The organism is Streptomyces sp. NPDC096132, from assembly GCF_044763345.1.
Lineage (GTDB): Bacteria > Actinomycetota > Actinomycetes > Streptomycetales > Streptomycetaceae > Streptomyces.
This window is the reverse complement of record NZ_JBIWGA010000012.1, coordinates 223,625-336,130: the sequence shown is the minus strand read 5'-3', so window position 1 is coordinate 336,130 and position 112,506 is coordinate 223,625. Positions and strand designations below refer to the sequence as shown.

Here is a 112,506-nt window from a genome sequence, read left to right as displayed (position 1 = left end):
CCGGCTTCTCCACGATCTGCAGGCCCAGGTTCTGCATCCGGACCACCGGCTTGTCCCCCAGGTAGATGAGGACGTCCGCGATCACCGTGGGCCGCGGCAGCAGCGTCAGCTCGGTGACCTCCACCTCGTAGCGGATCTCGGCGTCCTTCGGGGTGACCTGGCCGCGCACCTGGACGTCGATCCGCCGGTCGGTCACCGTCTGGAAGCGGGCGTCCGGCAGCGTCAGATGCATGCCCTGGTGCATCAGGTAGATCTGGAGCAGCTGGACGGCGCCCTCGGCGATCAGCGAGCCGGCGAGCACCGGGTCGTCCGGGAAGTGGCAGGTGAAGTACCAGCCGTCGGGCTGAAGGCGCTTGACCGCGCTGATCGAGCCCAGTTCGCACGGTCCGCCCTTGCGGTCGATCGTGACCTCGTCGACCATCCGCAGCCGCTCGTCCGGCAGCCGCAGCGCCGGGTTGATGCCGGGGTCCTGAGCGTGGTCAGGGCCGAAGACGTCACCGGGCTTGCCCTGCGCGAGCAACTCCAGGTCCGCAGCGTCGAGTTGATGCTTCCTGGCGTAGGCAAGGGGCTTGAAGGTGCCCCTGGGCAGCGCGGCGCGGCGGGCCCGCTCCTTGTCGGTGATGACTACGCCGAGCGGGGTGTCCAGCTCCGCCTTGCTGAAGAAGCCGGCGCAGGCGTCGCGGAGTTCGAGGATCAGCTCGCCGTCGGCGTAGCAGTCGTAGCTGAAGAAGAAGATCGTGGTGTCGCCCTGGTGGACGAACCGGTCGATGGAGATCTCGTAGCGGAGCGTCTGTCCGGTCCTGGGCAGTCCGCCGCGGAAGATCAGCGAGCTGTCGAGCAGCCGGTAGACCCGCTCGCCCTTGTTGCGGAAGTCGATGCCCAGATAGCTGACCAGCAGCAGGTCGCACTGCCCGGACTCCACCGTCACCGCCGGCGGCACCCCGCCGTCGACGGCGTACCAGGCGTCCTCGGGCACGTCGTACTCGGTGGTGATGCGGGAGGGCTCCAACACCCCGGGCCTCGCGTCCAGTTCGGTGACCCGGGTGACGAAGTGGTATGGCGGTGCGGGCAGCCGCACCCGGGCCCGGAAGGTGTCGATCTCGGCGAACTCGGGACCGAAGACCTTGGCCACGGAGCCGGTGGCGAACTCCAGCAGGTCGGCCTCGTCCCAGATGACGCCCTCGTGGACCTCGGCCTGGGGCGGTGCGGCGGGCGGGGGCGCGGGAAGCGCGGGGGGCGGGGTGGGGGCCGTAACGGCTGTGACCGGAGACCGACGCACCGGCCGGGCGCCGGACGTCGGAGTGTCGAGCAGGCTCTCCGCACGGTCCAGGGTCGCCGACTGGAGCACCCGGTGGGTCTCCATCACGACGCCGTGGGCGGCGAGCATCTCCTGGCGCAGCTCCCGCACGAGGTCGACGGCGGGGCTGCGGCCCGGCGTGGTCGCCGGTGGAGTCGTCGGCGGAGGGGTGGCCGGTGCTACGGGGGCGGGGGGCGGGGTGGCCGAGGCGGTGGCCTCCGGCGGCTGCGGGCCGCCCCAGGGAAGGACCGTGAGGGGATCCCCGTCGAAGGTGATCACCTCGGAGACCTCTAGCGTCGGGTCGGCGGGCATGGCGGGGGGCTCCTCCGGCGGGACGGACAGGACGGGGACGGATGCGGCCGGGTCGGCGGACCCGGCGGACGGCACCACCGATGTCGTACGGGTGCCTCGCTGCGGGGCGGCCGGGTCGTGGCGCCCGGGGATCCGGGCCGCCGACCCGCGGGCCGGATGGCCCGCGGCGGGCGGCTGGGGGTGCCGGGCGGTCCGGGCCGCGGCCGGCTCAGGGCCGGAGTGGTTCGCGGCGGCGGGTCGCGGGCGCCCGGCGGCCTGAGCCGCAGCCGTCACGGGGGACGGACGGCCGACGGCGGCCGGTTCGGCGTGCCCGGCGGCCAGGACCGCGACGGCCTCGCGGGCGATGCGGTCCGGGATGGGTTCGCCCCGGCCCACCCGGGTCAGGGGCAGGCGGCGGGCGGCCGGCGCGGTGGCGGGAGCTTCGGCCGGAGCCGGGCCCAGCAGCGCCGTCGGATCCACCGGCAGCCCGTGCCCGACCAGCCGGGCCACGAGCTGGGCGAGCGGGGTCGTCGCCGGGACGCCGCGGCGGTCCACGCAGGCCGCCACGTGCGGCGCGTCGCCGAGCGTCTCCCGGATCCACCGGGAGCAGGTGGCGCCGGGCCCCACCTCGATGAAGTAGCGGTAGCCGCGCTCGTACGCCGCGTTCACCAGACGCGGGAAGTCGATCGTCGAGCGCAGGGTGGTCGCGATGCGCCGCGGGGACTCGCCGAGCCGCTCGGCGGGCAGGGGCAGATAGTCGTAGGCGCTGAACAGCTCCAGGTCCCCGAAGGAACCGGTGGGGTAGTCGTTCAGCCGGGCCAGGCCGTCGAACTCGGCGTCCACGACCGGGCAGTGCATGACCACATTGACCGGGGAGCGGGCGGCGCGGCAGCCCAGTTCCTCGATCAGTGCCCGGCACTGATCGGGGTCGCCGGCGATCACGAGTTCCTGCGGCGTGTTCACATGGGTGAGATGGACGCGGTCGTAGCGGGCCAGCGCCGCACGCACCGGCTCGGCGGGGGAGAGCAGGACGTGGGAGGCCCACACCCGCTCGTCGGGTGTCTCCTCCGGCAGCCCCCACAGATCGCGCACGGTGCGCCGCGGGCCGCACAGCCGGTCCTGGAAGACCGGGCTGTGGCTGATCAGCGCGTCGCTGCGACCGGCCGGGTCCCAGCCCCCGGTCGCGAAGAGCATGCTGGACTCGCCCAGGCTGTAGCCGAAGCCGCCGTGCGCGGTGATGCCCAGCACCTCCCGCACCAGCGCGGTGTAGAGGATCGCGAAGCTGGTGCCGGTGGCGAGCATGAACGGGACGTCGTCGCCGAGGCGTTCCTCCAGCCGCATCAGATCGCGGCGGTCGAGGGCCTCGCGGGTCCGCGGATACAGGTGGGCGGCGCGCAGCATCCGGGCGGGCTCGGCGGCCTGCTCCTCGAAGCGGTCGAGCAGACCGGGGAAGGCCCGGAAGAGGTCCGCGCCGAGCCCCGGATAGCTGTTGAAGGCCCCCGGGAAGACCAGGGCGACCCGTCCTTCGGGCCCGAGGGGCCGGGGAGTGAAGAAGGAACCGGCCGGAGTGGCCCACTCCCTGTCCTCGGCGTGGGCCGCGGGCAGGTCCCGAGCCGCCAACTCCAGCTGCTTCAGGAGCTGTTCGCGGTCCTTGCCGACGAGGACGGCCCGCAGGCGCTTCTCGCCCGGCCCGTCGGCCGCCTGCCGCGCGAGCGCGCGCGGGTCGGCTCCGTCGTCGAACAGCGCGCGGTATCGCTCGGCCTCGGCGACCAGCCCGGCGGGCGTCTCGGCGCCCAGGACCAGCAGCACGGGACCGCCCGCGCGGTACCAGGCGGCCGTACGGCGGGGGCGTTCGGCGCCCGGGACGGAGGAGAGGACCACATGGGCATGCGAACCGCCCGCGCCCATCATGTTCACGGCGGCGTGGCGACGGCCGCCCGCCTCCTCACGCAGCCAGGGGCGGGAGGCGTCGGGCACGTAGAGGGCGGAGGCGGCGAAGGCGTCGGCGAGGTCGTCGGCGGGGCGCTTCCAGCCGGGCGTGCCGGGTACGTAGGCGTGCCGTACGCACAGCACGGCCCGGATCAGACCGGCCAGCCCGGCCGCGCAGCCGGCGTTGCCGATCTGGGCCTTGACGCTGCCCAGGGCAGTGCTGCCGGTGCCCGCGGGATAGACCTCGGCAAGGGCGGCGATCTCGGAACGGTCCGTGTCCTCGGTGCCCGCCGCGTGGGCCTCCAGACAGCCCACGTCGGCGGCCGTGATGCCCGCCTCGGCCAGGGCCGCCCGCGCGGCCTCGGCCAGCTGCTCGGCTGCCGCACCGGGCAGGGGGCCGGACGCCGGGGCATGCCGTACGGCGATCCCCTCGATGCGGGCGTGCACCCGGCCCCGGGCGGCGTCCGCACGGGTGACCACCAGGGCACCGGCGCCCTCGCCGACACGGCGGCCACGGGCCCCCTCGGCGAAGGACAGCCCCGCCGCGGCCGAGAGCCCCGGCCCCGCCAGCAGGTTCTCCGCCGAGCCGGCCAGATCGACGGCGCCGACCAGCACCGCCTCCAGGTCCGGGTCGAGCAGCAGCAGCCGCGCGACCTCCAGGGCCTCCGCCGTGCCCGCGCCGTCGGCGGACAGGGTGAACGACGGGCCGGTCAGGTTCCATCGGGAGGAGATCCGCCCGGCCATCACGTTGCCGATGTAGCTGAGGACCTCGTTGGCGCCGATCGGGTCCACGACGGCGTCCCGGGACACCTCGGCGAGCGCTGCCCGCTGCTCCTCGGTCAGCTGTACGCCCGCATTGTCGAACTCGCGGCGCAGAAACGCACCGAGTCCGTACCGGCTCAACCGGGCGTGCGTGTACGGCTCCAGCTCGGTCACCACCATCACGGCCACCCGGCGCGGCTCGGGGGTGTCGCGGGCGCCGGTGCCGAGCCGGTAGCCGGCGTCGCGCAGCGCCTCGTCGGCGACCTTGGTCATCAGCGCGTGCTGCGGGTTGTAGATGCGCAGGTCGGAGGGCGGGACGCGGAGCTGGACGGGGTCGACCTCGACGCCGTCGACGAACGCCCCGCGCGGCGCGCCGCCGGTGAGACCGGCCGCCTCCAGGGTGCCGCCGTCGGTACGGTCCAGGCCGCGCCACCGCCGCTCGGGCAGGGGCCGCAGATCGTGCTCGCCCCGATGGACGGCCCGCTCGAAGGCGTCCAGGCTCTCCAGCGACCCGAAGTGCGCGCCGAGTCCGACCACGTCCAGGGCGGGCGGGACGGCTCGCTCGGCGGGGGTGGGGTCGGGGGCGGGGGCGCTCCCGCCGGTCGTCGTGGGCGCGGAGGAGAGCACGACATGTGCGTTGGTCCCGCCGAAGCCGAACGCGGAGACCGCCGCCCGTCGGGGACCCGGCCCCTCGGGCCACGCCCGGGCCGAGCGCACCAGGGCCCGCTCGCCGACGCGGCCGTCCGCGGAGGTGATCGGCTGGTCCACGCCGACGGTCGGCGGGATCGTGCCGTCGGCCATGGCCAGCACGACCTTGAGCAGACTGCTCAGTCCGGCCACGGTCAGCAGATGCCCGATGTTGCCCTTGACCGAGCCGAGCAGCGGCACCTTGCCGTGCGCACCGAAGAACTCGGCGACGGACTCCGCCTCGGTCGTGTCGCCGATCGGCGTACCGGTGGCGTGGCACTCCAGGTAGTCGATGGCGGCCGGGTCCACCCCGGCGTCCGCGTAGGCGCGGGCGAGGGCGTCGAGCTGACCGCTCTTGCGGGGTACGAGCGGGTGGCGTCCGGCACCGTCGTTGGACAGCCCGATGCCGTCCACCACGGCGTGGATGCGGTCTCCGTCGCGCAGGGCGTCCGCCAGCCGCTTGACCGCGACCATGCCGGCGCCCTGGCCGGTGACGATCCCGCCGGAGCGGCTGTCGAAGGGCTGGCTGAAGCCGTCCTCGGGATAGGCGTGCAGATCGGAGAACGACAGATGGATCAGCGTCGGATCGGGGGCGCAGACCCCGCCCGCCAGCACCAGGTCCGCCTGGCCCGAGGCGAGGTGGCCGCACGCCAGGCTGAGCGCGTACAGGGCCGACGAGCAGGCCGCGTCCAGGCAGTAGCGGGGGCCACCGAGGCCGAGCGCGGCGGCGGTGACCGCGGCGGGCGATCCGCTCACCCGCAGGTTCTCCGGCACGACCGACCGACGGTCGATCAAAGAGCGTGCCGTGAGCTCGGGCAGGCCGGCCCGGCGCAGCCCCGCGAGCACGGCCTCCTGCGCCAGCGGAACGCTGACCTCGGCCGACGTCGGCGTGGGGAAGGAGTAGTTGCCCATCACCAGGCCGGTGCGGGCCAGCGTCTCGGGGCGGGCGGCCGGGCCGCAGTCCCGCAGCGCCTCCCGCGCGGCGTGGATCGCCCAGTGGAAGATCCGGTCCAGGCCCGCGAGGTACCCGGCGTCCAGCCGGTAGCCGGTGGGGTCGAACTCGAAGTCGGTGATGAACCCGCCCCGGCGGGAGGTGATGCGATGGCGGGGGTCCAGGTCACGCTCGTCGAGCGCCGCCCCGAAGACCTCCTCACCGCCGTCGCGGCGGCTGTCGATGCCGTGGTGCAGGTTGTGCCGGAACTGCTCGGGCGTCCGGGCGTCGGGGAACAGACAGGAGATCCCGACGATCGCGAACTTGCTCATGGAAGTAGGTCCCTCCAGGGTTCGGGGGCCCGGCGGGGGCGAAGGAGCCCGCCCGCCGGGCCCACCGGTCCGGACGTCGGCTCAGCGGCCGGCGAACTTGGCGGCCAGCTGAGGGGTGGACACGAGGGACAGTCCGGTGAACCGGAGCAGCACTCTGCCGTCGGGCGCGCACGCCGACACGTCGACCGTGGCGGACGTACCCGTCGCCGAGACCGGCTCCACCACCACGACGAACGGCTCACCGTCCGGCAGCGCCTCGTACAGGTCGGCCCGCGCCACCGACATCGGCAGGCTCGCCGTGTCCCGGTACCGGCGCATCCACACCAGCGCGGCCTGCAGCAGCAGGTCGGCGGTGCCGGGCGCGTACCGCCCGCCGCCGAACGCGCCGCCCGCGGGCCGGTGTTCGGGCAGCGCGCACTCGACGACCAGACGCTTCTCGCCGTCCTGGAGCACCCGGCGCAGGCCGCGCAGCGACTCTCCGTGGAAGAGGGTGCCGTCGGCGTAGAAGACCTGTGCGTCGCTGCCGCCGCCCAGCGCGGGCAGCCCGGTCACACGCCGTGGCTCCGGCTGTCCGGCGCCGCCGAGGAGCACCCGCGCCGCGTAGTGCGGGCGGACCGTCCCGGTGGCGTCGACCGAGCGGATCGCGACATCGGCCTCGGCACCGTCGGGCGTCGGGTCGACGGAGAGCTCGAACCGGCTGCCGTCGAGGCTCCCGTCGAAGATCACACCCTTGTGGACCGCGAAGTCCCGGATCTCCGCGACGGTGGTGCCGGTGAGCCGCTCGACGGCGCCCGTCGCCCAGCCGAGGGCCGCCGCCGCGGGCAGCACCGGCGCGTCCCCGATCACATGGTCGGCGACCAGCGGCTCGGTGACGAGCTGGGCCAGATCCCGCTCCATGACGACCGGCGCCGTGGGCACGGAGTCCTCCCGCTCGGACAGGGGCGTGGTCGGCCCGAGGACCGTGACCACGTCACCGGCCCGCTCGGGGGCGAACTGCTCGGTGAACATCCCGGTTCCGGTATCCACCGGGATCAGGGAGATGCCGCGCTCCTCGAAGACCGCCTTGATCTGCGGCGACACCATGCCGCTGGCCCAGGCACCCCAGTTGAGGGATGTCACATGGGCCTGCGGGTGGGTGCGCCTCCAGGCGGCCGCCCAGGAGTTGAGGACCTCGTTGGCCATGGCGTAGTCCGACTGGCCGCGGTTGCCGAAGAACCCGGCGACCGAGGAGAACAGCACCACGTGCCGCAGTCGTTCGGCCGGCAGGGCGGCGACGACCGAGCGCAGACCGCCCAGCTTGACGGAGAGGACGCGCTCGATCTCGGCCGCCTTCTTGGCGGAGATCAGCTGGTCCGCGAGGACGCCGGCACCGTGCACCAGGCCGGTGATCCGCTCCCGGTACGGCTCCAGGGCGGCGGCGGTCGCGGCGGCGTCGGTGATGTCCACCGCCAGGTACGCGACCTCGCTGCCCGCGGCCGCTGCCGCCGCGAGGGTCTCGCGCACCTCGCGCTCACCCACGACCGCCTGGTACAGCTGCTCCACGCGCTTGGGGGTCGGCTTCTCGCCGGTCCGCTTCAGCTGCTCGACGGCGGCGGCCTTCAGCGCGGCCCGGTCGGTCAGCCCGCGGGCCCACTCCGGCTCCTCGCCCAGCGCCGTACGGCCCAGGAGCAGCAGCCCCGGACGGTACGCGGCGGCGAGGGCCTCGGCGCAGCGGGCGGTGATGCCGCGTCCGCCACCGGTGACGACCAGCAGATCGTCGGAGGTGAGCGGTACGGCGTCCATGGCCGGGGCGGCCGACTCCTCGCCCAGGGTCAGCGCGACCCGGCGCACCCCGTCACGGCCCACCTGCACCGGTCCGGCCGCGGCGTCGCTCACCTCGCCCAGGACGAGGTCGGCGGCCTTCTCGGCACCGAGCGCGGGCGACAGGTCCAGGGCCCGGCAGAAGAGCTCGGGCGCCTCCACCGCCAGGGTCTTCACCAGACCGCCGACGCCACCGGCGGGCACCGCGTCCTCGGCCACCCCGCCGAGACCGAAGGCCCCGTCGAGCCGGGTGACCGTGACGAACGCGGCCCGCTGCCCCGACGCCGCGGCCGCCGTCAGCGCGCCCACCACCTGCTTGGCGATCAGCAGGGTGTGCGCCAGCCTGCGCACGCCCTCGGACCACGGGAGGCCGTCGGCGGCGGCGAAACCGAGCACGAGATGGAGCCGATCCGCGCCCAACTCATCGACCCGCGAGGCGAGTTCGGTGGCGCCCCAGCCCGTCAGCGCGCGGTCCGCACCGCCGCCGATCCGCTGCGGCACACCAGGCAGCCGCAGCACCCGCACCTGCCAGCCCGCGGCCACGAGCCGGCTCGCCGTGGCCTCGGCGACCGCACTGCCGTCGTCGACGACGAGCGCGGCCGCACCCTGCGGGTACGCCCCCACGAGCCGGTCCGGCACGGGCAGCTCCACCAGCGCGGCCTGCCCCCGGCCCAGCGCGGCGGGAGCCGGAGCCCCGCCGGAGGCCGGCGCCGACTCCTCCGCGGCCGCCTCCGGAGCACGCCGCTCCTCGGCCGCACCACCGGAGAGCCCCGTGACGAACCCGACGATGTCGCTCAACGTCCGGAGTTCCGCGAGTTGTTCGGGGCCGACGGGGGTGGGGCTGGGGAAGCGTTCCTGGAGGACGCCCATGATCTCGACGCGTTTGATGGAGTCGATGCCCAGGTCCGCCTCGACATCCATCGTCAGGTCGAGCATGTCGGCGGGGTAGCCGGTCTTGGTGGAGACGACGTCGAGGAGCGCGGCGCGTACGTCGTCGGTGGAGGCGGTGGAGGCGGTGGGCGCCTGGGCCGCCGGGGATGTCGAAGTGGTGCCCGGACCACGCAGTTCCAGGACGAAGCCCACGATCTCGTTGAGCGTGCGCAGTTCGGCGAGTTGTTCGGGGCCGACGGGGGTGGGGCTGGGGAAGCGCTCTTGGAGGACGCCCATGATCTCGACGCGTTTGATGGAGTCGATGCCCAGGTCCGCCTCGACATCCATCGTCAGGTCGAGCGTCTCGGCCGGGTAGCCGGTCTTCTCGGACACGATGCCGAGGAGCGCCGCGGCGACGTCGTCGGCGGCGATGACCGGAGCCGGGGCGGCCGGCGAGGCCGTCGCGGCGGCCGCGGGCCGTGGCCGGGCGCTCGCGCCGCCCAGGCTCAGGACGAAGCCGACGATCTCGCTCAGGGTGCGCAGTTCGGCGAGTTGTTCGGGGCCGACGGGGGTGGGGCTGGGGAAGCGTTCCTGGAGGACGCCCATGATCTCGACGCGCTTGATGGAGTCGATGCCCAAGTCCGCCTCCAGGTCCATGCCGAGCTCGAGCATTTCCGCCGGGTAGCCGGTCTTCTCCGAGACCACCGCGAGCAGTGCGGTCTCGACGTCGGTGGCCGAAGCCCCGGACGACGACCCGGACGACGGCGGCGGCTCGGGGGCCGCGACGGGGGCGGGGGACACGGCCGGCGCCGGGCCGGCGGGGAGCGTCGGGGCCGCGGTCGCCCGCGGACGGGCCGGAGCGGGCGGCTCGATGGCCGGGGCCGCCGTCGGCGCGGGCATGACGGCCGGCGCGATCGGCGCGGCCGACGTCACACCGGCGGCGGGAGTCGTCGGCGCGGTCGCGCCCAGTTCCATGGCGGCCAGGTCCCGCAGGATCTCGTTGGCCCGCAGATGCGTGCGCCCGATGGCCAGCCCGTGCTCCTTGACGGTGGCCACACCCGGGAACACCTCGTCGATACGGCCCTGTTCGTCGGCCCGCTCGAGGATGCCCATCAGACGCCGCGCGCTGGCCAGCTGGCCGTTGAGGTAGTCGTCGTGCAGGGCCAGGTGGTCGGCGACCAGCTCGGACAGCCTGTCGTCGCCGGGTGCGGATGTCTGGTGTTCTTCTTCCACGAGCTCGCTCTCCAGGACGTCTACGGGGACGGGCGGCGCCGCGTGCGTCGCCTCCGGCACGGCGGGACGTACGGCGACGGCGGTCGCGTCGGGCACCGGAACGGGGAGGGCCGCCACCTCGGCCGCCACCTCGGCCGCCACCTCGGCCGCCGCCTCGGCCGCCACCTCGGCTCCCGCCCGGGCCGTCGGCGCGCCCTCCGGCGCAGCGACGCGGTACCCGTTCTCCAGGGCCTCCCGGTACGCCGCCCTCCGTGCCGCCGGCACGTGGTTGATGCCGTTCAGCGGCACGGTCATGCCCTTGACCGGCTCGCTGACCGGCGCCTCGGCCACATAGGGATCGACGGTCGTCAACGGCAGCCCCAGTACGGCCAGTTGAGCCACCGCACGCTTCAGGGTGAGGTCGGCGTCGCCCTTGGCGCCGGGGTCGAGCTGTACGGCGAAGTGCTCGCGCTCGCCGAGGATGCGGCGGACCAGTTGGGTCAGCACGCCCTTCGGACCGAACTCGACGAACGTGCGGAAGCCCGCCGCGTACATCTCCTCGACCCGCTCGGCGAACCGCACCGGCTTCATCAGCTGGTCGACGAGGGTCCGCCGGTTCGCCTCGACGTCCGCACCGTACGCGGCGCCGGGCGAGTTGGCGTACACCGGCCGCCGGGGCTCGCGGATCTCGGCATCGGCGACGCGCCGCCCGAACGCCTCCACCGCGTGCGCGACGAACGGCGTGTGGAACGCGGCCGACACCGGCAGCCGTACCGCGCGCACCCCCGCCGCGCCCGCTGCGGCCACCAGCCGCTCTACGGCGTCGGTGGCCCCGCCGACCACCACCTGGTCGGGGGCGTTGAGGTTGCAGACGGCCAACTCGGGGTGCGCGGCCAGCAGTTGTGCCACCCGCTCCTCGGAGGCGGTGACCGCGGCCATCGCCCCCGCGTCGAAGTCCGGGTCGGCGGGCGGTGCCATCGCGGCACCACGGGCCCGGGCGAGCGCGAAGTACGTGTCGTCGTCGATCGCGCCGGCGGCCCACAGCGCGGCCAGTTCGCCGAAGCTGTGGCCGAGGAACCCGTCGGCGGCGAAGCCCAATTCGCTCAGGTACCGGTGGTGGCCGGCGGCGAGGGCGCCGATGGCGGGCTGGGCGTACTCGGTACGGCGCAGCTCGGTCTCGTGGGCCGTGCGAGTGCCGTCGTCGAAGGCGGGCGGCGGGAACGCGACGCGGGACAGCGGGAGTTCATGGTCCGCGAAGGCCGCGTTCGCGCGGTCGAAGGCCGCCCGCAGCGGGGGCAGCGCGAGCACCGCGGTCCGGCCGGGCTCGACGTACTGGCTGCCCTGGCCGGCGAAGAGCGCGCCGACCTTGCCGGTGGGGGCGGCGGTGCGGCGGAAGAACAGGCCCTTGGGGTGCGACCAGGACTCTGCGTCGGGCTCGGCCTTGAGCTCGGCCGCGGCGAGGGCCCGCAGTTCGGCGAGTTCGGCGTCGGTGCGGGCGACGAGGGCGAGCCGGGGGTGGCCGGCCGGAGCGGGCTCGGTGCGCGGTTCGGCGCCGCTGTCGAGGGCCCGCACCAGACCATTCATGTCAGGTTCATGCCATACATATACCCGGCTCACAGGGAACAGGACCTTCAGGTCGTCCCCGTCGCCGTGCTCCTGGAGCACCAGATGGAAGTTGGTGCCGCCGAAGCCGAACGACGAGACGGCCGCACGCCGCTGGGGTTTGTGCGGGTCACGGATCCACGGGCGGGCCTGTCCGCTGACGTAGAAGGGGCTCTCCGCCCAGTCGATCGCCGGGTTCGGCTTGTCCACGTTGATGGTGGGCGGCAGCACCTTGTGGTGCAGGGCGAGCGCCAGCTTGATCATGCCGGCCGCGCCCGCGGCCGCCTTGGTGTGCCCGATCTGCGACTTCACACTGCCGACCGCGGCGAACTGCCGCTCCTTCGTGTGCTCCGAGACCACCGCCGTGAGCGCGGACAGCTCGGTCGCCTCGCCGACCGCCGTGCCGGTGCCGTGCGCCTCGAACAGCTCGATCGAGCCGGGGGAGACGTCCGCGTCCTCGTACGCCCGGCGCAGCGCCGCCATCTGCCCCTCCTTGCGCGGGGCGTAGATGGACTTGAACCGGCCGTCGCTCGACGAGCCGATGCCGCGCAGCACGGCGTAGATCCGGTTGCCGTCCCGTTCGGCGTCCGCGAGCCGGCGCAGCGCCAGCATGCCGATGCCCTCACCGATGAGGGTGCCGTCGGCGCTCTCGTCGAACGGGCGGATGCGGCCGGCCTTGGAGAAGGCCGGAGTCTTGCTGAAGCACAGGTACATGAAGATGGTGTTCTCGGCGTCGCAGCCGCCCACCAGCATCGTGTCCGAGCGCCGTTCCAGCAGCTCGCTGACCGCGGCCTTCACCGCTCCCAGCGAGCTGGCGCAGGCCGCGTCGATGGTCATGTTGGTGCCGCCCAGGTCGAGGCGGTTGGCGATACGGCCGGCGACGACGTTGCCCAGCATGCCGGGGAAGGAGTTCTCCTCCCAGGGTGCGAAGGCCAGTTTGAACTTCTCCGCGATCTCCTCCGCGTCCCGCTGTGACAGACCGCACGAGCGCACGACCTCCTTGAGGACGGGGGTCTGGAGACGGGCGGTCAGCGGCTGGGTGAGCTGGTTGGCGCCGGTCACACCGAGCATCACGCCGGTGCGGGAGGCGTCGTACCAGTCCTGGTCGGCGCCCGCGTCCTTGAGCACGTCACGGGCCACGACGAGGCTCAACAGCTGGAGCACGTCGGTGACTTCGAGGGTGTTCGGCGGCAGGCCGAACTCGAGGGGGTCGAAGTCGACGGTGGGGATGAAGCCGCCGCGCCGGGAGTACGTCTTGTCGGGCGCGGTGGGGTCGGAGTCGTAGTGCTCCGACACGTCCCAGTGGGTGGCGGGGACGTCCTCGATGCAGTCGGCGGCGGACACCACGTTCGCCCAGAACTCGCGCAGATCGCGCGACTTGGGGTACAGGGCGGACAGGCCGACGATCGCGATGGGATCCCGGGCCAGTCGGCGGTCGAGGTCGGAAGGGGGGTGCGAAGCGTTCACGGCGAGGCTCTCTTGGTCGGACGGCGGGGCCGGTGGGGACGGCCCTGGTCGGTTCGGGGGCCCTGAAGGTGACGCGCGAGGGTGGGGGGAAAGGCTGAACGGTCAGATGGCGTACAGCAGTTGAGCGATCACGCCGAGGGCGTCGGGGCGGCTGAGCATCGTGTAGTGGTCGCCGGGGCACGGGTGCACGGTCAGTCCGTGCGGGGCGAGCGGCAGCCAGCCCAGCGTCTCGTCGCCCGGGATCAGGCTCCGCTCGGCCTTCACCAGCACCAGCGGGAGCGGCGCGGGGGCCGGTCGGTGCGGTGCGGTGAGGCGGTTGTTGCGGAGCAGTCCGTCCACGTACGTGTCGTAGAGCTTGCGCAGTCCCGGGAGTGGGGTGCCCGGGAGGAGGGCTCCGGCGGCGACGGCCGCGTCCAGGACGACGGGGAGTCCGTCGTCCACACCGCGCCCGTCGAGCGCTCCGGGCGCGAGCCGGACCGGGCGGTCCCGCTTGGCCCCGAGGTACATGGTGAACCAGTCCAGGAGCAGGGCGGGTTCGAGGGCTTCGTCGGGCTGCTGGTAGGCCTCGGTGGCCGCGATGCTGTCGAGCAGCACCAGACGCCCGGGGCGCCGCCGGCCGGCGGGCAGCGCGTGCGTCATCGCCAGCGCCAGCGTCCCGCCGAAGGACCAGCCCGCCAGCGTGTACGGGCCCTCGGGGACCGGACCCATGGCGGCCAGGAGCCGCTCCGCCAGGGCCTCCACGGTGGTGGGCGCCCGGCCGCCGGTCAGCGCCGCGTCCGCGTAGTCGGACACCGCGCCCAGATCCAGGACGGTCAGCCCGTCGCCCTCCGGCAACACCCCCGCCAGGCCCTCGTAGACCTGGGGCGCGAGCGCGCCGGGATGGACGACGTACACGGTGGGCCGGCCCGGTGCGGCGGCCCTCAGGGTGCGGGCGACCGGCGGTCGGGTGTCACGCGGCGGCCGCACGCTGAGCGCTCTCCTCGGCCAGATACACCGCCAGGTCCTTGACCGTCGGGTGGTACCAGAGCGTCGTGGTGCTCAGCTCGAAACCGAGCCAGTTCTCCAACTCGCCCGCGAGGATGAGGGCTTCTGTGGAGTCGAGGTCCAGTTCGTCGAAGTACACCTCGCGCGAGACCTCGGTGCCGGCGACGCCGAGGCGGTGGGCGATCTTCTCGATGAGCCAGTCCTCGGCTTCCTGAGCGGTGACTGCGGGCATGGTGAGACGTCCTTCCTCAGGGGGTGGGGGATGCGAAGGCGCACCCGGACGGCCCGGCGGACGACGGCGCGGCGCGCGGCGGAGGGCGCGCGCCGACGGCGCTCGTGGCGTGCGCGTCGGGGACCCACCGGATTTCTCGTCCGGTCGACGGGCATGGGCCGCGAAAGGGAGGCCGGAAGACCGGCCGGGCCGTAAAACGGGGGGATTGAGCTCTCTTCAACTTTCTGGTGATCGCCGTGAAACACGGCGACAAACCACACGTCGGTAAGTCGTCGGTCGTTCCGCTGGTGCTCACTGGTGCAGACCTGCGACTTCGCAGGTACGGGGGTGGCTTCGGAGTGGCCGCCCGAAGCACGCAAGCCACAGTCTTGCCAGTCTTCGGAATCTTGAACAACCGCTCTTCCGAAGAGTGGAAAGAAATTCGGGTTTACGGGCGTAGACCTGGTGGGTGTCCTGTGAAGGAAAGAGGTGACGAGCGGGTGAAGTATCGGACGTCGCGGCCGTTACTGCTTATTGCCCACCTTTGAGTCACGCCGGAACGCGCCGGGGGTCATATTCACCCGGCGTATGAAGAACTTGCCGAAGTTGGTCACTTCGGAGAATCCGAGCTGCCGGGCGATGGCTCTGATCGGCAGATCGGTGTGGACGAGGAGCCGACGCGCCTCCAGGGCCACGCGGGCGTCGATCAGGTCCTTGGTGGAGGTGCCCGCGACCTCGCGGCAGGCCCGGGCCAGGGCGCGCGTGCTGCAGTTGAGGGCGGCGGCGTAGTCCTCGACCAGCCGGGTGGAGCGGTAGGAGTGGTCGAGTTCGCGGCGGAAGCGCAGGAACAGGTCGCCGTTGTCGCCCGTGACGGGGGCGGTGTCCGCGTGGCGCCGGCGGCAGAGCTGGTCGATGTGGAGCAGGACGACGGCGAGCAAATGCTTCAGCAACTCCTCGCCCAGCCCCTGGTCGGGCCGTTCGAACTCCTCGTGCAGGAGGTCCAGGACCCGCTGGAACGCGGCGAGTTCGTCGTCGCGCAGCTGCCAGTGCGTGGGCCGCAGCACATCGTCGAGCATCCCCATGTGCGCTCCCATCTGCAACGGGAACGCCTCGGTGAACATGATGATCTCGGCGTCCAGGCCGGCCGACGGATAGAACTGGATCACCTGGTTCGGCCGGGTCCACACCAGTGTTCCCGGGCCGCAGTCGAAGCCGGTGGAGTCCGCCGAGTAGGTCCCCGTACCCTCTCTGACCAGCATGATCTGATGGAACGCGAGCCGGTGCGGAGCGGCCAGGAAACCCCGGGGGGCGTGGCAGAGAAGTTCCTTCAGGGTCACCATCGCGATACCGAGACCGGGTCGGCAGACGGGTCTGTAGGGCACCACGGGGATCGGTAACGATGCGAAATCGACCATGAGCGTTCCGGAATCGACCTTTCACTGGCCACTTGAGGGTTCAATGATAGGGGTGGTCGCCCGATGCCAGATCACTTCTGGTGCTCACGCGTGCACGTTCGCGTGCGCGCACGTGTCAACACGCACCATGACCTTGAAGGTGAAGGGACTCTGAACGGGATGACCACCCCCCACTCCGCAGCTCCGGAGCGCTCAGTCGTCGACCGGACGCTCAGCATCCTCGGCGCCTTCGACAGGGACAACCGGACCCTGACGCTCAGCGACATCAGCCGGCGGTCGGGCCTGCCCGTCGCGACCGTCCACCGCATCGTCAACAAGCTGCACGGCTGGGGCGCCCTGGAACGGTGTCCCGACGGCGGGTACAGCATCGGACTGCGCCTGTGGGAGACGGCCGTGCTGGCGCCGCGCTCCTCCGCCGTCGCCGAGGCCGCGCAGCCCCATCTCGTCGCCCTCCACGGACAGACCTCGGCCGCGGCGACGATCGCCATCCGCGACGGAATGGAGAGCGTCTGCCTGTCCTTCGTCTCCAACGAACCGGACGCCTGCGCCGTCTATGGCGACGCCGGCCGCCGGGTCCCGCTGCACGCCACCGCCGTGGGCCTGGTCCTGCTCGCCCATGCCGGCGGGGCCGTGCAGAACGAGGTGTGCGCGGGCCCGCTGCGCGCCTACACCCCCGCCACGATCACCGGCACCGCCCAGCTCCAGCAGTGCCTCGCCAAGGTCCGCAGGGAGGGCTACGCCGTCGTCCACGGCACCCTCGCCCCCGACCGGGGCGGCTTCGCGGTCCCCATCCGCGACAGCCGCGGCGTGGTCGTGGCCGCCGTCGGCGTCGTCGGGCCCGTCGACCTCATCCAGCCCAGACGCGTGTCCCCCCACGTCCGCGCCGCGGCCGCGATGATCCAGCGGCATGTGCGCAACGAGGGCCTGCGGTTAACCGAGGTCGGTGCCTGACCGACCACAGGGCCGGCCGGGTCCGCACGAGGAGCGGATCCCGGCCGCCCGTCCAGCGGACCGGGGTCACCGCCACCACCGTCGACGAAGTGCTCGGCCGAGGGGATTGATCCCGGCCCGATCGGGTACGCGAGGCCGGACCCCGCCCGGAGGGAAGCCTTCCGGAGCGGGCCGTACGACCGCCGCGACGAGGGGATCAGTCATGGAGACGCCCGCCCACGACCGCAACGCCAACCCCGCCCGGTGGGCGCTGGACGCGCTGGCCCGGGACACCGAGGACACGGCGGCACTGGACACGCTCGCCCACTGCGACGTTCTCGTGCCCGTGCCCGACGACGCCACCGACGAGGACGTGACCAACCCGGCCACGGTGGCCCTGCCGGTCATCGACAACCCCGGCGGCGCGCCCGTCGTCCCCGTGTTCACCTCCGAACCGGAGATGGCCGGACTGCTGCCGGGCATAGACCGCTACCGCGTGGTGCCTCTCGGGGCGCTCGCCGCGCAGTGGCCCGCCGAGGAGCTGTCGCTCTCGATCGACGCCGCCGGCGAGCATCCGCTGACGCTCACCTCCGAAGGGGTGCGCACCCTGCTCGCGAGGTGAGTCCTCGGAGGCTCCCGCCGGAATCTCAGAGGCTCTTGCCGGGATGGAGGATCCCGCGCGGATCGAAGGCCTCCTTCAGCCGCCGCTGGAGCGCGTGGGCCGCCGGCCCCAGCTCCTCGGCGACCCACTGCCGCTTCAGCACGCCCACCGCGTGCTCCCCGGTGAGCGGTGCCGCCGAGCCGCGGCGCCAGCGCGAAGATCTCCCCGGCCGCCTCCCCAGGCGGCCTCGGGAAGCCGGGCGAGCGACGGGGCGACGACCACGATCGGGTGCAGATCGCCGTCCGCGGCGTGCGCGATCGTGAACACGGGCACGTCGTGACGGGCGGAGACCGCCCGGATCCCGGCCGCCGCCTCCGCCAGCCGCGACCGTGGAACCGCGATGTCCTCGATCAGGGGCCGGCCCAGCCGCTCCAACGCGGGCAGCGCGAGCCGCCGCGCGCGGACCGCGAACCGCTGCGCGGACAGCGCAGGCCCACCCCGCGCGTCCCGCGAACCGCTACGCGGACAGTGCACCCCGCCCGGGCGGTGCCGAACTCCGCCCGGGCGACAGGCGAACTGCTGCGCGGACAGCGCAGCCCCACCCCCGCGCCGACCGCGAACCGCCACGCGGGCAGCGCGAGCCGCCGCGCGCGGACCGCGAACCGCTACGCGGACAGCGCAGCCCCACCCCCGCGCCGACCGCGAACCGCTACGCGGACAGCGCGAGCCGCCGCGCGCGGACCGCGAACCGCTACGCGGGCAGCGCGAGCCGCCGCGCGCGGACCGCGAACCGCGGCGCGGACAGTGCACCCCGCCCGCGCGGTGCCAACTCCGCCCCGGCGATACGCGAACCGTTGCGCGGACAGCGCACCCACGCCCCCGGCGGTGTGCGAAGTGCTGCGCGGGGAGAACAGTCCGGCCCGTGCGTGTGATCCAGAATGGCCCCATGATCTGGCTCTCCGGCGTGGCCGGCGGACTCGTGCTCGCGCTGGTGCTCGGCAGCATTCTGCGGACCCTCGTCGTACCGCGCGGCCTGTACTCGACGGTCGTGTACCGGCTGTGGTGGACCCTGCGCCGCCTGCTGCACCTGGCCGCCCTGCGGCGCGGCTACGAGGCCATCGACCACTGGCAGGCCTGGCTCGCCCCGCTGATGCTGGTCGGCATGCTGGGCATCTGGCTGATCGGCGCCCTGATCGGCTACGGCCTGCTGCTGTACGCCCTGTCCCCGCTCGACTGGACCACGTCCTTCCGGGAGGCCGGCTCCAGCCTCTTCACCCTCGGCTTCGCCAGCGGCGCCCGCCTCAGACTCACCGGCCTCGACTTCGCCGCGGCGATCACCGGCCCGGTCGTCATCGCCCTGCAGATCGCCTACCTCCCCACCCTCTACGCCGCCTACAACCGCCGCGAGTTGGAGGTCACCCTGCTGCAGTCCCGGGCGGGCGAGCCCGCCTGGGGCCCCGAGATCCTCGCCCGGCAGTGGCTCGTCGACACCGAGACCGCGCTGCCCGAGCTCTACCGCGCCTGGGAGCGGCTGGCCTCGGACATGGGGGAGAGTCACGCGACGTACCCCGTGCTGCTCGCGTTCCGCTCCCCGCGCCCGCACCGCAGCTGGCTGGTCGGGCTCATCGCGGTGATGGACGCGGCGGCCATGCAACTCGCGCTGTCCCCGCGCTCCGCCCCTCCGGAGGCCCGGCTCGTCCTGCGCGCCGGATTCACCGCCCTGCGGGACATCGCCCGCTCGATCCGCTTCTCCTTCGACGCCGACCCCTCACCGGACGCGCCCGTCCGCCTCACCTACGTCGAGTTCGACGCGGCGGTGTCGATGCTGGAGTCGACGGGCTTCCGGGCCGAACGCACCACCGAGGAGGCCTGGCCGCACTTCAAGGGCTGGCGGGTCAACTACGAGACGGTCGCCTACGAACTGTGCCGCCGCTGCGACGCGGTCCCCGCCCTTTGGACGGGCCCACGCGACTTCCGGTCGACACCGATCCCACCGCGCCGGCCGGCGGACCGCAGGCCCGGGGAGAAGCGGTCGTAGCGAGCCGATTCCCGTGGCGGGGCGAGGCGATCCGCGTTGCGGGCGCCGTGAGGGCATGCGTCACTAGCCGGTGGGACAACCGGAAAAATCCCTTCTGGGAGGAATTGTCATGGTTGACGCTCGTATTGTCCAGAATTCCACCGTCGCCGTCCGGTCGGAGTTCTGCGCCATCGCCCCCAGCCCGGAACTGCGCGAGAGAATGCGGCAGGAACTCGAGCGAGTCCGGGGCGAGTCCACGCTGGCGGGCCTGCTCCGCCTCGGTGGGCGTCCGCGCCCCTTCGGCCTGGGCGACGGGGTCATCAAGCCGGCGACCGAGTACCCTCCGAACACACCGCACGAGGTCATCCGCAGCGCGGCCGCCGCCCGTACCCCGCTGACCGGCGAGGTGCGTGTCGTCGTCGTCCTCGCGGACTTCCAGGACAAGCCGATGACCGCCGACAAGGAGCACTTCGAGAAGCTGTTCTTCTCGCTCGGTGAGCTCCCGAACGGCAGCGTCCGCGACTACTACCGGGAAGTGACCCACGGCCTGGTCGACATCGTCGGCGAGGTCATCGGTCCGGTCCGGATGCCGCAGAAGCTCTCCTGGTACGCCAACAACAACTTCGGCATCGGGGAGCCGTCCGGACAGGCACGTGCGCCGATCATGGCCCGGGACGCCGCGGTCTCCGCGGACCCGCTCGTCAACTACGCGCCGTACGACAACGACGGCAACGGTTTCGTCGACGCCTTCATGGTCGTGCACTCGGGCCAGGGCGGCGAAGCCACCGGTGACCCGGGGGACATCTGGTCCCACAAGTGGGTCCTGCCGAGCGCCTACAACGCCGACGGCGCACGGATCTTCGGCTACCTGACCATCCCCGAGGACGCCAAGATCGGCGTCTGCGCCCACGAGTTGGGGCACCTGCTGTTCGGGTTCCCCGACCTGTACGACATCGACGGCTCGTCGGAGGGCGTCGGCGACTGGTGTCTGATGGGCAGCGGTTCCTGGGGCGGCGGCGGGGACGTCCCGACCCATCCGTCGGCGTGGTGCAAGATCCAGCAGGGCTGGGCCAAGGCCGTCAACGTCACGAGCGACCGGACCCTGTCCATCCCCGACGTCAAGAACAGCTTCGAGGCGCACCGGCTGTGGACGGCCGGTCAGTCCGGGGACGAGTACTTCCTGGTCGAGAACCGCCAACGCACCGGGTACGACGCCTCGTTGCCCTCGTCCGGCCTGCTGATCTGGCACATCGACGACAGCCGCCCGGACAACACCAACGAGAGCCACTACATGGTGGGCCTGGTCCAGGCCGACAACGAGCGGGATCTGGAAGACGGGAGGAACCGCGGTGACGACGGCGACTCCTACCCCGGCAGCAGCGGCAACACGTCGTTCGACGGGTCGAGCATGCCCACCTCCCACTCGTACGCCGGGGCCCCCACCGGTGTCTCCGTCACGGACATCTCGGCGCCCGCGGCGACGATGACGGCCAAGGTGTCGGTGTCGGCCGCGGGCGTCGCGCGCCCGCCGCTGCGTGCCGCGGCCCTGCCCGAGGCGGAGCCCGTACCGTCGCTGGTGGAGTCCATCCACGAGATCCAGGAGCGGCTCGCCTCACTGGAGCAGGCGGTGGCGAACTACCCCTGGGCGGGCGCCGAGGCCTACCTCGAACAGAAACTGCGCTCCGAGGTCAGGGGTACGTCCGGTGGCCCGCAGCCGCTCGCCAAGGCGGGCAACGCCCACGGCAGGTACCGGCACGAGGGCCCGGCCTCCCGGTGACCCCGGCCATGGTGCAGGCGATCGAGAACCGCACCGACCTGACCGCACGGCTGCTCGGCACACGGCCGCACCCCCGGCTTCAGGCATGGGACCGGGCGGAGGTCGAGGTGCTCGACGCGGCACCGGTGGCCGGCTACGCCGACCTGCTGTCGAGGAACGTCGGGCGGCGTCTGCTGCTCGCCGTGCCCCGTGAGCTCCTGGCGGACGCGGTACCGGGATCCACCCTCCGGGTGAGGGCCCGGCTGTCCGCGGGCGAGGCGATGGCCGACAAGAGGCCGGCTCCGGGCACCTTCGCCGTCGAACCGCCGGTGTGAGTGCGCGTGCGCCCCGACGAGGGGACCGAACCCCGTTCGGTCCCCTCCGGCGCGTAGCCGCAGGTCGGGCCGGTCCGGCGCGTGTCCTGCCCGCGGGTCAGACCGGGGAGCCGCCGCCCAGCATCCTCTCCAGCACGTCCCGCTGCAGCGGCAGCACCTCGCCGTGCAGGTCGCGGCCCTTGCGGGTGAGGGTGACGTACACCCCGCGCCGGTCCTCCAGGCAGACGGCGCGCTCCACCAGACCGTCCTTCTCCAGCCGGCCGATGAGGCGGGAGAGGGCGCTCTGACTGAGGTGCACCCGTCCGACGAGGTCCTGCACCCGGCACTGGTCGCCCTCCGCGGGCACCTCGGCGGCGAGGATGTCGAGCACCTCGAAGTCGCTCGCACCGAGGCCGTGCGGGTGCAGCACTCGGTCGATCTCGCACATCGTGCGCGCGTGCACCGACAGGATGCCCCGCCACCGTTCCTCGAGGCCCGCCCCGGCCGTCTTCGCTGCCATACCCGCACGGTAACACCGTTTCGGCCATTCATTGACGGTGCAACTAGTGCGGGTGCAAGCAGTTGCCTACGAGGGGTCCTGGAGGATGCCCACCAGGTTTCCGTCCGGGTCCTTCACGGAGGCGATCAGCCGGCCGTTGCCGACGTCGTGCACGTCCTGGAGCACCTCGGCCCCCGCCTCCACCAGGGCCGCGAGGCGCGCCCGGATGTCGGAGACGTGCCAGTAGGGAACCGGCCCGGTCAGGCCCTGGGCGTGGCCGTTCGGGTTGAGGCCGACGTCCTGGCCGGCGGCCCTGAAGCCGACGTAGTAGGGCTCGTCGACGAACGGCTCGACCTCCAGCAGTGCGCTGAACAGGGCCTTCGCCCGGTCGGCGTCCTTGACGGGGTAGATGATCGTCTGCAGGCCGGTGGTGGTCATGAGGGTCACTCCTCGCTGGTGCGTGAGCCGACGGGATCGCGTCGGTGGTTTCACGCTAGGGCGGGGGAGGGGGAGACCGCTTCTCAGATCCTGACCGAAACGCCTCCCCGCACCCTCAGGTCGAATCCCTCTTCACCAGCTCCGTCGGAAGGATCACCGCCGCGGGGTCCTCGCCGCCTATCTGGGCGAGCAGCACACGCACCATCTCGGCGCTGATGCGGTCGTAGGGCTGGCGGATCGTCGTGAGCGCGGGGACGGCCTCCGTCGCCGCGACGGAGTCGTCGAAGCCGCCCACGGACACGTCCTCGGGAACCCGCCGGCCCGCCTCGCGCAGCGCCGTCAGCGCACCCTGCGCCATCAGGTCGGAGGCGACGAACACGGCATCCATGTCCGGGGCCTGCGCCAGCAGCCGTTCGGCACCCGCCTTGCCGCTGGCCCGGCTGTAGTCGCCGGAGACCACGAGCCGCTCGTCGATCTCGACGCCCGCCTCCGTGAGCACCTCCTTGTAGCCGGCGAGCCGGTCCACGCCGCCCGGAGTGTCCAGCGGACCGCTCACCATGCCGATCCGGCGCCGGCCCAGCGACAGCAGATGGCGCACCATGTCACGGGCGCCGTCCTGGTCGTCCGCCGCCACATAGCTCACCTTGGAGCGCACCCCCATCGGCTTGCCGCACTGCACGAGGGGCACCCCCGCCTCGCGCAGCTCCTCCGCGACCGGGTCGCCGGAGTGGCTGGAGACCAGCAGCACCCCGTCGACATGGCCCGCGGTGATGTACCGCGTGATGCGGCGCCGTTCGTCCTTGGTGCCGGCGAGCATCAGCAGCAGCGGGATGTCGTGCGCCGCCAGCGCCTGGGTGCAGCCGCTGAGCAGGACGTTGAAGTTGGGGTCCTCGAAGAACCGCTCCTGGGGCTCCGTCAGCAGGAAGCCCACCGAGTCCGAGCGGCCGGTGATCAGCGAGCGGGCGTGCCGGTTCACGACGTAACCCGTCTTGCGGATGGCGGCGTTGACCGCCTCCGCCGCCGCGGGGCTGACGTAGTGGCCGCCGTTGAGCACCCGGGAGACGGTGCCTCGGGAGACCCCTGCCTCCCGCGCCACGTCGTGGATCGTCGGCGGTCTGCGCCGGCCCCCCGCACCATTGCTCATGGTCATGACTTTACGGCCCCGGACAGCAGATCCAGACTCCAGAACCGCTGAATGACCAGGAACAGCGCCACCAGCGGGATCACGGCCAGGAACGCACCGGTGATCACCAGCGTGTACAGCGCGGGCTGGTTCGAGCCCTGCTCCAGGAGCGTGAACAGACCCAGCGTGATCGGGAACTTCTCGTCGTCGCTCAGCATGATGTACGGCAGCAGGAAGTTGTTCCACACCGCCACGAACTGGAACAGGAACACCGTCACCAGCCCGGGGATCATCATCGGCAGCGCGATCCGGGTGAAGATCCGCCACTCGCTCGCCCCGTCCATCCGGCCCGCCTCCACCACGTCGGACGGCACGGCCGCGGCCGCGTAGATCCGCGCGAGGTAGACGCCGTACGGGGAGAGGATCTGCGGCAGCAGCACGGACCAGTACGAGTCCGTGAGGTCCGCCTTGGCCAGCAGCAGGTACTGCGGGATGGCCAGGATGATCGGCGGCATCAGCACGCCCGCGAGCAGGATGTTGAACATCGACTCACGGCCGCGGAAGCGGTAGGTCGCCAGCGCGTACCCGCTGAACGCCGACACGCACGTCGACAGCAGCGCGCCGAGACCGGCGTACAGGGCGGAGTTGCCCATCCACTTCCAGTAGACGCCGTCGCGGTAGGCGTTGAGGTCCTTGATGTTGTCGGCGAAGCCCGAGCCCGGCAGGAAGGTGAACGTGGAGAACAGCTCACGGCCGGACTTGGTGGACGCGATCACCACCCATGCCACGGGGAGGAGGCAGTAGATCGCGCCCAGCAGCAGGGTGATCGTCGGCACGAGTGCGACACGGCTGCGCAGCGGCGGCCGGCTCCGTGCCGCGCCGGTCGCACCGGCCGCCGACGGCACCTTCTGTACGGCAAGAGAACTCATCGTGCTGCCTCCTGCTTGTTGCGGCGGTTCGCGGCCCTCAGGAAGCCGAAGCTCAGCACCAGCGTGGCGAGGGCGATGATCACGGCCTCGGCGGCCGCCTGGTAGATGTCACCGGTGCCGAAGGCGTCCCGGTACACCTTCATCAGCGGACTCCAGGTCGTGGACACGGAGTTGGTGAGCGGCTTCAGGGTGGTCGGCTCGTTGAACACCTGGAGCGTGGCGATGATCGAGAAGAAGAAGGTCAGCACCAGCGAGGGCGCCACCATCGGGATCTTGATCCGCAGGGCGATCTGCAGCGGGGTGGCGCCGTCCAGCTTCGCCGCCTCGTACACCTCGGCCGGGATGGCCTGCAGCGAGGTGTAGATGACGATCATGTTGAAGCCGGTGCCGCCCCAGATCGCGATGTTGGAGAGGGCGAGATACAGGGGACCGCCGTCCAGCAGGTCCGGCTGCGGCAGGCCCAGCTTCTCCAGCACGAAGTAGAAGGGGCTGACGTCCGGCAGGTACAGGAAGCCCCACAGCAGCGCCGCCACCACACCGGGGATGGCGTACGGCAGGAAGATCGCGAGCCGGGTGAACGGGGCGAGCCGCACCTTCTCGGAGTCCAGCATCAGCGCGAACAGCAGGGCCAGGCCCAGCATCACCGGGACGACGATGCAGCCGTACCCGAGGACGCGCAGCGCGCCGTCCAGCAGCTCGCTGTCGGTGAAGGCGTCCGTGTAGTTCTCGATGCCGGCCCAGACCTCGCTGCGGGCCCCCTTGCCGAGCCCGAGCCCGGAGACCTTCACCTTGTGGAAGCTGAGCCAGACCGCGTACCCGATGGGCAGCGCGAAGAACAGGGAGAACAGGACGGTCGCGGGGAGGAGGAAAAAGTAGGGGGCGCTTCGCGCTCGTTTGAGGGTGGTGGTGGGAGACGGGAGGGCGTACGGGGCCCCCTTGACCCCGTACGACTTCCGGCGTGCGGTGGTCACTCGGAGACCTCGAAGCCCTGCTTCTTGAGGTCGGCGACCGTGGCGTCCTGCATGGTGTCCAGGGCGGCGGAGAAGTCCGACTTGTTCTTGGCGGCGGCGCCGAACGCGTCCTTGAAGGTCTGGTAGGCGACGTTCACGTTGGGGCCCCAGGCCGAAGGCGCCGTGGTCTTCGCGATCTTGGCGGCCAGGGTGTAGAACTCCGGCTGCGTCGAGAAGTAGTCCGGCGGGGTGGCGAAGGCGCCGCTGGTCTGGGCGTTCGTGGCCGCCGGGTAGATGCCGCTCTCCTTGGCCAGGGCGGTCAGGGCCGCGTCGTCGGTGTTCAGCCAGGCGGCGAACTTCGCGGCGGCCTCCTTGTGCTTGGAGTCCGTCGTCACGGCCGTCGAGGAACCGCCCCAGCTGCCGGTGACGTCCTCGTTCGCCGACCACTGGGGGAGCGGGGCCATGGCCCACTTGCCCTTGGTGTCGGGCGCGGCGGTGGTCAGCGTGCCCGGCGCCCACACGGCCGACACCCAGGCGATCTGCTTGCCGGTGTTCAGCGCCTTGTTCCAGGACGGGGTGTACATCGGCTGGTTGTCGATGGCGCCCTCCTTGACGAGGCCGCCCCAGAAGTCGGCCACCTTCTTGGTGGCCGTGTCGTTGATGCCGACCTGCCACTTGTCGCCGGAGGTCGTCCACCACTTGGCGCCGGCCTGCTGGGCGAGGCCCGCGAAGAGACCGGAGTCGTTGGCGGAGAACGTCGTCAGGTCGAGGTCCGGCGCCTTCTTCTTCAGCGCGCGGGCGGTCTCGGCGAACTCGTCCCAGGTCGTCGGGACCGTCAGGCCGTACTTCTTGAAGAGGTCGGCGCGGTAGTAGAACATCATCGGGCCGATGTCCTGCGGCACCGCGTAGACCGCGTCCGTGCCCAGCGTGGTCTGCTGCCACACACCGTCGGCGAACTTGGCTCTGGCGTCGCCGACGTTCTTGGCTATGTCCGCCAGCGCGTCATTGCTGACCAGCGTCGGCAGCGCCTGGTACTCGGCCTGGACCAGGTCGGGCGCCTTGCCCGCCTTGTGAGCGGTGAGGATCTTGGTGACCAGCGTGTCGCCGGACGCCTGCTTCTTCACCGTGACGGTGATCTGGTCCTTCTTGCCCTGGCCCTTGTTCCAGAGGTCGACGACCTTGTCCATGCCGGGCGTCCAGGTCCAGTACGTCAGCGAGACCGGGCCGGACTCGGACTTGCTGTCGTCGTCGGACGAGCCGCAGGCGGCGAGGGCGGTGCTGCCGAGAGCGACGGCAACAGCAGTTGCCACGAGGCGACGGCGCTTCGTGTTGGGCATGGATCTCTCCCCTGACCTGGGTCCCCGCCGGATGCGGAAACCTGCCATGCGATGTGCACGACCCGGAACCTCACCCGTCGCGAGGCCCTGTCATGCTGTCTGTGAGCGTTCACAGTAGAGAAACATCCCGGACACTTGTCAATGGTTGTTGCTGTGCGGTTATGTTGGGCTCCGAACGCCGCCGCAGTGTGTGCACGTTCCCAAATGATCGAATAAACGGGAGACATCCATGCCGGAGACCACCCCCAGGGGCCTCACCAGGCTCGCCTTCGGTGGGGACTACAACCCCGAGCAGTGGCCGGAAAGCGTCTGGCAGGAGGACGTCCGGCTGATGCGGGAGGCCGGCGTCACGATGGTGAGCGTCGGGATCTTCTCCTGGGCCCTGCTCGAGCCCTCACCCGGGGTGTACGACTTCGGCTGGCTGGACCGGATCATCGACCTGCTGCACGAGAACGGCATCCGCGTCGACCTGGGCACCCCCACCGTGGTGCCGCCGGTCTGGTTCTACCGCGCCCACCCCGACGCGCTGCCCGTGACCCCCGAGGGCGTGCGCCTGGAGTTCGGCTCGCGCGGGGCCATCTGTCACAGCAACGCCGACTACCGCGCGGCCGCCGCGAACATCACCACCCGGCTCGCCGAGCGCTACGGCGACCACCCGGCGCTGGCGATGTGGCACGTGCACAACGAGTACGGCGTCCCCGTCTCCGCCTGCTACTGCGACTCCTGCGCCGCCCACTTCCGCCGCTGGCTGGAGACGACGTACGGCACCGTCGACGCGGTGAACGAGGCATGGGGCACCGCCTTCTGGGGCCAGCGCTACGCGAGCCTCGAGGACATCAACCCGCCGCGCGCCACCCCCACCGTCGGCAACCCGGGCCAGACCCTCGACTACAAGCGCTTCGCCGACGCCACCATGCGCGAGAACTTCTGTACGGAGCGGGACATCCTGCACCGTCTCTCGCCCGGCGTCCCGGTCACCACCAACTTCATGACGGCCCTCAGCCAGTGCGACTCCGTCGACTACTGGGCCTGGGGCCGCGAGGTCGACATCGTCACCAACGACCACTACCTCATCACCGACGGCCGCCGCACCCACGTCAACCTGGCGATGGCCGCCGACCTCACCCGGTCGGTCGCGGGCGGCGCCCCCTGGATCCTGCTGGAGCACTCCACCTCGGGCATCAACTGGCAGCCCCGCAACCCCGCCAAGGCGCCCGGCCAGATGGCCCGCAACTCCCTCGGCCATGTCGCCCGGGGCTCCGAGGGCGCGATGTTCTTCCAGTGGCGGCAGTCCCGGCGCGGCGCCGAGAAGTTCCACTCGGCGATGGTCCCGCACGGGGGCACCGACACACGCGTGTGGCGCGAGGTGGTCGAGCTCGGCGCGTCCCTCGACTCCCTGGCGACGATCCGGGGCACCCGCACCGAGGCCGATGTCGCCGTGCTGTGGGACTGGCACTCCTGGTGGGCGCAGAACCTCGCCTGGCGTCCCAGCGAGGACCACGACGCCCGCGAGCGCGCCGACGCCTTCTACGAGGCGCTCTACGACCGCCACCTCACCGTCGACTTCGCCCACCCCGAGTCGGACCTGTCGCAGTACCCGCTGGTCGTGGTGCCCGCCCTGTACCTGATGACGGAGGCGGCCGGGAACAACCTCAAGGAGTACGTCGAGAACGGCGGCACCCTCGTCGTGTCGTACTTCTCCGGCATCGTCGACGAGCACGACGCCGTCCACGAGGGCGCCTACCCGGGCGCGCTGCGCGACGTCCTGGGCCTGACGGTCGAGGAGTTCTCCCCGCTGCTCGCCGACCAGAGCGTGCGGCTGACCGGTCCCGACGGCTCCGAACTCGGCGGTGACGTCTGGACCGAGTTCGTCGTGCCCCGCGGCGCCGAGACCGTCTGGACGTACGCCGACGGCCTCACCGCGGGCCACCCGGCCGTCACCCGGCACCACCTCGGCGAGGGCACCGCCTGGTACGTCTCCACCCGGCTCGGCCACGAGGGCCTGGACGCCCTGCTCGGCTGGGCGACCGAGGACGCACGCCTCGCCCCGCGCGCCGACCTGCCCCGCGATGTCGAGGTCGTCCGCCGCTCCGGCGAGACGGGCAGCTACCTGTTCGCCGTCAACCACACCGCCACCGACGCCAAGGTGCCGCTGGAGACGTCCGGGACCGAGCTGCTGACGGGCGAACGTGCCGCCGGCCGCCTCGCGGTCCCGGCGGGAGCCGTACGGGTCGTCCGACTCGACGGCTGAGCCGACTCCCCCTCCGCCCGTGGAGCCGCGAGCCGCGGGCGGAGGGGGCCTTCCCTCACGCGGGGACCCGTCCCCGTACGAGGGAACCCCACCCCCATCCATGTCGAAGGGACGACGGACGACGATGTTCCATCCCAGACGCACCCTCAGAGCCCTGCTGCTCCCGCTCGTCGCGGGGCTCGCCCTCACCGCTCTGCCCGCGCAGACCGCGCAGGCCGCCTCCACGCTCACCAACGGCGGCTTCGAGTCCGACGGCACCGGCACCGCCACCCCCACGGGCTGGTCCACGTACTCGGCGGCCGGGCAGAACTCCGCCTCCTTCACCGAGTCCGGCGGCCACGGCGGCAGCTACCGCCTCACCCACTGGGCGTCCTCCGCCTACAAGGTGGAGACGTACCAGTACCTGTCCGGGCTGACCAACGGGAACTACACCCTCACCGCGTGGGTCCGCTCCGGCGGCGGCCAGAACTCCGCCTACCTGGCGCTGAAGAACTGCGGCAGTTCGGAACAGCGCACCGACCTGCCGGTGTCCAGCAGCAGTTGGGTCCGGATCGTCACGTCGATCAATGTGACGAACAACCAGTGCACGATCAGCATCAACAGTGACGCGAACGCGGGCAACTGGATCAATGTCGACGACCTGACGTTCACGTCCGGGTCGACCGGCCTGTCCATCAAGGGCTCCGACATCTCCTCCCTCGCCAAGAGCGAGGCCCTCGGCGGTGTCTACAAGACCAGCTCCGGCACCACCGGCGACGCGGTCACCATCCTGAAGAACGCCGGCATGAACTACGCGCGCCTGAAGGTCTGGGTGAACCCCGCCGACGGCTACAACAACAAGACGCGTGTGCTGGCCATGGCCAAGCGGATCAAGGCCGCCGGCATGAAGCTGCTGGTCGACTTCCACTACTCGGACACCTGGGCCGACCCGGGCAAGCAGACCAAGCCCGCAGCCTGGTCGAGCCACTCCTACAGCCAGTTGAAGACGGACGTCTACAACCACACCTACGACGTGCTCAACGCGCTGAAGGCGCAGGGCACCACGGCCGACATGGTCCAGGTCGGCAACGAGATCAACGGCGGCATGCTGTGGAGCGAGGGTTCCACGGACAACTGGTCCCAGCTCGCCGGCCTGCTCAACTCCGGCTACAGCGCGGTCAAGGCGGTCAACTCGGGCACCCAGGTCGCGCTGCACCTCGCCAACGCCGGTGACGACTCCACCGTCCGCTGGTGGTTCGACAACGCCAAGACGTACGGCATCAACTACGACCTGATCGGCCTGTCGTACTACGGCTACTGGCACGGCTCGCCGGCCGCCGCCCAGACCACCCTGGACGACGTGGCCTCGCGGTACGCCAAGCCCGTGTTCATCGCCGAGACGGCCTACCCCTTCCGCCTCGACAGCGACGACTCCCTCACCAACCAGATCGACACCACCGGTGAGCTGGTCTCCGGCTACCCGGCGTCCGCGGCGGGCCAGCTCGCCTGGATGAACGCCGTCGCGAACATCGTGGAGGCCGTGCCGAACGGCCGCGGTCTCGGAGTCTTCTACTGGGAGGCGACCTGGACCGCCGTCACAGGCAACGGCTGGGACCCGGCCGACGCCACCTCCGGCAACGGCTGGGAGAACCAGGCCCTGTTCGGCTACGACGACAAGGCCCTGTCCTCGATGGCGTGGTTCAGCCACCGCTGACCACGTGACCCGCTGACCCGGTGACCAGGGGGCCCGGCCGCATTCCCGCGGCCGGGCCCCCGTGCGTCGCGGCGACCGCGTCCCGAGACCCCCTCGCGCGCGAACGCCTTTGCATGGCAAGGGTGTTCGATCCCGGCCAAGGCTTGCGGAGTCCGGGACACGGCACCGCCGACTGCGGAAGAGTGGGGAGACGCGGCACGAGGAGGCCCGGACGGAGGGGGACGACGATGCTGAGGACTCCCGTTGGTGAGAGGCGACTGGACATCCTGGAGTGGCTGAAGGAGCCCGCCCGGCATTTCCCGCCCCAGCGGCACGGCGACCTCGTCGAGGACGGCGTCACCGCGGACGCCGTCGCGGCGAAACTCGGAGTCCGCCGCCAGGTGGCCGACACCCACCTCACCCTGCTCACCGACCTCGGCCTGCTGCGCGCCACGCGCATCCGGCGGCGCGTCTACTACCGGCGCGACGAGGTGCGCATCGCCGAGGTGGCGCGCATGTTCGAGAAGGGATGGTGAAAGGCGGCGGGAAGGGACACCTGAGCACCGCGCGCAGCGGGGTGGCGACCAGGAGAACCGTTTCCGGAAAACCCCGGCAAAAGACCACGGCCACGACACGCCGACGACATCCCTGCCTGCGAGGATGGCCGCCTCCTTCCAGGAAGGGCGGACCCCCATGGACCGTCGGACGGCCCTCGTCCCGATCAGGTACCTCACTCTCCCCGGACACGGCCCCGAAGACGTCGTAGCCGACCCCAGAGGACGTGTGCTGACCGGGGTGGCGGACGGACGGATCCTGCGGATCGACGGTCTGGACGACCCGTCCTCGGCCCGCGTCGAGCACATCGGGGAGATCGGTGGCCGCCCGCTCGGCCTCGAACTCCTCCCGGACGGCGACCTGTTGGTGTGCGACGCCGACGGGGCCCTGCTGCGCGTCGACCCCGAGGGCGGTCCCGGCAACGTCCGCGTCCTGACCGAGTCCGCGGCGGGGGAGCGGCTGCGCTTCTGCAGCAACGTCGTCGCCCTGCCCGACGGCACCGCGTACTTCACCGTCTCCAGCCGGGTCCACCCGCTACGGGACTGGATGGGGGACCTCGTCGAACACACCGGCACGGGACGGCTGCTGCGCCTCGCGCCGGGCGCCCGCGAGGCCGAAGTCGTCCTGGACGGGCTGCAGTTCGCCAACGGCGTGGCCCGCAGCGCCGACGACTCGTTCCTGGTCGTCGCCGAGACCGGCGCGCGCCGCCTCACCCGCTTCCACCTCACCGGCCCCCTGGCCGGACAGGCCGAACCCTTCGTCGAGAACCTGCCGGGCTTCCCCGACAACCTGTGGCGCGGCGCCCCCGACGGCCCGATCCGGGTCGCCCTGGCCGGCCCGAGCGTCCCCCCGCTCGACCTCCTCCACCGCGCAGGTCCCGCCGTACGGCGCCGCGCCGCCCGCGCGGCCCTCCGTGCGCCCTTCCGGCCCTCGGGCACGACCGGGGTCCTCGCGGTCGACGACGACGGCCGGATCGTCGAACACCTCACCCGCCGTCGTTCCGGTTTCCGCATGGTCACCAGCGTCTGCGAGACCGGCGGCCGCCTGATCCTCGGCAGCCTGTGGGAGCGCGGCATCGCGGTCTGCGAGGCGCCCGTGACCAAGTGAGACGGCGATACGCTGGTGCGACATGACAGCCTCCGAGGCCGAGAGCCTCCGCACCAGCGCACCACGGCGGACCACCGGGACGGGTCAGCTCCCCGTGGTCGCCGTGGTGGCCGTCGGTGGCGCCATCGGCGCCGCCGCCCGTTACGCGGCCGCACTCCGGTGGCCGACGCAGACCGGTGGCTTCCCCTGGACCACCTTCTGGGTCAACGTCGTCGGCTGCGCGGTGATCGGGGTGTTCCTCGTCCTGGTCACCGAGGTCATGACCGTCCATCGGCTGGTGCGCCCCTTCTTCGGCACGGGTGTCCTCGGCGGCTTCACGACCTTCTCGACGTACGCCGTCGACATCCAGCGGCTGGTCGACGCGCACCGCCCCGGCACCGCCCTGGCCTATCTCGCCGCGACCCTGTTCGCCGCGCTCGGCGCGGTGTGGCTCGCGGCCACCGCGACGCGCGGCCTGATCGCGAGGAGGCAGACATGACCAGGCTGACCGGCAACGCCCTGCGCCTGACCGTCCTCGTCGGCGAGAACGACACCTGGCACCGCAAACCCCTCTACACCGAGATCGTCCACCGCGCCCACGCGGCCGGCCTCGCCGGCGCCAGCGTCTTCCACGGCATCGAGGGCTTCGGCGCCTGCTCCCTGATCCACACCTCACGGCTGCTCTCGCTCAGCGAGGACCTGCCCGTCGCCGTCGTCATCGTCGACACGGAGGACCGGGTGCAGGCCTTCCTGCCGCAACTCGACGAGCTGGTCACGGACGGCCTGGTCGTCCTCGACGAGTGCCATGTCGTGAAGTACGCGGGCCACGCAGGGAAACCGGGGCGAACCGGACAGGAAGGGTAAGAACTCGTTGTGAACTGGCTGGTGGTCGTCGCGGGCGGCATGATCGGCGCCCCCCTGCGCTATCTCACCGACCGTGCGGTGCAGTCCCGGCACGACTCGGTCTTCCCCTGGGGCACCTTCGTCGTCAACATCACCGGATGTCTGATCCTCGGCACGCTCACCGGCGCCGCCGCCGTCGGCCCCGACCTGCGTCTGTTCCTGGGCACCGGCCTGTGCGGGGCGCTGACGACGTACTCGACGTTCTCGTACGAGACGCTGCGGCTGACCGAGACCGGCGCCGGCCTCTACGCCGCCGCCAACGCCGTCGGGAGTGTGCTGGCCGGACTCGGGGCCGCGTTCGCCGGGGTGGCGATAGGCCAGGCGGTGTGGCCGTAGCCGGTCCGCCGCGCCCGCGCCCGCCTGCACTCGCCTGGTAGGACTGTCCACCGCAGCTGTCGACCACCCAGAACTGGATTCCATGAGCGCCATCTCCGTCGGCCAAGCCGTCGTCCTCGGAGCCGTCGAGGGAGTGACCGAGTTCCTCCCCGTCTCCTCCACCGGCCATCTGAAGATCACCGAGGGCCTGATGAACATCCCCGTCGACGACGACTCCGTCGTCGGGTTCTCCGCCGTGATCCAGGTCGGGGCGATCGCCGCCGTGCTGGTGTACTTCCGCAAGGACATCGCGCGGATCGTGTCGGCCTGGTTCCGGGGCCTGCGCCACCGCGAGGAGCGCGTCCACCACGACTACAAGTTCGCCTGGTGGGTGATCTACGCGACGATCCCGATCGTCGTCGTCGGCCTCGCCGCCAAACCGCTCATCGAAGGCCCGCTGGCCTCCCTGTGGGTGGTCGCCGGCTCGCTGATCGCCGGCAGCGGTGTGATGTGGGCGGCCGACCAGATGGGCCGGCACAAGCGCGGCGAGGACGACACCTCGTTCAAGGACGCGATGCTCGTCGGCAGCTCCCAGATCCTCGCGCTGCTCTTCCCCGGCTTCTCCCGCTCCGGCGCCACCATGTCCACCGCGCTCATCCTCGACCTGGACCGCGTCGCGGCCACCCGCCTCTCCTTCTTCCTCGGCATCCCGGCCCTGACCGGCGCGGGCCTGTACGAGCTGAAGGACGCGCTCGGCACCGGCGCGGGCGCCGCCCCGCTGGCGGTCGGCACCGTCGTCTCCTTCGTGGTGGCGTACGCCTCCATCGCCTGGCTGCTGAAGTTCGTCGCCAAGCACTCCTTCAACGCGTTCGTGATCTACCGGATCGCCGTCGGCGTCCTGCTGTTCGGGCTGCTGGGCACCGGCGTGCTGAGCGGCTGAGCTCCTTCCGCTGGTCACTCCCCGGGCGGGAAGTCCGGTTTCAGGCTTCCCGCCCGCTGAATCTTTCCTTTCAGCGGCCTTGACATCACCCGTACACCACCCGGAACATCTCTCCCGTGAACCTGTCAGACAGCCAGACAGGTGGTGCGGTCCCGCGGCGCGTCAGCGCGATGGAAGCGGTTCTCGCCCACCTCCGTGGCGCCATCGAGCGCGGCGAATACGCCATCGGCGACAAGCTCCCCTCCGAGGCGGAGCTCTGCCGCACCCTCGAGGTGTCCCGGCCCGTGCTGCGGGAGGCCCTGCGCGCCCTGCAGACGATGGGCCTGACGGTCGCCAAGACCGGCAAGGGCACCTTCGTGATCGCGAACACCGTCGAGGACCCCACCTTCGGCGACTACGCGGCCAGCGACCTGCTGGAAGTGCGCCGCCACGTCGAGATCCCGGTCGCCGGGTACGCGGCACAGCGCCGCACCCCGGAGAACCTGGACCACCTGGCCCATCTGCTCGACCGCATGGAGCGGGAGACGGACACCACCGCGTGGGTCGCGATGGACACCCTCTTCCACCTGGCCGTCGCCGAGGCCGCCCAGAACCCGGTGTTCCGCCGGGTCATCGAGGAGATCCGGGACGCACTGGCGCGTCAGTCGGCCTTCCTCAACGAGCTGGGCGGCCGGCGCGAGCAGTCCAACCGCGAGCACCGGGCCATCGTCGAGGCGCTGATCGACGGTTCCGAACACGACGCGGTGGAGGCGATGAGCCACCACCTCGACCGCGTCGAGACCACCCTCACCGACATCGTGCGATCCCCTGGCACGAACACTCCCCTGGAAGGCGGACCCGAGGCGTGAGCGAACAGCACCTCAAAGACGAGACGCGCCCCTCGTCCCGTCACGTCGACGCCGGCGACCACGGCTACAGCAAGTCGCTGAAGCACCGGCACGTCAACATGATCGCCATCGGCGGCGCCATCGGCACCGGCCTCTTCCTCGGCGCCGGCGGCCGGCTCGCCGACGCCGGGCCCTCCCTCTTCGTCGCGTACGCCGTCTGCGGCGTCTTCGCGTTCCTGGTCGTGCGCGCCCTCGGCGAGCTCGTCCTGTACCGCCCGTCCTCCGGCGCCTTCGTGTCGTACGCCCGGGAGTTCCTCGGCGAGAAGGGCGCCTACACCGCGGGCTGGATGTACTTCCTGAACTGGGCCACCACCGGTATCGCCGACATCACCGCGGTGGCCACCTACACCCACTACTGGGGCATGTTCTCCGACATCCCCCAGTGGGTGATCGCGCTGATCGCCCTGGCCGTGGTCCTCTCGGTGAACCTGATCTCCGTGAAGATCTTCGGCGAACTGGAGTTCTGGTTCGCCATCGTCAAGGTCAGCGCGCTGGTGATCTTCATGTGCATCGGCATCTTCCTGCTGGTCACCCAGCACCCGGTGGACGGCAGCACCCCCGGCCCGTCCCTGATCACCGACCACGGCGGCGTCTTCCCCAACGGCCTGCTGCCCATGCTGCTGATCATCCAGGGCGTTGTCTTCGCCTACGCCTCCGTCGAGCTGGTCGGTGTCGCCGCCGGTGAGACCGAGAACCCCGAGAAGATCATGCCGAAGGCGATCAACTCGATCATGTGGCGCGTGGGTCTGTTCTACGTCGGCTCGGTGGTCCTGCTGTCGATGCTGCTCCCGTGGAACAAGTACACGTCCGGCGAGAGCCCGTTCGTGACGGTCCTCTCCAACATCGGCATCCCGGCGGCGGGCGGCGTGATGAACCTGGTCGTCCTGACCGCGGCCATGTCCTCCCTCAACTCCGGCCTGTACTCCACCGGCCGCATCCTGCGCTCCATGGCCGTCAACGGCTCCGCCCCGCAGTTCACCGCGAAGATGAGCCGCACCCAGGTGCCCTACGGCGGCATCCTGCTCACCAGCGGCATCTGCGTCCTCGGTGTGGGCCTCAACTTCGTCGTCCCGGCGGACGCCTTCGAGATCGTCCTGAACTTCGCGGCCATCGGCATCCTCGCCACCTGGGGCATGATCATGGTCTGTCACCTCCTCTTCTGGCAGAAGACCCAGAAGGGCGAGCTGACCCGCCCCGGCTACCAGCTGCCGGGCTCCCCCTGGACCGAGCTCGTGACGCTGTTCTTCCTCGCGTCGGTCCTGGTCCTCATGTACGCCGACGGCGGCGCCGGACGCACCACCGTGCTGTGCCTGCCGCTGATCGTCGGAGCGCTCGTCGCCGGCTGGTACGCCATCCGCCGCAACCTCGGGCGCACCTCGGCCAAGGCCGACGCGTGAACCCGGCGCCGGCCCACGACAACCCACAAGTGATCCAGGCAGTGATGTACAGCAGTTCCCTCGCGGACGCCCCCGCGATACGCGAACCCCTCCACGCGCCCGTCGCCCACGTCGTCCGCGGCGGGGTGACCGAGGGCGTCCACTACGGCTCCGTCGTCGTCCTCGGCGCGGGCGGTGAGGTCGAGTTCCAGCTCGGCGACATCGAGGCCGCCTTCTACCCGCGCTCGGCGCTCAAGCCCGTCCAGGCCGTCGCCATGCTGCGGGCCGGGCTGCCGCTCGACGGCGGGCTGCTCTCGCTCGCCGCCGCCAGCCACTCCGGCGAGGAACGCCACCTCGCCGGGACCCGGCGGATCCTCGAGCTGGCGGGCGTCACGGAGGACGACCTGCGCAACGTGCGGGACATGCCGTACGGCCCGGAGGTCCGCGACGCGTGGATCCGCGAGGGCCGAGAGCCCTCCCGGCTCGCGCAGAACTGCTCCGGCAAGCACGCGGCCATGCTGTACACCTGCACGCTCAACGGCTGGTCCCTCGACGGCTACCTCGACCCGGAGCACCCGCTCCAGCAGGCGATCGCCGAGATCGTCGAGGACCTCACCGGACAGCGGATCGCACGGGTCACCGTCGACGGGTGCGGCGCCCCGCTCTTCTCCGTCTCCCTGCACGGTCTGGCCAGGGCCGCCGCCCGCATCACCACCGCGGCGCCCGGCACCCCCGAGGCCCGGGTCGCGGACGCCATGCGCGACCACGCCGAGATGGCCTCCGGCACCGGCCGGGACGTGGCCGCCCTCATGCGGGCCGTCCCCGGCCTGCTGGCCAAGGACGGCTTCGAGGGCGTGGAGGTCGCCGCCCTCCCGGACGGCCGCGCCGTCGCCGTCAAGATCTCCGACGGCGCGAACCGGGCCCGGATCCCGGTCACCGCGGCCGCCCTGGCCCGGGCGGGCGTGGACCCCGCGCTCCTCACGGAGTTCGCGGGCGAAGCCCTCCTCGGCGGAGGCGAACCGGTCGGCTCGGTCCGCCCGGTCCGCGCCCTGGACCCGCTCACGGTCCAGGCCTGCGCGTAGCGCTCCGCCGTTCGGGACGTTCTCGTCTGCGGGCCCGGTTGTGGCTGGTCGCGCCCACGGGGCGGAGCCGCATATCGATACAGCCCCGCGCCCCTCGCGGGGCGCTGACACCTCCGCACATCGGAAAGAGGACCCGCGCCCTCGTGGCCGGGCCTTGCTCCGCAGACCCGGTCAGGCCCTCGTGGCCTGCCACGGAACCGCCGGTCCGGTCACCACCGGAACCGGTGCCCGACCGGCTCGGGCGGGCGTCACCCCGTACCGCCCGAGCCGGCACCTCCACCCCCGACGTCGCCAGCTCCCTCCCCCCTCACCCCCTCAGAAAGAGGACCCGCACCCTCATGACCGCCGTCGTCACCCGCAGCGAACACGACCTGCTCGGAGACCGGGACGTCCCCGCCGACGCCTACTGGGGCATCCACACCCTGCGCGCCACGGAGAACTTCCCGATCACGGGCGCCACGATCTCCGCCTACCCGCACCTCGTCGACGCCCTCGCCGCCGTCAAAGAGGCCGCCGCCCTCGCCAACGAGGAACTCGGTCTGCTCGCGCCCGAGAAGGCCGCCGCGATCGTCGCCGCCTGCCGGGAGATCCGCGCCGGCAAGCTGCACGACCAGTTCGTCGTGGACGTCATCCAGGGCGGCGCCGGCACCTCGACCAACATGAACGCCAACGAGGTCGTCGCGAACCGGGCCCTGGAGCTGATGGGCCACGAGAAGGGGCAGTACCAGTATCTGCACCCCAACGAGGACGTCAACCTGGGCCAGTCCACCAATGACGTCTACCCGACCGCCGTCAAGGTGGCGACGGTCTTCGCGGTGCGTGGACTGCTCAAGGCGATGGCCGTACTGCAGGACTCCTTCGCCCGCAAGGCCGTCGAGTTCCGCGATGTGCTCAAGATGGGCCGTACACAGTTGCAGGACGCGGTCCCCATGACGCTCGGTCAAGAGTTCTCGGCCTATGCCGTCATGATCGACGAGGACCGCAACCGTCTTGACGAGGCCGTCCAGCTGATCCATGAGATCAACCTCGGCGCCACGGCCATCGGCACCGGCCTCAACGCCCCCGCCGGCTACGCCGAGTCCGCCCGCCGCCATCTCGCCGAGATCACCGGCCTGCCGCTGGTCACCGCCGCCAACCTCGTCGAGGCCACCCAGGACTGCGGCGCGTTCGTCCAGATGTCGGGCGTGCTGAAGCGGGTCGCGGTCAAGCTGAGCAAGAGCTGCAACGACCTGCGCCTGCTGTCCTCCGGTCCGCGGGCCGGCCTCGGCGAGATCAACCTGCCGCCCGTGCAGGCCGGTTCGTCCATCATGCCCGGCAAGGTCAACCCGGTGATCCCCGAGGTCGTCAACCAGGTCGCCTTCGAGGTGATCGGCAACGACGTCACCATCACCATGGCCGCCGAGGCCGGACAGCTCCAGCTCAACGCCTTCGAGCCGATCATCCTGCACTCCCTGTCGGAGAGCATCACGCATCTGCGGGCCGCCTGCCTCACCCTCGCCGAGCGCTGCGTCGACGGCATCACCGCCAACACCGAGGCCCTGCGCGCGAGCGTCGAGAACTCCATCGGCCTGGTCACCGCCCTCAACCCGCACATCGGATACACGGCGGCCACCGACATCGCCAAGGAGGCCCTCGTCACCGGCCGCGGAGTCGCCGAACTCGTCCTGGAGAAGGGCCTGTTGCCCGCCGAGCGGCTGGCCGACCTGCTGCGCCCCGAGGTCGTGGCGGGCAGCGGCGCCCCCCTGGTGTGAACCCTTCCTGACCTGCGGTGACGCACCAGGACCGGCGCGGAGGCACAATGGTGATCATGACAACGACGTCGTCCCTCGCCTACCAGCCGGTCCTGGAGCGCATCGCCGAGGAGATGGAGCACACGCCGGGCCGCGGCCGTCCCGCCGACTACATCCCGGCGCTCGCCGCCCGCGATCCCCGCAGCTTCGGCATGGCCGTCGCCGAACTGGACGGCACGGTGTACGGCGTGGGGGACTGGCGCGAGCCGTTCTCCACGCAGTCCATCAGCAAGGTCTTCACCCTCGCGCTCGACCTGGCCCGCGAGGGCGACGAACTCTGGGAGCACGTGGGCCGCGAGCCCTCCGGCAACCCCTTCAACTCCCTGGTCCAGCTGGAGTACGAGCACGGCATCCCGCGCAACCCCTTCATCAACGCGGGCGCCCTCGTCGTCACCGACCGCCTTCAGACCCGTACCGGAGACGCCGCCGGGGAACTCCTCGCCTTTCTGCGCACCGAGAGCGGCAACCCCGCGCTGGACTTCGACGCGGACGTCGCCGCGTCCGAGTCCGCGCACGGCGACCGCAACGCCGCCCTCGCCCATTTCATGGCGTCCTACGGCAACATCGACAACCCGGTGCCGGTCCTGCTCGACCAGTACTTCCGCCAGTGCTCGCTCACCGCGTCCTGCGCCGACCTGGCCCTCGCCACCACCTTCCTCGCCCGGCACGGCATCCGCGCCGACGGCACCCGTCTGCTCACCCGCAGCCAGGCCAAGCAGGTGAACGCGGTGATGCTGACCTGCGGCACCTACGACGCGGCCGGCGACTTCGCCTACCGGGTCGGTCTGCCCGGCAAGAGCGGGGTCGGCGGCGGCATCATCGCCGTCGTACCGGGCCGCTGCACCCTGTGTGTGTGGAGCCCCGGCCTCGACGAACGCGGCAACTCGGTCGCGGGGGTGGCGGCCCTCGACCGGTTCACGACGCTGACCGGGCTGTCGGTGTTCTGAGCCCGCGCTCTCAGCCGAGGAACTCCGTCAGCATCGGCAGCAGCAGGGACGTGCGCCGCATCAGTGCCACGTGGGTGGTGGACGGCAGGACCGCCAGCTGCGCGCGGGGGATCAGCCGCCGCATCTCGGCCGCGTGCTCGATCCGGACGAAGTCCGTGTCGCCGATCACCAGCAACGTGGGCGCCGCCAGCCCGCGCAGATCGTCGGCCGTCCACGACAGCGGGGCGTGCGCCGAGGCCGCGACCTTGGCGAGGAAGTCCTGGAAGTGTCCGGGGTGCGGTGCGACGGCCGCGTAGGCCTCGGCCATCTCCCGGAAGTCGGACTGGCCGGGCAGCCTCGGCGAGGTGGACCCGGGAGTGCGGATCTCGTCGTGGTAACCCTCCTGGGTGTACTGGGTGGCGGCGAGCACGAGGCGTCCGACGCGTTCGGGGTGCGTGACCGCGAGGTGCAGTGCGGTGAGCCCGCCCAGGCTGAACCCCAGGAAGTCGGCCTGCCCGATGCCGAGCTCGTCGAGCAGTGCCACCACGTCGGAGGCCAGGTGGGGCACGGTCAGGGCCCGGTCGGTGTCGGCGGTGCGGCCGTGGCCCTGCAGCTCGGGAGCCACCACACGGCGGCCGGCGGCCGGCGTGGGCAGCACGGCCGCGAAGTTCAGGTCCACGGTCTGGAGGCCGCCGTGCAGCAGCACCAGCGGGCGCCGGGCGTCGTCGCCGGAGCCGTGGAGCTCGTAGTACATCGCCAGGCCGTCGAGCTTGGCGTAGGCGGAGCTGGTCGGCATGGTCATCACGTCCGTTCTGCGCACGTCGGACACGGGAGGTCGGGGAGAGCGGGTCGGTACAGGCGAGCGGGTCGGTACAGGGGAGACCGGCCGCAGCCCCGGAATTCATCGGTGCGCCCCCGCGATCACCCGCCGGTCACGCGCAGGCCCCCGCCCCGAGGGCGGCACGTCAGGTTCCGGCCACCCGGCGTTGACACGCTGAGGGAGTGTTGGCCATGGCTTTCCCCCTCGATCTCCGCCGCTGCCAGGTCCTGGGCCTGGCCGGTACGGCCTGTCTCGCGCTGGGCGGCGAGAGTGCCGGCGCGCTGCCCGCGCGGGAACTCCTGGCCCCGTCCTCCCTCCACGCCGTCCTCGGACTGGTCGGCGTGTACTTCGGGCTGGTGCTGCTGACCGCGGCCTGGGTGCTGCTCGGCCGTCTCGTCCGCAGCGCGGATCCGCCGACCCCACGGGCCCTCCTCCTGGTCCTCGCCGTGTGGGCGGCGCCGCTGCTGATCGGACCGCCGCTGTTCAGCCGGGACGTCTACAGCTATCTCGCGCAGGGCGCCATGGTGGACGCGCACATCGACGTGTACGCGCACGGCCCCGCCCGGCTCGGTGGCCCGCTCGCGGCCGAGGTCGCCCCGCTGTGGCGGCACACCGGAGCCCCGTACGGCCCGGTGTTCATGGCCGTCGCCGCCGCGCTGTCCGGCCTGACGAAGGGGGAACTGCCCGCCGGGCTGCTCGGAATGCGGCTGGTCGCGCTGTGCGGGGTGGCGCTGATGGCGGCCGCGCTGCCCCGCCTGGCCCGGCACAGCGGAGCCGATCCGGCCGCCGCGCTCTGGCTGGGCGTCCTCAACCCGCTCGTGCTGCTGCACCTGGTGGCGGGTGCCCACAACGACGCGATCATGCTGGGGCTGCTCGGGGCCGGCCTGGTGGCCGCGCTCGCCCGCCGCCCGGTCCCGGCGGCCGTCCTCGTCACGCTCGCCGCCCTGGTGAAGGCACCCGCGATCCTGGGCCTCGCGGCGGTCGTGGTGCTGGCCGTGCGCGCGGGCCGTCACCCCGCCAGGGCCGTGCTGACCACCCTGGCCGCCTGCGCCGCGACCACGGTCGCCGCGACCGCCCTCGCGGGCACCGGGTACGGCTGGATAGCCGCCCTGAACACGCCGGTCTCCCCGCAGAACTGGGCCCTGACCAGCCTGCTCGGGCGGGCCACCGGCGCTCTGCTCGAGCACCTCGGCAGCGACCTGGCCCCGCTGGCGGTCCCCGCCTGGCACGCGTTCGGCCTCGCCGTCACGGCCGTCGTCCTGGTCGCCATCTGGTGGCGGCTGCGCCCCCGCCCGGTGTACGCGCTCGGGCTGAGTCTCGCCACGGTGGCCGCGTTCGGCCCGGCGATCCGCCCCTGGTACGCGCTGTGGGGCCTGTTCCTGATCGCCGCCGCGGCCCCCAGCACCTCCGTACGGCACCGCATGGCGGCCGTCGCGGGGGTCCTCGCCCTCGCCGTGCTGCCCGACGGCGGGCCCGCCGACACCGGCCGGCTGATCCTCGCGGTCTCCGGTGGCGCGCTCGCCGTGGTCGTCCTGTGGCAGGCCCGCCTCGCCGCGCAGGCACCGGACGCGGTGGGACGTACGGCATGAGAACACCCGCCACGGACCGTGGCCGTCTGCTGGTGCTCGGCTGCCTGGTCGCGGCCGTCACCCTGTTCACCGCCACCGTTCCGCTGTTGCGGGACTGGTTCGACCTGCGCGTCTACTACGGCACCGTCAACACCTGGATCCACCACGGCGGCCGCGTCTACGACTACCGGGTGCCGGGCACGCCGTACGGCTTCACCTACCCGCCGTTCGCGGCCGTCACCATGCTGCCGATGGCGCTGGTCGGTCTGCGGACGGCGATCGTGGCCGCCCTGCTGCTCAATCTGGCGGCGCTCGCCGTGGTCGTACGGGTGCTGGCCGGACCGGGCCGGCGGCGGCTCGGCTGGTACGGCGCCGTCCTGGCGGCCTGTGTCCTCGCGCTGTTCGAACCGCTGCGGGACACCTTCAGCTTCGGCCAGGTCAACCTGCTCCTGCTGGCCCTGGTGCTGGCCGACGCCTGGCTGCTGGTGAACGGGCGGGGCCGCTGGGCCGGGGCCGGGATCGGGCTCGCGGCGGCCGTGAAGCTCACGCCCGCGGTTTTCATCGGCCTGCTGCTCGTCGCCCGGCGGTGGCGTGCGGCCGCCGTCGCCGCGGGCGTCGCGGCCGGCGCCACCGCGCTCGCGGCCCTCGTCGCCCCGGACGCCTCACGTTTCTACTGGACGCGCGCGCTGTGGGACACCGGCCGCGTGGGACGGCTCGACTACGTGTCGAACCAGTCGCTCCAGGGCGTGCTGGCCCGGCTCGGCGTGGAGAGCAAGGCCGTGTGGGCGGTGCTGGTTGCGGTGGTGCTGTGCGTCTGGGCGCGGCGGGCCCGGCGGGCGGTGGACGCGGGAGACTGGCAGACGGCCTTCGCCCTCACCGGCGCCGCCGCCTGCCTGGTCAGTCCCGTCACCTGGGTGCACCACCTGGTGTGGCTGCTGCCGTCGTTCGCCGTACTGATCCGCGCCGGGCACCCGCGCGTCGCGGGCGCCCTGTACGCGGTGCTGTGCACCAGCGTGGTGTGGCTGTGGTTCGACGACGCGTCCGGCATCGACGGATTCCTCGGCAGTAACACGTACACCTGGGTCACGCTCGGTCTGCTGCTGTTCCTGCCGGTCGGTCAGCTCAGCGCGGAACGCCGGCGGGCGAGCCACAGCGCCAGCCAGACGGAGGACCCGCCCAGCACGGCCGCACCGGCGATCACCGCCGCCTCCGACCAGCCGGGACGGCCGTCGCCCGCCGCGACGGCGACCGAGGGGGCCACCGGCTCGGCCACCGGTCCGGGCGCCGGCCGGGCCCGGTCGCGCAGCGCGTCCAGCGAACCCACCGACTCGACCCGCCCGCCGGCCGCGAACCCCCAGTCCAGCAGTGCGCGCGCCTCCTCGTAGACGGCGTGTCCGCCGCCCTCCTGAGGGTTCATCACCGTGACCAGGAGCGTGTGCCCGTCCCTGCGGGCGGCGGCGACCAGCGTGTTGCCGGCGTTGCTGGTGTAGCCGTTCTTGATCCCGACCAGTCCCGGATACGGTTCGACGCCGTCGTGCCCGGTCAGCAGCCGGTTGGTGTTCGCGATCTCGTACGGCGATCCCCAGCGGCCGGGGAACATCGCCTCCGCCAGTCCGCAGTACCGGGCGAAGTCCGCCCTGCGCAGCCCGGCCCTGCCGAACACCGCCAGGTCGTAAGCCGACGACACCTGGCCCGGTGTGTCGTACCCGTCGGGCGAGCGGACGTGGGTGTCCAGGGCGCCCAGCGCCCGCGCCTTCTCCTGCATCCGCGTGCTCGCCGAGCGCCAGCCGCCGGAGAGGGCGGCCAGGACGTGCACGGCGTCGTTGCCGGAGTTGAGGAACACCCCGCGCCACAGGTCGGCGACCGAGTAGGTCCGGCCCTCGGCGACCCCGACGAGACTGCTGCCGGGACCGATGTCCGCGAGCTCCTCCTCGGACACCTCGTGCCGGATGCCCCCGGGCAGGACCGGCAGCACGGTGAGGGCGAACAGGGTCTTCAGGGTGCTGGCGGGCGGCAGCTTGCGGTGCGCGTTCGACGCGGCGAGCACCTCACCGCTCCCGGCGTCGGCCACCAGCCACGACAGCGCCGAGACCTCCGGCACCTCGGGCGCCTCGCGCCGGGGCCTGACCTGCGTACCGGGGCGGAAGAGAAGCGACGGCGCAGGCGCCTGCCTCTTCGACTGCGCCTGCGGTTTCGCCCGCGGGTGCGCCTGCGTGTGTGCCGCGCCGGGTCCGCCGGGCGCTCCGGGGTCCGCTCCGGCCGGGGCGGCGGTCGCGACGGATCCGAGGGCCAGGGCACCCGCCGCACAGAACGCGCAGGCCGACACGACGGCCCGAGAGGAGAATCCGATCTTCATATGATCAACGTAGGAATCAAGTGCGCCTTCACCGCGCTGCCCGTGCCGTACGGCGACTCGCGAGCACCCGGATGCCGCACGCTCACCGGTCCGTGGGCAGCGTCGGCTGGATCCGGCGCAGGAACGCCGCGTTGTCCGGGGTCTCCCGCAGCCGCTCCAGGAGGGTCTCCAGGTTCGCCTGGCCGTCGCGGGTCTGCAGCGCCCGGCGCAGTCCGCGGACGGCGGTCAACTCGGCGGGGGACAGGAGGAGTTCCTCGCGGCGGGTGCCGGAGGTGTTGATGTCGACGGCCGGGAAGACCCGGCGGGAGGCCGGTTCCCGGTCGAGGCGGAGCTCCATGTTGCCGGTGCTCTTCAGCTCCTCGAAGAAGAAGTCGTCGGCGCGGGAACCCGTTTCGACCAGGGCGGTGGCCAGGACGGTCAGCGAGCCGCCCTCCTCGGCCGCCCGCGCGGCGCCGAAGAACCGCTTGGGGCCGATGAGCGCGGTCGCGTCGACCCCGCCGCTGAGGGTGCGGCCCCCGGCGGCGGCCGCGTTGTTGTGCGCCCGGCACAGCCGGGTCAGCGAGTCGAGGAGGATCACGACGTCCTCGCCCGCCTCGACGAGCCTCTTGGCCCGTTCGACGACGAGTTCGGCGAGGGCGATGTGCTGCCTGGGCGCCCGATCGAAGGTGGAGGCGTACACCTCGCCGCGCACCGAGCGCCGCATGTCGGTGACTTCCTCCGGACGTTCGTCCAGCAGCACCACCATCAGCCGGGCCTCGGGATGGTTGCCGGTGACGGCGGCGGCGAGCTGCTGGAGCAGCACGGTCTTGCCCGTCTTGGGCGGTGCGACGATCAGCCCGCGCTGGCCCTTGCCGACGGGCGCGATCAGATCGGTGACGCGGCCCGCGAGACCTGCGGCCGGGTGTTCGAGGCGCAGCCGCTGGTGCGGGTGCAGGGGAGTGAGGTCACGGAAGTGCCGGCGGCCGCTGAGGGCCTCGGGCGTACGGCCGTTGACGCGCGCCACCTCGGTCAGGGCGCGCTGACTGCCGCGCACCCCTTCGACGAGGTCGCCCTTGCGCAGGCCGTGACGGCGGATCAGCGCGGCCGGCACCTGCGGGTCGGCGGGCGTGGGCAGGCAGTCGGCGCCCCGCAGATGCCCCTTCCCGCTCGCGTCGATGTCGAGGACACCGGTGGCGACCCGGGCCGGGGGCTGCTGGACAGGGGGGTGTTCGAGAGTGGTGGTCATGGTGGTCGGTCCTTTCCAGGACGGAGGGCATGAGACATGCGAAGGAAGGGGGTGCGGCCGCGACGGGAGGGCGCCACTGCGCGCCTCGGGCGGCGGGAACAGCACCTCGGGTACGGCGGCACGGAGCCGCCGGCGAGGTGGTGCGGGAAAGCCGTTGCGCCGACCGGGAAAAACGGCGGGCGGATCGGCTGGTTGAAAGAGAATCAGTACCGCGCCCCGACGGGGACTTACACGGGTACTGTCAGGACTGTACCACGGAGTCGTCAACGAAGTCGACCGAGGGCGTCGGGGGAGAGGAGTTCGGCGAGTTGTTCCCGTAGGGCGACCGTCCGGGCGATCTCGTCGGTGTCCTCCGTACCCAGGGCCGCGCCGAGCGCTGCCTCGATGGGGGTGGCCGCGACCTCGGAGCGCCGCTCCGAGACCTCCGGGTTGCGGCGCAGCAGGGCCCGGCGCCGGTCGGCGGGATCCGGCGCGGTGACGACCGACCCCACTTCCTTCAGCCGGGCCACGCAGTGCCGACGCCCTCCGTGGGGATGGCCTCCTCGCCGATCTTCATCAAGGTGCGCCCCAGCAGGAAGAGCTCTGCACCGGCGCCGTCACCGTCGCGCCGGGCTCGGCGCCGGAGCCGGGGGCGTCCAGGACGCTGCGGCGCCCTCACCCTCGCCGCCGTCGCCGCCCGGCACCCGGGGCGGTGCGGAGCCTGCTCTGGCGAGCATCGACGCGGACCGCCGGCGACGCCAGCCGCAGTGACGCGATGGTCGACCACCTCGTCGACGCGTACACGGTCGTGACGTACGACCGCCGCGGACTGTCCCGCAGCATCCTGGACACCCCCGGCTCCGGCGCCACCCTCGACGAGCACGCCGACGACGTGGACCGGCTGCTCGCCGAACTCACCGACCGGCCCGCGCGCATGCTCGGCTGCAGCATGGGAGCCGTCATCGGGCTGCGGCTCGCCGCCCGGCACCCCGGGCGGCTGAGCACCCTCGTGGCGCACGAGCCGGCCGTCCCCGGCCTGCTGCCTGAGGCGGAACGGCTGCGTACGCAGGCCGAGTTGGACGAGATGCGGGCCACCTTCGAGCGGGACGGCTGGATCGCCGGCGTCAGGAAGATCGGTGAGCTGCTCGGCATCGACCCCGTCCGGCAGGAGACCGAACCCGGCGCCCGGCTCGCCCCGCTCGACGCCTCCCGCGAGGCCGACCTCGACTTCTTCGTCCGTCACGACGCCCTCACCATGCGCCACGCCGACCTGACCCCCGCCGAACTCGACAGCTCCGCGGCGTGCTGTGAGCGGCCTTTCGACACGGCGCGGGGCGCGCGCCGCATACCAGCCATACGAACCCCCGATGCCCCCGCGCTGACACATTTCTTGTTCCGGCCAAAGGCCCTCCCTACGCTGCCACCACCGCACTCCGGCGGTACGAACAAGGGACTTGGGCAATCATGGGTCGACTGGCCGGGAAAATCGCCTTCATCAGCGGCACAGGAGCCGGAATAGGGCGGGCCGCCGCACAGATATTCGCCGCCGAGGGCGCCCGCGTATTCGGCTGCGACATCGACGCGGACCGCGACACGGAAACCGTCGAACTCGTCGAGAAGTCCGGCGGAGTCATGCGCTCCCTCGCCCCCGTGGACCTGTCCACCGAAGCGGGCGCGAAGGAATGGATCGAGGCCGGAATCGCGGAGTACGGCGGGATCGACATCCTCTACAACAACGCCTCCGCCCTCCGGAACGGGCCGTTCGAGACCCAGCCCGCCGAGGACTGGTACTTCACTCTCCGCAACGAGCTCGACATCCCGTACTTCTGCACCCGCGCCGCCTGGCCGCACCTGGTCGCGCGCGGCGGCGGAGCCGTCCTCAACGTCGCGTCCGTGGCCGCCGTACGCGGCGCCCCCTTCCTGCCGATGGTGCCGCACGGCGCCGCCAAGGGCGGGGTGCTGGCGATGAGCAAGCACCTGTGCGCGGCCGGCGCCCCGCACCGCATCCGGGTCAACACCATCGCCCCCGGCATGACCCGCACCTCGGCCACCGCCCCCTTCCTCGACGACCCCGAGGGACCGAAGGCCCACCTGGAGGCCCGGATCCCCGTCGGCCGGATCGCCGAACCGGAGGACATCGCCCGGGTCGCCGCGTTCCTCTGCTCGGACGAGGCGGCCTTCGTCAACGGCGCCAACCTCATGGTCGACGGCGGCGACAGCGCGATGGCGGGCTGAACCGGCATGCGCGCACGACTCGACCACGTGGGCGTCACCGTACGGGACCTGCCGGCCCAGACCGCCTGGTACAAGAGCGCGTTCGGGCTGGAGACCGTCTTCGAGTTCCACCTCGACGGACCGGGTCTGCGCGGCGTCGTCCTGGAACATCCGCTCGGCTGGCGTCTCGAACTGCTCGCCAGAACGGGCTCCGCACCGGGCCTGCGGGCCCCCGACCCGATCACGGCGGCCCTCACGGAGGGATACGGCCACTTCGCGGTCACCACCCCCGAACTCGACCCCGTCCATGCGGCCCTGGTGGCCCAGGGAGCGGGCGAGGCCCTGGCACCCGGACCGTCCCCCGAACCCGGAGTGCGTATGGCCTGGGTCACCGACCCAGAGGGAAATCTCATCGAACTCATAGAGCGACGGAGTACGGAATGACAAGCGTGCTGAAAAGACTCGACAGGGGAACACTCATAGCCTGCTGTCTGGCCGTGGCCGCAGCACAGCTGTGCATTACCGTGCCCTCGCCCATCAACGGAGAAATCCAGGCGGCATTCGGCGCCTCCGGTTCCCAGGTCGCCTGGGTCACCTCGGCGTTCATTCTGCCCACCGCCATTCTCGAGCTGAATTTCGGTGTGGTGGGCGACCTCTTCGGCCGCAAGCGCCTGCTGGTGCTCGGCGGACTCGTCCTGGCGCTCGGTGAGCTCCTCAACGCCACCTCGCAGAACATCACCATGCTCTGGATCGGCCAGGCCCTGGCCGGCATCGGCGCCGCGGCGCTCTTCCCCAGCTCCCTCGCCGTGATCGCGGCGGCCACCCCCGACGAGAAGGACCGCGCCAAGGCCGTCTCCACCTGGGCCCTGAGCATCTCCCTCGCCTCGGCCGTCGGCCCGCTGTCCTCCGGCCTGCTCGCCACGGTCGCCGACTTCCGCTGGGCGTTCGTGCCGCCGGTCGTCCTCGGCCTGGTCGTCGCCGTCACCAGCAACTTCCTCGTCACCGACTCCAAGGCCCCCGAGGGCCGCACCCTGGACTGGCCCGGTCAGATCACCGTCGCCGTCGGCCTCACCGCCCTGCTCTGGGGCATCATCGAGGGCGGCGAGCGCGGCTGGAGCAGCCCGGCCATCGTCGGCGCCCTCACCCTCGCCGCCGTGTCGCTGGTCGCCTTCGTGATCGCCGAGAAGCGCTCCGCGTCGCCCATGTTCAACCTCGACCTGCTGAGGATCCCGTCGTTCGCGGCGGCCGCCGTGGTGGCGCTGGCCGGTATGTTCGGCTTCATCGGCACCGCCTACTGCGTCTCCATCCGCCTCGGCGCCGTCATGCACCTCAGCCCCCTGCGGGCCGGTATGCCCTTCGTGATCCTCCAGCTCGTCCCGCTGCTCCTCGCCCCCGTCCTGAGCCGCATGCTCACCCGCGTCGAACCCCGCTGGCTCCTCATGGGCGGCCTGCTGCCCATGGCCGCCGGCCAGTTCTGGATCGCCGCGCTGCCCATCACCACCACCTCCCTCGCCGCCTTCATCGGCCCGGTGCTGCTGCTCGGCGTCGGCTTCATCTGCGTGGTCTCCTCGCTCACCTCCGCCGCCGTGAACGCCGTACCGATCCACATGACCGGCATGGCGAGCGGCGCGACCAGCCTGGTGCGCGAGTTCGGCCAGGGCCTCGGCCCCGCCGTGATCAGCACCGTCGCCATGAGCGCCGCGTCCTCCGCGCTGGTCGGCAAGCTCAGCGGCGCCGACGCCGGCATGGAGGCGGCGGCCGGGCCCCTCGCCGTCGTCAACGCCGGCAGCGACGGCGCCCGTGCCGCCGCCCAGACCGCCCTCGCCCACGGCATGGCCGTCGGCGTGGTGATCTGCGGCTGCGCCTCCCTGCTGGGCGCGCTGGTCACCCTGCTGCTGGTCCGCAAGAACACCGCTCGCGCGACGGTGACGGCGCCGGTGCAGACCGCGTCCGCGTAGCCCCTCGTATCCCACCGCACACAGGAGAGGCCGGGTCGAAAACCCGGCCTCTCCGAGGTTTACGGCAGATGTCCCTAGAGCGTAACGATCCGTGACGTCAAGGGACTTGACTGCCATCTGACCACTATCTTCACGACATGTCCACGCCGCCTGAGCCTCCGCAGCAGCCCCAACCGCCGTCCGACGCTCCGGCCCAGCCGAGCGCGTACCCCTACCCGAACCCGCAGTCGCCGGCTCCCGGCGGTCCGCTGGGATTCCCGCCCGCCGCGCCCGCGGCCCAGACGGGCCCCCAGAACGTCTACGCCCAGCCGACCCTGGTCGGCGTGCCCGCCCAGCCGGGTCCGGGCCAGCCCCAGCCGGGGAACCCGTACGTCCAGCCCGGCCCCTACCCCGTGGTCGGGCCGCCGCCCGCAAGAGGGGGCGGCGGCGCCGGGAGAGCCGTCCTGTGGGCCGCCGTCGGCGCGCTGGTGGCGTCCGCCGCCTGGGCGGCCGGCGTCTTCCTGATCGGCGCCGGAGACGACGCGGACCTGCGCGGTTACACGGCGCCCGCGAACCTGTGCAACGCCACCGACTACTCCTCCTTCAAGGACGAGTACCCGGACACCGACGGCGCCCCGACCCGCAACAGGCTCGAGGACGACGCCCTCGACGAGGGCCTGTGCAGCATCAGCCTGAAGAAGACCACGTCGACGTACGCGGACGCGTACCTCTACGTCCAGCTCGACCTGCACAAGAAGACCGACCCCGGGCCCGAGTTCACCGCCACCTGGAAGAACTACGGCGACAGCCACACCGGTTACGACGTGGAGACCGTCACGGGCATCGGCGACGAGGCCTACCTCGTCAGCGACGACACGACCTCCGGTTCGTCCAGCGGTTCGCTCTACGCGACGCTCGCCGTACGGGACGGCTGGGTGACGTACACGATGAGTTACAGCGCCTACTACTCCTCGTACGACGACGACACGGATCCGCCGACCCTCGACGAGGTCTCGGACATGCTGAAGACGGACACGAGGACGTCCCTGGCGGACCTCAGGGACTAGGGGGTGTTGTGAAAGTCCCGCACAGCACCCGCGGCGCCCGGCACGCCGAGGGCACGCACCGGACACCGCGGGCACCGCACTGGACTTTCACAACACCCCCGCCCGGCCAGGGCTCCACGGCACGGTGGCCGGCAGACCCCCAACCTCAGCGGTCGGCCACCGGGGCGTCCAGCGCGTTGGTGATCGCCTTCACCCCGCCGTGCGCCGCGTACCCGCCGTCGACGGTGATCTCCGCGCCGTTCACGTACGACGCCTCGTCGGACAGCAGAAAGACGACCAGCGGGGCGACCTCCTCCACCGAGCCCGCGCGGCCCTGGGGCGTCATCGACAGGTGCGCCGCGACGAACACCGGGTTCGCGGTGGCCATCAGCGGGGTCTCGATGTAACCGGGATGCACGAGATTGGTCCGGATGCCGCGCGGTGCCAACTCCAGCGCGGCCACCTTCGACAGACCCCGCAGCGCCCACTTGCTGGCCGTGTACGCCACCGCGTGATGCGCCGTCAGCGCGGCGACGGAGCCGACGTTGACGATGGCCGAGCCGGCCGGCATCAGCGGGGCGAGGGCCTGGATGCCGAGCAGCGCGCCGGTCGTGTTCACCGCGAACGCCCGCTCCCAGTCGGCGAGTTCGACCTCGCCCAGGCGGGCCCGCACCGGGATGCCCGCGTTGTTGACCAGACCGTGCACGACGTCCAGCTCGCGCGCGAGCGCCGCCCAGTCGTCCGGCGACGACACGTCCAGGTGCCGGTAGGTCACGTCCAGGCCGTCGGCCCGCAGAGCCGCGGCGAGCTTCTCACCGGCCTCGTCCAGGACGTCGGTCGCGACCACCGTCGCACCCTCCCGGGCGGCCGCCGCGGTCTCCGCGGCCCCCTGCCCCTGCGCTGCTCCGGTGACGACGACGGTCCGGCCCGCCAGACGTGTACGGCTCACGGCTCCTCCAGAGTCGGTACGGGATCCTCCCGTCCACGCTAGGAAGCCGCGGACAGCTCCGGAAACGCGCGATCCCCATGGCTGTCATCCGCGTCGTCGATCGCGGGCTCGGCCGACGGCTCGGTGATCAGCGGCTCGGCCGGCGACGCGGCGACCCCCGGCTCGCTCAGCGACGCCCCGACCCTGCGCACGGTCTCCCGCAGCCAGCTGTGCGCGGGATCGGCGTGCCGGTTGTGGTGCCAGTACATGGCCTCCACCAGCGGCACGTCCGGGAACGGCGGCTCCACGACGGCACAGCGCGCGAACCCCTCGTAGCGGCGGGCCAGCCGCTCCGGCACCAGCGTCACCAGGTCCGTGCCGCTCACCAGGAACGGCAGCACACTGAAGCCCGGAGTGCTGACCTGTACCTTCGGCGTGATGCCGAGGGTCTCCAGCTGCCGGTCGGCCGGCGTCAGACTCTTGCCGATGGCGCAGGCGGCGTGCGGCATCTCCGCGAGGTCGCGCAGGCTGAGCCGTCCGTCCACGAGCCGCGGATTGCCCGGGTCGACGAGACACACGAACCGGTCGTGCATCACCGCCTCACTGACCCCCGGCAACTGGTAGCCGAGCGGCACGATCATCAGGTCGTGGCAGCGCAGATGCGTCTCCGTCTCCAGCTGCCCGTCCACGATCGGATGGAAGTCGATCCGCACCCCCGGCGCCTCGGCCGCGATGACCCGCAGCAGCGGCTCCACGAACACGGTCATCACGTAGTCGGACATCACCACGGAGAACCGCTGGCGGCTGCGCGCAGGGTCGAAGTGCCGGGTCAGCGACAGCGCCTCCTCGGCCTTGTACAGGGAGGCCTGGACGACCGGCAGCAGCCGCTCCGCGAGGGGCGTCAGCTCGTACTCGCGGCCGACCCGGATCAGCAGCTCGTCGTTGAAGTGGCGGCGCAGCCGGGCCAGCGAGCCGCTCATCGCGGACTGGCTGGTGGACAGCCGTACACCCGCGTGGGTGACGTTCTTCTCCTCCAGGAGGGCTTCCAGCGCCACCAGAAGATTGAGGTCGATCGCTCCGAGACCCACGTATGTCCCCTTCCGGCCGCGCCGCGTCCTTGAAGCTCGGTTGAATCGGAGGTTAACCAGCGCGGCCGGGGGCGAGGAAGACTCCGGGACGCAACTCACAGGGATCCGATAGCAGCCATCGGATCCCTGGATACCCGCAGGTCATGACCGTTACGGTCGAGGGGTGCGGCCCCGCTTGCGGGCGCGCGGGAGATAGATGTCCGCCCGCCCCGGCACCACCCTGTTGCGCAGGGTGCCCAGTCGCTCCACGGTCAGCTCCACCTCGTCGCCGGGCGCGAGCGGGGGCGGGACGCGCTCCCCGAGCCGGCCCCAGTGCTCGGCCAGTGCGCCCCAGCCGCACGTCCCGGAGCCGAGGACGTCCCCGGGCCGCACCCAGGCGTCCCGGGAGGCGTAGGCGACCATCTCCTCGAAGGTCCACGACACGTTGGCGAGGGTGTCGCGGCCGATCAGCCTCCCGTTCAGGGTGACCGTCATCTCCAGGTCCAGGAAACCGTCCGGATCGCGCCGGTCCTCCACCTCGTCGGCGGTCACCAGAAACGGGCCGAGCGTGTTCGCGAAGTCCTTGCCCTTGGAGAATCCCAGCCCCAGGTTCTTCTCCGGTTTCTGCAGATCACGGGCCGACCAGTCGTTGAAGACGAGGTAGCCGACGATGTGCTCCCGCGCCTGCTCCGGGGTGAGGTCCCGGCCCGCCCGCCCGACGACCGCGCCGACCTCCAGCTCGAAGTCCAGCACCGAGCAGCCCGCCGGGACGCGTACGTCGTCATGGGCGCCGTGGCCGGCGTGCGGGTTGGTGAAGTAGAAGTTGGGGGCCCGGTACCACTCCTCGGGCACGTGCTCCAGGCCGTCCAGGGACTTCGAGACCCCCTCGATGTGCGCCTCGAAGCCGACGAAGTCACGGATGGACGGCGGCGCGAGGGGCGGCAGCAGCCGTACCCGGTCCACCGTCGGCCCACGCGTCCCGGACAGGGCTTGGGCACCGGCCTCCAGCAGCCGCTGCTCCTCGATCAGCTCCAGGACGGTGACACCCTCGGGCAGCGGATGGACCACCCCATCCTCCCGGACCACCCCGGCGCGCTCCACGCCCTCGTACTCGTACGTCGCGAAACGCATCGCTCTCACTGCTCCCAGTGGTTGGTGTTGGTGACGGCCCCGGCGCCGAGGTAGCCCGCGAAGACGCCCTTGGGATCGCGCACGGCACGGATCTCCTGGAGCCGCCGCCACTGCGCGTCCCCCATGAACCTCAGCTGCCGCACGGTGAAGTCCGAGTCGCCGAGGTACTGTCCGGCGGTCACCGGCTCCATCGCCGCCATCGCCGCGTCCAGCCACGCACGCAGCTCGGCGTCACGGCCCGGGTCGTCGTGGACGACGTAGGTGGCGCAGTAGATCTCGGACTGCAGGGAGAAGGCCATGTCGGGGAGTCGGCGCAGGGGAGCCATCGAGAACCAGATGGTGAAGGTGCCCCGGGTGGGATGCTCCGTGAACGCCTTGCGGATCGCGGGCACCACGTCCTGCGCCGGACCGCTCAGCCAGGCGTTGTCGACGAGATAGCGGTGCCCCTCGGGGTTGGCGGTCCGCTGGTTGTCCAACTGCTCGGCGAGCGTGGTGGGCCGGGCCTCGACGCGGAACAGGGCCCGGTCCGCGTACGGGTTGGCGTGCAGCGGGGCGAGCGCCTCGGCGGCCTGCTCCGGGGTGTCCGTCATCGACACGCCCGTGACCAGCAGCACGGGTGCGTCGAAGCCGGGCGGGGTCTGCGTCAGGGCGACGATCTCCACCAGGTCGGACACCGTGTGGTGCGTGCCGTGCAGCCAGGTCATGACCTCGTCGAACAGGTCCAGGGGATAGGCGTGGACCGTGTGGGCGAGATGCCCCGGCAGGGGACGGGTGCGCAGATGGAAACGGGTCACGACACCGAAGAAGCCGGGCCCGGCGCCGCGCGCCGCCCAGAACAGGTCGCTGTGCCGCTCCTCGTCGGCGCGCACCAGCTCGCCCTCGGCGGTGACCACGTCGATCGCCACGATGTTCTCCGCCGCCCAGCCCCAGCCCCGGGCGTTCCAGCCCTGCCCGCCCTGGAGCAGGAAGCCGCCGATGCCGACGGAGGGACAGTGCCCGCCGTTGAAGAAGCGGCCGAACCCGCCGAGGTACGGGTTGAGTTCGTCACCGCCCTTGACACTCGGGGTGGCGGTCACGATCCCGGTGTCCGGGTCGTACGCCAGCTCCCGGAAGCCGCCGAGGTCGATCAGCAGCGCGTCCGCGCGCACCGACCAGGCGGCCCAGCTGTGCCCGCCGGAGCGGACGGCGACCTGCCAGCCGCGCTCCAGGGCGAGCCGTACGCCTTCCACGACATCCTGCTCGCAGACCGCCTCGAGCACGGCCGCCGGTGTACGGTCCGCCGGGCGGCGGGCGTTGAAGACCCGGCCGAAGCATGCCTCCTCGAAGCCCTCGTCGTCGGGGAGGCGGAGCGTTCCCGAGAAGCGGTTCGTGTGCACGTCGGGGGTCCTCACTTGAGAGCGATCGGGTTGACGGGGGCGCCGACCGCGCCGGTCACCGGCAGGGGCGCGGCGACCAGCAGGAACTCGTACACGCCGTCGGCCGCGCAGTCCTGCGCGAGGGCCTCCAGGTCCCACATCTCGCCCAGCGGCAGGCCCATGTTGGGGATGGCGATCTGGTGCAGCGGGGACATCGCCGGCTCGGCGAACTCGTACGGCCGCACCTCCAGGCCCCAGGTGTCGGAGGCGATGGCGGCGATCTCCGTGCGGTGCAGCCAGCCGAGCGAGGTGAAGGAGAGCCCGGGCGCGTCACCGGCGGCGTAGCCGCCCCACGCGCCGAGCCGCCGGACCCGGCCCAGCTGTCCGGTCCTTACGAGGACGAGGTCGCCGCGGCGGACGGTCGACGTGGCGCCCTGCGCCTCGATCGTGGCGCGCAGATGCTCCTCCAGGACGGGGAAACCGTCCGGGAGTTCACCGTGCTCGTCGCCGACCGCGCGTCCGACGTCGAGGAGGACACCCCGCCCGGTGAACGCGTCCCGCATGTGCTCGATCCCGGTGACCGAGTCGCCGTCGCCGTTCACGATGGTGCACGGACGGCCGTTCCACGCCAGCTTGTTGTCGTAGATGTGGCCGAGCCCGTCCCACTGGGTCGAGGCCTGCAACGGCATCACGACGTGGTCGTCGGCGCCGCCGAAACCGTGCGGGAAGCCCTGGGTGCCCGCGGCCGCGTCCGACCCCGTGTCCTTCATGTAGTGCACGGGATTGATCCGGCCCCGGAAACCGCGCTGCGGACCCGACTCGTTGAACTCCAGCGCGAGGGAAAAGGACCGTCCCCGCCGGACCAGGCCCGCCGCGTGGGCCCGTATCGCGTCGTCGATGAAGTTGAGCGTGCCGAGCACGTCGTCCTCGCCCCAGCGGCCCCAGTTGCGGTAGGCGGCACGGGCCTTGGCGAGCTCCTCCTCGATGGGACCGAGGGTCGGGCCGGAAGTCATCGGGTACGTCCTTTCAGCAGCAGGTCGAGGGCGTTGCCGCCGGCGATCGCGGCCCGGTCGGCCGGTGCCAGGGCGGCGGCGTCCAGACGGGCCAGCGGGTCGTCCACTCCCATGTCGAAGGGGTGGTCCGTGCCGAGCACGACCCGGTCGGCACCCACCTCCGCCACCAGCTGGCGCAGCGCGCGCGGGGTGTAGACGAGCGAGTCGAACCACAGCCGCCGCAGATAGGCGCTCGGCGGCTCGGCACAGCCGCGCGCGTCCTCCCGCACCCGCCAGGCGTGGTCGGAGCGCCCGATGTACGTCGGCAGATAGCCGCCGCCGTGCGTGGCCACCAGCTTCAGCCGGGGAAAGCGGTCCAGGACACCGGTGAAGATCAGATGGGAGAGGGCCACCGCCGTCTCCACCGGCTGCCCCACCGTGTTGCCCAGGTAGTGCGTGGCGAGCCGCTCGCCCAGCGAGCACCCCCACGGGTGCACGAACACGACGGCCCCCAGCTCCTCGGCCGCCTCCCACACCGGATCGTGCGCCCGGTCGGCCAGCTCCCGTCCGTTCACCCGCGTGGAGACGCTGATCCCGTGCAGGCCCTGGTCGGTGACCGCCCGCTCCAGCGCCGCCACCGCCAGGTCGGGATGCTGGAGCGGGACCGTGCCGAGTCCGTACAGCCGCCGGGGCTCGAGCGCGCAGTGCGCGGCGACGGCCTCGTTGACGGTACGGGCCAGACGTACCGCCGTCGCCCGGGCGGTCCAGTAGTGGTGCATCGGCATCGGACCGACCACCTGGAGGTCGACACCCATCGCGTCCAGGTCGGCCAGCCGCGCCGTCACATCCGTCAACTTCGGCCGCAGCCGGTCCAGTTGGGCGCGGTTGACGGCGAGGGAGGCGGGGGAGTGGGCGCGCTGCTCGGCGGCCAGCTCGGCGGCGAAACCGGGCGTGCCCGCGACGAGGGCGTCGGCGGCGGGGACCGCGAGATGGCCGTGGAAGTCGACGACGGGGGTGCCGGGCGCGACCGTACCGCTGTCCGGGTTCATGCGGCCGCCGTCAGGGAGTCCAGCGTCTCCGACATGATCCGGGCCGGGTCGGCGCCGGGCGTGCCCGGGTGGATCTCCCACTGCGCCAGTTGCAGGGAGTTCTCCAGCACCATCCGCACCCGCGGCAGCCTCCGGGCCATGAAGTGCTCCAGCGCCTTCTCCAGCGGCTCGTCCCCGGTCACCAGCTCGGCCAGGAGCACCGCGTCCTCCATGCACATGGCGGCACCCTGGGCGATCAGCGGCGGACAGGCGTGCGCGGCGTCGCCGATGACCATCGCGCGGCCGCGGTACCAGGGCTCGTCGACCAGCACCGCCTCGATCCAGCGGTAGTCGACCGCCGTGTCCTCGGGCAGCGCGGCGATGATCCGCCCCCACATGCCGCCGTAGCCGGCCCCGCGCTCGCGCATCAGCGCCAGCGGGGCCCGCGGCCCGATGAGGGAGGCGTTCAGGTTCTCGTCGAGGAGGTAGGCGTAGCAGCGGTCGGCGGAGATCGGGCTGTAGCCGGCCTTGAAGCGCGGGCCGCCGTAGTACACCTCGTGGCAGACCATCTCGGGGGGACGTCGAGCGACCACCCGGAAGATGGACATACCGACCGGAGCGGGCCGGGTGTTGATCCCGATCAACGCCCGCATCCGTGAGTTGATCCCGTCGGCGCCCACCATCAGGTCGTAGCGGCCCGTCGTGCCGTCGGTGAAGGTGACGTCCACATGATCGAGGGACTGGTCCATACGGTCGACGCTGAGCCCGAGGCGCACGGTGACGCCGTGCGCGCGCACGGCGTCACACAGCGCGTCCTGCAGATCCGACCGCAGCGCACCCGCGGTCGAGGGCAGGTCCGGACCCCCGGTGTGCGGAGTGGGCAGCTCCGCGAGCAGTCCGCCGTCGGCGCGCAGCAGCCGCAGCACGTCGAACGGCACGGCGCGCTCGAGGACCCGGTCCAGCACGCCCACGGAACGCAGCGCCTTCAGCGCGTTCCCCTGCAGGGTGATGCCGTGGCCCACGCCGAACCACTGGGGGGAGATCTCGACGAGCTCGACCTCGGCGCCGCGCTGGGCGAGCGCGAGGGAGAGCACGCTTCCGGTGATGCCGCCGCCGACGACGAGCACCTTCTGTACGGGCATGGGTGATCCTTGCGAACGTAGAGGCCAGTGGGGGTCAGCCGAGGAAGCGCGGGCCGAGCTCGTGGTAGTGCTCGACCGCCGGCGGCCCGGCGAAGAACGGTCCGACGAGGGCACGCCAGCGCCGGAAGCGCTCGGACTCGCGGAAGCCGACCGTGTGCGCCTCGACCGATGCCCAGCCGACGAGCAGGAGATAGGTCCGCGGCCGCTCGTCGCAGCGCAGCAGCTCGGTCCAGCGGAAGCCTTCGGCCTCGGCGAGCACCTCGCGGGCCTTGCCGAAGACCTCCTCGAACTCCGCCTCCCGGCCGGCTTCGACCGTCAGCTCGGCATGCTCGACCACCATGTGTTTCTCCTCCGGTGCTGGGGTGCTCCGAGCCTGCTGGGCGGTCCGTGCAGGGTCAACGGATCGAGGCATCGGCAAGGGGGAATCCATCCATCCCGTACGGCGATGGAGCCCCGGTGGAGGGGCCGGGGCGCCGGGTGATGGCAGGCATCGCCAACGGCCATTTCCGCGACCGGCAGGAGCTGCCTAGCGTCGGAACAAGTCCCCGAACCGTACGAGGAGAGCCGCCCGTGCCCGACGATCCCCTCCCCACCCATGCCGGTCCCTTCGCGCTCGGTACGTTCCGAGGCGACGCGGGGCCGTTCCCCGGCCTGGTCACCGGGTCACGCGTGCGCGACCTGTCGGACCGGGTGCCGTCCGTCCGCGCCCTGGTCGAGGAGTGGGACACCTGGCTGCCCCGGCTCACCGACCTGGCCGCCGGGACCGACGGCACCTGGCACGACCTGGCAGGCCTGGAGGTCCTCGCCCCGATCGCACCCGGCCAGGTCCTGCAGAGCGGCGCCAACTACCGCAAGCACGTGGTCGACCTGGTCGCCGCCGAGAAGGAGAGCGTGCACGGCGCCACCCCCGAGGAGGCCCGCGCCGACGCCGAGAAGATGATGGACGAGCGGATCCGCAGCGGCGTCCCGTACGTCTTCCTCGGCTCCCCCCGGGCGATGTGCGGGCCCTACGACGACATCGTCCTGCCCGCCCTCGGCGAACAGCACGACTGGGAACTCGAACTCGCCCTGGTCATCGGCAGGCCGGGACGGAACATCCCGGCCGAGGAGGCGATGGCGCACGTCGCCGCCTACACGATCTGCAACGACCTCACCACCCGCGACCGCCTCTACCGGCCCGACCTGAAGGCCATCGGCACCGACTGGTTCACCGCCAAGAACGCCGACACCTTCCTGCCGACCGGCCCCTTCCTCGTCCCGGCCGCCTTCGCCGGCGACCCGAACGACCTGCGGATCACCCTCCGGCACAACGGAGTCGTCCGGCAGGACGAGTCGACCAAGGACATGATCTTCGACATCCCCCGCCTGATCGCCTACGTCTCCACGACCACCACCCTGCACCCCGGCGACCTGCTGCTCACCGGCTCCCCCGCCGGGAACGGCGCCCACTGGGGCGTCTTCCTGCGGCCGGGTGACGTGCTGGAGGCGGAGATCACCGGGCTGGGCCACCAGCGCAACACCGTCAGGAGCAGCCGAGCATGATCACCCATCTGCGCCATGTCGACCTGGCCGTACCGGACTTCGAGCGCCAGCGCGCCTTCTACGGGACCACCTGGGGCCTGACCGAGGTCGCGAACGACAGCGGCCTCGCCTTCTTCGCCGCCGAGGGCAGCCCCGAGCAGTACGTCGTGCGCATCCGCAGGGACGAGCGCAAGCGGATGGACCTGGTGGCGTTCGGCGCCGCGTCACCGGCCGCGGTCGACGAGCTGGCGGTGCGGCTGGGCCGCGCGGGGGTCCAACTCGTCCATGAGCCCAAGACGTTGGACACACCGGGCGGCGGCTACGGCATCCGGTTCTTCGATCCCGACGGGCGGGTCGTCGAGGTGTCGGCCGACGTGGCCACCCGCACCCACCGGAAGATCGAGGAGCGGGAGGCGATCCCGGTGCGCCTCTCGCACTGCGTGATCAACTCCCGTGACCCGGAAGGCCTCAGGGACTTCTACGTGCGGCACCTCGGCTTCCGGCTCACCGACACCCTGTACTCCACGCACATGGGCGACCTCATGTACTTCCTGCGGTGCAGCCCCCTGCACCACTCCTTCGCCATCGCACGCGGCCCCCATGTCTCCCTGCACCACGCCTCGTTCGAGATGCGCGGCGTCGAGGAGTACATGCGCGGCACCGGGCGCGCGCTGCGCGCCGGGACCCGGCTGACCTGGGGCCCCGGCCGGCATCTGGCGGGCGACAACACCTTCTCGTACTTCCACGACCCGCACGGCAACACCGTGGAGTACACGACCGAACTCGCCGTCCTCGAAGAGGACCTGTGGCACCCCGGCCGCCACGACGTGGACGACCCGATCACCCAGGACCAGTGGGGGACCGCCGACCCGATGAGCGAGTCGGTCGCCAAGGAGCAGTTCAACGACCCCGACGTGCTGTTCGAAGCGCCGCCCGTCTGATCCCTCGTAGAAAGGCCGCAGTTGTGGCAGAGATCCTGAAGCACGCCGTGCCCAAGGCCGAGGTCACCGCCTCGCTCGAGCAGGTGCGCGTGACCGTGGCGGATGTGATCGCGGACATCCGCGAGCGCGGGGACGACGCGGTGCGCGCGTACTCCGAGCAGTTCGACCGGTGGAGCCCCGACTCCTTCCGGCTGAGCGAGGAGGAGATCGAGAAGATCGTCGCCTCGGTGCCCCAGCAGGTCATCGACGACATCCGCTTCGTCCAGGACCAGGTGCGTGCCTTCGCCCGGCACCAGCTGGACTCCCTGAAGGAGTTCGAGGTGGAGACGCTGCCCGGCGTACGGCTCGGGCAGAAGCACGTTCCCGTGCGGGCGGCGGGCGCGTACATCCCGGGCGGGCGCTACCCGCTCACCGCCTCCGCCCATATGACCGTCGTCACCGCCAAGGTCGCGGGCGTGCCCCGGGTCGTGGCCTGTACGCCGCCGATCCGGGGCGAGATCCCCGCCGCGACCGTCGCCGCGATGCACCTCGCCGGCGCCGACGAGATCTGGCTGCTCGGCGGGGTGCAGGCGGTCGCGGCGATGGCCGTCGGCACCGACACGATGAGCCCGGTGAACCTGATCGCCGGACCCGGCAACGCCTATGTCGCCGAGGCCAAGCGCCAGCTCTTCGGCGAGATCGGCATCGACCTGTTCGCCGGCCCCACCGAGATCCTCGTCCTCGCCGACGACGACGCGGACCCCTTCGTGTGCGCCGTCGACCTGCTCTCCCAGGCCGAGCACGGCCCCGACTCGCCGGCCGTGCTCATCACGACCTCCCGTGAGGTCGCCGAGCGGACGATCGCCGAGGTCGAGCGGCTCCTGCCCGGCATGCCCACCCGGGACTTCGCCGAGCCCGCCTGGCGTGACCACGGGCAGGTGCACGTCGTCGACTCGATCGACGAACTGTACGCACTGGCCGACGCGTTCGCCTTCGAGCACGTGGAGGTGCTCACGAGGGATCCGCGCCTGGCCCTGGACCGGATGACCCAGTACGGCGCCCTGTTCCTGGGCGAGGGCACCTGTGTGTCCTTCGGGGACAAGGTCATCGGCACGAACCACGTCCTGCCGACGCGGGGGGCCGCCCGCTACACCGGCGGGCTGTGGGTGGGGAAGTACCTCAAGACCGTCACCTATCAGGAGGTCACCGACACCGGCTCCCAGGCCCTGCTGGGCCGGCTGTGCGGCCGGGCCTCCCGGGTGGAGCTGTTCGAGGGCCACGCGCGCTCCGGGGACGTACGGGCCGCCCGGGCCGCGGGCGACGAGCTGCCCTGGAACACCGTATGAGGCTCGACGGGCGGACGGCCCTGGTCACGGGCGGGGGAGGGCCGCTGGGCCGGGCCTTCGCGGTCGCCCTCGCCGGGGCCGGGGCCCGGGTGATCCTGGCCGGCCGCACCCGGGAGGCCCTGGCGGAGGCGGCGGAGCGGGTGGCGAAGGAGGGCGGCGAGGCCCGCACCGCGCCGTGCGACGTCTCCGACCCCGCCTCCGTACGCGCCCTGGCCGCCGAACTGGCCGACGAGGACGTGTCGTTGCTGGTGAACAACGCCGGGGTGGCAGGGCCGGTCCGCCCGTTGGTCGACATCGAGCCCGACGAGTGGGACGAGGTCTTCGCCGTCAACGTCCGCGGGGTGTACCTGATGTGCCGGGCCTTCCTCCCGCCGATGCTGGCGGCCGGCCGTGGCGACATCGTCAACGTGGCCTCCGTGAGCGGCAAACGCCCGCTGCTGAACCGCACCCCGTACACGGCGTCGAAGATGGCCCTGCTGGGCCTGACGCGCACGCTCGCCGGGGAGGTCGGCCCGCGGGGAGTCGCGGTCAACTCCCTTTCCCCCGGCCCGGTCCGGGGGCCGCGGATGGACCGCAACTTCCGCCTCACCGCCGAACTCACCGGGTGCACCGCCGAGGAGGCCGAACGCGACTTCGCCTCCCGGGCGGCGCTGGGCCGGCTCGTCGAAGAGGACGAGGTGGCCCGCGCGTTGGTGGCGATGCTGGCGATGCCGGGGCTGTGCGGGGCCGACATCGACCTGTCGGCCGGGATGATCGCTCCCGCCTAGCCGGGGGCTGTCACCACCCTGTGTGACCGCCATGAAGTGGGCCGTGCGATCCGAGGCATCGGGTTCCGACATGCCTCTGCACGGCCCCTTTTTCCTGGTGGAACCGACTGCTTCACTCCCTGGTGCACCCCAAGGTGCCTCCGCCCGTGCCGTTGTGACGATGTATCCGACGGCGGGCCGGTCACTCTGCGCAACAGCGCACACGATCCCTGGGAAGGCAAGCAATGACGCTGATCACCCGACGCTCGATCCTGATCGCCGGCACCGCCACGGCCGGGGCGGTACTGCTCCCGGTGGGCGCCGCCACCGCCGGGGCCAAGACCTCCGGCAAGCGACTGACGGTCGGTTCCGGGGAGACGTACGAACTCTCCGGGACCACTCGGCTGAGCGTGCTGACCATCGCCGACGGCGGCAGCATCGTCGCCCCGGACGGCCACAGCCTCTCCCTGACCGTCGACGGTGTGGAGACCGGCCAGCTCCTGACCGCGACGGGAGGCACCGCGACCCTGATCCAGGCCGGCACCTACCGCGGTGACGTGGTGCTCACGGTCGCGGAGGCCAACGAGGTGACGTACGAGACGCTCACCTTCCCCTTCCGGCAGGCGCTGTACGTGGACGCGGACGGTGTCGTGCGCGAGAAGTCGGTGCTCGCCGCGGTGCTCGGCGGGAAGCTCACCGACACCCTCGCACGGAACGTCTCGATCGTCTCGACCGGCGAGTGCTTCGACGGGGTGTTCGTGCAGGACGGCACGTACACCCTGGAGCGGCCGACGATCTCCTTCACCGGGAACGGCCGTTGCGACTTCGCCGGTTACGGCGCGGCGGTGGTCGGTGACGGCGCGGCGACCAGGCTGGTGCTGGACGGCGCCCGCATCGCCACCGAGGGCGTCGTACGCACCGCCGTCATCTCCAACGACGGCGCCAACGTCGTCGTGAAGAACTCCTGGCTCCGCACCCGCAACGGCGTCCTGCCCGCCGACTACCAGGCCACCGTCGAGACCCCGTACATGCAGTCCGTGCCCTGGATGCTCGGCCTGGACGGCAACGTCCGCGCCACCAACCTCATCGGGCGGAACAGCAGGGCCACCTACCTCAACTCCACCGTCTTCTCCGAGACCTGGGGCGCGCTGTCCGTGGAGGGCGGCAGCGGGCTCAAGCTCACCGCCGTCAACAGCCATGTCGGCAACACGGGGGAGTACGGCTACGGCACCTACGCCATCGGCGACGCGACCGTCCGCGTCCTCGGCTCCCGCTTCGACGTGGGCAGCTACGCCACCATCATCGCGGGCCCGGCGGCCGTGGTGCACTACGGCGACAGCACCCGCGAGGCCGTCGCCGCGCTCGACACCGAGCTGGAACTCGGCCTGTCCGTCGCCGAGCTCAAGGCGCTGCCGGTCCGCAACACGGTCGTGAACTCAGGCCACTTCGGCTACATGTTCTTCGGCGCCGGCACCCTCACCCTCGACGGCGGCACCGTGATCAACTCCGAACGGGCCACCTTCCTCAACAAGGGCCAGCAGACCGCCATCACCGTGGACGGCTCCGACGGCGCCCGGCTCAACCCCCGCGACGGGATCATCCTGCAGATGATCGAGCTGGACGACCCGGGCCCGGTCAACGTCGACGGCAAGATGATGAACGTCGGCGTCTACACCGAGCCGACCACCGACCCGACCAAGGACGCCTCCTTCGACGTCACCGCCGCCCACACCACCGACGGCGCGGCCACCTTCACGGACATCGCGCTCAAGGGCGACTTCTACAACGGCATGCGCAAGGGCAAGAACATGGTCCTCACCTTCACCGGCTCGTCGGTCGAGGGCGTGATCTCGGCGACCGCCGCCAAGCACAGGGTGTCGTCCATCGACGCCTCCACCTTCTACGAGCTGGGCATCGTCACCAACACCGCGCAGCCCGCCGTCAACAACGGCGTGGTCGTGACGCTGGACGACGGCTCCACCTGGACGGTCACCGGCACCTCGTACCTGACCTCGCTCACCCTGGCCGCCGACGCGGCCGTGAAGGCACCGCGCGGCAGGACGGTGACCCTGACGGTCGACGGCACGGTCACCGCCCTCACCCCCGGCAGCACCTATGCCGGAGCGCTCGCCCTCACCGTCGCCTGAGGTCGCGCAAGCGCCGCCCGAGTCACCGAGAGCGTCAGGAGGCGGAGGCCGACCGTGCCTCCGCCTCCTTCAGGATGTCGTCGAACCGCGCGCCCATGGCCGCCGCGAGCGCCTGGGCGCCCGACAACGGCCTGACCATGACGGTCAGTTCGTCGATCAGCCCCTCCTCGTTCAGATGGATGAAGTCGCAGCCGGTGAGCGCCCGGTCGCCCACCCGGGCCGTGAACACCAGCGCGTGGTCGCGGCCCTCGCCCCCGGCGAGCTCCCGCTCGTACCGGAAGTCCTCGAAGACCTGGACCACCGCCCCCAGGATCGCCGCGGTGATCGCCTTGCCCGGGTACGGCTTGTGCACGACCGGGCTGGAGAACACCACGTCCTCGGCCAGCAGCGCCTCGACGGCGCCCAGATCGCCGGCCTCGACCGCCGCACGGAACGCGCGCATCGGATCACCTCGCATATGGTCAATTTATTGAGTAGGTGTGGATGAGAATAATCACCTGCTGTTAACCTGTCCACATGTCCCTCAAGTACGCGGTCCTGGCCGCCCTCCTGGAGGGCGAGGCCTCGGGCTACGAGCTGTCCAAGGTCTTCGACGTCTCCCTCGCCAACTTCTGGCCCGCGACCCCGCAGCAGCTCTACCGGGAGCTGGAGCGGCTCGCGCAGGACGGTCTGATCGAGGCACGGGTGGTGCAGCAGGAGCGCCGGCCCAACAAGCGGATGTTCACCCTCACCGACGCCGGCCGCGCGGATCTGAACGCCTTCGCCGCCGCGCCACCCCGCCGGCCCACCGCGATCCGCGACGAACTCCTCATCAAGATCCAGGCCTTGGACGGCGTCGACCCCGAGGTGAGCCGCGAGCTGATCGAGGAGCGCCGCGGCTGGGCCCGCGGCAAGCTCGCCCGCTACGAGCGCGTCCGCGAGAAGCTCCTCGCCGGGCGCACCGAGGAGGAGTACCTGAGCGGGGCCGACCGGATCGGGCCCTACCTCACCCTGCTGGCCGGCATCGCCTTCGAGGAGGAGAACGTGCGCTGGTGCGAGCGCGCACTCCTGCTCCTGCGGCGCCGCGCCGCCGTAGGCTGAGGGTGATGTTCAGTCCCGAAGGCCCCAGCTTGCGCGAACTCGCCGTCCAGGCCCTGTCGTCGGTCGAGCACGGCTACGACCTCCTCGCGCCCAAGTTCGACCACACGCCCTTCCGCACCCCGGACTCCGTCCTGACCGCGGTCACCTCGGCCCTCAAGGAGTCCGGCCCCTACGACGACGGCCTCGACCTGTGCTGCGGCACCGGCGCCGGGATGGACGTCCTGGCGACGGTCTGCGGGCGCAGCGTGACCGGCGTCGACTTCAGCGCGGGCATGCTCGCCGAGGCCCGCGGACGGGCGCCGGTGACGGGCCCGCAGGTGTCCTGGGTGCGTGCCGACGCCCGCGCCCTGCCCTTCACGGCCGCCTTCGACCTGGTCGTCAGCTTCGGCGCGTTCGGGCACTTCCTGCCGCGCGAACTGCCCGGCCTGTTCGCCCAGGTGCACGGGGTGCTCCGGCCCGGCGGCCGGTTCGCGTTCCCCGTGCTCGCCCCGCCCCGCCCGTCCGGCCCGGCGTTCTGGATGCTCCTGGGCTTCGACGCCGTGATGCGGGTGCGCAACGCCGTGTGGCGGCCACCGTTCGTGATGTACTACCGGGCCTTCCGGCTCGGCGAGGTGCGGCGCGAACTGGAGCGCGCCGGCTTCCGCGTGGACCTCCGCGCCCTGCCCGAGTTCGGCACCAGGAGCGACGGAAGTCCACGGGTCCGTATGGTCGAGGCGCTGCGAGCCTGACACCCCAGGTGATCACAACGCGCTGTACAGGGCGTCGACCAGGGCCATCTTGCGGGGGTCGTCCGCGATCCTCGGCCCCATACGGTTCATCACGTACCCCAGCGACACCCCGGCCTCCGGATCGGCGAGTCCGCAGGAGCCGCCGAAGCCGTCGTGGCCGACCGCGCGCGGGTTGGGTCCGTAGGAGCCGTTGGCGCCGCTGAGCCACAGGCCCAGGGCGACCTCCGTCTCGTGCGCGAACCCGGCGCCCAGCACCAGGTCCCGGCAGCCGCCCTGCCCCTCGCGCACCCGCTCGGCCGCCTCGGGGGACAGGACGCGACGACCGCCGTAGGAGCCGTGCCCGGCGACGATGCCGTACAGCGCGGCGATCGCGCGTGCCGTGCCGTGCCCGTTCGCGGCCGGGATCTCCGCGGCCCGCCAGCCGGGCGAGTTGGCCTCGGCGGCGCCGACCAGGGGGTTGGCCAGGGCGGCGATGGCGGCGGGCGCCAACTGGGCGAAGACGGCGGCCTGTTCGCTGGACGACGCGGCCGGCGGATGCACCAGCTCGGCCGCCCGGCCCGCCTCCTTCTCCGGCAGCCCGAGGCGGAAGTCGATGCCGAGCGGCCCGGTCACCTCCCGCTCCAGGAAGGCCCCCGGCAGCAGCCCCGACACCCGCCGTACGACCTCCCCGACCAGGAAGCCGTAGGTGAACGCGTGATAGCCGGAGCGGGTGCCCGGCTCCCACCAGGGTTCGGTGGCCGCGAGGCGCGCGGTCGTCACCTCCCAGTCGTAGAGCTGCTCCAGCGTGTGCGGGTCGCGCAGCCCGGACAGCCCGGCGCGGTGCGACAGCAGGTGCCGTACGAGCACGTTCTCCTTGCCCGCCGCCGCGAACTCGGGCCAGTACGCCGCGACCGGGGCGTCCAGGTCGAGCAGCCCACGGTCGGCCAGGATGTGCGCGCAGAGCGCCGTCGGGCCCTTCGACGTCGACCAGACGTTGACCAGCGTGTCCCGCTCCCACGCGCGCCTGCGCGCCGCGTCGGCGAAGCCGCCCCACAGGTCCACCACCGTCACCCCGTCGACCGTGACGGCCACCGCGGCGCCCAGTTCGTCACGGTCGCGGAAATTCTCCTCGAAGGCGGCGCGCACCGCCACGAACCGCTCGTCGCAGTGGCCGTGGACCTGGGGCACATGCTCGGACATGGGTCCTCCGTGGGCAGCCGGAATCCCGGACCGCGACGCTGCGGCCCGGGCCCTCCGAACATACCGACTGGTCGGACCGCAGGGAAGGAGTGCGCCGTCCTGTGTGCGGACTCAGGCGTACGAGCGCAGCCAGCGCACCTTGGCCGCCTCCTGGTAGGGGCCGCCGCCCTCGTGGTCGTTGAAGTCGTACACCTCGATCGCCTTGTCCTCGTGCGCCCAGGCGTTGAACGCGGCGAACACGGTCGACGGTGGGCAGGTCTGGTCCTCCAGGGCCGCCGAGAACAGCGCGGGCGCCGTGCCCCGGGCCGCGAAGTGGACGCCGTCGAAGTAGGAGAGGGTGCGCAGCGCGTCCTGGCCGCGGCCGCGGTGCGTCTTGAGGAACAGGCCGATCTCACGGTAGGGGTGACGGTCCGTCAGCGTGGCCGCGCGCGGGTAGTCGCACAGGAACGGCACGTCCGGCGCGATCGCCACCAGGTCCGGCACCAGACCGCCGACGGCGATCGTGATGCCGCCGCCCTGGCTCGCGCCGAGCGCCACCGTCCGGCTCGCGTCGGTCAGCGGGTGGGCGCGGGCCGCCTCCACCGCCCGCACCGCGTCCGTGAACACCCGGCGGTAGTAGTAGTTCTCGGGCGCGTCGATGCCCCGGGTCATGAAACCGGGGTACGACGGCGCCCCGCCCACCGGGTCGGCGGTGCCACCGCCACCGCCCCAGGCGCTGCCCTGACCCCGGGTGTCCATCACGAAGTGGGCACGGCCGGTCGACGCCCACAGCAGGTTCTCGTGCGGCAGCCCGCGCCCGCCGCCGTACCCGATGAACTCCACCACCAGCGGCAGCGGCCCCTGCGCGCCGGCCGGCACCTTCAGCCAGCCCTTCACCGGGTGGCCGCCGTACCCCGCGAACGTCACGTCGAAGACCTCGACCGTCGCCAGGCCCGTCTCGACCGGCTCGAAGCGGGCGTCCAGGTCGTGCTCGCGGGCCTCCTGCAGCGTCTTGGACCAGAACGCGTCGAAACCCTCCGGCTCGGTGGACGCGCTGCGGTACTCGTGGAGCTCCTCGAGGGGCAGGTCGAACAGGGCCATGAAGGACCGCCTTTTTGTCAATTGGCCATACGAATGATCACACCGTACGTGCCTCTCCGGAGCCCTCGCCAGACCGCGTCGGCGGCCTCACGCGACCGCTTCCCGCACCGTGCCGCACCCCTCGCCGGACCCCGTCCGCGACCTCAGGCGGGCCTGCGGCGGGTCCACTCCGGTTCCGTGCGCGCCCACTCCCGGTCCCACTCGGTGAGCCGGTGCCGCATCGCCACCCGGCGGACCACGACGTGTCCGAGCAGCACCATCGCGGCCGTCCCGCCCGCCCCGCACACGCCCATGGTGAGCGTGTGCTGCCACACCGCCGTCGCGCCCGGCGGCGCCGGAACGCTCCGCCCCCGCGCGTCGAACCACACGTCCACCACGTCACCCTTGTGCGTGCCCTCGGGAACCCGGGCCTCCGCCGTCCGCGGCTTCTCCCCGGCCGGCGTCCAGCGCACGGTCACCCGGTACGTCCGTTCCCGGACGCCGTCCGCCGACGGCAGGGATTCCGGCACCCGGCCCACGACCTCGGCCTGCACCCGGTGGCGCTCGGCCCGCTGCTGCTCCGCGGCCGTCTGCGCCTCGTCGTGGGCCCATCGGCCCGCGACCGCCCCGGCCAGCGGCACGGCGACCAGCAACAGCACGGCGACGACCAGCGCCGTCCACGCCTCCACGACGTCCGACCGGCGCCGCAGCGGGTTCTTCCGCCACCGCCAGCCTCGCACCCGGGTTCGCATGTCGGACCTCCTCGCTTGACGCGAGTGCCCACAGAAAATTCGTACCCCCATTGGAGTACATCCGCCAACCGGGCGCCTGGTGGGGCCGTGGGAGCGCTCAGCCGAACCGCTCGATCCGGACGCGGTCCACCGGCTGCCCGGCCGCCACCAGCAGCCGCGACGCGTGCTCGGCGAAGGCGTTGGACCCGCACACGTACGCCTCCCAGCCGCCCTCGGGCCGCTCCTGGAGCGCCGGCGCCAGATGCGCGGCCGTCAGCCGGCCCACGGCGACGCCTTCCGGCGCGCTCCGCGTGAAGACGGGCGTGGTCTCCGCGCCGTACTCGCGCGCGTAGATCAGCTCCTCGGGGCCGCGCGCGGACACCAGCAGCCGCAGCGGCACGTCCAGGCCGCGCGCCCGGTGGTGCCGGACCATCGACATCAGCGGGACGACCCCGGAGCCCGCGCCGATCAGCAGCGCGGGCCGGTCGCCCGGCCAGGCGAAGAAGCCGCTGAGCGGACCCCGCACCTCGACGCGGTCGCCCGGTCTCGCGACCGTGTGGAACCAGCCGGAGACCTCACCGCCCTCGACGTGGTCCAGGGTCAGCTCGATGTGGCCGTCGTCGTCGGGCGCGGAGGCGATCGAGTAGTGCCGCTGGGCGGTGTAGCCGTCGCCGGCGGTCAGCCGCAGCATCAGGTGCTGGCCGGGCAGATGCCCTGCCCAGGCCGGCACCGCGAACCGGAAGGTCGCCGCGTGCGGGGTCTCGCGGCGGATCTCGGTGAGCGTCGCCGTCTGCCACACGGCGGCGGCCCGGTTGCTCACCGCGATCCGGCCGGGCACGGCGAACCCGGTCGCGGGAGTGAAGATCCCGGCCACGCTTTCGGTCGACGTCTCAGTCACCGTCTCAGTCACCGGAGTACCTCTGCTCCTCCCAGGGGTTGCCCCGCTCGTGATAGCCGTTCTGCTCCCAGAACCCCGGCTCGTCGTGGTCGAGCAGCCGCAGGCCGGCGATCCACTTGGCGCTCTTCCAGAAGTACAGGTGCGGCACCAGCAGCCGCGCCGGGCCCCCGTGCTCGGGCGCGAGCGGCTTCCCGTCGTACTCGAACGCGATCCACGCCCGCCCACCGGTGAGGTCCGCGAGCGGCAGGTTGGTGGTGTACCCGGTGTGCGCGTACGCGACGGCGTGGGTGGCGGCCGGGTCCGGACGTACGACGTCGAGGAAGGCGTCCAGGGACACGCCCCCGAACCGCACCCCGAACTTCGACCAGCTCGTCACGCAGTGGATGTCGCCCTCGTACGCCGACTCCGGCAGGGCGCGCGCCTCGTCCCAGTCCCACGTCCGCTCCGCCGCGACCAGCCCGTCGATCCGGAAGGTCCACTCGGCGGGGGAGAGGTCGGGGGTGACCTCGGCGGAGAGCACGGGCCAGTCGTCGCCCGCGTCGTACTGCCCGGGTGGAAGCCCGGCGTTGAGGACGCGGGGGCGGCCGGTGAAGCCTCGGGTGACGTTCATGGTTCAACCGTACGTGGTCGTCAGGAGTGCTCCGTCCCAGGTCAGTGCCTCGATCATTGCGGCCGTATGAACATCGCACCGGACGGGGAATAGCCGTGCCGCACGCCTCCTTGGCGCTGAGTGCCGGGGCCGGTGCCCCGGTCGCAACACGAGGAGAGCGAGGAAGCAGATGCCCAAGGCGTACGTCTTCACGCGGTACGGCGGACCGGAGACCCAGGAGTTCGTGGAGCTGGACCGGCCCGTCCCCGGCCCCGGCCAGGTGCTGGTGGCCGTGCGCGCGGCGGGCGTGAACCCCGTCGACTGGAAGCTGCGCACGGGCTATCGGCGCCCCGGCGACACCGGTGAGCGCGTGTTCCCCTCGGTCCTGGGCAACGAGGTCGCCGGCGTCGTCGAGGAGACCGGCGAGGGCGTCACCGGATTCGCGCCCGGCGCCGAGGTGTTCGGGACCGCCGTCGCGGGCGGCTACGCCGAGTACGCGCTGCTCACGACCGACTTCGCGGCGGCCAAGCCCGCGACCCTGTCCTTCGCCGAGGCGGCCACCCTTCCCGTGGCCGCGGCCACCGCCTACGACGGGGTCCACCAGCTCGCGCTGCCCGCGGGCGCGACGCTTGTCGTCACCGGCGCGGGTGGCGGCGTCGGTGTGGCGGCCGTGCAGATCGCCCGGGCCCTCGGCGTACGGGTCGTGGGCGTCGCGAGCGAGGGCAAGAAGGAGTTCCTCGAGGCGCTCGGCGCGGTCCACGTCGCCTCCGGACCGGGCTGGGACGAACGGGCCCGCACAGCGGCTCCGGAGGGCGTCGACGGTGTCTACGACCTCGTCGGCGGCGAGGTGCTGCACCAGGCGGCGGCCCTGCTCACCGACCGCTCCAAGCTGATCACCGCCGGGGCGCCGGCGGAGGAGGTCGAGGCACTGGGCGGCGCCCGCGTGGCCCGCGTCCGCGAGTCCGCCGTGCTCGAAGCGGTGGCGGACCTGGCCGTGCGCGGCGCGTTGAACCCGCACGTCACCCGTACCTTCCCGCTGGAACAGGCGGGCGAGGCGCTGCGCACGGTCGAGGACGGCCACGCCCGCGGCAAGGTCGTGATCGAGATCGGAGCCGCGATATGACCGGCCACGTCCTCGACAACCCCGCCCTCGCCTCCCTCACCGGCCCGCACGCGCACTTCGCCGAGCGTCGGGGCCGGGTGCTGCGCTACCCGGTGGACGTCTCGCCCTGGCTGGCGCTGCCCGACGAGCCGGACGCCGACGACTGGGCGGACCTCGCGGACCTCGCAGGCCCCGGCGCGGAGGTCCCGCTGCCCGGTTTCCGGGGCGAGGTCCCCGAGGGCTGGGAGATCACCTTCCGGGTGGAGGGCGTGCAGCTGGTCGACGACGGGCTGGCCGCGGCGCCGGACCCCGAGGCGGTCCGCCTCGGCCCCGCGGACGTCCCCGAGATGCTCGACCTGGTCGCCCGCACCCAGCCCGGACCCTTCGAGCAACGCACGATCGAACTCGGCACCTACCTGGGCCTCCGCCGCGACGGCGCCCTGATCGCCATGGCCGGCGAGCGCCTCCACCCGCCGGGCTGGACCGAGATCAGCGCGGTCTGCACCGACCCCGCCTTCCGCGGCGAGGGACTCGCCACCCGCCTGATCCTCGCCGTCGCCCACGGCATCCGCGCACGCGGCGAGACCCCCTTCCTGCACACCGGCGCCGGCAACACGGGCGCCATCCGCCTCTACGAGTCCCTGGGCTTCCGCCTGCGCCGGAGAACGGCGTTCCTGGCCGCCCGGACACCGACTCCGGAACGGCCGCCGGCTCTCGTGCCGTAGGGCGGAAAAGGGTTACCGGGTCGCGGCGCGCCGGTGCGAGACTGCCCGGCGTGCCCCGACCCGAACTCACCGAACTCGACCATCTGCGCGAGATCGAACGGCTCGCCAGGGCGGTCACGGAGGCCTTCCCGCACGACCGGGACCAGAAGGAGGCGACGCGCCTCGGGCGTGCCGTGAACGCCCTGGACCGCGCCCTGCGCCGACATCACTTCCCCGGCGACGGCTGTCTGCCCGAGGAGGAGGACCGGCCGACGGTCCGCCTCGTGGGGGTGGTGGTGCTGCGGCCGTCCGTCATGCCCGCGGGCACGGACGAGTCGTACGAGGAGGCCTGCGCGCGCCTCGGTGTCGCACCCCGTGCCGAGGGCTGGGCCCTGTGGAACACCTGGGGGGACGGCGGGGCCCCGGTGACGCTGGTGGTCTCCGCCGTGGACACGACGGAGGGGCTGCTCGCGAACTGGGCGCGCGGCCGGGCGGTGTACCCGGTCGCGCCGGTCCCCTCCCAGATCGCCGCCGTCCGGCAGAACTGGTCGGGCCCCATGACCTTCTCTCCGCGCGCCGTCGCGGAACTCGGGGTCGGCGGACTGCCGTAGCGGGCCGGCGGACGGTCAGCGGGCCGGCGGACGGTCGTGGCGGACTGCCGTGGTCGTCAGTCGCCCTCGGGGAGCCAGGCGTTGTACCGCACCAGGTACTCCGCGAACCGCTCCAGATCCTCCTCCGGCCACCCGGCGAGCCGTTCCCGGAAGGCCGTGCGGCGGCTTTCGGTGACCTGGGCGAGGATGTGCCGGCCGGCGTCGGTGAGATGGAGGACGTGGACGCGGTGGTCCTGGGGGTCGACGCGACGCTCGACGAGGTCCGCCCGCTCCAGGGCGGTGACCTGGCGGCTGACCGTCGACTTGTCCAGGGCGTAGTGCGCGGCCAGGTCGGTGGCCCGGCAGCCGCCGCTCTCCTCCAGATGACCGAGGAGCGTGTACGACACCAGCGACAGCTCGGGATGCAGCCGGCCGGCGGAGGCGCGGGCGCGACGGGCGAAGACCGTCATCTCCCGCTGGATGGTCTCCACGGCCTCGGCAGTGTCCACCGTTCCTCCCTCGCGCTCCTAGTTGCACAGTACAACTTGAGGGCTCCCGAGGGCCTCCCGCGGGCCTTGCTGGGGTAGGGTGATCGTCCGGCTGCGGATGTGCCCAGCCGTGTGAGTCCGAGGAGGTGAGACCCATTACCGCAGTGTCAGGTCGGGTGCTCTCCCCTCGGAGCGGCGCGGATCGCCGCCCGTAGGCGCCTGCGGGAGCGCCCTTCGACTGTCGAAAGGCTCTCGGCTTTCCATGCCTCCGTCATCTCCGGCATCCCCCTCTTCCCCGTCGTCCCGGTTCTCCCCGTCGACTTCCCTCCCGTCCCGTGACGCCGTCGTCGCCGCGCTGCGCGCCGCCGGCTGCGTCTTCGCCGAGGACGAGGCGGAGTTGATCCTCGCCGCCGCCCGTACGCCCGAGGAACGCGACGCCATGGTGGCGCGCCGCGTGGCCGGTCATCCCCTCGAACTCGTCGTCGGCTGGGCCGAGTTCCGCGGACTGCGCGTCACCGTCGAACCGGGCGTCTTCGTGCCCCGCCGCCGTACCGAGTTCCTCGTCGAGCAGGCGCTCGCGCACGCCCCGCACGCGTCCGTCGTCGTGGACCTGTGCTGCGGCTCGGGAGCGGTCGGCGCGGCCCTCGCCGCGGCGCTGGGCGAGGTCGAACTGCACGCCGCCGACATCGACCCGGTGGCGGTGCGCTGTGCCCGCGCCAATGTCGCCGCCCACGGCGGCCACGCCCACCAGGGCGACCTGTTCGAGGCGCTCCCCGGTCGGCTGCGGGGCCGGATCGACATCCTCGCCGCCAACGTGCCGTACGTCCCCACCGGCGAGGTCCCCCTGCTGCCGGCGGAGGCCCGCGACCACGAGCCGCTCACCGCCCTCGACGGCGGCGGCGACGGCCTCGAGGTGCTGCGCAGGGTCGCCGCCGAGGCCCCGGAGTGGCTCACGCCCGGCGGGATCCTCCTGGTGGAGACCAGCGAGCGGCAGGCCCCGGCCGCCGTCGAGGCCTTCACCCGCGCCGGTCTGACGGCCCGTCCGGCCGAGGACGAGGAGCGGTACGCCCACATCGTCCTCGGCACCCGGGTCAGGTAGCGGCGCCGCTGCCCGTGGGGCTGGGGGAGCGGTCGTCCCCGCGGTCCCACGGGCCGTGCCCCGGGAAGCCGCCGCGCCGGTCGTCCCCGTCCCCGCCCCTGTCCGGGCCGCGGTCGCCGAAGTCGCCGGACAGGACACGGGACGCCGTGTACGTGTCGCCGGAACGGGAGCCGACGACGAGCACCGTGTCGCCCTTCTTCAGCGCGTCCGCGCCGGACCCGGACGAGTCGTCGGTGCGCACGGAGGCGTCCGCGCCGACCGTCCACGTCCACGAGGTGTCGTCCTCGCTCTTCACGGTGACCCGGTCGCCGTCCACCTTCTCGACCGTGCCCCGCTGCCAGACCCGTACGACCCACTTGCCGGTGTCACGGTCCTTCACGGTCGCCTCGCCGTGGGCCGCTTCGCCGCCCATTCCGAAGCCGAACCAGGGGCCGCCGTGGTCGTGCCGGCCACCGGGGCCCTCCGAGGGCGACGAGGGCGAGGCGGACGCTGACGGGGACGCGGACGCCGGGCCGTCGGACGAGCCGCCCGACGTCGCCGCGTAGGCGACCGTGCCGCCGAGGGCCAGGACCACGACGGTCGTGGCCGCGATCACCGCACGTCCGCGCGCCGACCGGCGCCGCCACAGCGTGCGCAGGGAGGCGGGCTCCCGCTCCTCGCCGCCCGGCCCCGAGAGCACCTCCACCTCGTCCGGCTGCTGCTCATGCTCCTGCATCACGGCTCACCTTCCTCGGCCCGGCCGACGGGGCGTCGGGCACGAACGGCACTCCTCACTGTGATTGTCCGAGCAGAGCGGTAAGGAAGCGGTAATAAAAGCCTGTGAATCGGGGCGTACGCCGCCGCACCCGCGCGGCGTCACCCGCGTGACCGGGCCACCAGCAGCGCCACGTCGTCGTGGTTGTCGGGGTGGTGCAGCGCGGTCAGCAGATGGTCGCAGAGCTCCTCCAGCGGGCGGACGGGATCGTCCAGGAGGGCCAGCAGCGCGTCGAGGCGTTCGTCGAGGGAGTGCAGCCGGGTCTCCACCAGCCCGTCCGTGTACAGCACGAGCTGGTCGCCGGGCGCGAAGTCGACGTCGGTGGTGGAGAAGGCCACCCCGCCCACGCCCAGCGGCACCCCCGTGGGCAGGTCGAGCAGTTCCGGGGCCAGGCCCGGGCGCACCCGGGCCGGCGGCAGATGCCCGGCGTTGGCGATACGGCACCTGCCCAGCCGGGGGTCGTGGACGGCGTACACGCAGGTGGCGATGGAGTGGTCCAGGCCCTGGGTGATCCTGTCGAGGTGCTCCAGGAGCACCGCGGGGTCGAGGTCGAGGGAGGCCAGCGTGGTCGTCGCGGTGCGCAGCCGGCCCATCGTGGCGGCCGCGTCGATACCGCTGCCCATCACGTCGCCGACGACGAGCGCGGTCTTGCCGTCCTGGAGCGGGATGACGTCGAACCAGTCGCCGCCGACCTCGATGGTGGCGCCCGCCGGCTGGTAGCGGGAGGCGACCTCCAGGCCACCGGTGACCGGCGGATGGCTGGGCAGCAGACTGCGCTGGAGGGTGAGCGCGGTCGTACGGGCGTTCTGGTACCAGCGGGCGTTGTCGATCTGCACGGCCGCGCGGGCGGCCAGCTCCCGGGCGAGCAGCAGGTCGTCCCGGCCGAACGGCAGCGGGTTGTGGATCCGCTTGAGGTCCAGGGCGCCGAGCACCTCGCCCCGCGCGATGAGGGGCACGGCCAGGTAGGAGTGCACACCGGCCCGGGCCAGCAGGTCGGCCGCCTCCGGGGAGGGCGCGATACGGGCGAGGTCCTCGTCCTTGACCTGCGCCACCATGACCGGCTGCCCGGTGCGCACGCACTCCGTGACCAGTTGGTCGGGGGCGTAGCGGACCACCTGCCCGGCGGGGTCGGCGGCCCGCAGCGCGTCCGGTGCGTCGACGGCCCGCACCGCCAGGGAGCGGATCGCGGCCGCCTCGGTGGGCCGGAGGCTGGAGCGCCGGCCCGCCACCACGTCGTCGAGCAGGTCCACCGACGCCACGTCCGCCAGCTCCGGCACGGCGACCTCGGCCAGTTCGCGGGCGGTGCGCTCCAGGTCCAGGGTGGTGCCGATCCGGGCGGAGGCGTCGGCGATCACGGCCAGCCGGCGCCGGGCGGCCTCTGCCTCGACGCCCGCCCGGTACTGCTCGGTGACGTCGATGACCGAGGCGGCCACGCCGAGGACCGTTCCGCGTGAGTCCTCCAGCCGGTACAGGGAGAGCGACCAGGCGTGTTCCTCGGTCGGGTCGGACCGGGTCCGTCCGACGGCGGACCGGTCGAGGAGCGGCACCCCGGTGCGGAGCACCTCGCGCACGGCCGCCTCCAGGGCGTCCGCGTCCACCGCGGGCACCACGTCGCGCAGCCTGCGGCCGACGTGCTCCTCCGCCGGCACGCCGTTGATCCGGGCCAGCGCCTGGTTGACCGAGACGTAGCGCAGGTCCGTGTCCACGACGGCCAGGCCGATGGGCGACTGGGCGACCATCCGTGTCGACAGCGCCACGTCCCGCTCCAGCCGGCGCACCGTCGTCTGGTCCGTCGCGAGCCCCAGGGCGTAGACGTCGCCCTGGTCGTTGACCAGCCGCATGTTGCGGAACTCCACCATCCGGGTGGAGCCGTCCTTGCACCGGATGGGGAAGGCCCCCGCCCAGCTCTGCCCGGTGGCCATGACGTCGGCGAACAGCTTGACGACCAGGTCGACATGGCGCTCGTGGATCATCACCCGGGCCGCGTACTGCCCCAGCGCCTCCGCCGCCGTGTAGCCGAACAGCTCCTCGGCCTGCGGGCTCCACAGCACGATGCGCCCCTCGGTGTCGAGCACCACCGAGGCCACGTTCAGCACGTCCAGCAGCCCGCTGGGCCCGGTCGGGCCACCACTCGCGGCCGTGGACGATCCTGCTGCACTCATGCCACGCACCGCCTCCGCATGTCGCCGCGGCACGCTGTCCCCCGTGCCGACTCCCCCTGTTCTACCGCGCTCAACCCTTTTCTCCCACGGCTCGGGACGCCCTTCTCCATGCTCCTCCAGTACGGCGGTGACCGCTGTTCTCCTCAAGGCCGGGCCCCGTCCATCGGATTGGTCTGTACATGACTACCGAACCGCGCCAGACTGTCCGCCGATCGCGCCCTCCACCCACCGACGAGGAGCTTCCGCATGCCCCTGCGCCCCGCCAGGCCCCGCCGCCACGCGGTCCGCACCATCCGCACCGCCCTCGTCGCGCTGGCCACCGCGTCGGCCGCCGCCCTCTTCGCCGCCCCGCCCGCCTCGGCCGCCGACACCTGGACCGAGGTCGGCTCCGACCGGGCCGACCCGCTCACCGAGAGCCAGGGGCTGACCTCGGTCGAGGTCCCCGCGAACAGCGCCAATCGCTACACCGGCATCGGCACCATCCCCCTCTCCGTGTCCACCCGCGGCTGGAACCACGTCGGCGACCCCGACGCCTCCTACGACGGCTACTACGTCGAGCCCTATCAGGCCGACTCGGGAACCTCGAAGATGTACCGCGTGCAGTCGCCCGGAGGCACCTGGTCGGAGTACGTCCACACGCTCGGCTCGGGCGAGGCGCTGAACAACTCCTGGGTGGCCATCACCCCGGACGGCAAGTGGATGCTGTCGGGCGAGTACGGCACCATGACCCGCTTCCTCGTCCTCCCGACCCCCGGCGCGAATGCCGGCACCTCGCCCTCGGCCAACCTGCCGCAGGTGTCGACCGTCCGACTGGACCACGCCGTACGCGACGTCCAGGGCTGCGACTTCACCGGACCGACCACCCTGCTGTGCTCCTCCGACGACCCGGCCGGCACCCTCTTCGGCATCACCAAGCCCCTCCTCCAGGTCGACCTGTCCGCCGCTCCCAACGGCACGTCCGACGTCACCGGCCATGTCACGGCCCTGCGCCAGCTGCCGCTGCGGAGCTCCTGCTCGGGCACCTTCGAGGCGGAGGGCATCGACTACGACCGCCGCACCGGCACCCTGCGTGTGATCGTGGTGTCGCCCGGCTTCTGCGTGCTGACGGACAGCAAGACGTACCGCTTCACCAAGAGCTGAGCGCCTCGACTGCGCCGAGAGGGCGGGCGGGGCGCCTCACGGCCGTCGCTGGTCCCGCCCGGGAAGTGGTGCTTTTCTGGGGATGTGGCGCGGTGGGAGGGGAACCCGTACCGCCGCGCCACCGCCACGAGAGGAGCGATCACGATGGACCGTGAGCGTCTGCACGAGGAGCCCGTCTCCCTCGAGATCAGCGGATGCAGCAAGGAGGACGCCCGGATCGTCTTCGACACGCTGTGCGCCTGCTTCGAGTCCGACCGGGGCCCGGAGGAGGTGCCGCAGCAGCTCCACGAGACCAGGCCGATGGTGTGGCTCGGCACCTTCGAGGTCACCGACACCCATGAGTGCCCCCCGCCGGCCCGTCTCTCGGCGTCCGTCGAGGCCGACGCGCAGGGCGGCTACTGGGCGATCGAACGGCTGCGCTCCACGCTGGACTCCCTCTTCGCCGTGCGCGACCTCTCCTCGGCCTCCGGGGACCAGGAGCGGGAGCTGCACGTCCTCCTCGAAAGCAGGTGAGGCGTACGACGGGTGGGACGCCCGGCAGGTGAAGTGCGGCACACCCCCCGGCAGTGATTGTGCAACTAGTTGCATAACCCGTGCGCGGTCCTCTAGAACTGGAGGCGAACAACGCCGCGCACGGAGGCCGCCATGAGCCGTTACCCCCATCTGCTGAGCCCGCTCGACCTGGGCTTCACCACGCTGCCCAACCGCGTCCTGATGGGCTCGATGCACGTCGGCCTGGAGGAGGCCGACCGAGGCTTCGAGCGGATGGCCGAGTTCTACGCCGCCCGCGCCCGCGGGGGAGTGGGTCTGATCGTCACCGGCGGCATCGCCCCCAACGACGAGGGGCGCCCGTACGAGGGCGGCGCCAAGCTCACCACCGACGAGGAGGCCGGGCAGCACCGGGCGATCACCGAGGCCGTCCACCGCGAGGGCGGCCGGATCGCGCTGCAGATCCTGCACTTCGGCCGCTACGCCTACCACCGCGACCTGGTGGCCCCCAGCCCGCTCCAGGCCCCCATCAGCCCCTTCCCGCCCCGCGAGCTGACCGACGAGGACGTCGAGCGCACCATCGACGACTACGCCCGCACCGCCCGCCTCGCCCAGCGGGCCGGGTACGACGGCGTCGAGATCATGGGCTCGGAGGGCTACCTGATCAACGAGTTCATCGCCGCCCCGACCAACCACCGCACCGACCGCTGGGGCGGCTCGTACGAGAACCGGATGCGCTTCCCCGTCGAGATCGTGCGCCGGGTCCGCGAGGCGGTCGGCGAGAACTTCATCGTCGTCTACCGGCTGTCCATGCTGGACCTCGTGCCCGGCGGCTCCACGCTCGACGAGGTCGTCACCCTCGCCAAGGCTGTCGAGGAGGCCGGCGCGACCATCATCAACACCGGCATCGGCTGGCACGAGGCCCGCATCCCCACCATCGCCACCTCCGTGCCGCGCGGCGCCTACACCTGGGTGACGAAGAAGCTGATGGGCGCGGTGTCCGTCCCGCTCGTCACCACCAACCGCATCAACACCCCCGAACTCGCCGAGCAGTTGCTCGCCGACGGCTGCGCCGACATGATCTCGATGGCCCGGCCGATGCTCGCCGACCCCGACTTCGTGAACAAGGCGGCCGCCGGTACACCGGAGGCCATCAACACCTGCATCGGCTGCAACCAGGCATGTCTCGACCACACGTTCAGCGGCCAGATCACCTCCTGCCTGGTCAACCCGCGCGCCTGCCACGAGACCGAACTGGTCCTGTCCCCCACGCGGTTGCGCAAGCGCGTCGCCGTCGTCGGCGCGGGACCGGCGGGCCTCGCCTGTGCGGTGACGGCGGCCGAACGCGGCCACCAGGTCACGCTGTTCGACGCGGCGAGCGAGATCGGCGGCCAGCTCAACGTGGCCCGCAAGGTCCCCGGCAAGCAGGAGTTCGACGAGACGCTGCGCTACTTCCGCCACCAGCTCGACGCGCACGGCGTGGACGTACGCCTCGACACCCCCGTGGCGACAGGGGACTTGACCGGGTACGACGAGGTGGTCGTCGCCACCGGCGTCACGCCGCGCACGCCCGACATCCCCGGCGCCGACCACCCGAGCGTCGTCGGCTACCTCGACGTCCTGCGCGACGGCGCGCCCGTCGGCGACCGGGTCGCCATCCTCGGTGCCGGCGGCATCGGATTCGACGTCGCGGAGTTCCTCACCGACGGCGGCGACCGGACGAGCGAGGACCCGGCGGCGTACTTCCGCCAGTGGGGCGTCGACATGGACTACCAGGAGCCCGGCGGCCTCGCGCGCCCCGAGCGCCCGGCCCCGCCGCGCACGGTCCACCTGCTCCAGCGCAAGACCAGCAAGGTCGGCGCCGGCCTGGGCAAGACCACGGGCTGGATCCACCGCACCGAACTCAAGCACCGGGGCGTGACCATGGTCCCGGGCGTGCGCTACGACCGTATCGACGACGCGGGACTGCACATCACCGTCGGTGAGCAGAGCACGGTCCTGGAGGTCGACACCATCGTGCTGTGCACCGGCCAGGACCCGCGCCGGAACCTGTACGAGGAGCTGCTCGACGCCGGTGCGAAGGCGCACCTCATCGGGGGCGCCGACGTGGCCGCCGAACTGGACGCCAAGCGCGCGATCAAGCAGGGCACGGAGCTGGCGGCGGCACTGTAGGCGCCGGCGGCACGACCCCGACCCCCGTACGGGCACGTCCCTAGGATGACTCCATGTCACTCCCGCACGCGATCCTCACCGCCCTGCTCGAGAAGCCGTCGTCGGGGCTGGATCTGACCCGCCGGTTCGACAAGTCGATCGGCTACTTCTGGTCGGCGACGCACCAGCAGATCTATCGCGAGCTGGGAAAACTGGAGGCCGAGGGCCATATCCGCGCCCTGCCCGCGCAGCAGCCGGCCCGCGGGCAGAAGAAGGCCTACGAGGTCCTGCCCGCGGGCCGCGCCGAACTGGCACGGTGGACGGCGGCGTCCCAGGACCCCAAGCCGCACCGCGACGCGCTGCTGCTCAGGCTGCGCGCCGCGGCGGTCGTCGGCACGGCGGGCCTGGAGGCCGACCTGCGCCGCCATCTCGAGCTGCACCGGCGGCAGTTGGCGGAGTACGAGGAGATCGAGAAGCGCGACTTCCCGCCCGGCGACACCGGCGCGCAGGCCAGGCTGCAACACCTGGTCCTGCGCGCGGGAATCGAACTCGAGACCTTCTGGATCCAGTGGCTCACCGAGGCACTGGAGGAACTGCCCGTGATCGATCACGGGTGATCTGATCGGGCACGGGTGACTAGAGGCGGTACGGCTTCGAGCGGCGGCGGAGGAACCAGGCCGCCGCGATGATCCCGACGCCCACCAGCGCACCGCCCACCCCCATCGTCACGGGACCGACGTCGCGGGCCGCGCCGCCGAGGCCGCCCATGACACCGCGCGAGGGCGAGGGGGTCGGGGGCGCGGTCGTGGTCGCGGAGATCGTCGGGGTGGACACCGACGACACGATCACGGACTGGGTGCCCGCGGTGTTGCCGTTGGAGCACATGACGATCACGGTGTACGTGCCGGGGGACACGCTCGACCAGGCGGCGGACTGGCTGACCGTCGTCCCCGACAGCGCCACCTGGCGCCCTTGGGCGAAGCTCCCCTGACTGCTGTTGAGCAGGGACGCGGTGCCCCAGCTGCCGTTGATCTGCAGGCACGCGCTGGTCACCACGGACACCGTGGTGCCGGTCGTGCTCACCGAGATGCCGGAGACCGCGGCCGCAGGCTGGGCGGACAGGGCGAGCGGCAGCGCTGCGGCGGCTGCCACGGTCAGTCCTGAGCGGAGAAGTACACGGGAAGTGCGCATCGGATGTCCTCCGGCGGCACGGTTGGCGGTACATCCCGCCGAGGGTCGGGTACGCCCGTGCTGCCTCAGGGGCAGCCAACGCTGCCCCGGACCGTCCCGCACCCGAAGCGCAGCCGGGCAGGTGACGGATTCCTTCGGACGGCGCAGGCGTCAGCCGCCCGCCCCCGTGGTCACGGTCCGCTCCGCCGAGTACGCCCCCCAGGTCCCGTCCGGCAGCCGCGCCCGCAGCCGCACCCGGTGCGTGACCCCCGGGTCGCGTCCGGCGTAGAAGCTGTACGTCGCCCTGCCGCGCGGCGGCGTCCCGCCCCAGACCAGCGAGGTGACCGTCGCCCCGTCGAGCTGGATCCCGTACTCGGTGACCACGCCGTCCACGCGTGGCGCCACCCAGGACAGGTCGATGTAGTGGGCCCCGTCGGCCGCGCGCCGGGTTGTGGCGCGGAAGCCGGTGGGCGCCGTGTCCCGCCCGTCGTCGGTGCCGGGCGGGGTGGTCACGCGCACGGCCGGGCCGGCGGGCGACAGATTGTCGGCGGCGTCCCGTGCCCGGACGGTGAAGGAGTACCGCGTGCCCGGCCGCAGCCCCGTGACGACCGTCGCGGTCTGGGCCCCGCCGACGCTGTGGATCCTCGTGCCACCCTGGTAGACGTCGTACGACAGCACCTCGCGGTCGTCCGTGGACGCCGACCAGGACAGCTGGACCGCCCGGCTCCCGGCGGCCCGGCCGGTGACCCCGCCCGGGCGGGTCGGCGCCGAGGTGTCCGCCGGGGCCGCCGCCGGTGTCGTGGCCCGGACCTCCCGGCTGGGCGGCCCGAGCCTGCCGTCGTCGTCACGGGCTCGCACCGTGAAGACGTACTCGGTGGCCGGCGCGAGACGCACGACGTCCAGCATGTGCGCGGAGCCGGGCACGTCGCCGACCTTCCTGCCGCCCCGGTAGACCTCGTACGCGCCGACCGGCGGATCCGCGGCGACCGCGTTCCACATGACGTGCACGCTGGTCGCGCTCCCCGCCCGCGCGGTCACCCCCGTCGGAGCGCCGGGTGCCCGCCCGTCGTCACCGCCGCCGGCCGCGCATCCGCACGACACGGCCAGCGCCAATCCGCACAGCAACACGCGTCGCACGGCTTCGCCTCCCGGGACCGGCGTGGCGGCAATGGTCCGGACCAATATGGCGCGATGGCGCGAGCACATCAAGACGGCGGACGCGAACGCGGCAAGATGGCGAACGTATGAAGACGGCGATACGGGTGCGGGGGTTGCGTGACCGCTCGGGAAAGTTACGTATGCTGAAGCTCCTCCCGGCCGAACTCTCCCTGAGGGCACTTGAGTTCGGGCCGGTGGCGCGGACCGCTGTCGTCGCTGATCCCGCGCCGGCGCAGTGGCCGGGGGGCCGGAGCCCGCTACGGCGCCGGCCCCCGGGCCCCTGTCGGACCGTCAGAAGAGTGCACCGTACGGCCCCCTCGGAATGGCCCCGGGATGCGACCCGCACCAGATTGGGCGGAGTGTCCGTCACCGTCCCACGAGAGGTCCCCCATCGTGCGCGCCCAGTCGATGACCCTGGCCGCGGCCGGCCTCGCCCTGCTGGCCCCGGCCACCGTCTCCCTCACCGCCCTACCGGCCCAGGGCACCCCCGGGGCACCGGCGATACGGCAGGAGGGCTTCGTGCGCGCCGCCGACCTGCTGGCCCGGGTACGGAACTGCACCGCCGTGTCCCGGGGCCGCTACCCCACCGACAACGGCGCGCCCGCGACCGTCCCGGTCTGCGGCACCCCCGAGGCGGTCTACTGGACGGCCGACATGGACATCGACTGCGACGGCCGTCCCGGCCCGCACTGCAACAGCAGTAACGATCCCTGGTTCTCCGACGCCACCGCCTTCACGCAGTCCGACGGCCGCTATCTGAGCGCCGAGACCCTGCCCTACATCGTGGTGCCCGGCGCGAGCACCGTCTGGGACTACCGCGAGTACGGGGTGCGCGGAGGCTCGGTGGCGGCGGTCGTCTACCGGGACCGGGTGCAGTACGCGGTCGTCGGTGACGTCGGACCGTACGGCATCATCGGTGAGGCTTCCTACGCCACCGCCGCGGCCCTCGGCATCCGCCCCGACCCGCAGGGCGGCGGCGCCCCGTCCGGCGTCACCTACATCGTCTTCAAGAACTCCCGCGCGACCCCCGTCGAGAGCCATGCCTCCGCCGTGGCGGTGGGGGAGCGGCTCGCCCGGTCGTTCGTACAGGCCGCGAAGTCCACGGTCCGGCGGTCGCAGGCCACGGAGGACGAGGGCGCCGAGGAGGAGTAGGGCGGGCGCGGCGACTGCGCGGCGACCTGCGGCGGGGCCGTGAGGCGACGGCCGGACGGCCGCGGTGGGTGGGGGAGCGGCCGTCCGGCGCCTGTTGACGGGGTGTCAGACTGCCGACCAGCCGTCGTCGACCGGCAGGACCACGCCGTTGATGTTGCTCGCCGCGTCCGAGGCGAGGAAGACGATCGCGGCGGCCTGCTCCTCCGGCTCGGCCAGTCGGCCGACGTTGACGAAGTGCGGGCCCAGCGCCGCCGGACCGTGGGCCGCCTGGTCGGCGTCCACGACGATCGCCGTCTTCGTGCCGCCCGGCGCTATCGCGTTGGCGCGGATGCCCTTGCCGCGGTACATCACCGCGAGGGACTTCGTCAGCCCGACCACGCCGTGCTTCGAGGCGGTGTACGCCGCGCCCGCCGCGCTGCCCCGCAGGCCCGCCTCCGACGCGGTGCTCACGATCGCCCCCTTGCCGGCGGCCAGCATGTGCGGCAGCACCGCGCGGGTGAGGAGGAAGGGCGCGGTGAGGTTGACCCGGACGACCCGCTCCCACTCGGCGTCGCTGACGTCCGCCAGCGCCGACATCCGGTCCATGATCCCGGCGTTGTTCACCAGCACGTCCACTCCGCCGAAGCGCTCCACCGCCGTGGCCGTCACCTCGTCGACGACGGCCTGCTCGCTGAGGTCGCCGGTGACGGCCGCGGCCGTACCGCCCGCCTCCTCGATCTCCTTGACGACGGCCTGCGCGCCGTCCGCGTTGAGATCGGCCACCAGCACCCGGGCCCCCTCCGCGGCGAAGGCCAGGGCGGTGGCGCGCCCGATGCCCGAGCCCGCTCCGGTGACGACGACGCTGCGGCCTTCCAGTCCAGTGGCCATGAGGTGCTCCTTGCTGCCATGTGCGCGCTTCCCGCGCGGTCGATGTGCACCCTACGACTTAATGTCTGTGAGTGACATAAAGTCGTGGTGAAGAATCTCTGACGCACGGAATCGGTGAGCGGACGGCGACGAAAACGGAGGTCGACTGGATGACCGCACCCCAGGGACGCACGGGCCGCCCGCCCCTGACCGAGGAGCGCAAGGCGGAGATCCGGCTGGAGATCGCCCGCGCCGCGGTGGACCTCTTCGTGGACCAGGGCGTCGCGGCCACCACCGGCGAGCAGATCGGCCAGGCGGTGGGGGTCTCCGCGCGCACGGTCTGGCGGTACTTCCCCAGCAAGGAGAGCTGTGTACGGCCGCTCCTGACGGCCGGTATCGACGCGATCGCCGCCTGTCTGCGCGAGTGGCACCCCGGCCGCAGCCTGGGCGAGGCCTTCGCCCGCATCCTGGAGGCCGACGAGCGCATGGTCGTCGGACCCGACCCCACGACCGTGGGCGCTCTCGTCCGGCTGACCCGCACCGAACCGGGCCTGCGCGCCGTCTGGCTGCAGACCTACGACGAGGCCGAGCCGGCGTTCGCCCGCGCCCTCGCCGAACGGGCCGGACTGCCGGCCGGCGACCTCCGGCCGGCCATCCAGGCGGCGATGTTCAACGCGGCCCTGCGCGCCGCCGTGGAACAGCACGCGTGGCGCACCGCCCGCGCGCCCGAGGACCCGGCGACGGTACGGGCCGAACTGGCGGAGGCCGTCCGCTCGGCCCTCGCCGTCGCCTCGGAGGGACTGACCTGAACCCGGTCCGGACCGGTGTCACACCTTCCGGTAGTCGTACGCCTCCACGGCCGCCGCCTCCACCGCGTCCAGGTCGGCTCCCGTCGCCGCCGTCACCACGGCGGCCACCGCGCCCTCGACGAAGGGCGCGTCCACCAGACGGGCGGTCTCGGGGAGCTCGTCGCCCTCGGCGAGCAGCGCCTTGACCGTGAGGACGGCGCTGCCCAGGTCGGTGAGGAGCGCGACGCCTGCGCCCCGGTCGACGGAGGCGGCAGCGGCGGCCACCAGCTCGGCGCTCGTGCCCAGCCCGCCGCCCTCGGTCCCGCCGGCCGCGGCGACCGGCACGGCCGCGCCGCCGCCCGCGAGCCCCCGCGCCAGATCCGCCACGGCGGTGGCCACGGCCGCGCTGTGGGAGACCAGCACGATCCCGACCAGTTTGTCGTCGCTCACCTTCGCCTCACTTTCCGCCGGCGTCCACGAGCGCCGCGATGAGCAGGGCGGACGAGGTGGCTCCAGGATCCTGGTGCCCGATGCTGCGCTCCCCGAGATAGCTGGCCCGGCCCTTGCGCGCCTGCAGGGGCGTCGTCGCCTCGGCACCCTGCTCGGCGGCGGTCGCGGCGGAGCCGAAACCGTCCCCGAGCGCGTCCACCGCCGGCACCAGCGCGTCGATCATCGTCTTGTCGCCCGGCGCAGCACCTCCGAGCTGCATCACGGCGTCCACACCCGCCCGCAGCGCCTCGGCGAACTGCGCCTCGCTCACCTCGGCCGTGTCCCCGAGCGCCTTCCCGGTCCGGCGCAGCAGGGTCCCGTACAGCGGTCCCGAGGCCCCGCCGACGGTGGAGATGAGCTGGCGCCCGGCGAGGACGAGGACCGCGCCCGGTGTCTGCGGTCCCTCCTTCTCCAGCGCCGCGGTCACCGCCTTGAACCCTCGATGGAGGTTGCTGCCGTGGTCGGCGTCCCCGATGGGCGAGTCGAGAGCGGTGAGCCGTTCCGCCTCGCGGTCGACGGACGCGGCGGTCACCGTCATCCAACGGCGGAAGAAGTCGGCGTCGAGCACTGGGTCTCCTTGCGTGGTCGGTCGGGCGCGCGTGCCTGCCCTGCTTCTCCTTGCCTCACATGCCCCAGCGCAGGCCCGGCGTGTTCACCGGCGCGTCCCACAGCCGCAGCAGCTCCTCGTCGATCTGGCACACGGTCACCGAGGCACCGGCCATGTCGAGGGAGGTGACGTAGTTGCCGACGAGCGTCCGGGCGACGGCCACCCCGCGCTGGGTCAGCACCCGCTGCACCTCCGCGTTGAAGCCGTACAGCTCGAGCAGCGGCGTCGCGCCCATGCCGTTGACCAGCACGAGGACCGGGTTGCTCGGTGTCATGTCGTCCAGGATGGCCTGCACGGCGAAGTCGGCGATCTCCCCGGACGTCATCATCGCCCGCCGCTCCCGGCCCGGCTCGCCGTGGATGCCGATGCCCAGCTCCAGCTCGCCGGCCGGCAGGTCGAAGGTGGGACTGCCCTTGGCGGGCGTGGTGCAGGCGCTGAGCGCGACGCCGAAGGTGCGGGAGTTCTCGTTCACCTGCCGGGCGACCGCCTGGACACGCTCCAGCGGCTGTCCCTCGTCGGCCGCGGCCCCCGCGATCTTCTCCACGAACAGCGTGGCGCCCGTACCGCGGCGTCCCGCCGTGTAGAGGCTGTCGGTGACGGCCACGTCGTCGTTGACCAGCACCTTGGCGACCTGGATGCCCTCGTCCTCGGCGAGCTCGGCCGCCATGTCGAAGTTGAGCACGTCGCCGGTGTAGTTCTTCACGATGAACAGCACACCCGCGCCGCTGTCCACGGCCGCCGCCGCCCGCAGCATCTGATCGGGCACCGGAGACGTGAACACCTCACCCGGACAGGCCGCGGAGAGCATCCCGGGTCCGACAAACCCCCCGTGCAACGGCTCGTGCCCCGACCCGCCGCCCGACACCAGCCCCACCTTGCCGGCCACCGGCGCGTCCCGCCGTACGACCACGCGGTTCTCGACGTCGACGGTCAGTTCGGGATGAGCGGCCGCCATCCCGCGCAGCGCGTCCGCGACCACGGATTCCGGAACGTTGATCAGCATCTTCATGGATACCTCCTGGTGAGACTGGCAGAGGACTCCTGACCTCTATTTTTGCAGGTCAGGCCAGGTTGGGCGAATTAGCGATCTTGGCGTCCGGCAGCAGGTGGCAGCGGCTTCCGGCGGTACTCGGTTCCGGAAGGCCGCCTTTGGCAGTATCGGCGCTGACCGGGGCTGGGTCACGTGCGCGGGACGTAAAGGCGTGAAGAACGACCTTGTCGTCAGCCGGCGCTCCATTTCTGGTTGTCCGTGCCGCCACAGGTCCACAACTGCAGCCGTGTTCCGTTGTCGGTCCCCATGTCCCTGACGTCGACGCACTTGTCCGCCTGGACGTTGACGAGATCGTGCGCGGCGTTCAGCCTGAACCGCTGCGCCCCGGTCCCGTTGCAGGCGACGAGCTGGATCGCCGCGCCGTCGTCCCGCGAACCTCCGTTGACGTTCATGCACTTGCCGAGCGCCCGCACGGTGCCATCGGCGGCGAACTGCCACTTCTGCCGGGCCGCGCCGACGCAGTCCCAGATCTGCAGGGGGGTCCGGTCCCGCGTACTGCCTCCCGTCACGTCGATGCAACGGCCGGAGGCCGTGCCCACGACCGGGACCCCCGGGACCGCGCCCGGGGAGTTCTCGGCCGAGGGCTGTATGGACGAGGTCCCGGTTCCCGCGTCGCCGTTCTTGGTGTCGCCGGACGTCCTACCGGGCGTCTGCGAACCGTCGGGCGAGGCCGTCCGGTCCTTGGCCGGGGTGTCGTCGGTCGCGGAGGCCCGCGGTGAGGCCGCTCCGTCCGAGGGGGAGGCGGAGTCGAACGTGCCGGTCACATGCGCGTTCCCCTCGTTGCCCACCACGTCGGCTGTTCCGTCGTCCGACGCGGTGGCGCGCTTCTCGTCGCCGTCGCCGCCGCTCACCAGGAAGGGGATGCCGATCAACAGGGCACCGGCGAGGGCGGCGCCGGCCAGCAGCGCTTTGCGGGAGCGCCCCGGAAGTGGCGCGGGCGGGACGGCGGCGGTGTCCGCCACATCCGTGGCCCTTGTACGGCCGCGTGTGGCCGGGTCGCTGTCCGTGCCCTCGTCCGTGTCCGGCGCGGCGGCGGTGAGTGCCGCGAACTCTGCCGCGGCGGCGGACATGGGCGGTGCCGGATCGGGCTCGGCCCCGGGTGTGTCCTGGTCCCTGGTACCCAACCCCAACGCGGCGCCGGCCTCGGCGATCGCCGACGGGCCCCTGGAGCGGCGCGGCAGGGGGCGGGACTGTGCGGTGTCGGGCCGCTCCGACGGGGCCGCGGCGGCTTCCGCTGTCGGATCGTCGGGGGAGACGGTCATGTCGTCCTTTCAGGGGCGGGCGCTCGGGCAACCGCGGGAGGTGCGGGCACGGTGGTATCGCGGGCGGTCAGTATCACGTCGTGCCGATCACCGGGCGAGGCGGCCCGCCGGGCCGAACGACAGCGGGGTGCCGGCCGTCCCGTACGGCCGTCACGGAGCGGTGTCAGTCCGCTGACGTGATTCCGCGTGACGTCAGGGCCCGGCGCAGCGCGCGCAGGGCCTGGTTGCTGCGGGACTTGACCGTGCCCGTGGGAAGGTTCAGCCGGGCCGCCGTGGCCTCGATGCTGAGGTCGAGGCAGTACCGGTGCACCAGCACGTCCCGGTGGGGCTGGGCCAGATCCGCCAGGGCCTTTCTCAGTACCTCCGTGGTGAGAGCGCGGTCGCTGCAGTCCCCGACGACTTCCCGGCCCAGGGCGGAGGGGATCAGCTCGGCAGGTCGGGCTCGCCGCACGCGATGGGCGTCGATCGCGAGGCGCCGTACCACCGTGAACAGCCACGGGCGGGTCAGTCCGGGCGTCGAGCCGAGCCGGTCCGCGTGCCGCCAGGCCCGCAGGACGGCCTCCTGGACGATGTCCTCGGCGCCGTGGACGTCACCCAGGGTGAGACCTTGGGCGAACTGCAGCAGGTCGGTCCCGTGCTGCTGGTAGATGACGCGCGCGAAGTGCTGACCCCCGTCCCGACGTGGCGATTCGGTGTGTTCCTCGGACTCGTCGACCGCCGTGGCTTTCATCAGGGGCGCAGTACGCATTCCGGACTGACCGATCCGTTCGGGTTCGAGTGGTGGCTGATTCCCCGATCGTCGCGGCGCCCGATCGACGCCCGATCGACGTCCGATGGTCGGCCGGCCCCACCCCTGACCACGGAGCGGGGCCGCGCCGGGCGGTGAAGATAACGGTCCGGTAACGGGTCGGTCCGGGTGAGAACCCCCGGGAGAGCGGGTCCGTAGTGGGGGTGAGCGCGGTCGCCGCGCCGACGTGGATGGACGTCCGCGCGGCGACCGCGCACCCACAGTCGGGTCCGGCCGTCACAACGGCCGGTGTCCCGTCTCCCGGGGCGGGCATCAGCGCGTGGACTCGCGCGACCCGCACTGCCCGTCCCGGGGGGTCGTGAGGTGTCGACGGTCCGTCGTCCGTGCGCCGTCATCGGTCCACGGAGAGAGGGGAACCGATGCGAGTGACACACCGGCTGAGCGGCGGGTTCAGCCTGACCGATGCGGGCTGAACCGGTGTGCGTCCGGTGCCGGAAGCTCCCGGAGGCCGGTACGCAGGCGCTCGGCGTCGGCGTGGCCCAGCCGTTCGAGGATGCTCAGGGCCTCGGTCCATTCGGCACGGGCGGCGTCCGGCCTGCCCATGCTCAGGTAGGTGTCGCCGAGCCGACGTCTCGTTCCCGCCTCGGCGATCGGAAGGCTGCCGGTCTGCTGGTAGCCGGCGAGGGCGTTCCGGAAGCTCGTCACGGCCTCGTCGTACTGCCCGAGGTGATGTTGGGCGGTGCCGATGCTGTTCCAGATGTGCCACAGACCGTGGTCGCGTCCGCTTTTCCGGTGCAGGGCCAGCGCCTCCCGGCAGTGATCGAGGGCCTGTTGGTGCCGCCCGAGCAGACCGTGGGCCCAGCCGACCGCGTTGAGTGCCCCGGCTGTCGCCCTGCTGTCGCGCTCGTCGTCGGATCCGGAGTCGTGGACGGCGCGGCGTATCCGGAGGGACTGCTGCGCGGCGCTGAGCGCGGCTTCCGGATCGCCCTGGCATTCCGCCACCCAGCACAGCACGTGCCAGCTCTCGGCGCAGGCCCTCAAGTCGCCGGATTCAGCGAAGCGTTCGACGGACCGCTCGGCGTGGGCGCGTGCCTCGTCGACGCGGCCCAGTGTCGTCGCGGCCTTGGCGAGGCCGCAGTGGGCATGGGCCTGGGCGGTCGGATCACCCAGGCGTCGCCCCGCGTCCATGGCGCTGCGGTGGACGGCCTCGGCGTCCCGCCACAGACCACTGCGGTTCAGATGGATGTCGACGGCCCAGGCGAGCTGCCAGGTGTGCACGTCGAAGCCATGGGCCGCGGCCTGCTCGACGGCCGCGAGCAGGACCGTCTGTTCGGCGGCGAACCAGGCCACCGCCTTCGTGGAGTCCCCGGCGAAGTCCTCGGCCCGCGCCCCCGGCGCCGCTGGTGCCGGAGAGATCGGGGATCGTTCGGGAGAGTGTGCCGCGACCGCCTCCCGGGCGCTGTGCAGGTAGTGGTCGAGGACACGGCGGCGCGTCGCGTGGTGTTCGGCGGGCGGATCCGTGGTGCGGGCGAGCTCGGAGCCGTAGGCACGCAGCAGGTCGTGGGAGGCGTAACGGCCCGGGGCGGGTTCGTCCAGGAGGTGGGCCCGGAGGAGTTCGGCCAGCAGTCGGCGCGTGTGCGGAACGGCGAGCCCGATCAGGCTCGCGGCCGCCGGCAACGAAATGCTGGGGCCGGGGTGCAGCGAGAGCAGCCGGAACAGGCGAGCGGCGGCCGGGGTCAGAGCGTGGTACGACCACGAGAAGACGGCGCGCACGTCGACGGTGCTGCCGGGCTCGGGGTCGTCGAACGCGTCCAGGCTTCCCTGACTGTCGCGGAGTTCGGCCGCGAAGGCCGCCAGGGGGAAGGCGGAACGGGTGGTCGCGCGAGCCGCCGCGACCGCCAGGGCCAGCGGCAGCCGCGCGCACCGTTCGACGATCTCCTGTACCGCCGCCGGTTCGGCGGCCACCCGGTCGTGCCCGAGGCGGCGGGCGAGGAGGTCGTGGGCCTCGTCCGGGGAGAGCGCGTCGAGGCGGACGGGGTGGGCGCCGTCCACGGCGATCAGGGTCGAGAGCACGTTCCGGCTGGTGACGATCGCCAGACACCCGGGAGCCGAGGGCAGCAGCCGCCGTACCTGCCGGGCGTCGCCGGCGTTGTCCAGCAGGAGCAGGACCCGCCGGTCGGCGAGGACGGTGCGGTAGAGGGCCGCCAGCGCGTCCTCGTCCTGCGGCAGGACACTCTGGGCGACGCCGAGCGACTGCAGAATCGTACGCAGCGCGTGCTCGGGCGCCAGCGGCAGGCCGACGGGGTCGAACCCCCGGAGATCGACATGGATATGGCCGTCGGGGAAGCGGGAGGCGACCTGCCTGGCCCATTGCACGGCGAAGGTCGTCTTGCCGACCCCCGCCATGCCGCCGATCACCACCGTGACGGGCGGCTCGTCGCACTGCGGGAGTACCTTGTCGACCATGGCCAGTTGGGCGGCGCGGCCGACGAACGCGGGCAGGCCGGACGGGAGTTGGGCCGGAACGGGCAGTGCGGGAGCGGATGGGACGGTGCGCGCCGGGGCCGGCTCGTCGGCGGGACGCGGGGCGAGAAGTCCGGCGTCGGCGCGCAGGATGCGCTCGTACATGCGCTGGAGCCCGGGGCCGGGGTCGATGCCCAGTTCGTCCGCGAGCAGTGTCCGCGCCCTGCGGTACGTGTCCAGGGCCGCCGACTGCCGGCCGCAGCGGTAGAGGGCCAGCATGAGCAACTCCCGGAAGCGCTCGTCCAGGGGGTGTTCGGCGACCAGCCCGGTCAGCTCCGTCGCCACCTCCGCAGGGTGGCCGAGATCGAGTTCCAGCGTCAGCAGGGTCTCCACCACGGACAGCCGCAGCCTGTCCAGCCGCTCACGCCGGGCCTGCGCGTACTCGCCCCGAAGGTCGGCCAGCGCCCCGCCCCGCCAGAGCGCGAGCGCGTCCCGCAGGAGAAGAACCGTGCCCTTGGCGTCCCCCACCCGGCGGGCCCGCTCCGCATGGGAGAGCAGGTCCCGGAACGCGGCGAGATCCAGGTCTTCCGGCGAGACGGGAAACACATAGCCGTCGCCGACGGAACGGATCAGCGACGGGTGCAGCTGTTTCCGCAGACGGTGCACATACGTGCGTACGGAACCCACCGCCGACGCGGGCGGCGCGCTCGCCCACAGCGCGTCGACCAGCTCGTGCATCCGTACCGGTGCGCCCTCCGCCAGCAACAACACCGCCAGCACGGCTCGCTGCTGCGGCGGGCCGAGATCCACTTCGGTCCCCCCACACCAAGCGCCGACCGGTCCCAGCACCGCGAACCGCCACTGCTCCCGCACCCAGATCTCTCCCCTGCGAACCCGACCCCGGCAGCAGGAGCCCGGGCGGCGCGAGCGCAACGCGATGCATCCCTGAGCCGGGCTTACATCCGGACTCTTCAGGTCCCTCTTGGAAGCTACTTGAAGCCGACTTGGCGCATGCACGGGAACGCGGCTCGTCGCCCTCCACCGCGCTAGGATCGCCGCACCATGGTCAACATATGGGTCCTCGGGCCTCTGAGGGTCGAGGTCGAAGGGCAGGCAGCGCATTTCGGCAGCCGCCTGACGCGTGCGATTCTCGCCCAACTGCTGATCTCACGCGGGGCGTACATGCCGGTGGACCGGATCGTCCAGCAACTGTGGCAGGACGCCCCACCGCCCAGGGCTCAGGTTTCCCTGCAGGCATACATCGCGAAGCTGCGCCGAGTCCTGGAACCAGACCGCCCGCCACGGGCGCCCGCACGCTTGTTGGTCAGCGCGCCGTACGGCTATGCCTTGCGGCTGTCACCGGACCAACACCTCGTGGATGCCTGGCACTTCGAAAGTGAGGTGGCGGCCTGCCTCGCGCTTCCGCCGGGGCACGAGACCGAGGTGTCCCACCGGCTCACGGCGGTGCTGAACCTCTGGTCCGGACCCGCCTACGCGGAGTTCGCCGACCAAGCCTGGGCGGCGGACGAGAGCCTCCGCCTGGAGGAGCTGCGGCACGCCAGCCGCGAAGCCCTCGTCGCCGCCCGCCTGAAGGGCAGCGCTCCGCAGGAGGCGATCGCGGACGCCGACGCACTCACCCGGGAGGATCCGCTGCGTGAGGAGCGCTGGCGTCTGCTGGCTCTCGCCCTGTGGGCGAGCGGCCGTCAGGGGGACGCCCTGGCCGCGCTGCGGCGGGCCAGGGACAGTCTGCGGGAGGAGCTGGGCGTCGCCCCGGGCCCCGGACTCGTGGAACTGGAACAGGCCGTGCTGCGACAGCGGCTGGACGTCCTGCACCGCGCCACGCGTCCGGCCGTCGCCGAGGACCCGCACCGGGTGATCGCGTCTTCGCGTCCGAGCCCCCCGCCTGCGTCACCGGTGGCCGCCGATCTCCTGGGCCGGGACGGCGAGCTGACCGCGCTGGCGTCCGCCGCGGCCCGGGTACGTCACGGTCAAGGGCAGGTCGTCCTGCTGTCCGGCGAGGCGGGAATCGGCAAGTCCAGCCTGCTCGACCATCTGGAGAGCAGCCTCCCCGGACAGGAGTGGCTGGTTGCTCGCGGGCACTGCCCCGAAACCGACGGCGTGCCCCCCGGCTGGGCCTGGTTCGACATCGTCGGCACTCTCGCCGCGGCGGCCGCGCCCGCCGACGACCTCGCCCCACTGCTCTCGGTGAACGCCCCCGACGCGTGGACGGCCACCGACGGCAACCCGGCCCGCCGCTTCCGCCTGCATCGGGCTCTGCTGTCCTGGCTGCGTGACATCGCGGCCCGGCGCCCGCTGGCCCTCCTCCTGGACGACCTGCACCGAGCGGATGAGGAAAGCCTCGAACTGTTCCTGCTCTGCGCCGAGCAACTGCACGCCGCACCGCTGCTTCTGGTCGCCGCCTACCGCCCCGACGAGGGCGATCTGATCAAGGCTCTCGGCCGCCTGGCGCGTTGCTCCCCGGTTCGTCTCGCGCTGACCGGACTGCCCGAAGCACAGGCGCGGCGCCTGGTGCAGCAGGTCTGCCCGGTCACGGTGAGCGACCGGGCGGCCGTCGCCCTCGCCGAGCGCACCGGAGGCAATCCGTTCTACCTGCGCGAGAGTGCCCTGCTGCTTGCCGAGGAGGGGGAACGGGAGGCTCTCGCCCGCGTTCCGCAAGGCATCCTGGACACCTTGCGGCGCCGTTTCGCGCGCCTGGAACAGGGCGATCGCGAGGTGCTGCGGCTGATGGCCGTGGCCGGACGGCAGACGACGGTGGATCTGCTGGTCGCGGCGGCCGACGCGGACGAGGAGCGGGTGGTCGACGCCTTGGACGCCGGCGTCGCAGCCGGACTGGTCGTCGAACCCGGGCCCGGCCTGGTCAGGTTCTGCCACGCGCTGGTCCGCGACGCTCTGGAAGCCGAGCTGACCGAACTGCGTCGAGCCCGCATGCATTCCCGGCTGGGTCACTGCCTGTCGAAGCTCGGCTCCCACGATGTGGCGGCGATCGCTCATCACTTCCTCCGGTCCAGCAGGGTGCTGTCCGCCGACGCGCCGCCGGCCGTGGAGTACGCCCGCAGAGCCTCGGAACAGGCCGCCCGGCGCTACGCGCCGCTCGTGGCCGAAGCCCTGCTGAACGAGGCTCTGGAGTGCCTGGAGCGACACCCCACGGCATTCGCCACGACGGACGCCCCGGCACTGGAGGTGGCGCTGCTCGGCCGGCTCGTGCACATCCGGGTTCGGCTCGGCGCGATCGTCGGTGCGCAGCAGGCACTCAACCGGGCGGTGGAACTGGCCCGCCTCCATGGGCGCGACGACCTCATGATCGCCGCCTACAGCTCATGGACCGAGCCCACCCCCTGGTACACGCGGGGCTACGCGACCACCGACACGGTTGCCGTCGCGGACCTGACCCGGCTGCTGGACGACGCCGGCCTTGAGCCGCGCCGGCGTTGCCTGTTGCTGGACAGGCTTGCCTCCGCCCACGACCTCGCGGACGTCCGTGCCGAGGAGCCGGCGCGTGCGGCCGTGGCGCTCGCCCGCAGCCTGGACGAACCGGGTCTGCTCGCCCTGACGATCGCCTCCCTACTGAGAATCGTCGACTTTCTGCGGGGTCCGGACGCGGTGGTGGAGCTGAGCCGGGAACTTGCCGCACTGGCCGAGGCCGACGACATGCCGGAGTACGCGTGGATCGCCGCATACACGGACGCACGAGTGGCCGCGGTCCGCAACGACCTGCCCGCTGTCAACCGGCATCTCGACCTGGCCGATGAACTGGCCCGGACGCACGGGCTGGCCGGCACCCAGTCCATCGGCATGCTGCGGCACCCGATGCTCGCCATGGCCGAGGGCCGCTTCGAGGAATCCGAGGAGACACTGTCGAGGGTTCTGGACGTGTTGCGTGAGCAGGGAGCGGCGAATCTGGACGGCGTCGCGGCCCTGGCCGGCGGCTGCATCCGGCACCAGCAGGGCAGACTCGCCGAAATCGCTCCCGCGGTACTGGCCGTGTACCGGCAGGTCCGGCCCGCCGGGGAAGCTCTTCCCGTCCTCGCCCTGCTTGCCACCGGTGACGCGGAAGGCGCCCGGGAGGTGTACGCGGAGCGTGTCCCCCTCCGCCGCGATTTCTCCTTCTCCCTACAGGCGACGCTGAGGGCCGTCGTCGCCGTCGCCCTGAACGACCGTGCCGAAGCCGCCGAGCTCTATCCGATGCTGCTGCCCTTCCAGGACGAAGTGGCCGGGGCCGCGAGCCTCAGCGTCGCTCTGCGGCCCGTGGCGCAGTCCCTCGGGGAACTGGCGGTGCTGCTGGGACGCGGTCAGGAGGCCCGGGAACATTTCGTACGAGCCGAGCGGGTGGCCGGCCTGTGGAACTCCCGGCACTGGGCCGACGCCGCCCGCGATTCCCTGCGCGCAACGCGACCTGCCTGACCACGCGGGCCCCGGCTACGCGGAGGCGTCGGCCAAGGCGGTGAGGTAGGTGGCCCGGTCCTCCTCGCTGAAGACGGTGAAGATCACGCGGTCCAGGCGGTCGGGGTGCGTGCTCGTCCAGTCGGCGACGGTGCGTAGCGCGATACGGGCGGCCGGGCCCTTGGGGAAGCCGAAGACGCCGGTGCTGACGGCGCAGAAGGCCAGGGTGCGGACGGTGTCCACTTCGCCCGCCAGGTCGAGGCAGGCACGGTAGGCCGAGGCCAGGGCGTGTTCGTGCGGCGGGAGCAGGGGGCCGTCGACGACGGGGCCGACCGTGTGCAGAACGTACCGGGCCGGCAGGTGGTAGCCGCGGGTGATCTTGGCGGTGCCGGTCGGCTCCGGCGTCCGCTGCCGGTTCATGACGGTGTGGCAGTCCTCGCGCAGCCGTGGGCCGGCGGCGTTGTGGATGGCGTTGTCGATGCACGGATGCTGCGGGACGAAGCAGCCCAGGAGGGCGCTGTTGGCGGCGTTGACGATCGCGTCGGCGGCGAGGGTGGTGATGTCGCCGTGCCACAGGACGGTCCGGTCGGCGGCGGGGTGACGCGTGCCGGGGAGGCTCTCCGCGAGGGTGGGGAGCCGACGCGCGTCGACGAGGGGCCGGGTCAGGCGTTCGCCGCCGAGGAGGGCGTCCAGTCCGGCGGTCGCGCCCTCGGGCAGCGGGTCCGGGGCACGGACCGTGAGCAGGGCCCGCAACGCACGACGGGCCGTCGCGAAGTCCGCGTCACGGAGGCTTCGTACGGAGTCGGCGCTCAGGCCGAGGCGGGTCACGGCCGGATCGGTGCTCAGCAGGTCGAGCACGGCACGGAGTTGTCCGGGGAGGCGGTCGGCCGGAGCGGGGGCGGCGGCCGGCCGGAAGGGCTCGTCCAGGGCGACGGCCGTGCGGTAGGCGACCAGGGGCAGAGGGGAGGGGGCGGCGGTGGACATGTGCGGGCGTACTCCAGGACGCCGTCCGGGCCCTGCGGCGGATCCGGACGGCCCGAGGTGCGGCGGACGGGCCGGTGAGGGGTTCCTCCGGCTCAGAACAGACCGTTGCCGTGCGGCAGTTCGGCCGGGACGGGCGCGATGACGTCCCAGTGCTCCACGATCTTGCCGTCTGCCACACGGAACAGGTCGTAGTAGGCGACCGGTACGCCGAACTCGCCCTCCGACTGCAGCAGGACGAAGTCGCCTTCGGCGATGACCTTGTGGATCGTGCGGTAGACGAGGTTCTTGCCCTGCTCGGCCCACTTCGCCGCGGCGGCGCCGAAGCCGTCGAGCCCGTCGGCGGCCTCGGGGTTGTGCTGGAGGTAGGTCTCGGTGGAGATGTAGTCGGTCAGGACCGAGTAGTCCGCACCGACGAGCACCTTCTGGGCGAACGCCGTCACCAGCGCACGGTTGGCCTCGGTCCGCCCGGCGTCGGCGACCTCGGTGGGGCCGTCGGTCTGTGAGCGGCCGGAGGCGGTGTGCTCGACCCGTGGGGTCAGCGCGTCCCAGTGCTCGGCCAGCCTGCCGTCGGCGTCCACACGGAAGATGTCGAAGCCGACGAGCGGGTCCGGCCCGAAACCGTGGTAGGTGCCGTGCAGGGCGACCAGGTCACCGTCGGCGATGACCCGGGAGCCCTCGTAGCGGAAGCCGGCGCCGAGACCGCCCACCAGCGCGCGCAGCGCCTCGGGGCCGTCGGCCGCCAGGGCGCTGTGCTGCCGGTAGTCGGCGGCGACCCAGCGGTCCACGGCGGAGGGGTCCTTGTCGCCGAAGAGCTCGGCGGCGGCCTTGAGGACGGTGTTCTTGTTGACGCTCATGGTTCTTCCCTTGGGTGCGGGGCGCCGGCCGGGTTTCCGGCGGTGGCCGTGCGGGGTGACATGTCCAAACTAGGTCGAGGGAAGGGGATTCACCGGCCGGAGAGGGACAACTGATGGTCAAAAACCGACATCCCCACTGTCTCGATGCCCGGGGTCAGGGTCGGATGGCGCGGACGACTTCGGTCAGGGGGGCGGCGGGGCGGCCGGTGAGGCGGGGGACGGCGTCGCTGACGCCGTCGAGTTGGCCGGCGGCGATGGCCGTGTAGGTGGACACCCAGGCGTCGAGCTGCCACTGCGGGGCACCGTAGGCGGCACGGGATGCGTACGCCTCCTCGACCGTCTCGGGTCGGTAGGTGACGGTGCGGCCCTGTACCGCGGAGAGGACGGCCGCGGCCTCGTCCAGCGTCAGGGACTCCGGCCCGGTCAGGTCGTAGGTGCCGCCCGCGTGGTCGGCCGGCCGGGCCAGGACCGCGGCGGCGGCATCGGCGATGTCGTCCTGGGCGACGAAGGCGGCCCGCCCCTGCCCGCCCGGGCCCCGGATGGCTCCGTCCTCTCCGACGAGGGCCGGGACGAAGTCGGCGTAGATGTTGTCGCGCAGGAAGGTGTACGCCAGGCCGCTCGCCCGGATGTGCTCCTCGGTGTGGAAGTGGTCGCGGGCGAGGGTGAAGACGGCATCGGGCGCGGCGCCGAAGAAGGACACGTACACCAGATGCTCGACGCCCGCCTCCGCGGCGGCGTCGACGAAGGCCTTGTGCTGAGCGAGCCGGTCCACGCTCTCGGAGGCGGACACCATCAGCACGGTCTTCGCGCCGCCGAGACCGCGCACGACGGCGTCGTGATCGCCATAGGCGCCGCGGACCGGCGTGGCGCCGGGCAGCCGGGGCGCCCGCTCAGGGGTGCGCACCAGCAGCCGCTGCGTGATGCCGCGTTCGGCCAGGCGGCGAGCGACGCGTCCGCCAAGGCGTCCGGTGGCCCCGGTGACGGCCAGCGTCGATCCAGTCACTTCAGTCATGGTTGTCCTCGGTTCGGGTCGGTGCGTTGCTTCGGGTGAGTGCCCGCAGGAGCCGGTCGGCGTCGAACGGCACGGACAGGGCGCGGGCTCCGAGGTCCGTGGGGACTTCCGGGTGGTCGGGGTTGATCCGCACCAGCCGCGCCCCGGGCGTGTGGCGTACGACGTTCTCGGCAGGCAGGCGGATCACGCCCGGGGTATTGAAACCGGCGCCGATCTCCAGCACGAGCAGGCGGGCCTCGCCGGGCGCGTCGCCGAGCCACCGCGTCAGCCGCTCCCCGGCGGCCCTGCAGGCCCCGTCGACGAACTCGGGGCCCACCCGCACATGGGGGAAGACGTCGGCTCCGCAGCGGGGGCACACCGGCAGGACGGCCGGGTCGGTCACCCGTCCCGTCCCGGGGTCGTATGCGGCGATGATCCGGTCGTAGATCGGCTCGCTGTCCCAGGTCTCCCGCGTGCAGGGCACGGTGCACTGCAGACGTCCGTAGTCGCCCTGGGGCGTGAAGACCCGGTCCGGCTCGAAGCCGTTGCGGGCGAACAGCGCGTCGACGTTCGACGTCATCACCCAGTGGTCGCGGTCCCCGAGCAGCGCGCGCAGACGCCGGTAGAGGGGGTTGGGCCGGGAGTGGAAGCGGATGTCGTGGATGTGGACGGCCCAGTACCCCCACATCATGTCGGCCGGCAGCGGCACGCCCAGCAGGTACCGGGAGCGCAGCCCCAGCCGGTACAGCGCCGGGAACAGCTCCTTGAAGCGCTCGACGTCGCCGTAGTCGTACCCGGCGGCCGCGCTCAGACCCGCCCCGGCGGCGATCAGGACCCGGTCGGCCTCGTCGAGCCACGTACGGAGGATTCCGGCGGCGGCCGCGACGTCGACGGGCCGCGCGGAGGTGCTCGGGGCAGCGTTCTGGAGGGGCATCGTCCCAACGTAAGGAGGGCGGACGGTCCGGAACGTGCCCGGATGCGACCGGAGATGGTCAGAATCCGACACTCTGCGACGGTGGCGGATAAGCTGGCTGGTGGACATGGCCACAAACAGACTGCCCGCGGGACGCGGCATTCCGGAGATCCCCTTCGCCGCACCGCCCGGCACGCCCGCCGGTGTCGAGGTGCTGGGGCTGGCCGAGCTGCGCCGCCGGATCTCGCCGGCGAACCTGGCCAGGCCGCAGCGCCCCGAGTTCCACCAGCTGCTCACGCTCGCGTCCGGCGAGCTGCGCCACACCGTGGACTTCACGGGCTACGACCTCCGGCCCGGCTCCTGGCTGTGGGTACGTCCCGGACAGGTGCAGCAGTGGGGAGACGTGACACGGGCCGAGGGCACCCTGATCCTGTTCCGGCAGGACTTCCTCGACCCCGCCACCCTCACCGCCGCACGCGTGGACGACCCGCACGCGCCACTGCTCAGCACCCCCGTGGCCGAGGACGCCGAGGCCCTGCGCATCGCCGAAGTGCACCTGACCCGCGAGTTCCATGCCCTCGGCCGGCTCCCCCTCGAGGTGCACAGGGCGGCCCTGCGCCATCTCCTCTCCGTCCTCGTGCTGCGCCTGGCGCATCTGACGACACCGGTCGGCAGCCCGGTGCCCGAGACGGACGAGACGTACCTGACATTCCGTGCCGCGCTCGAAACGGAGTTCACCCGCACCCGGCGGGTGGAGGACTACGCGCAGCTGCTCGGCTACTCCGCACGCACGCTGTCCCGGGCCACGCTGGCGGCGGTGGGCCTGGGCGCCAAGGAGTTCATCGACCGACGGGTGGTGCTGGAGGCGAAACGCCTCCTGGCGCACAGCGACCGGACCGCCGCACAGATCGCCGATCAGCTCGGGTTCGCCAACCCGACCCAGTTCAGCAAGTACTTCCACCAGCGCACCGGCCGGTCCCCGATCGGCTTCCGCGAGGACGTGCGCGGACGGGACGCGTGACCTCCCGCACCGACACGCAGGAGGTCCGGCCGGTGCGGGTGTCTCTCACCGGGCCGTCCAGCCCCCGTCCACCGTGAGCGTGGTGCCCGTGACGAAGCGGGAGGCGTCCGAGGTGAGGAAGACCGTTGCGCCGCCCAGTTCCCCGACGTCGCCGACCCGGCCCAGGGGAGTGCCCCGGACGATCCGCTCACCCCAGCGGCTGTCCAGCAGCCCGGAGCTGAGATCCGTACGGAAGTAGCCGGGCGCCAGGGCGTTGACGCGCACCCCGCGGTCCGCCCACTCGACGGCGAGCGCCCTGGTGAGCGCCTCGACGCCGCCCTTGCTCGCGGCGTACGCGGCGATGCGCTCGAAGCCGGTGCGCGCGTGCACCGACGAGACGTTGACGATCGAGCCGGAGCCCTGGTCCAGCATCACCCGGCCGGCCTCGCGGCAGCAGTAGAAGGTGCCCTGGAGGTTGATGTCGAGCACCCGCTGCCAGTCCTCGTCCGCGACGGACTCGCTGCGGGTGAAATGCGGGCTGACTCCGGCGCAGTTGACCGCCGCGTCCAACCGTCCCGTCCACCCGGTGACGCGCTCCACCGTGGTCCGTACGGCGGCGGAGTCGGCGACCGAGCCGGGGAGCACCAGCACCTTGCCGCCGTTGACGGACAGTTCGGCCTCCAGGCTCTCGAGGTCCGCCGCCGTCCGGGCCGTCACCGCCACGTGCGCGCCCGCCTGGGACAGGGCGACCGCGACGGCCCGTCCGAGGCCCTTGCCCGCGCCCGTCACCCAGACGGTTCTGCCGTCGAGCCGCAGATCGGTGTTGACGTCGGTCACGGCTCAGCCCTCCACGGGGAGGTCGCGCAGGGTCCGCTTGAGGACCTTGCCCGAGGGGGTACGGGGGAGTTCGTCGACGACGTCGAAGCGGGCCGGCACCTTGAACCCGGCCAGGCGCTCCCGGCAGAACTCCCGCAGCTCGTCCGGCCCGGCGCCCGCTCCGGGCCGGAACACCACGAAGGCGCGGGGGACTTCGCCCCAGCGGGGGTGGGTGAGCCCGACCACGGCCGCCTCCAGGACGGCGGGGTGCTCGTACAGCACCCGCTCCACCTCCGGCGTGGCGATGTTCTCGCCGCCCGAGACGATCATGTCCTTCTTCCGGTCGTCGATGTAGAGGAAGCCGTCCTCGTCGACGTGCCCGATGTCCCCGGTGTGGAACCAGCCGTTCCTCAGGGCCGCCGCCGTGGCCTTCTCGTCGCGCCAGTAGCCCGCGAAGACCTTCGGCCCGCGCAGCGTGATCTCGCCCAGTTCGCCGGCCGGGACCTCCCGGTCCGTGTCGTCGACGATCCTGACCCGGGTGTGCGGCACGGGACGGCCGACCGAGCCCAGCTTGGACAGCGCGTGCTCGCGGTCGAGGAAGGTGTCGCCGGAGACCGTCTCGGTCAGTCCGTAGGCGTCGGCGAACCAGGCGTTGGGAAAGGCGTTCATGATGCGCCGCAGCACCGGCTCGGGGGTCTTCTCGCCGCCGCCGATGACGAACCGCATCGAACTCGTGTCGTACGACTCCCGGTCCGGGACCTCCAGCACCGCGTTGACCATGACCGGCGCCAGCCAGGCGTTGGTGACCCGGTGCTCCTGGATGGCCCGCAGGACCCCTGGCGCGTCGAACTTCCGCTGGAGCACCACGCTCCCGCCCGCGTACAGGACCGCCAGCGCGGGCATGTCGAGGCCGCCGACGTGGTACAGCGGGCCGGCCACGAGCGTGCTGTCCGCCGCGGTCAGACCGAAGTGCACGAGGTGCGCCACGTTCTTGGCGTGCAGGTTCCCGTACGTGATGCGTACGCCCTTGGGGCGTGAGGTGGTGCCCGAGGTGTACATCAGCCGCTGGAGGTCGTCCGGCTCGACGTCCACCGGCTCCACCCGCGCGCCCCGGTGCCGGTCGAGCAGGGCCTCGTAGCCGGTCCACCGGTCCGAGGGCGGCTCGCCGTCCACCAGGACGCGCCGCTCCAGGCCGGTCAGCTTCTCGGCGATGCGGTCCGTCGGGCGGAGGAACTCCGGCTCGGTGACGATCGCCTTCGCCTCGGCGTGGTCGAGGATGTACGCCCACTCCTCCTCGGAGAGCCGGTAGTTCAGCGGCAGGAAGACCGCCCCGACGCGATTGACGGCGTACACGAGCTCGATGAATTCCGGGCGGTTGTAGAGCAGCAGCCCCACCACGTCGCCGCGGCCGACGCCCAGCTCGGTCAGACCCGCGGCCAGCCGGTCGACCCGCTCATGGAGTTCGCGCACCGTCAGGCGGCGGTCCTCCTGGATCACGGCCACGGCGTCGGGCCGCTGGGTCAGGTGGTAATCGAGGATGCTCGAGAAATTGTGCACGGCGACTCTCCGGCTCGGCGGCCGGGATTGTCCCGACCGGTCGGTTGCCCGCTACCAAGATTTAGTGTACCTCTTGGTCTATAAAACTCTGAGCCGCACTTTACGACGGAGCCCACCGGTCGACAACCATCCGGGCGGGCGTGAAATCGCTTCCCCACCGAGGAGGGCCCCGTGCCACGCATCCGCCTCGACACCGACGGACCCGTCGTCACGGTCCGACTCGACCACCCGCCGATGAACGCCTTCGACACCGCCCAGCGGCGCGAACTGGCCGCGGCCGTGCGTGAGCTGGCCGACGACGGCGAGGTACGGGCCGTCGTGCTGTACGGCGGTGAGCGGCTGTTCGCCGCCGGGGCGGACGTCGGGGCACTGGCCGCGATGGGCCCCGAAGAGGTCCGGGGCTGGAACCGGGCGCTGCAACGCACCTTCGACGAGGTCGCCCGGCTGCCCGTGCCGGTCGTCGCCGCCCTCACCGGGTACGCGCTGGGCGGCGGCCTCGAACTGGCCCTCGCCGCCGACTACCGGGTGGCGGCCGAGGACGCGCAACTCGGGCAGCCGGAGGTGCTGCTCGGCATCATCCCGGGCTCGGGCGGCACCCAGCGCCTGACCCGGCTCATCGGACCGTCCCGGGCGAAGAACCTGCTGATGACCGGCCGCCGGGTGGACGCCGCCGAGGCACTGTGCCTCGGCCTCGTGGACGAGGTCGTGCCCGCGAACGAGGTGTACGACACCGCCCTGCGGTACGCCCGGAAGCTCGCCGAGGGGCCCTCCGCGGCCCTGGAGGCGATCAAGGAGGCCGTGGACCACGGTGCCGACAGCGGCCTGTCCGCCGGGCTCGCGCTCGAACGGTCCCTGTTCACGGGCGTCTTCGGCACGGCGGACGCCGGCACCGGCATCCGGTCCTTCCTCGAACACGGCCCGGGCAAGGCGCGCTTCGACGGGCGCGCGCGGGACAACTAGTGCCCCGGCAGGCAACGTTTGCCCCGTCGCGACGCCCGGCACGCTCCCCCACTCTCGGCTTCGCTCGAGCGGGGGGACCCCCACGACGCCGCTCCTTGACGGGCAAACGTTGCCTGCCGCGGCACTAGCGGCGCCGGGACCGCCGTACGACACGAAAGGGGTGAAGCGGATGAAGGCACTGCGTTGGCACGGCGCACGCGATCTGCGGCTGGAGGAGGTACCGGACCCGCCCGCACCGGGGCCGCACGAGGCCGTGGTGGAGGTGTCCTGGTGCGGGGTGTGCGGCACCGACCTGCACGAGTTCCTCGAGGGCCCGCACATGATCCGCGGCGGCCCGCACCCCCTGACCGGGGTCGGCCCGCCCCTCGCCCTCGGGCACGAACTCAGCGGCACCGTGGTGGCGTTGGGCGCGGAGGTGCCCGGCATCGCGGTCGGCGACCGGGTCACCGCCGACCCCGTCTGGCGCTGCGGCGTCTGCTTCTGGTGCGTGCGCGGCGAGTACCACATCTGCCCGAAGAGCGGCTCGGTGGGCCTGGCCTCGCCCGGTGCCTTCGCCGAGCGCGTCACCGTGCCGATCGCGGGGCTCACCCGGCTTCCCGGCAACGTCAGCGACGAGCTGGCGGCCGCCGCCGAGCCGCTCGCGGTGGGCCTGCACGCCGTCACCCGGGCGGGCGTCCGGCCGGGCGACAACGTCCTGGTCGTCGGCGGCGGCCCGATCGGCGTCGCCGTCGTCCTGGCCGCCCGCGTCGCCGGCGCGGCCGGACTCTACGTGAGCGAACCCCTGGCCGGGCGCCGCGAGCTGCTGCTCGGCCTCGGCGTCACCGAGGCGTTCGACCCGCGCGCGACCGACGTACGCCGTGAGGTGTTCCTGCGGACCGGCCGTATCGGCCCGGACGTCGTCATCGACGCGACCGGTGTCCCCGCGCTCGCCAAGGAGGCGGTGGCCACCGTCCGGCGCGGCGGGCGGGTCGTGCTCGCCGGGGTCGGCCACGGCAGCGTCGAGTTCGACATGGGGCAGCTCGTCTTCTACGAGCGTTCCGTCGTCGGCACCCTCGGCTACACCTTCGACATCCCCCGCGTGATCGATCTGATGAGCACCGGGCGCCTGGACGCGTCCGCCCTGATCACGGGGCGTTTCCCGCTCTCGGAAGGAGCCGGGGTCTTCGCGGACCTGGCCGCTGACCGGGCCCGCCACCTCAAGGTTCTGCTGACCCCGAAGGGACTGTGACATGGATTTCGACCTGCCGGAGGAGACCCGGGACCTGCAGGACATGGTCCGCGAGTTCGCGGCCAAGGAGATCACCCCGAACGCGGCCGAGTGGTCGGAGAACGAGCGGTTCCCGACGCACGTCTTCACCAAGCTCGGCGAACTCGGCCTGATGGGCATGCTCGTCCCCGAGGAGTACGGCGGCGCCGGCTCCGACACCGTCTCCTACGTGGCCGTGATGGAGGAACTGGGCGCCGCCGACCAGTCGGTGGCCTCCTCCTGGAACGCGCACTCCACCATCGCCACCCTCCCGCTGCTGGCCTACGGCACCGAGGAGCAGAAGCACCGCTGGCTGACCCCGCTGGCCCGGGGCGAGGCCATCGGCGCGTTCGGCCTGACCGAGCCCGGCGCCGGCTCCGACGCCGCCGGCATCACCACCACGGCCCGCCGGGCGGACGGCGGCTGGGTGATCAACGGCACCAAGATGTTCATCACCAACGCCGGCACCGACATCAGCCAGGGCGTCACCCTGCTGGCCACCACCGGCACGGGCGACGACGGCCGCAAGCGGTACGCGACCTTCTACGTGCCGACCGGCACACCCGGTTACACGTGCGGGGCCAGGATGAAGAAGCTCGGCTGGCACGCCATGGACACCCGCGAACTGGTCTTCGACGACTGCCGGGTCCCCGACGACCACCTCATCGGCGAGGAGGGCAACGGGCTGCGCCAGTTCCTCTCCGTCCTCGACAAGGGCCGGATCAGCGTCGCCGCGCTGGGCCTGTCGCTGGCGAAGGCGGCGCTCGCCCTGGCCGTCAAGCACGCCACGGAACGCCACCAGTTCGGCCGCCCGCTGTCGGCGTTCCAGGCCGTCGCGCACAAGATCGCCGACATCGGCACCGAGTTCGAGGCCGCCCGCTGGCTGGTCTACCGGGCCGCCTGGCTCGCCGACCAGGGCCGCCCGTACAGCAAGGAGGCGGCCATGGCCAAGCTGTACGCCTCCGAGGTGGCCAACCGCGCCGCGTCCCAGGCCGTGCAGATCCACGGCGGCTACGGCTATGTCCGCGAGTCCGAGATCTCCCGCTTCTACGCCGACGCCAAGATCCTGGAGATCGGCGAGGGCACGAACGAGATCCAGCGCGACGTCATCGCCCGGGCGCTGGTGGGGCAGGCGTGACACGCCCGGTGAGGCGGGCGTGACAGGCGACGGGGCCCGCGGTGGATGCCGCGGGCCCCGGGATCAGCTCGCCACGGAGGCCGGCTGCCAGGCGGCCTCCGGGTCCAGCGGCAGCTCGGGCCGGTCGCGCTTGAACGCCTCGGCCGCCTCCTCCATGTCCGGCAGGGCGGCGCCGGGCGCGCCGAACCCGCGCACCAGGGTGTCGCAGTACTCGCGGGACAGCCGCGCGGCGTCCCACCGCCCGTCCGGCTTCACCCACTGGTAGGTGTGATTGTGCAGGTTGAGGAACTGCAGGGTGGCCAGGCTCGGGTCGACCTCGCGGAAGCTGCCCCGCTCAATGGCCTCGGTGAGCAGTCCCCGGACGAGCTGCTCGAACTCCGCGCGCTGGGCCAGCAGGGTGTGCAGGTACTCGCCGGTGAGGCTGCGGTAGTCGTGCTCGTAGACCCAGATGTGGTCGAGCCTGCGGAAGATGATCGTCAGCAGCGACTCGGACAGCAGCCGCAGCCGCACCAGGGGATCCGTGTCGAGGCCGGCGATCTGCCGGGCGCGGGCCAGCAGCGGGTCCATCACCCGCGACTGGATCTCGATCAGCAGGTTCTCCTTGGACCCGATGTAGTAGTACAGCGCGCCCTTGGCGAGCCCGACCGCACGGCCCAGGTCGTTGACGGAGGTCGCCGCGTAGCCCTGGCGGGCGAACAGCTCGGCGGCCGTGTCGATGATCTTCTGGCGTCTGACCTCGAAGTCCGGCCCGTGGCCCGGTGGTCGTGGCATTGCTCCGCTCCCCGCCTGTCGTGTCGACGTGTCCATGGGACATGACCCCGTGCCCGCGTCCGGACGGCCTGCGGCGCATCCGGGGGGAAGCGGACCCGGGGACCTCGTTCCAGTTTGCTCGAACCAGTTTGCTAGACCAGACGGTACATTAAAAGGTGGCGAGATACGCATGCACCAGGCACCCCACACGGAACGGCTCCTGGAGATGTACCGCAGGATGCGCCGCATCCGGCGGTTCGAGGAGCGGGCGTCCGAGCTCTACAAGGCGACCGAGATTCCCGGCTTCCTGCATCTGTCGATCGGTCAGGAGGCCAGTGCCGTGGGCGCCTGCTGGCCCCTCGGCCCGCGCGACGGCATCACCTCCACCCACCGCGGCCACGGCCACGTCCTGGCCAAGGGCCTCGACTCCGCGTCGATGATGGCCGAGCTGATGGGCAAGGACGCGGGCACCTGCCACGGCCGCGGCGGCTCCATGCACATCGCCGACCCGGGCCTCGGCATCTACGGCGCGAACGGCATCGTCGGCGCCGGCCTCCCCATCGCCGCCGGCGTGGCCACGGCGGCCAAGCTGCGCGCGGCCGGTGACGTGGTGGTGGCGTTCTTCGGCGACGGGGCGGTCGCCCAGGGGATGTTCCACGAGGCGGTGAACCTCGCCGCGGTCTGGGACCTGCCCGTCGTCTTCCTCTGCGAGAACAACCACTACTCGGAGTTCTCGCCGGCCGCCGACCAGCACCGCGCCCCGCTCTCCGCCCGGGCCGCCGGCTACGGCATCGGCTACGCGCACGTCGACGGCAACGACGTCCTCGCGGTGGCGGGGACGATGACCGACGTCGTGGAGCGGCTGCGGGCCGGCGGCGGACCGGTCCTGGTCGAGGCGGAGACGTACCGCTGGCACGGCCACTACGAGGGCGACCCCGAGCGGTACCGCGCCCCCGAGGAGGTCGCCGCCGCCAGGGAACGCGACCCGCTGCTGATCGCCCGCCGGCATCTGGCCGACGCGGGCGTCCCGGCCGCCCTCGCGGACGACGTCGACGAGGAGATCGACAAGGAGATCGAGGCGGCCGTGGAATGGGCCAGAAGCCTGCCCCAGCCGGCCCCGGAGACGCTGTACGACTTCGTCTCGGCGCCGCGCACAGCCATCCCCGAGCCCGCCCCGGCCGAGGGAGAGGTCTTCCGGTCCATGGACGCCGTACGCCTCGCCCTGGAGCACGAGCTGACGGCCGATCCGACCGTCTTCGTCGCCGGCATCGACGTCGGCGCGGGCGGCAATGTCTTCGGTCTCACCCGGGGCCTCGCCCAGGCCTTCCCCGGCCGGGTGCGGGACACCCCGATCAGCGAGAGCGCGATCCTCGGTACGGCCGTCGGGGCAGCCATGGCCGGGATGAAGCCGGTCGTCGAGATCATGTACATGGACTTCATCGGTGTCGCCCTGGACATGCTGCTCAACCAGGCCGCGAAGCTCCGCTTCATGACCGGCGGCCGGGCCTCCATGCCCCTCGTGGTGCGCACCCAGTTCGGCGCCGGCCGCTCCTCGGGCAGCCAGCACTCGCAGAGCCTGGAGGCGCTGCTGGCCCACATCCCGGGTCTGACGGTGGTGATGCCGTCCAACCCGGCGGACACGTACGGCCTGCTGCGGGCCGCGATCCAGGACCCCAACCCGGTCGTGTTCGTCGAGAACCGGCTGCAGTACGGCTTCAAGGGCCCGCGCCCCGCGGAGGACCACCTGGTGCCGCTGGGGAGGGCGAAGGTGGTGCGCGAGGGCACGGACGTCACCCTGGTCTCCTGGTCGCGGATGGTCCAGGACTGCCTGGCCGCCGCCGAGGTGCTGGCCGCCGAGGGCGTGAGCGTGGAGGTGGTCGACCTGCGTACGGTCGCCCCCCTGGACCGTGAGACCGTCCTGGCCTCCCTCGCCAGGACCAACCGTCTGGTCGTCGCGCACGAGGCGGTCCGGGACTTCGGGGTCGGCGCCGAACTGGCCGCGCTCGCCGTCGACGAGGGCTTCTGGCACCTGGACGCCCCGGTGGCGCGGGTGGCCGCACCGCCGGTGCCGGCGCCCTACGCGCCCTCGCTGGAGCGGCTGTGGCTGCCGTCGCGGGACACGATCGCCGAGACGGTACGGCGGATCGCCGCGGTGTGAACGCAAGGGGTGAACGCAAAGGGAATGCCCCGGGATCACGTCCCGGGGCATTCCCTTCTGTGTGCTCCGCCTCCGGTCCGGCCGGATCGGCAGGACGGGCCGGACCGGAGGCGGATCCGGCCGTGC

The 112,506-nt window shown here is 72.3% G+C and carries 97 protein-coding genes and 1 pseudogene (1 of these 98 running past the window's edge); 48 read left to right on the top strand and 50 right to left on the bottom strand.

What is annotated here, in order from left to right; translation table 11 throughout:
- The 5 genes from ACIRF9_RS28320 to ACIRF9_RS28300 all read right to left on the bottom strand — a co-directional run.
- Positions 1-6,229, bottom strand: the 5' portion of a protein-coding gene (locus ACIRF9_RS28320; RefSeq protein ID WP_403827710.1) for a beta-ketoacyl synthase N-terminal-like domain-containing protein. Its footprint begins 1,208 nt before the window's first position; only the first 6,229 of its 7,437 coding nucleotides appear in the window; it begins with the start codon at positions 6,227-6,229; the stop codon falls past the left edge of the window.
- Between the two features lie 81 nt (positions 6,230-6,310).
- Positions 6,311-13,180 (bottom strand): SDR family NAD(P)-dependent oxidoreductase, encoded by a 6,870-nt coding sequence (locus ACIRF9_RS28315; protein WP_403827709.1) that lies wholly within the window; start codon positions 13,178-13,180, stop codon positions 6,311-6,313.
- Positions 13,181-13,282: 102 nt separating this feature from the next.
- Positions 13,283-14,146 carry a thioesterase domain-containing protein gene (locus tag ACIRF9_RS28310; protein ID WP_403827707.1) on the bottom strand — a complete coding sequence of 288 codons (864 nt, stop codon included), beginning with the start codon at positions 14,144-14,146 and terminating at the stop codon, positions 13,283-13,285.
- Positions 14,130-14,396 carry an acyl carrier protein gene (locus ACIRF9_RS28305; protein WP_403827705.1) on the bottom strand — a complete coding sequence of 89 codons (267 nt, stop codon included), beginning with the start codon at positions 14,394-14,396 and terminating at the stop codon, positions 14,130-14,132. Before ACIRF9_RS28305 ends, ACIRF9_RS28310 begins: the two co-directional genes overlap by 17 nt.
- Positions 14,397-14,899: 503 nt before the next feature.
- The gene (locus ACIRF9_RS28300) at positions 14,900-15,790 is read right to left on the bottom strand and encodes an AraC family transcriptional regulator (RefSeq protein ID WP_403827703.1); all 891 of its coding nucleotides are present in this window, start codon (positions 15,788-15,790) and stop codon (positions 14,900-14,902) included.
- A gap of 159 nt (positions 15,791-15,949) precedes the next feature.
- Here ACIRF9_RS28300 and ACIRF9_RS28295 point away from each other — a divergent pair, with 159 nt between their 5' ends.
- Entirely contained in the window at positions 15,950-16,741 is a 792-nt protein-coding gene (locus ACIRF9_RS28295) for an IclR family transcriptional regulator (RefSeq protein WP_403827701.1), read from the top strand.
- Positions 16,742-16,943: 202 nt separating this feature from the next.
- On the top strand, positions 16,944-17,342 hold the full coding sequence (locus ACIRF9_RS28290; protein WP_403827699.1) for an SseB family protein: 399 nt from the start codon (positions 16,944-16,946) through the stop codon (positions 17,340-17,342).
- A gap of 25 nt (positions 17,343-17,367) precedes the next feature.
- On the opposite strand, the gene ACIRF9_RS28285 is transcribed toward ACIRF9_RS28290, so the two are convergent.
- Positions 17,368-17,490 carry an FAD-linked oxidase C-terminal domain-containing protein gene (locus ACIRF9_RS28285; RefSeq protein WP_403827697.1) on the bottom strand — a complete coding sequence of 41 codons (123 nt, stop codon included), beginning with the start codon at positions 17,488-17,490 and terminating at the stop codon, positions 17,368-17,370.
- On the bottom strand, positions 17,478-17,855 hold the full coding sequence (locus tag ACIRF9_RS28280; protein ID WP_403827695.1) for an FAD-linked oxidase C-terminal domain-containing protein: 378 nt from the start codon (positions 17,853-17,855) through the stop codon (positions 17,478-17,480). The genes ACIRF9_RS28285 and ACIRF9_RS28280 overlap by 13 nt, the downstream gene beginning before the upstream one ends.
- Positions 17,856-18,267: 412 nt before the next feature.
- Between ACIRF9_RS28280 and ACIRF9_RS28275 the strand changes: the two genes are divergently transcribed.
- The 3 genes from ACIRF9_RS28275 (at position 18,268) to ACIRF9_RS28265 (ending at position 21,429) form a co-directional block, all read left to right on the top strand.
- On the top strand, positions 18,268-19,359 hold the full coding sequence (locus ACIRF9_RS28275; RefSeq protein ID WP_403827694.1) for a hypothetical protein: 1,092 nt from the start codon (positions 18,268-18,270) through the stop codon (positions 19,357-19,359).
- Positions 19,360-19,468: 109 nt separating this feature from the next.
- Complete coding sequence (locus ACIRF9_RS28270) at positions 19,469-21,115, top strand: M6 family metalloprotease domain-containing protein (protein ID WP_403827692.1); 1,647 nt, start codon at positions 19,469-19,471, stop codon at positions 21,113-21,115.
- 8 nt (positions 21,116-21,123) lie between these two features.
- Positions 21,124-21,429 (top strand): hypothetical protein, encoded by a 306-nt coding sequence (locus ACIRF9_RS28265; protein ID WP_403827690.1) that lies wholly within the window; start codon positions 21,124-21,126, stop codon positions 21,427-21,429.
- Positions 21,430-21,526: 97 nt separating this feature from the next.
- On the opposite strand, the gene ACIRF9_RS28260 is transcribed toward ACIRF9_RS28265, so the two are convergent.
- The 6 genes from ACIRF9_RS28260 to ACIRF9_RS28235 form a co-directional block, all read right to left on the bottom strand.
- A complete protein-coding gene (locus tag ACIRF9_RS28260; protein ID WP_403827688.1) occupies positions 21,527-21,928 on the bottom strand; it encodes a MarR family winged helix-turn-helix transcriptional regulator in 402 nt (133 codons plus the stop codon).
- A gap of 66 nt (positions 21,929-21,994) precedes the next feature.
- Positions 21,995-22,345, bottom strand: a complete 351-nt coding sequence (locus tag ACIRF9_RS28255) for a VOC family protein (RefSeq protein WP_403827686.1) — start codon at positions 22,343-22,345, stop codon at positions 21,995-21,997.
- Positions 22,346-22,460: 115 nt separating this feature from the next.
- A complete protein-coding gene (locus ACIRF9_RS28250; protein WP_403827684.1) occupies positions 22,461-23,495 on the bottom strand; it encodes a LacI family DNA-binding transcriptional regulator in 1,035 nt (344 codons plus the stop codon).
- On the bottom strand, positions 23,492-24,397 hold the full coding sequence (locus ACIRF9_RS28245; protein WP_403827682.1) for a carbohydrate ABC transporter permease: 906 nt from the start codon (positions 24,395-24,397) through the stop codon (positions 23,492-23,494). Before ACIRF9_RS28245 ends, ACIRF9_RS28250 begins: the two co-directional genes overlap by 4 nt.
- Positions 24,394-25,368, bottom strand: a complete 975-nt coding sequence (locus tag ACIRF9_RS28240; protein ID WP_403827680.1) for a carbohydrate ABC transporter permease — start codon at positions 25,366-25,368, stop codon at positions 24,394-24,396. Before ACIRF9_RS28240 ends, ACIRF9_RS28245 begins: the two co-directional genes overlap by 4 nt.
- Positions 25,365-26,684 carry an ABC transporter substrate-binding protein gene (locus ACIRF9_RS28235; protein ID WP_403827678.1) on the bottom strand — a complete coding sequence of 440 codons (1,320 nt, stop codon included), beginning with the start codon at positions 26,682-26,684 and terminating at the stop codon, positions 25,365-25,367. The genes ACIRF9_RS28240 and ACIRF9_RS28235 overlap by 4 nt, the downstream gene beginning before the upstream one ends.
- Positions 26,685-26,913: 229 nt before the next feature.
- Here ACIRF9_RS28235 and ACIRF9_RS28230 point away from each other — a divergent pair, with 229 nt between their 5' ends.
- The 13 genes from ACIRF9_RS28230 (at position 26,914) to ACIRF9_RS28170 (ending at position 40,488) form a co-directional block, all read left to right on the top strand.
- Positions 26,914-28,935 (top strand): beta-galactosidase, encoded by a 2,022-nt coding sequence (locus ACIRF9_RS28230; RefSeq protein WP_403827676.1) that lies wholly within the window; start codon positions 26,914-26,916, stop codon positions 28,933-28,935.
- A 124-nt stretch (positions 28,936-29,059) separates the two neighbouring features.
- A complete protein-coding gene (locus tag ACIRF9_RS28225; protein ID WP_403827674.1) occupies positions 29,060-30,628 on the top strand; it encodes an arabinogalactan endo-beta-1,4-galactanase in 1,569 nt (522 codons plus the stop codon).
- Positions 30,629-30,855: 227 nt separating this feature from the next.
- Positions 30,856-31,143, top strand: a complete 288-nt coding sequence (locus ACIRF9_RS28220) for an ArsR family transcriptional regulator (protein ID WP_403827672.1) — start codon at positions 30,856-30,858, stop codon at positions 31,141-31,143.
- 157 nt (positions 31,144-31,300) lie between these two features.
- Positions 31,301-32,269, top strand: coding sequence for an SMP-30/gluconolactonase/LRE family protein (locus ACIRF9_RS28215; protein ID WP_403827671.1), 969 nt, complete (start codon positions 31,301-31,303; stop codon positions 32,267-32,269).
- 22 nt (positions 32,270-32,291) lie between these two features.
- Positions 32,292-32,747, top strand: a complete 456-nt coding sequence (crcB, locus tag ACIRF9_RS28210) for a fluoride efflux transporter CrcB (RefSeq protein WP_403827669.1) — start codon at positions 32,292-32,294, stop codon at positions 32,745-32,747.
- The gene (locus ACIRF9_RS28205; RefSeq protein WP_403827667.1) at positions 32,744-33,112 is read left to right on the top strand and encodes a DUF190 domain-containing protein; all 369 of its coding nucleotides are present in this window, start codon (positions 32,744-32,746) and stop codon (positions 33,110-33,112) included. The genes crcB (ACIRF9_RS28210) and ACIRF9_RS28205 overlap by 4 nt, the downstream gene beginning before the upstream one ends.
- A 9-nt stretch (positions 33,113-33,121) precedes the next feature.
- Positions 33,122-33,487 carry a fluoride efflux transporter CrcB gene (gene crcB / locus ACIRF9_RS28200; RefSeq protein ID WP_403827665.1) on the top strand — a complete coding sequence of 122 codons (366 nt, stop codon included), beginning with the start codon at positions 33,122-33,124 and terminating at the stop codon, positions 33,485-33,487.
- 82 nt (positions 33,488-33,569) lie between these two features.
- Positions 33,570-34,406, top strand: coding sequence for an undecaprenyl-diphosphate phosphatase (locus ACIRF9_RS28195; protein ID WP_403827663.1), 837 nt, complete (start codon positions 33,570-33,572; stop codon positions 34,404-34,406).
- Between the two features lie 170 nt (positions 34,407-34,576).
- Complete coding sequence (locus ACIRF9_RS28190; protein ID WP_403827772.1) at positions 34,577-35,254, top strand: FadR/GntR family transcriptional regulator; 678 nt, start codon at positions 34,577-34,579, stop codon at positions 35,252-35,254.
- Positions 35,251-36,690: an amino acid permease gene (locus ACIRF9_RS28185; protein WP_403827661.1), complete on the top strand. Its 1,440-nt coding sequence runs from the start codon at positions 35,251-35,253 to the stop codon at positions 36,688-36,690. Before ACIRF9_RS28190 ends, ACIRF9_RS28185 begins: the two co-directional genes overlap by 4 nt.
- Before the next feature lie 44 nt (positions 36,691-36,734).
- A complete protein-coding gene (locus ACIRF9_RS28180) occupies positions 36,735-37,751 on the top strand; it encodes an asparaginase (RefSeq protein WP_403827770.1) in 1,017 nt (338 codons plus the stop codon).
- A 338-nt stretch (positions 37,752-38,089) separates the two neighbouring features.
- Positions 38,090-39,502, top strand: coding sequence for an aspartate ammonia-lyase (aspA, locus tag ACIRF9_RS28175; protein ID WP_403827659.1), 1,413 nt, complete (start codon positions 38,090-38,092; stop codon positions 39,500-39,502).
- A 47-nt stretch (positions 39,503-39,549) separates the two neighbouring features.
- Positions 39,550-40,488 (top strand): glutaminase, encoded by a 939-nt coding sequence (locus tag ACIRF9_RS28170; protein ID WP_403827657.1) that lies wholly within the window; start codon positions 39,550-39,552, stop codon positions 40,486-40,488.
- 10 nt (positions 40,489-40,498) lie between these two features.
- Here the strand turns inward: ACIRF9_RS28170 and ACIRF9_RS28165 are convergent, their stop codons facing one another.
- Positions 40,499-41,287, bottom strand: coding sequence for an alpha/beta fold hydrolase (locus tag ACIRF9_RS28165; RefSeq protein ID WP_403827656.1), 789 nt, complete (start codon positions 41,285-41,287; stop codon positions 40,499-40,501).
- A 191-nt stretch (positions 41,288-41,478) separates the two neighbouring features.
- Here ACIRF9_RS28165 and mptB point away from each other — a divergent pair, with 191 nt between their 5' ends.
- Together mptB and ACIRF9_RS28155 are read left to right on the top strand one after the other, a co-directional pair.
- Positions 41,479-42,876: a polyprenol phosphomannose-dependent alpha 1,6 mannosyltransferase MptB gene (gene mptB / locus ACIRF9_RS28160; RefSeq protein WP_403827654.1), complete on the top strand. Its 1,398-nt coding sequence runs from the start codon at positions 41,479-41,481 to the stop codon at positions 42,874-42,876.
- Positions 42,873-44,240, top strand: a complete 1,368-nt coding sequence (locus tag ACIRF9_RS28155) for a glycosyltransferase 87 family protein (RefSeq protein ID WP_403827652.1) — start codon at positions 42,873-42,875, stop codon at positions 44,238-44,240. The genes mptB and ACIRF9_RS28155 overlap by 4 nt, the downstream gene beginning before the upstream one ends.
- Positions 44,241-44,275: 35 nt before the next feature.
- On the opposite strand, the pseudogene ACIRF9_RS28150 reads toward ACIRF9_RS28155, so the two are convergent.
- From ACIRF9_RS28150 to ACIRF9_RS28140, 3 genes and pseudogenes are all read right to left on the bottom strand, one after another.
- Positions 44,276-45,211: pseudogene (locus ACIRF9_RS28150) on the bottom strand (D-alanyl-D-alanine carboxypeptidase family protein); the annotation flags it as partial.
- 82 nt (positions 45,212-45,293) lie between these two features.
- Positions 45,294-46,436: a transcription termination factor Rho gene (rho, locus tag ACIRF9_RS28145; RefSeq protein WP_403827650.1), complete on the bottom strand. Its 1,143-nt coding sequence runs from the start codon at positions 46,434-46,436 to the stop codon at positions 45,294-45,296.
- A 263-nt stretch (positions 46,437-46,699) separates the two neighbouring features.
- Positions 46,700-46,945 carry a hypothetical protein gene (locus ACIRF9_RS28140; protein ID WP_403827648.1) on the bottom strand — a complete coding sequence of 82 codons (246 nt, stop codon included), beginning with the start codon at positions 46,943-46,945 and terminating at the stop codon, positions 46,700-46,702.
- A gap of 182 nt (positions 46,946-47,127) precedes the next feature.
- Here ACIRF9_RS28140 and ACIRF9_RS28135 point away from each other — a divergent pair, with 182 nt between their 5' ends.
- From ACIRF9_RS28135 to ACIRF9_RS28115, 5 genes are all read left to right on the top strand, one after another.
- Complete coding sequence (locus ACIRF9_RS28135; protein WP_403827646.1) at positions 47,128-47,934, top strand: alpha/beta fold hydrolase; 807 nt, start codon at positions 47,128-47,130, stop codon at positions 47,932-47,934.
- Entirely contained in the window at positions 47,880-48,650 is a 771-nt protein-coding gene (locus tag ACIRF9_RS28130; RefSeq protein ID WP_403827644.1) for an SDR family NAD(P)-dependent oxidoreductase, read from the top strand. Before ACIRF9_RS28135 ends, ACIRF9_RS28130 begins: the two co-directional genes overlap by 55 nt.
- Before the next feature lie 6 nt (positions 48,651-48,656).
- Complete coding sequence (locus tag ACIRF9_RS28125) at positions 48,657-49,073, top strand: VOC family protein (protein WP_403827642.1); 417 nt, start codon at positions 48,657-48,659, stop codon at positions 49,071-49,073.
- A gap of 53 nt (positions 49,074-49,126) precedes the next feature.
- A complete protein-coding gene (locus ACIRF9_RS28120) occupies positions 49,127-50,587 on the top strand; it encodes an MFS transporter (protein WP_403827640.1) in 1,461 nt (486 codons plus the stop codon).
- 137 nt (positions 50,588-50,724) lie between these two features.
- Positions 50,725-51,633 carry a hypothetical protein gene (locus ACIRF9_RS28115; protein ID WP_403827638.1) on the top strand — a complete coding sequence of 303 codons (909 nt, stop codon included), beginning with the start codon at positions 50,725-50,727 and terminating at the stop codon, positions 51,631-51,633.
- Between the two features lie 145 nt (positions 51,634-51,778).
- Here ACIRF9_RS28115 and ACIRF9_RS28110 read toward each other — a convergent pair whose 3' ends face one another.
- From ACIRF9_RS28110 to ACIRF9_RS28075, 8 genes are all read right to left on the bottom strand, one after another.
- Complete coding sequence (locus tag ACIRF9_RS28110; protein ID WP_403827636.1) at positions 51,779-52,561, bottom strand: SDR family NAD(P)-dependent oxidoreductase; 783 nt, start codon at positions 52,559-52,561, stop codon at positions 51,779-51,781.
- Between the two features lie 38 nt (positions 52,562-52,599).
- Positions 52,600-53,628 (bottom strand): LysR family transcriptional regulator, encoded by a 1,029-nt coding sequence (locus ACIRF9_RS28105; protein ID WP_403827634.1) that lies wholly within the window; start codon positions 53,626-53,628, stop codon positions 52,600-52,602.
- Between the two features lie 150 nt (positions 53,629-53,778).
- The gene (locus tag ACIRF9_RS28100; protein ID WP_403827632.1) at positions 53,779-54,738 is read right to left on the bottom strand and encodes a fumarylacetoacetate hydrolase family protein; all 960 of its coding nucleotides are present in this window, start codon (positions 54,736-54,738) and stop codon (positions 53,779-53,781) included.
- A gap of 5 nt (positions 54,739-54,743) precedes the next feature.
- On the bottom strand, positions 54,744-56,114 hold the full coding sequence (locus ACIRF9_RS28095) for an FAD-binding oxidoreductase (RefSeq protein ID WP_403827630.1): 1,371 nt from the start codon (positions 56,112-56,114) through the stop codon (positions 54,744-54,746).
- 11 nt (positions 56,115-56,125) lie between these two features.
- Positions 56,126-57,106 (bottom strand): cyclase family protein, encoded by a 981-nt coding sequence (locus tag ACIRF9_RS28090; protein ID WP_403827628.1) that lies wholly within the window; start codon positions 57,104-57,106, stop codon positions 56,126-56,128.
- A complete protein-coding gene (locus ACIRF9_RS28085) occupies positions 57,103-58,134 on the bottom strand; it encodes an amidohydrolase family protein (protein WP_403827626.1) in 1,032 nt (343 codons plus the stop codon). The genes ACIRF9_RS28090 and ACIRF9_RS28085 overlap by 4 nt, the downstream gene beginning before the upstream one ends.
- Positions 58,131-59,255 carry an FAD-dependent monooxygenase gene (locus ACIRF9_RS28080; RefSeq protein WP_403827624.1) on the bottom strand — a complete coding sequence of 375 codons (1,125 nt, stop codon included), beginning with the start codon at positions 59,253-59,255 and terminating at the stop codon, positions 58,131-58,133. The genes ACIRF9_RS28085 and ACIRF9_RS28080 overlap by 4 nt, the downstream gene beginning before the upstream one ends.
- A gap of 34 nt (positions 59,256-59,289) precedes the next feature.
- Positions 59,290-59,595, bottom strand: a complete 306-nt coding sequence (locus ACIRF9_RS28075; RefSeq protein WP_403827622.1) for an antibiotic biosynthesis monooxygenase family protein — start codon at positions 59,593-59,595, stop codon at positions 59,290-59,292.
- A 230-nt stretch (positions 59,596-59,825) separates the two neighbouring features.
- Here ACIRF9_RS28075 and ACIRF9_RS28070 point away from each other — a divergent pair, with 230 nt between their 5' ends.
- The 5 genes from ACIRF9_RS28070 (at position 59,826) to ACIRF9_RS28050 (ending at position 65,935) form a co-directional block, all read left to right on the top strand.
- On the top strand, positions 59,826-60,797 hold the full coding sequence (locus tag ACIRF9_RS28070; protein WP_403827621.1) for a fumarylacetoacetate hydrolase family protein: 972 nt from the start codon (positions 59,826-59,828) through the stop codon (positions 60,795-60,797).
- A complete protein-coding gene (locus tag ACIRF9_RS28065; RefSeq protein ID WP_403827619.1) occupies positions 60,794-61,717 on the top strand; it encodes a VOC family protein in 924 nt (307 codons plus the stop codon). Before ACIRF9_RS28070 ends, ACIRF9_RS28065 begins: the two co-directional genes overlap by 4 nt.
- Before the next feature lie 23 nt (positions 61,718-61,740).
- Complete coding sequence (gene hisD, locus ACIRF9_RS28060) at positions 61,741-63,042, top strand: histidinol dehydrogenase (RefSeq protein WP_403827617.1); 1,302 nt, start codon at positions 61,741-61,743, stop codon at positions 63,040-63,042.
- Positions 63,039-63,809, top strand: a complete 771-nt coding sequence (locus ACIRF9_RS28055; RefSeq protein ID WP_403827615.1) for an SDR family NAD(P)-dependent oxidoreductase — start codon at positions 63,039-63,041, stop codon at positions 63,807-63,809. The genes hisD and ACIRF9_RS28055 overlap by 4 nt, the downstream gene beginning before the upstream one ends.
- A 224-nt stretch (positions 63,810-64,033) precedes the next feature.
- The gene (locus ACIRF9_RS28050) at positions 64,034-65,935 is read left to right on the top strand and encodes a hypothetical protein (protein ID WP_403827613.1); all 1,902 of its coding nucleotides are present in this window, start codon (positions 64,034-64,036) and stop codon (positions 65,933-65,935) included.
- A gap of 34 nt (positions 65,936-65,969) precedes the next feature.
- On the opposite strand, the gene ACIRF9_RS28045 is transcribed toward ACIRF9_RS28050, so the two are convergent.
- Complete coding sequence (locus ACIRF9_RS28045; RefSeq protein WP_403827611.1) at positions 65,970-66,377, bottom strand: nuclear transport factor 2 family protein; 408 nt, start codon at positions 66,375-66,377, stop codon at positions 65,970-65,972.
- Between the two features lie 74 nt (positions 66,378-66,451).
- Here ACIRF9_RS28045 and ACIRF9_RS28040 point away from each other — a divergent pair, with 74 nt between their 5' ends.
- Both ACIRF9_RS28040 and ACIRF9_RS28035 read left to right on the top strand, forming a co-directional pair.
- Positions 66,452-67,015, top strand: coding sequence for a PadR family transcriptional regulator (locus ACIRF9_RS28040; RefSeq protein WP_403827609.1), 564 nt, complete (start codon positions 66,452-66,454; stop codon positions 67,013-67,015).
- A 5-nt stretch (positions 67,016-67,020) separates the two neighbouring features.
- Positions 67,021-67,743, top strand: a complete 723-nt coding sequence (locus ACIRF9_RS28035) for a class I SAM-dependent methyltransferase (protein WP_403827607.1) — start codon at positions 67,021-67,023, stop codon at positions 67,741-67,743.
- Between the two features lie 12 nt (positions 67,744-67,755).
- On the opposite strand, the gene ACIRF9_RS28030 is transcribed toward ACIRF9_RS28035, so the two are convergent.
- The 5 genes from ACIRF9_RS28030 to ACIRF9_RS28010 form a co-directional block, all read right to left on the bottom strand.
- Entirely contained in the window at positions 67,756-68,922 is a 1,167-nt protein-coding gene (locus tag ACIRF9_RS28030) for a serine hydrolase domain-containing protein (RefSeq protein ID WP_403827605.1), read from the bottom strand.
- 111 nt (positions 68,923-69,033) lie between these two features.
- Positions 69,034-70,002 (bottom strand): acetylxylan esterase, encoded by a 969-nt coding sequence (locus ACIRF9_RS28025; protein WP_403827603.1) that lies wholly within the window; start codon positions 70,000-70,002, stop codon positions 69,034-69,036.
- Between the two features lie 143 nt (positions 70,003-70,145).
- On the bottom strand, positions 70,146-70,733 hold the full coding sequence (locus ACIRF9_RS28020; RefSeq protein WP_403827601.1) for a DUF3592 domain-containing protein: 588 nt from the start codon (positions 70,731-70,733) through the stop codon (positions 70,146-70,148).
- Between the two features lie 97 nt (positions 70,734-70,830).
- On the bottom strand, positions 70,831-71,586 hold the full coding sequence (locus ACIRF9_RS28015) for a ferredoxin reductase (protein ID WP_403827768.1): 756 nt from the start codon (positions 71,584-71,586) through the stop codon (positions 70,831-70,833).
- A gap of 28 nt (positions 71,587-71,614) precedes the next feature.
- Positions 71,615-72,220 carry a sulfite oxidase-like oxidoreductase gene (locus ACIRF9_RS28010; RefSeq protein ID WP_403827599.1) on the bottom strand — a complete coding sequence of 202 codons (606 nt, stop codon included), beginning with the start codon at positions 72,218-72,220 and terminating at the stop codon, positions 71,615-71,617.
- 169 nt (positions 72,221-72,389) lie between these two features.
- On the opposite strand from ACIRF9_RS28010, the gene ACIRF9_RS28005 reads away from it, so the two are divergent.
- Genes ACIRF9_RS28005 through ACIRF9_RS27995 form a run of 3 tightly spaced genes read left to right on the top strand, consistent with a single transcriptional unit; the run spans position 72,390 to position 74,616 of the window.
- The gene (locus tag ACIRF9_RS28005; RefSeq protein ID WP_403827597.1) at positions 72,390-73,322 is read left to right on the top strand and encodes an NADP-dependent oxidoreductase; all 933 of its coding nucleotides are present in this window, start codon (positions 72,390-72,392) and stop codon (positions 73,320-73,322) included.
- On the top strand, positions 73,319-74,026 hold the full coding sequence (locus ACIRF9_RS28000) for a GNAT family N-acetyltransferase (RefSeq protein ID WP_403827595.1): 708 nt from the start codon (positions 73,319-73,321) through the stop codon (positions 74,024-74,026). Before ACIRF9_RS28005 ends, ACIRF9_RS28000 begins: the two co-directional genes overlap by 4 nt.
- A 50-nt stretch (positions 74,027-74,076) precedes the next feature.
- Entirely contained in the window at positions 74,077-74,616 is a 540-nt protein-coding gene (locus tag ACIRF9_RS27995) for a hypothetical protein (protein ID WP_403827593.1), read from the top strand.
- Positions 74,617-74,672: 56 nt separating this feature from the next.
- On the opposite strand, the gene ACIRF9_RS27990 is transcribed toward ACIRF9_RS27995, so the two are convergent.
- Complete coding sequence (locus ACIRF9_RS27990) at positions 74,673-75,104, bottom strand: MarR family winged helix-turn-helix transcriptional regulator (protein WP_403827591.1); 432 nt, start codon at positions 75,102-75,104, stop codon at positions 74,673-74,675.
- 241 nt (positions 75,105-75,345) lie between these two features.
- Between ACIRF9_RS27990 and ACIRF9_RS27985 the strand changes: the two genes are divergently transcribed.
- The gene (locus tag ACIRF9_RS27985; RefSeq protein ID WP_403827589.1) at positions 75,346-76,182 is read left to right on the top strand and encodes a putative protein N(5)-glutamine methyltransferase; all 837 of its coding nucleotides are present in this window, start codon (positions 75,346-75,348) and stop codon (positions 76,180-76,182) included.
- Here ACIRF9_RS27985 and ACIRF9_RS27980 read toward each other — a convergent pair.
- Entirely contained in the window at positions 76,175-76,897 is a 723-nt protein-coding gene (locus tag ACIRF9_RS27980; RefSeq protein ID WP_403827588.1) for a hypothetical protein, read from the bottom strand. The two genes, ACIRF9_RS27985 and ACIRF9_RS27980, sit on opposite strands and share 8 nt — an antisense overlap.
- 140 nt (positions 76,898-77,037) lie before the next feature.
- The gene (locus ACIRF9_RS27975; protein ID WP_403827586.1) at positions 77,038-79,098 is read right to left on the bottom strand and encodes a SpoIIE family protein phosphatase; all 2,061 of its coding nucleotides are present in this window, start codon (positions 79,096-79,098) and stop codon (positions 77,038-77,040) included.
- 246 nt (positions 79,099-79,344) lie between these two features.
- Here ACIRF9_RS27975 and ACIRF9_RS27970 point away from each other — a divergent pair, with 246 nt between their 5' ends.
- The 4 genes from ACIRF9_RS27970 (at position 79,345) to ACIRF9_RS27955 (ending at position 83,495) form a co-directional block, all read left to right on the top strand.
- Positions 79,345-80,238 carry a hypothetical protein gene (locus ACIRF9_RS27970; RefSeq protein WP_403827584.1) on the top strand — a complete coding sequence of 298 codons (894 nt, stop codon included), beginning with the start codon at positions 79,345-79,347 and terminating at the stop codon, positions 80,236-80,238.
- A 144-nt stretch (positions 80,239-80,382) separates the two neighbouring features.
- The gene (locus tag ACIRF9_RS27965; protein ID WP_403827582.1) at positions 80,383-80,751 is read left to right on the top strand and encodes a hypothetical protein; all 369 of its coding nucleotides are present in this window, start codon (positions 80,383-80,385) and stop codon (positions 80,749-80,751) included.
- Positions 80,752-80,883: 132 nt separating this feature from the next.
- Complete coding sequence (locus ACIRF9_RS27960) at positions 80,884-82,899, top strand: FAD-dependent oxidoreductase (RefSeq protein ID WP_403827580.1); 2,016 nt, start codon at positions 80,884-80,886, stop codon at positions 82,897-82,899.
- A gap of 53 nt (positions 82,900-82,952) precedes the next feature.
- Positions 82,953-83,495, top strand: a complete 543-nt coding sequence (locus ACIRF9_RS27955) for a PadR family transcriptional regulator (protein ID WP_403827578.1) — start codon at positions 82,953-82,955, stop codon at positions 83,493-83,495.
- Between the two features lie 19 nt (positions 83,496-83,514).
- Here ACIRF9_RS27955 and ACIRF9_RS27950 read toward each other — a convergent pair whose 3' ends face one another.
- Complete coding sequence (locus ACIRF9_RS27950; protein ID WP_403827576.1) at positions 83,515-84,069, bottom strand: hypothetical protein; 555 nt, start codon at positions 84,067-84,069, stop codon at positions 83,515-83,517.
- 150 nt (positions 84,070-84,219) lie between these two features.
- Positions 84,220-85,218, bottom strand: a complete 999-nt coding sequence (locus ACIRF9_RS27945) for a fibronectin type III domain-containing protein (RefSeq protein WP_403827766.1) — start codon at positions 85,216-85,218, stop codon at positions 84,220-84,222.
- Between the two features lie 381 nt (positions 85,219-85,599).
- Between ACIRF9_RS27945 and ACIRF9_RS27940 the strand changes: the two genes are divergently transcribed.
- Positions 85,600-86,358: a glycoside hydrolase family 75 protein gene (locus ACIRF9_RS27940; RefSeq protein WP_403827574.1), complete on the top strand. Its 759-nt coding sequence runs from the start codon at positions 85,600-85,602 to the stop codon at positions 86,356-86,358.
- Between the two features lie 105 nt (positions 86,359-86,463).
- Here ACIRF9_RS27940 and ACIRF9_RS27935 read toward each other — a convergent pair whose 3' ends face one another.
- The gene (locus ACIRF9_RS27935; protein WP_403827572.1) at positions 86,464-87,225 is read right to left on the bottom strand and encodes an SDR family NAD(P)-dependent oxidoreductase; all 762 of its coding nucleotides are present in this window, start codon (positions 87,223-87,225) and stop codon (positions 86,464-86,466) included.
- Positions 87,226-87,374: 149 nt separating this feature from the next.
- Here ACIRF9_RS27935 and ACIRF9_RS27930 point away from each other — a divergent pair, with 149 nt between their 5' ends.
- Positions 87,375-88,013 (top strand): TetR/AcrR family transcriptional regulator, encoded by a 639-nt coding sequence (locus tag ACIRF9_RS27930; protein ID WP_403827570.1) that lies wholly within the window; start codon positions 87,375-87,377, stop codon positions 88,011-88,013.
- A gap of 18 nt (positions 88,014-88,031) precedes the next feature.
- Here ACIRF9_RS27930 and ACIRF9_RS27925 read toward each other — a convergent pair whose 3' ends face one another.
- From ACIRF9_RS27925 to ACIRF9_RS27900, 6 genes are all read right to left on the bottom strand, one after another.
- Positions 88,032-88,442, bottom strand: coding sequence for a PTS fructose transporter subunit IIA (locus ACIRF9_RS27925; RefSeq protein ID WP_403827568.1), 411 nt, complete (start codon positions 88,440-88,442; stop codon positions 88,032-88,034).
- 7 nt (positions 88,443-88,449) lie between these two features.
- Entirely contained in the window at positions 88,450-89,049 is a 600-nt protein-coding gene (gene dhaL, locus ACIRF9_RS27920) for a dihydroxyacetone kinase subunit DhaL (protein WP_403827566.1), read from the bottom strand.
- A 55-nt stretch (positions 89,050-89,104) separates the two neighbouring features.
- Positions 89,105-90,097 (bottom strand): dihydroxyacetone kinase subunit DhaK, encoded by a 993-nt coding sequence (dhaK, locus tag ACIRF9_RS27915; RefSeq protein WP_403827564.1) that lies wholly within the window; start codon positions 90,095-90,097, stop codon positions 89,105-89,107.
- Positions 90,098-90,309: 212 nt separating this feature from the next.
- Complete coding sequence (locus ACIRF9_RS27910; protein WP_403827562.1) at positions 90,310-91,401, bottom strand: RICIN domain-containing protein; 1,092 nt, start codon at positions 91,399-91,401, stop codon at positions 90,310-90,312.
- Positions 91,402-91,564: 163 nt separating this feature from the next.
- Complete coding sequence (locus tag ACIRF9_RS27905; protein ID WP_403827560.1) at positions 91,565-92,131, bottom strand: sigma-70 family RNA polymerase sigma factor; 567 nt, start codon at positions 92,129-92,131, stop codon at positions 91,565-91,567.
- Between the two features lie 468 nt (positions 92,132-92,599).
- Entirely contained in the window at positions 92,600-95,422 is a 2,823-nt protein-coding gene (locus ACIRF9_RS27900; RefSeq protein ID WP_403827558.1) for a BTAD domain-containing putative transcriptional regulator, read from the bottom strand.
- A 252-nt stretch (positions 95,423-95,674) separates the two neighbouring features.
- On the opposite strand from ACIRF9_RS27900, the gene ACIRF9_RS27895 reads away from it, so the two are divergent.
- A complete protein-coding gene (locus tag ACIRF9_RS27895; RefSeq protein WP_403827556.1) occupies positions 95,675-99,034 on the top strand; it encodes an ATP-binding protein in 3,360 nt (1,119 codons plus the stop codon).
- Positions 99,035-99,049: 15 nt separating this feature from the next.
- On the opposite strand, the gene ACIRF9_RS27890 is transcribed toward ACIRF9_RS27895, so the two are convergent.
- The 4 genes from ACIRF9_RS27890 to ACIRF9_RS27875 all read right to left on the bottom strand — a co-directional run bounded on the left by ACIRF9_RS27890 (position 99,050) and on the right by ACIRF9_RS27875 (position 102,776).
- Positions 99,050-99,997, bottom strand: coding sequence for a macro domain-containing protein (locus ACIRF9_RS27890; protein ID WP_403827554.1), 948 nt, complete (start codon positions 99,995-99,997; stop codon positions 99,050-99,052).
- A gap of 92 nt (positions 99,998-100,089) precedes the next feature.
- Positions 100,090-100,851: a nuclear transport factor 2 family protein gene (locus ACIRF9_RS27885; protein WP_403827552.1), complete on the bottom strand. Its 762-nt coding sequence runs from the start codon at positions 100,849-100,851 to the stop codon at positions 100,090-100,092.
- A gap of 154 nt (positions 100,852-101,005) precedes the next feature.
- Positions 101,006-101,863, bottom strand: a complete 858-nt coding sequence (locus ACIRF9_RS27880; protein WP_403827551.1) for an SDR family oxidoreductase — start codon at positions 101,861-101,863, stop codon at positions 101,006-101,008.
- Positions 101,856-102,776: an NAD-dependent protein deacetylase of SIR2 family gene (locus ACIRF9_RS27875; RefSeq protein WP_403827549.1), complete on the bottom strand. Its 921-nt coding sequence runs from the start codon at positions 102,774-102,776 to the stop codon at positions 101,856-101,858. Before ACIRF9_RS27875 ends, ACIRF9_RS27880 begins: the two co-directional genes overlap by 8 nt.
- Before the next feature lie 106 nt (positions 102,777-102,882).
- On the opposite strand from ACIRF9_RS27875, the gene ACIRF9_RS27870 reads away from it, so the two are divergent.
- A complete protein-coding gene (locus ACIRF9_RS27870) occupies positions 102,883-103,776 on the top strand; it encodes a helix-turn-helix domain-containing protein (RefSeq protein WP_403827547.1) in 894 nt (297 codons plus the stop codon).
- Between the two features lie 45 nt (positions 103,777-103,821).
- Here ACIRF9_RS27870 and ACIRF9_RS27865 read toward each other — a convergent pair whose 3' ends face one another.
- Positions 103,822-104,592 (bottom strand): SDR family NAD(P)-dependent oxidoreductase, encoded by a 771-nt coding sequence (locus ACIRF9_RS27865; protein ID WP_403827545.1) that lies wholly within the window; start codon positions 104,590-104,592, stop codon positions 103,822-103,824.
- 3 nt (positions 104,593-104,595) lie between these two features.
- Positions 104,596-106,128 (bottom strand): long-chain fatty acid--CoA ligase, encoded by a 1,533-nt coding sequence (locus ACIRF9_RS27860; protein WP_403827544.1) that lies wholly within the window; start codon positions 106,126-106,128, stop codon positions 104,596-104,598.
- Between the two features lie 171 nt (positions 106,129-106,299).
- Between ACIRF9_RS27860 and ACIRF9_RS27855 the strand changes: the two genes are divergently transcribed.
- From ACIRF9_RS27855 to ACIRF9_RS27845, 3 genes are all read left to right on the top strand, one after another.
- Complete coding sequence (locus ACIRF9_RS27855) at positions 106,300-107,088, top strand: enoyl-CoA hydratase/isomerase family protein (protein ID WP_403827542.1); 789 nt, start codon at positions 106,300-106,302, stop codon at positions 107,086-107,088.
- Between the two features lie 169 nt (positions 107,089-107,257).
- Positions 107,258-108,316, top strand: a complete 1,059-nt coding sequence (locus ACIRF9_RS27850; protein WP_403827540.1) for an alcohol dehydrogenase catalytic domain-containing protein — start codon at positions 107,258-107,260, stop codon at positions 108,314-108,316.
- A 1-nt stretch (position 108,317) separates the two neighbouring features.
- Entirely contained in the window at positions 108,318-109,472 is a 1,155-nt protein-coding gene (locus tag ACIRF9_RS27845) for an acyl-CoA dehydrogenase family protein (RefSeq protein WP_403827538.1), read from the top strand.
- 63 nt (positions 109,473-109,535) lie between these two features.
- On the opposite strand, the gene ACIRF9_RS27840 is transcribed toward ACIRF9_RS27845, so the two are convergent.
- The gene (locus tag ACIRF9_RS27840; protein WP_403827536.1) at positions 109,536-110,243 is read right to left on the bottom strand and encodes a TetR/AcrR family transcriptional regulator; all 708 of its coding nucleotides are present in this window, start codon (positions 110,241-110,243) and stop codon (positions 109,536-109,538) included.
- Positions 110,244-110,412: 169 nt separating this feature from the next.
- Between ACIRF9_RS27840 and ACIRF9_RS27835 the strand changes: the two genes are divergently transcribed.
- Complete coding sequence (locus ACIRF9_RS27835) at positions 110,413-112,380, top strand: pyruvate dehydrogenase complex E1 component subunit beta (protein ID WP_403827534.1); 1,968 nt, start codon at positions 110,413-110,415, stop codon at positions 112,378-112,380.
- Positions 112,381-112,506: the final 126 nt, after the last annotated feature.

What these genes read in the sequence shown, in the direction of transcription:
- ACIRF9_RS28305 (WP_403827705.1), bottom strand. Translation starts at nt 14,396, where the DNA reads ATGCCCGCAGTCACCGCTCAGGAAGCCGAGGACTGGCTCATCGAGAAG.
- ACIRF9_RS28300 (WP_403827703.1), bottom strand. Translation starts at nt 15,790, where the DNA reads ATGGTCGATTTCGCATCGTTACCGATCCCCGTGGTGCCCTACAGACCC.
- ACIRF9_RS28295 (WP_403827701.1), top strand. Translation starts at nt 15,950, where the DNA reads ATGACCACCCCCCACTCCGCAGCTCCGGAGCGCTCAGTCGTCGACCGG.
- ACIRF9_RS28290 (WP_403827699.1), top strand. Translation starts at nt 16,944, where the DNA reads ATGGAGACGCCCGCCCACGACCGCAACGCCAACCCCGCCCGGTGGGCG.
- ACIRF9_RS28275 (WP_403827694.1), top strand. Translation starts at nt 18,268, where the DNA reads ATGATCTGGCTCTCCGGCGTGGCCGGCGGACTCGTGCTCGCGCTGGTG.
- ACIRF9_RS28270 (WP_403827692.1), top strand. Translation starts at nt 19,469, where the DNA reads ATGGTTGACGCTCGTATTGTCCAGAATTCCACCGTCGCCGTCCGGTCG.
- ACIRF9_RS28265 (WP_403827690.1), top strand. Translation starts at nt 21,124, where the DNA reads ATGGTGCAGGCGATCGAGAACCGCACCGACCTGACCGCACGGCTGCTC.
- ACIRF9_RS28260 (WP_403827688.1), bottom strand. Translation starts at nt 21,928, where the DNA reads ATGGCAGCGAAGACGGCCGGGGCGGGCCTCGAGGAACGGTGGCGGGGC.
- ACIRF9_RS28255 (WP_403827686.1), bottom strand. Translation starts at nt 22,345, where the DNA reads ATGACCACCACCGGCCTGCAGACGATCATCTACCCCGTCAAGGACGCC.
- ACIRF9_RS28250 (WP_403827684.1), bottom strand. Translation starts at nt 23,495, where the DNA reads ATGACCATGAGCAATGGTGCGGGGGGCCGGCGCAGACCGCCGACGATC.
- ACIRF9_RS28245 (WP_403827682.1), bottom strand. Translation starts at nt 24,397, where the DNA reads ATGAGTTCTCTTGCCGTACAGAAGGTGCCGTCGGCGGCCGGTGCGACC.
- ACIRF9_RS28235 (WP_403827678.1), bottom strand. Translation starts at nt 26,684, where the DNA reads ATGCCCAACACGAAGCGCCGTCGCCTCGTGGCAACTGCTGTTGCCGTC.
- ACIRF9_RS28230 (WP_403827676.1), top strand. Translation starts at nt 26,914, where the DNA reads ATGCCGGAGACCACCCCCAGGGGCCTCACCAGGCTCGCCTTCGGTGGG.
- ACIRF9_RS28225 (WP_403827674.1), top strand. Translation starts at nt 29,060, where the DNA reads ATGTTCCATCCCAGACGCACCCTCAGAGCCCTGCTGCTCCCGCTCGTC.
- ACIRF9_RS28220 (WP_403827672.1), top strand. Translation starts at nt 30,856, where the DNA reads ATGCTGAGGACTCCCGTTGGTGAGAGGCGACTGGACATCCTGGAGTGG.
- ACIRF9_RS28215 (WP_403827671.1), top strand. Translation starts at nt 31,301, where the DNA reads ATGGACCGTCGGACGGCCCTCGTCCCGATCAGGTACCTCACTCTCCCC.
- crcB (WP_403827669.1), top strand. Translation starts at nt 32,292, where the DNA reads ATGACAGCCTCCGAGGCCGAGAGCCTCCGCACCAGCGCACCACGGCGG.
- ACIRF9_RS28205 (WP_403827667.1), top strand. Translation starts at nt 32,744, where the DNA reads ATGACCAGGCTGACCGGCAACGCCCTGCGCCTGACCGTCCTCGTCGGC.
- ACIRF9_RS28195 (WP_403827663.1), top strand. Translation starts at nt 33,570, where the DNA reads ATGAGCGCCATCTCCGTCGGCCAAGCCGTCGTCCTCGGAGCCGTCGAG.
- ACIRF9_RS28190 (WP_403827772.1), top strand. Translation starts at nt 34,577, where the DNA reads ATGGAAGCGGTTCTCGCCCACCTCCGTGGCGCCATCGAGCGCGGCGAA.
- ACIRF9_RS28180 (WP_403827770.1), top strand. Translation starts at nt 36,735, where the DNA reads ATGTACAGCAGTTCCCTCGCGGACGCCCCCGCGATACGCGAACCCCTC.
- aspA (WP_403827659.1), top strand. Translation starts at nt 38,090, where the DNA reads ATGACCGCCGTCGTCACCCGCAGCGAACACGACCTGCTCGGAGACCGG.
- ACIRF9_RS28170 (WP_403827657.1), top strand. Translation starts at nt 39,550, where the DNA reads ATGGTGATCATGACAACGACGTCGTCCCTCGCCTACCAGCCGGTCCTG.
- mptB (WP_403827654.1), top strand. Translation starts at nt 41,479, where the DNA reads ATGGCTTTCCCCCTCGATCTCCGCCGCTGCCAGGTCCTGGGCCTGGCC.
- ACIRF9_RS28155 (WP_403827652.1), top strand. Translation starts at nt 42,873, where the DNA reads ATGAGAACACCCGCCACGGACCGTGGCCGTCTGCTGGTGCTCGGCTGC.
- rho (WP_403827650.1), bottom strand. Translation starts at nt 46,436, where the DNA reads ATGACCACCACTCTCGAACACCCCCCTGTCCAGCAGCCCCCGGCCCGG.
- ACIRF9_RS28130 (WP_403827644.1), top strand. Translation starts at nt 47,880, where the DNA reads ATGGGTCGACTGGCCGGGAAAATCGCCTTCATCAGCGGCACAGGAGCC.
- ACIRF9_RS28125 (WP_403827642.1), top strand. Translation starts at nt 48,657, where the DNA reads ATGCGCGCACGACTCGACCACGTGGGCGTCACCGTACGGGACCTGCCG.
- ACIRF9_RS28115 (WP_403827638.1), top strand. Translation starts at nt 50,725, where the DNA reads ATGTCCACGCCGCCTGAGCCTCCGCAGCAGCCCCAACCGCCGTCCGAC.
- ACIRF9_RS28100 (WP_403827632.1), bottom strand. Translation starts at nt 54,738, where the DNA reads ATGCGTTTCGCGACGTACGAGTACGAGGGCGTGGAGCGCGCCGGGGTG.
- ACIRF9_RS28090 (WP_403827628.1), bottom strand. Translation starts at nt 57,106, where the DNA reads ATGACTTCCGGCCCGACCCTCGGTCCCATCGAGGAGGAGCTCGCCAAG.
- ACIRF9_RS28085 (WP_403827626.1), bottom strand. Translation starts at nt 58,134, where the DNA reads ATGAACCCGGACAGCGGTACGGTCGCGCCCGGCACCCCCGTCGTCGAC.
- ACIRF9_RS28080 (WP_403827624.1), bottom strand. Translation starts at nt 59,255, where the DNA reads ATGCCCGTACAGAAGGTGCTCGTCGTCGGCGGCGGCATCACCGGAAGC.
- ACIRF9_RS28075 (WP_403827622.1), bottom strand. Translation starts at nt 59,595, where the DNA reads ATGGTGGTCGAGCATGCCGAGCTGACGGTCGAAGCCGGCCGGGAGGCG.
- ACIRF9_RS28065 (WP_403827619.1), top strand. Translation starts at nt 60,794, where the DNA reads ATGATCACCCATCTGCGCCATGTCGACCTGGCCGTACCGGACTTCGAG.
- ACIRF9_RS28055 (WP_403827615.1), top strand. Translation starts at nt 63,039, where the DNA reads ATGAGGCTCGACGGGCGGACGGCCCTGGTCACGGGCGGGGGAGGGCCG.
- ACIRF9_RS28050 (WP_403827613.1), top strand. Translation starts at nt 64,034, where the DNA reads ATGACGCTGATCACCCGACGCTCGATCCTGATCGCCGGCACCGCCACG.
- ACIRF9_RS28045 (WP_403827611.1), bottom strand. Translation starts at nt 66,377, where the DNA reads ATGCGCGCGTTCCGTGCGGCGGTCGAGGCCGGCGATCTGGGCGCCGTC.
- ACIRF9_RS28040 (WP_403827609.1), top strand. Translation starts at nt 66,452, where the DNA reads ATGTCCCTCAAGTACGCGGTCCTGGCCGCCCTCCTGGAGGGCGAGGCC.
- ACIRF9_RS28035 (WP_403827607.1), top strand. Translation starts at nt 67,021, where the DNA reads ATGTTCAGTCCCGAAGGCCCCAGCTTGCGCGAACTCGCCGTCCAGGCC.
- ACIRF9_RS28030 (WP_403827605.1), bottom strand. Translation starts at nt 68,922, where the DNA reads ATGTCCGAGCATGTGCCCCAGGTCCACGGCCACTGCGACGAGCGGTTC.
- ACIRF9_RS28025 (WP_403827603.1), bottom strand. Translation starts at nt 70,002, where the DNA reads ATGGCCCTGTTCGACCTGCCCCTCGAGGAGCTCCACGAGTACCGCAGC.
- ACIRF9_RS28020 (WP_403827601.1), bottom strand. Translation starts at nt 70,733, where the DNA reads ATGCGAACCCGGGTGCGAGGCTGGCGGTGGCGGAAGAACCCGCTGCGG.
- ACIRF9_RS28010 (WP_403827599.1), bottom strand. Translation starts at nt 72,220, where the DNA reads ATGAACGTCACCCGAGGCTTCACCGGCCGCCCCCGCGTCCTCAACGCC.
- ACIRF9_RS28005 (WP_403827597.1), top strand. Translation starts at nt 72,390, where the DNA reads ATGCCCAAGGCGTACGTCTTCACGCGGTACGGCGGACCGGAGACCCAG.
- ACIRF9_RS28000 (WP_403827595.1), top strand. Translation starts at nt 73,319, where the DNA reads ATGACCGGCCACGTCCTCGACAACCCCGCCCTCGCCTCCCTCACCGGC.
- ACIRF9_RS27985 (WP_403827589.1), top strand. Translation starts at nt 75,346, where the DNA reads ATGCCTCCGTCATCTCCGGCATCCCCCTCTTCCCCGTCGTCCCGGTTC.
- ACIRF9_RS27980 (WP_403827588.1), bottom strand. Translation starts at nt 76,897, where the DNA reads ATGCAGGAGCATGAGCAGCAGCCGGACGAGGTGGAGGTGCTCTCGGGG.
- ACIRF9_RS27975 (WP_403827586.1), bottom strand. Translation starts at nt 79,098, where the DNA reads ATGAGTGCAGCAGGATCGTCCACGGCCGCGAGTGGTGGCCCGACCGGG.
- ACIRF9_RS27970 (WP_403827584.1), top strand. Translation starts at nt 79,345, where the DNA reads ATGCCCCTGCGCCCCGCCAGGCCCCGCCGCCACGCGGTCCGCACCATC.
- ACIRF9_RS27965 (WP_403827582.1), top strand. Translation starts at nt 80,383, where the DNA reads ATGGACCGTGAGCGTCTGCACGAGGAGCCCGTCTCCCTCGAGATCAGC.
- ACIRF9_RS27960 (WP_403827580.1), top strand. Translation starts at nt 80,884, where the DNA reads ATGAGCCGTTACCCCCATCTGCTGAGCCCGCTCGACCTGGGCTTCACC.
- ACIRF9_RS27955 (WP_403827578.1), top strand. Translation starts at nt 82,953, where the DNA reads ATGTCACTCCCGCACGCGATCCTCACCGCCCTGCTCGAGAAGCCGTCG.
- ACIRF9_RS27950 (WP_403827576.1), bottom strand. Translation starts at nt 84,069, where the DNA reads ATGCGCACTTCCCGTGTACTTCTCCGCTCAGGACTGACCGTGGCAGCC.
- ACIRF9_RS27935 (WP_403827572.1), bottom strand. Translation starts at nt 87,225, where the DNA reads ATGGCCACTGGACTGGAAGGCCGCAGCGTCGTCGTCACCGGAGCGGGC.
- ACIRF9_RS27930 (WP_403827570.1), top strand. Translation starts at nt 87,375, where the DNA reads ATGACCGCACCCCAGGGACGCACGGGCCGCCCGCCCCTGACCGAGGAG.
- dhaK (WP_403827564.1), bottom strand. Translation starts at nt 90,097, where the DNA reads ATGAAGATGCTGATCAACGTTCCGGAATCCGTGGTCGCGGACGCGCTG.
- ACIRF9_RS27910 (WP_403827562.1), bottom strand. Translation starts at nt 91,401, where the DNA reads ATGACCGTCTCCCCCGACGATCCGACAGCGGAAGCCGCCGCGGCCCCG.
- ACIRF9_RS27905 (WP_403827560.1), bottom strand. Translation starts at nt 92,131, where the DNA reads ATGAAAGCCACGGCGGTCGACGAGTCCGAGGAACACACCGAATCGCCA.
- ACIRF9_RS27895 (WP_403827556.1), top strand. Translation starts at nt 95,675, where the DNA reads ATGGTCAACATATGGGTCCTCGGGCCTCTGAGGGTCGAGGTCGAAGGG.
- ACIRF9_RS27890 (WP_403827554.1), bottom strand. Translation starts at nt 99,997, where the DNA reads ATGTCCACCGCCGCCCCCTCCCCTCTGCCCCTGGTCGCCTACCGCACG.
- ACIRF9_RS27885 (WP_403827552.1), bottom strand. Translation starts at nt 100,851, where the DNA reads ATGAGCGTCAACAAGAACACCGTCCTCAAGGCCGCCGCCGAGCTCTTC.
- ACIRF9_RS27880 (WP_403827551.1), bottom strand. Translation starts at nt 101,863, where the DNA reads ATGACTGAAGTGACTGGATCGACGCTGGCCGTCACCGGGGCCACCGGA.
- ACIRF9_RS27875 (WP_403827549.1), bottom strand. Translation starts at nt 102,776, where the DNA reads ATGCCCCTCCAGAACGCTGCCCCGAGCACCTCCGCGCGGCCCGTCGAC.
- ACIRF9_RS27870 (WP_403827547.1), top strand. Translation starts at nt 102,883, where the DNA reads ATGGCCACAAACAGACTGCCCGCGGGACGCGGCATTCCGGAGATCCCC.
- ACIRF9_RS27850 (WP_403827540.1), top strand. Translation starts at nt 107,258, where the DNA reads ATGAAGGCACTGCGTTGGCACGGCGCACGCGATCTGCGGCTGGAGGAG.
- ACIRF9_RS27845 (WP_403827538.1), top strand. Translation starts at nt 108,318, where the DNA reads ATGGATTTCGACCTGCCGGAGGAGACCCGGGACCTGCAGGACATGGTC.
- ACIRF9_RS27840 (WP_403827536.1), bottom strand. Translation starts at nt 110,243, where the DNA reads ATGCCACGACCACCGGGCCACGGGCCGGACTTCGAGGTCAGACGCCAG.
- ACIRF9_RS27835 (WP_403827534.1), top strand. Translation starts at nt 110,413, where the DNA reads ATGCACCAGGCACCCCACACGGAACGGCTCCTGGAGATGTACCGCAGG.